This window comes from Agrobacterium sp. 10T429, from assembly GCF_056393925.1.
The window spans coordinates 57,672-171,011 of record NZ_JBFTGV010000009.1; the positions used below are offsets into that span (position 1 = coordinate 57,672).

The following is a 113,340-nucleotide window of genomic DNA, read 5'->3' on the forward strand; positions in this document are numbered from 1 at the left end:
GCGTCGTGCCTTCGTTGAGTTCGTCGCGCCAGATGATCAGCGCCTGGAACGTCAACGGGCTTTCGCAAAGGCCGGAGATCATCGTTTCGCGGCCGGCCTCGATGCGCTTGGCGATGGCGATTTCGCCTTCGCGCGACAGAAGCTCTACGGAACCCATTTCGCGCAGATACATGCGCACAGGATCGTCGGTACGGTCGGTCGGTTCTTTTTTCTTCGCGGTCGCAAGCGCGGTACCGCCGGAAGGTGCCAGTTCGCCGCCTTCGGACTCTTCGTTATCGGAATCGTCGCTTTCGGCTTCGCCCGGTGCTTCCTCGGCATCCTCGTCCTCGATAACGTTGATGCCCATATCGGACAGCATCGCCATCGTGTCTTCGATCTGCTCGGACGTCACTTCTTCGGACGGCAGGACGGAATTCAGCTCGTCCATCGTCACATAGCCGCGCTTCTTGGCGGCCTTGATCATCTTTTTGACCGCGTCATCCGAAAGATCGAGAAGCGGACCGTCCGTCGCACCGTCGCGTTCGTTTTCTGCTTCTTCGTTTTCTTTGACTTTGGTTGCCATCTATCTCGTCGCTTTCCCTGACGCTAACACCTGTTCCGCCGCATCGCCGTTCGCCTTGAGAGCATCCGGCTGATAACAGCGAATCACTGTCAGACACCTAACGGAGTGATCTTTAATTGCCGATTAACCACGGCAGCCTCAGGCAGAATGCAAAGACAGTGCACCCGAAAATGCTTGCTCATGCAATTTCTATCCGCCAAGGCTCATTCCACCTTACTATTCCTGAATTGGTGATTCCCGCTATTTCCCGCCCCGTCAAGCCTTTGAGGGCGAGACAGCCACGGAAATTCATAAAAAGGGCCGCATTTTGCGAGTTATCACCAGACTACCCCCTATTTAGGGCGCTTGCAGCAAAAGGCAACCCCACACGTCTTTCTATTCTTGGCCGCAGTCCTCAGCCATGGCCGACAGCAGGACCCTTTACCCGGCCGGACATGACGCCGAAACCATCGATGATCGCTTCCTGATTTTCCATTCGGCCGATTTCCAGCTGAACTTCGGCCAGCGCCCGCACCAGAAGCGTGCCGCGTTCGTCGTCCGTCGCCTCGCCTATTTCCCGTTCCAGCTCGCGCTTCTGCCAGAGCAGGGATTTCGTCCTCTTGTGCAGGGAAAGCGCCTGCACATATCCCTCACGCGCATCTTCCAGCGCCGCCTGTTCCGTGGCCGTCCACAGGCGCGCATTGCGCACCTGCTGGTCCATGGTTTTCAAAAGCACCTCGAAACCCTGCTGCGACAGGCGCTCGATCAGCCCTGCCCGCGAAATCTCGGCCGCACTTTCCGCAGCAAAGGTCAGCACAGTCGACCACAGGCGTTGCAGATCGCGGTTTTCGTAATCGATCGCGGCGATCTCGTCATATTCCTCAAGCAGCAGTTCGGGATGATTGACGATGGTGATTGCGAGAACGCTTTCGCGAAGTGAAGGCTTGGTCTGGTGCCCCCTGACCAGACCGGACTGGGTAAGCCGGTCGGAAATGTTGCTGGCCGGCGCAGCCATGGCTCCACCCCGTCCGGAAGCGTTCCTCTGGAACCCGCGCCCATTACCCTGCTGGCCATCGCGACGGAAATTTCCACCCTGCGAACCGCCCTGCTGAAAACGCGGCTGGAAGAAGGCATTCAGCCTGTCGCGCATATCCTGCTGGTAAAAACGCCGCACGGCCTCGTCGCCGATGACGGCAACAATCTGCCGCAGCCGGCTTTCAAGCTGGGCACGCTTTTCAGGCGTATCGAAAGTCACCGAAGACGTCTCGCGGCTCCAGATCATCGCCGCGAGCGGTTTTGCCTCGGAAAGCACACGGTCAAAAGGCGCACGCCCCTCCAGCCGCACGAGATCATCAGGGTCTTTTCCGTCGGGCAAAAGCGCAAAGCTCACCGAACGATCAGGCTTGATATGCGGCAGGGCGAGATCGGCTGCGCGGTTGGCGGCACGAATGCCGGCGCCGTCGCCATCAAAGCAGAGGATCGGCTGCGGCGACATTTTCCACAGGAGCTCAAGCTGGCTTTCCGTCAGCGCCGTGCCGAGCGGGGCGACAGCATTTTCGACACCCGCCTGATAAAGCGCAATGACATCCATATAACCTTCGACGGCAATGACGGTGCCGCCGGAAGCCTGCGAGGCGCGCCGCGCGCGGGCGAAATTGTAGAGAACATTGCCCTTGTGAAAAAGCTCGGTCTCGTTGGAGTTCAGATATTTGGCCACTGCATCCGCCGCCATGGCACGGCCGCCGAAAGCGATCACCTTTTCGCGCGACGACAGGATCGGGAACATGATGCGGTCGCGGAAGCGGTCATAGGAAACCGGCACGTTTTCATGCACCACCAGCCCGCAGGCTTCCATCTGTTCGCGCGCCACACCCTTGCTCGCCAGATGCTCCTTCAGCGCATTGCGGCTATCTGGTGCAAAACCGAGCCTGAATGTCTCGATGGTGCGCCCAGTCAGCCCGCGATCGCGCAGGTAAGCCCGCGCCCGCGCACCAAGCGCGGTCTGCAACTGATCCTGAAAGAACAGCGTCGCCATTTCCATGACGTCCTGCAACGAGGTGCGCTCGCGCTCGCGCTTCTCAGCCTGCGGATCGGGCTGCGGCATGAAGATGCCGGCCATGTCGGCGATCTGCTGAACGGCTTCGGGGAAACTCAACCCCTCGAGATCGGTGAGAAACCGGAAATGATCGCCGGAAACACCGCAACCGAAACAATGGTATCGCCCCTTGCGATCCTCGCAATGAAAACTCGGGCTTTTTTCGCCATGGAACGGGCAGCAGGCCCAATAATCGCCCCGCGGCGTATTGGTCTTCTTCTTATCCCAGGACACACGTCTGCCGATCACATCGGAGATGTTCACGCGGTCGCGTATCTCATCGAGAAAAGAATTGGAAAATCGCATGGGTTACCTGTTCGAGGCCAGTCTTTCATATAAGCGCAGAAAGGGGTCAGTACCAAACCCAAAGAACCGGAATACCCGATATTCACAGGCCATCGCACTAAAACCGCATCGCCGCTGTCGCCCGCTTCGGGCAAATTTATGGCAGCGCATCATCACAAAAAATTATGTTTTTGTAATTTGAGCCAACCGTCGCCGAGGTATAAAACATATTCAAAGGCAGCGCCCGGACATTCTCATAAAGCTGCTGACGCCCGCAGGCACGTCCCCCGAAAAACGCCTGCGCGTGACCGCATTTTGATCCGCCGAAATGCGCCTTCGTCGGCAGCAAAAAGGCAGGGCAGCCATGGCTGCCCTGCCTTTACTTTTTCCGAACGGGCGAAACCTACTTCAGCAAATCCTTGACGACGCCGGAGGCTTTCGCGAAGTCGATCTGGCCGGGATAGCGCTCCTTGAGCGCATTCATGCACTTGCCCATGTCACGCAGGCCGGAGGCGCCGGTTTCGCTGATGACGGCCTGGCACAATTCGCGCACCTTTTCGGCCGGAATTTCTTCCGGCATGAATTCCTTGATGATGACGATTTCCTCGCGCTCCTGAGCGGCAAGCTCGGCGCGACCGGCACCATCATAGATGCTGGCGGACTCTTCCCGCTGTTTCACCATCTTGGTCAGGATCTGCATGATCTCGTCGTCGGTGACGGGGTCCTTGCCCACGCCGCGATTGGCAATATCGCGATCCTTGATGGCCGCCTGGATGAGACGCACGGTCGATGTACGCCGGGCGTCACGAGCCTTCAGCGCGTCTTTCAGAGTATTAGCGAACGTGTCGCGCATCATTTCTTCTTCTCCTTGGGAAAGTGCATTCCKCAGCGTCTCGACACGGAAACTTTCCACCTTATTTTTCGAAACGACATAACCGAGCAAACCCGCTCAAGCAAATCAAATGCATAAGCCCTTGAATGTGCGAAGGTTTAATTCCGCGTAAATCTTGAGCCTGCGGTTGACCGTTTAAGCAGCTTTCGTTATTTTCCGGCACCTGCACGAGATTTTAACGAAGGGTCAAAACGCGAGTTTTTCGCGCGCCCCTTTATGTCACGAAGCCTGCGACAAAAAATGGCCCCTCTCCCCCTGCCTTTCAAGAGGCGGGGTGCGAAGCGGCAGAAACGGAACGAGATGACCGAGACAGCGCCCTGGACTACCCGCAAACCGACCGCAATGCTTGTTCTTGCCGATGGCACAGTGATCGAGGGAACGGGGATCGGCGCAACCGGCAAGGTACAGGCCGAAGTCTGCTTCAACACCGCACTGACCGGTTACGAAGAAATCCTGACCGATCCGTCCTATCTCGGCCAGATCGTCACCTTCACCTTCCCGCACATCGGCAATGTCGGCACCAATGAGGAAGACATCGAAGACCTGACGCCAGCCGCCCGCCGCGGCGCAGTCGGCGTCATCTTCAAGGCCGACATTACCGACCCTTCGAACTTCCGCGCCGCCAAGCATCTGGATGCCTGGCTGAAAGCCCGCGGCGTCATCGGCCTTTGCGGCATCGACACGCGCGCGCTGACGGCATGGATACGCGAAAACGGTGCACCGAACGCGGTGATCGCCCATGATCCCAACGGCGTGTTCGACATCGAGGCGCTGAAGGCGGAAGCCAAGGCATGGAGCGGTCTCGTCGGCCTCGACCTCGCCATCGAAGCCACATCCGGCCAATCCTCCACCTGGACGGAAACGCCTTGGGTTTGGAACGAGGGTTACGGCACGCTGAATGAAGCCGATGCGAAGTACCATGTCGTCTGCGTGGATTTCGGCGTCAAGCGCAACATCCTGCGCCTCTTCGCCGGTCTCGATTGCAAGGTCACAGTGGTTCCGGCCCAGACGTCCGCCGAAGACATTCTGGCATTGAAGCCGGATGGCGTTTTCCTTTCCAACGGTCCGGGAGATCCGGCCGCGACAGGCGAATATGCCGTACCGGTCATTCAGAACCTCATCAACAGCGACCTGCCGATCTTCGGCATCTGCCTCGGCCACCAGATGCTTGGCCTGGCCGTCGGCGCCAAGACTGAAAAGATGCACCAGGGCCACCACGGCGCCAACCATCCGGTCAAGGATTTCACCACCGGCAAGGTGGAAATCGTGTCCATGAACCATGGTTTTGCTGTTGACGCGAAGTCGCTGCCTGATGGCGTCGAAGAAACCCACACGTCGCTGTTCGACGGCACCAATTGCGGCCTGCGCATCGTCGGCAAGCCGGTCTTCTCCGTCCAGCACCATCCGGAAGCATCGCCCGGCCCGCAGGACAGCCACTATCTCTTCCGCCGCTTCGTCAACCTGCTGCGCGAGAGACAAGGTGAGGCAGCGCTCGCCGAGCGCTGAGACATCTTCGGAAAATCAGGAAAAATATACGGCCCGCTTTCAGCGGGCCGTTTTCATTTCACGCTTCACCAGAATGACGAAACGTATAGTCAGGAGAACGGCCGCCGTCGAAAGGCCGATCACGAAACCGAACCAGACGCCACGTCCGCCAAAGCCGAGCGGAAAGGCCATGGTCCAGGCCAGCGCCAGCCCGATCGGCCAATAGGAAATCAGCGCCAGCATCGCCGGAATGCGCGCATCCTTCAATCCGCGCAGCAAACCTGCTGTCACAGCCTGGATACCATCGACCAGCTGGAAGATGCCGGCGATCACCACGAGGCTGCTTGCGTAGGCAAGCACTTCCGCCGCTTCCGGCAACTTCGCGTCGAGAAACCACTTCGCCAGAAATTCCGGAACAGCCGCAAACAGGATGCCGCCGCAAACGGCAATGCCGCAGGCAATCGCGTAGACCATGATGGCGGCGCGCACGAGGTTCCTGAAATCACCCTGACCGAACGCGACACCGACCCTCACGGTCGCCGCCTGCGACAGGCCGAGCGGGATCATGAAAGCGATGGAGGCAAGCTGCAGAGCGATGCCATGCGCCGCAAGCTGCACGGTGCCAATCTGTCCCATCAGGATCGAAGCCGCCGCAAACAGCGTCACTTCGGCAAGGATGGTGATGCTGATCGGCAGGCCAAGGCGCAGCACTTCGAACAGCGCATGCCAGTCCGGCCGCCAGAAGCGCACGAACAGCTCGTATTTCCTGGTTTCCTCACGCGTCTGCACATAAGCGACGATGAAGATGAAGCTGAAGGCATTGACGATGACGGCAACGACAGCCGCGCCGTTCATACCCATCACCGGCAATCCGAAATGGCCGAAGACCAGCGCATAGGCCATCAAACCGTTCAGCACCAACATGATGATGGTGACATACAGAATGATGCCCGCACGGCCGATGGCACTGACAAGCCCGCGCAGCACGTAAAAAAGCAGCGCCGGCAAAAGGCCGAACTTGGCGATGGCGAGATAATGGCCGGTCAACGCCGCAACTTCGGGGTTTTGCCCGAGATAGACCAGAATGCGCTCGGCGTTGAAGAATATCGGCAGGGCAAGAATCCAGTACGCGATTGCAACCCACATGCCCATGCGCAGCGAGCGGCGGGCAGCCGTCGCATCGCCCTGCCCGTAAGCCTGCGCTACCATTGGCACCACGGCCACGGAAAATCCCGAGCCGAAAATGAAGACAACGAAGAAGAACTGCCCGGCCAGCACCATGGCCGCCAGCTTCTCAGCTCCGAGCTGACCGACGATGACCATATCTGTAGTGTGGATGCCAAGCTGCGCGAGCTGCGCACCGACAAGCGGAATTCCAAGCGCAAGCGTAGCCTTGAAATGCGAAAGCCACGACCCCGATCCAGAGGGAACGGTTTCTGCAACAACCGACGAAGACATTGTAATTCACCTGAATTTTGGCCATTGCCCGCGAATTGCGCAATGGCAGCAGGTGATGAATAAAATATTCCCTTCCTGCACGCAACCTTTGCGGATCAATGATCAAAATTTACGCAGAACGGCAATTTTACGTCCACTTGGGCCGAAACGGCGTGACATAAAACAAATTTAGCCGAATTTTACCATTTCACTTTACGCATTAGAATATCGAGAAGTTCTTTCAAGCCATAAGCTGCATGACGCAGAATATTCCCGCCATTGAGGCATGTCTTTCCCATTATTTTCCAAGATGAGCCGAATGGGCACATCTGGTTCCAAGGACGTGTAGCTTGCCCAAAAAAACCAATCTCATGACGCGCATTCTGTTTGCGGCGTCATCGCTTGTCGTCGCCGCTTTTGCCGGCTTTTCCTTCTATATCGACAGTCTTCAGCACCAGGTGACGACGCAAGCCGTGGCGGAAAATATCGATTCGTCCGGCAAGCAGGCAGCGCAAAGCATCGCCAACTGGCTGAACGGGCGCATCATGCTGACCGAAACGGTTGCGAAGACGCTCGCCAAGCTCCCAGATGACGACGCCAAGCTGCAGTTCCTCCAGAACGACGTGCTGACGGCTCAGTTCATGTCCACCTATTTCGGCAATGCCGAAAGCGGCAGTTTCACGACTTTCCCGAAATTGCCATTGCCGGAAGGCTACGACCCGCGCAAGCGCCCCTGGTATCTGGACGCCGTCAAGGCCGGCAAGCCAGTACTGACCGAGCCCTATAGCGATGCGTCGACCGGCGGCCTTATCATCACTGCCGCCATTCCCGTGTCCATCGACGGCAAGCTGGCCGGCGTGACGGGTAGCGACTTCTCGCTGGATTCGCTTGTATCGATGATCAAGTCGGTGGATGCCGGCAAGGATGGATACGCCTTCCTCGTCAGCAAGGACGGCAAGATCCTCATGCATCCCGATGCGAAATTCGTCGACAAGCCGCTGACCGATCTCTTCAAGGTTGATACACCGGCAATTTCTTCCGCGATTTCGCAAACCGAGATCGACGGCAAGGGCAAGATCACCAGCTTCATTCCCGTCGCCGGTCTGCCCTCGGTCGATTGGTATCTCGGTTTCGTTGTCGATTCCGACGTCGCCTACAGCGCGATCGGCCAATTTCGCCTCGCGGCAACCATCGCGACAATCCTTGCCGCCGCGATCATGATCGCCCTGCTGGCAACCGTTCTCAGCCGTTTCATTGTTCGCCCCGTCACGCAGATGACTGCTGCCATGGAAAGGCTTGCCGCCGGCAATCTCGATGTCGCCATTCCCGGCCAGGAGCGCAGTGACCAGATCGGCTCGATGGCTGCGGCGGTTGCCGTATTCAAATCGAACGCCACGGAACGTCTGCGTCTTGAAGGCGACGCCGAACAGAACCGCACGCTTTCCGAACAGGAGCGCAACGACCGCGAACGACTGGCGGCGAAAGACGCGGCCGACATCCAGTTCGCAGTCGATTCGCTGGCAAAGGGACTGACGCACCTTTCGAACGGCGACCTCAACTACCGGATCGAGACACCTTTCGTGACCCGCATCGACCGCTTGCGCGACGACTTCAACAACTCCGTCGCCAAGCTGAACGTTGCCTTGAGCACAGTCGGCCAGAATGCACGCGCAATCGATGCCGGTGCTGGAGAAATCCGCCAGTCTGCCGACGATCTGGCCAAGCGCACCGAGCAGCAGGCCGCCTCTGTCGAGGAGACTGCGGCCGCGCTTGAGGAAATAACCACGACGGTCAAGGATTCCGCCCGCCGTGCCGAAGAGGTAGGCCGTCTGGTAGACCGCACGCGCAACAATGCCGAGCAGTCCGGCATCATCGTCGAGGACGCTGTTCGCGCCATGGAAGGCATCGAAAAATCGTCGTCGGAGATCAGCAACATCATTGGTGTGATCGACGAAATCGCCTTCCAGACGAACCTGCTTGCGCTGAATGCCGGCGTGGAAGCCGCCCGCGCCGGTGAGGCAGGCAAGGGTTTTGCCGTCGTCGCACAGGAAGTGCGCGAGCTTGCCCAGCGCTCGGCAAATGCCGCGAAGGAGATCAAGACGCTGATCAACGCCTCAACATCGCAGGTGCAATCCGGTGTCGATCTCGTCGGCAATGCCGGCAAGGCGCTGGAAACCATCGTCCGCGAAGTCCAGGAGATCAACCGCCACATCGACGCCATCGTAACGTCGTCGCGCGAGCAGTCCACCGGACTTCAGGAAATCAACACCGCCATCAACACCATCGATCAGGGCACCCAGCAGAATGCCGCCATGGTCGAAGAACAGACTGCGGCAAGCCATGGCCTCGCCTCGGAAGCGGCGGCACTCAACGAATTGCTTGCGCAGTTCCAGCTCGCCACGGCAACGCGGCGGCAGGCTGAATATGGGCGTGCCGCGTAGAGCGAGAATAGCTCACTGGTGAGACAATCGCACCGTTACCCCGGATCCAGTCCGGCATGACGGAGGAGACGTTTCAGTCTTCATTATGGCCGGAGCGATCCGGCCATTTTTCTTGTCCGCACTGAGCGAGCTAAAAACCCTGTTCACGCCACTCACACGATCAGCTAGAGCTTGATCGATCATGATTTGCGGAGGGATCTATGCTGGATTTGATTTGGCGCGGTATTGCCATGGGGGTGGGTGGCACCGTGTTTATGGATATATGGGCGATTGTGCTGCACCGGTTTTTCGGCCAGTCCGCCCCGAACTGGGCACCGGTCGGCCGCTGGTTCTGGCATGTGCCGAAGGGCACGATATTCCACGATTCTATCGCGACGGCCGCACCTTACGAGCATGAACTGGCGCTCGGCTGGGTCTCGCATTATGCCGTCGGCATTCTCTACGGCATCATTCTCGCCCTGATAGTGCCGGCCTCGTGGTTTTCAGAGCCTTCCTTCATTCAGCCTTGGATCGTGGGCATCGTCACGGTCGGCGCGGGCTGGTTCCTGCTGCAACCTGGCCTCGGCATCGGCTGGGCGGCATCGAAGACGCCGAACCCGAACAAGGTTCGCTTTCTCAACCTCGTCGCCCATACGATCTTCGCGCTTGGCATGTTTGCCGTGGCGCTGTTGATGCGCTGAATAACAAGGGGGCTGAAAAGCCCCCTTGTTCATTTGATTCTCAGATATTCGCCGAGAAGGTGTCGCAGTCCTCGACGCGTCCGTTCTGGAAGCCGCGCTTGAACCATTCCATGCGTTGCGCCGACGTGCCGTGGTTGAAACTGTCAGGCACCACATATCCTTGGGTCTGCTTCTGCAGGGTGTCGTCGCCGATCTGGTGGGCAGCGTTGAGCGCTTCCTCAAGGTCACCGGTTTCCAGAATGCCCTTCTGTTCGGTGAACTTGCCCCAGATACCGGCATAACAATCGGCCTGAAGCTCAACACGCACCGACATCTTGTTGGCATCCACCTGGCTCATGGACTGGCGGCGGCGGTTGAACTCCGGCAGGACACCGGTCAGGTTCTGGACGTGGTGGCCCACCTCATGCGCAATAACGTAAGCCTGCGCGAAATCGCCAGACGCGCCGAAACGCTTGTCCAGTTCACTGAAGAAACTGGTGTCGAGATAGACCTTGCGGTCACCAGGGCAATAGAACGGGCCGCTGGCCGCAGAGGCAGAACCGCAGGCAGACGCAACCTGCCCGGAAAACAGCACAAGGGTCGGTTTCTGATAGGTCTCGCCGGCGGACTGGAAAATGCCGCTCCACGTATCTTCCGTCTCAGCCAGCACGGTGCGCACGAAAGCCGTCGTCTCGTCGGACGATTGGCCCTGCGGCCGAGTGCCCGCCTGCTGGCCGGATTGCTGCGTGGTACCGCCCCCATCCAGTGAAATGTCTCCGCCCGAAAGCAGCGTCAGCGGATTGATGCCAAGCACCCAGCTGATCAGCAGGATCAGCAGAAGACCGCCAATGCCGATGCCGCCGCCGCGGCGCCCGATCGGCACGCGCATTCCGCCACGCGAAAAAGGATCGTTGCCGGACGGCCCCGATCCCGCCGACATGCCGCGCCGATCCTCGATATTGTCCGACTGGCGGCGCCCTCTCCATTCCATGCTTTTCTCTCCGCAAACGTCGCCTCAACAGGCAACCTTATAACGGCACTATAATACATCTTGTTCCGGAAGAAAGCGGAGGTGGGTGCATTCGTTCAGGAGGTTCGCCGCCTTTGCGTGAAGACGGTCAGAGACAGCAGGGCAAACACGAACACGCCCGCGAAAAGCACCACAAGACCCGGCTGACCGTCACCGAAAGCAACCTCGTGAATGATCCGCCCCGGAACGAAGGTGAAACCGCCTGCGATGACGATACCGCCGAGATAAACACTCTGCATGATCCTCATATGGCGCCTGATTTCGCCCCTGCGCGCGAAAAGGACCGATTGCAGACAGCCATATATGGTGAGAACCGATAAAAGATGGATCGGGCTGAAACCGTAAAGCATCCTCAATTCATGGATGAAGAAGGTCGAAACGGAGGTCATGACCATCAGCGTCACCCAGATCCTGCCGAGTAGCCGGTGGATGGCGGTTCCTTTTGGGCGAAGGAAAATGAAGGCACCGAGAATCGCGGCCGGAACAACGGTGGCGACATGGAATTGCACGGCAAGCGGTGCGTCTAGCAAAGGCTGGAGTGACATGGTGAAGCGTTTTGACCCGGTTGAAATTATCGCTAACTTCGGCAAAACATGCGCGAAAGAAAAACGCATTGGCGTCAACCGCAGGAAAACTTCGTGGATCACCTCTCTTTGCAGTCCACGCTTCGTGAAATGCACGCCATCCTGCAATCGCGCAGACTGTGGCTGACCTTCCTTGCCATATTGGCGATCTTCATTCTGACCGGCCCTTTCGGGACAAGTGAGACCATGAGTTTCGCCGACCGGCTGCTTTACTGGACAATCGTTCAGGCTGGCGCATGGACGTTCGCAATATCCTTTTCCATCCTCGCCAACACCATCCTTGCCAGCAGCATTGAAAATATGCTGACACGCATGATGATCGGCTCGCTGACGGCAGCCCTGCCCATCGGGCTGCTGCTTTCCATCATGAACCAAATCTTTTCCGGCAGGGAAATGGGTTTCGCTGCCTTTCTGAAAAGCAGCCTGTCGGCCCTGCCGCTCTGCGCCATCTTTTGCCTGCTGAGCTACCTCACGGCCTGCCAGTCACGCGCAACGGCAACGGATGCCGTTGCGGACCCGAATGGAGATGCCAAAGGTGAGGTGAAAAGCATCGCGCCGCTGCTGGAGCGGCTGCCGCCGCAAAAGCGCGGAGAATTGCTGCGGCTGTCGGTGCAGGACCACTATACCGAAATCGTCACCACGCGCGGCCATCAGCTCGTTCTGCTGCGTTTTGCCGATGCGCTGAAAGAAATAGGCCTCACGGAAGGCTTGCAGGTGCACCGTTCCCACTGGATTGCCATTTCCGACGTCGTCTCGTTGCGTAAACAGGCTGGCCGTCTGCACGTCATTACAAGAGACGGCTCGGAAATACCCGTCAGCCGCTCCCATAGCGCGGCCGTGCAGGCCCGTTTCGCCGCGCATACACCGGCGGGTTAAGAGTTTCTGTCGATTCCGGAATTTATGGGGTTCCGTTCTCAAAAACATTTGCCTATAAGCCGCTTCTAGCCTGAAAACTTTGAATTGCGCGCCCCGGCCGGTGATCTTTCACCCTGGCTGGTGTTTTGCGCAACCAAAACGCGGAACGAGAGAGCCATGCCGAAGCGCCAAGATATCAAGTCCATCCTCATCATTGGCGCAGGACCGATCGTCATCGGCCAAGCATGTGAATTCGACTATTCCGGCACCCAGGCCTGCAAGGCGCTGAAGGAAGAGGGTTACCGGGTCATTCTGGTCAACTCCAACCCGGCCACCATCATGACCGATCCGGGCCTCGCCGACGCAACCTATGTCGAGCCGATCACCCCGGAAGTCGTTGCCAAGATCATTGCCAAGGAACGCCCGGACGCGCTGCTTCCCACCATGGGCGGCCAGACCGCGCTCAACACCGCGCTGTCCCTGAAGCGCATGGGCGTTCTCGACCGCTACAATGTGGAAATGATCGGCGCCAAGCCCGAAGCCATCGACATGGCTGAAGACCGCGCCCTCTTCCGCGAGGCCATGGCTCGCATCGGCCTCGAAACGCCGAAGTCCATGCTGGCCAACGCCACTGAAATCAAGGACGCCGACCGCAAGAAGCACGAAGCTGCCCGCGCCGAACTCAAGGCGAAGCTTTCCGGTGCGGAACTGGACAAGGCGCTGGACGATCTGGAAAACCAGTGGAACCTTGGCGAGACCGACCGCAAGCAGCGTTACATGGCGCATGCGATTGCAATCGCCGCCCAGGCGATCGACCATGTCGGCCTGCCCGCCATCATCCGCCCGTCCTTCACGCTCGGCGGCACCGGCGGCGGCATTGCCTATAACCGCTCCGAATTCTTCGACATCGTCTCGGGCGGCCTCGACGCTTCGCCGACCACCGAGGTGCTGGTCGAAGAATCTGTTCTCGGCTGGAAGGAATATGAAATGGAAGTGGTCCGCGACACCGCGGACAATTGCATCATCATCTGCTCCATCGAAAACATCGATCCGATGGGCGTCCACACGGGCGACTCGATCACGGTTGCGCCAGCACTGACGCTGACCGACAAGGAATACCAGATCATGCGCAACGCCTCGATTGCGGTGCTGCGTGAGATCGGCGTGGAAACCGGCGGCTCGAACGTGCAGTTCGCCGTCAACCCGAAAGACGGCCGCCTCGTCGTCATCGAAATGAACCCGCGCGTTTCGCGCTCGTCTGCTCTCGCCTCCAAGGCGACCGGCTTCCCGATCGCCAAGATCGCCGCCAAGCTCGCCATCGGCTATACGCTCGACGAGCTGGAAAACGATATCACCGGCGGCGCGACGCCTGCCTCGTTCGAACCGTCGATCGACTACGTCGTCACCAAGATCCCGCGTTTCGCCTTCGAGAAGTTCCCGGGCGCCTCGCCGATCCTCACAACGGCCATGAAGTCCGTCGGTGAAGTCATGGCCATCGGCCGCACCTTCGCAGAATCGCTGCAGAAGGCGCTGCGCGGCATGGAAACCGGCCTCACCGGTCTCGATGAAATCGAAATCCCCGGCTTTGAAGAGGGCGAAGGCTCCAAGAACGCCATCCGCGCCGCCATCGGCACACCGACGCCGGATCGCCTGCGCATGGTCGCCCAGGCGCTGCGCATGGGAATGACGGAAGAGGAAGTCCACGAAAACTCGAAGATCGACCCTTGGTTCATCGCCCAGTTCAAGGCAATTGTGGACATGGAAGCCCGTGTCCGTGAGCAAGGCCTACCGCAGGACGCAGAGAACCTGCGCATGCTCAAAGCCATGGGCTTTTCCGACGCCCGCCTGGCAATTCTGACGGGCAAGCGCCCAAAGGAAGTGGCCGAACTGCGCAACAGCCTCAATGTTCGCCCGGTCTTCAAGCGCATCGATACCTGCGCGGCAGAATTCGCCTCGCCCACCGCCTACATGTATTCGACCTATGAAATCCCCTTCGTCGGCGCCGCCCGCTCTGAAGCGCAGGTTTCCGACCGCAAGAAGGTCGTCATCCTCGGCGGCGGTCCGAACCGTATCGGCCAGGGCATCGAGTTCGACTATTGCTGCTGCCATGCTGCCTTCGCGCTGAAGGATGCAGGCTTCGAAGCGATCATGATCAACTGCAACCCGGAAACGGTTTCGACCGACTACGACACCTCCGACCGCCTCTATTTCGAACCGCTGACGGCCGAAGACGTGATCGAGATCATGCGCGCCGAACAGGAAAAGGGCGAACTGGTCGGCGTCATCGTGCAGTTCGGCGGCCAGACGCCGCTGAAGCTGGCCGAAGCGCTGGAAAAGAACGGTATCCCGATCCTCGGCACCGCGCCTGACATGATCGACCTTGCCGAAGACCGCGACCGTTTCCAGAAGCTGCTGATGAAGCTCGACCTCGCCCAGCCGAACAACGGCATCGCCTATTCGGTTGAACAGGCGCGCCTCGTCGCTTCGGAAATCGGCTTCCCGCTGGTCGTGCGTCCGTCCTATGTTCTGGGTGGCCGCGCCATGCAGATCATCCATTCGGAAGGCCAGCTCCAGACCTATCTGCTCGATACGGTTCCGGGCCTCGTGCCAGAGGACATCAAGCAGCGTTACCCGAACGACAAGACCGGCCAGATCAACACCCTGCTCGGCAAGAACCCGCTTCTGTTCGACAGCTACCTGACCAACGCCGTCGAAGTCGACGTCGATGCACTGTGCGACGGCGAAAACGTCTTCGTTTCGGGCATCATGGAGCACATCGAAGAAGCCGGTATCCACTCGGGCGACTCGGCCTGCTCGTTGCCTTCCCGTTCGCTGAGCAAGGAAACCCTCGACGAGCTGGAACGCCAGACGACGGCGCTTGCAAAGGCGCTCAACGTCGGTGGCCTGATGAACGTTCAGTACGCTATCAAGGACGGCACGATCTACGTTCTCGAAGTCAACCCGCGCGCCTCGCGCACGGTGCCCTTCGTTGCAAAAACCATCGGTGCGCCAATCGCCAAGATCGCTGCCCGCGTCATGGCCGGCGAAAAGCTTGATGCGGCGATTGCCGCTTACGGCAAGAAACCCGACCCGCGCAACCTGAAGCACATCGCCGTCAAGGAAGCCGTTTTCCCGTTCGCCCGCTTCCCCGGCGTCGACATTCTGCTCGGACCGGAAATGCGCTCGACCGGCGAAGTCATCGGCCTCGACACCGATTTCGCACTCGCCTTCGCCAAGAGCCAGCTCGGCGCCGGCGTCGACCTGCCGCGCTCCGGCACCGTCTTCGTCTCGGTGCGCGACGACGACAAGGACCGCGTATTGCCCGCAATCCGTATTCTGGTCGAGAGCGGCTTCAGGGTACTGGCAACCGGCGGCACCCAGCGTTTCCTTGCTGAACAGGGCATCAACGCCGAGAAGATCAACAAGGTGCAGGAAGGTCGTCCGCATATCGAAGACGCCATCCGCAACCGGCAGGTCCAGCTGGTCATCAACACCACCGACAGCAACAAGGCGATTTCCGACTCAAAGTCGCTGCGCCGCGCAACGCTGATGCAGAAGGTGCCATACTACACTACGATGGCCGGTGCCGAAGCAGCAGCCCTTGCCATCAAGGCGCTTAAGGCCGGCAACCTGGAAGTGAAGCCCTTGCAGAGCTACTTCCTGTAAAATCAGCCGACAACGAAGATCATGGAAACGCCGCGGGTCATGCCTGCGGCGTTTTGCATTGTCTCACAAAAAGCTCAAAAGCCTCACGCCGCCAGGGCTTCGCGCACGCAATTGCGCCCATCCGTCTTGGCTCGGTAAAGGGCGCGGTCCGCCATTTCCGCCAGGGTCTGAAGATCGCAGCGCATATCTCCGCTGGTTGCGACGCCGATGCTTATCGTCACGCCGACACGCAAACCGCCGCAATCGACTTCGGTTATCGCAATCGCATCGCGAATGCGTTCTCCGATTATGCAAGCCTTTTGAACACCGGCACCCGGCAGGAAGATGATGAACTCCTCGCCACCGTAACGCGCCAGCACGTCACCACCGCGTATGCTGCCGCCGATACGCTTCGCCACTTCCTGAAGAACGCTGTCGCCGACGGCGTGGCCGAAGCGGTCGTTGATTGATTTGAAGTGGTCGATATCGAGCAGCATCGCCGCATCGTTGGGACCCGGCACCGCCGGCATGGCCTGGAAGAAAAAACGACGGTTCTTGACGCCCGTCAAAGGATCGGTGTTGGCGAGAACCAGCAATTTGCGCTCTGACCGCTCGGCTACCAGCATCATCACGAACAGCGCAATGGCGAAGTTCAACATGATGATCAAGAAAAACGCATTGACCAGATCGATGGCGGCGTATTGGGGCAAAAGCACGCTCTTTGCCACCGACAACGAAATCAGGCCGGAAATACCCGCAATCGCGCCCAGCGCGAAGCGGGACAGGAGTGGCTCCTTGCGCCACCGCGCAAAAAGCCCGCCCGCTCCCGCAAGATAGGCCACAGCCGCACAACCGTTGAACAGGGCCGCACGATAAGCGTTATTGTCAGCCACCTGCTGTGCAAGGACAATTGCCAGCAAGGCAATCAAACAGACAGCTGATACTGTCCCCCTGCTGGCAGCACGTCCATCGCTCACGATTTTCAGGCCAAGCCAGATCAGCGCATAACCCACAATACCGAAGACGATGCTGCCGAATTGCCACAAGGCCGGAGACATTATTCCCCATTCGCCGTACCCAGCGAGCGTGGAGCCGGCAGCCATGGCTGCGAAGCCTGCTGCAAGAGCTGTCGGGCCGTGCAAACCACGATTTGTGAGCTTCAGATATATAAAACTCAGCATTCCAACAATGTAAGAACACTTTTGCATCAGTATCACTGTTGCAAGATCTAGCTCGCCGAGCATCATACATCCACGCAATGAATAAATATAAATATCTTAGTTATAGTATAAAGTATAAAATTTCAATAAAAATAACCAATAAACAAAAATTTAATCATATCGATGAAGACATCGATGATCATCCAATATAGCGTAGCAACACACAAAGCAGTCTATTAGAATAATCTTATAAAATCAATTTCATTCCTGAAATTCTGCATTTCCGCCTCCTTCTGCTGCGAGTCGGGAAGGCGAAGAAGATAGGAAGGGTGCACCGTGACAAAAAGCGTCCGCTCCCCCTGCATCGGTATCGGGCGACCCCTAACCTCGGAGACCTTTTCCTTTCCGCCTGTCAGCGCATAAAGCGCAGTTGCACCCATGGCAACGATAAGCTTCGGCCGTACCAGCTCGATTTCCTTGTTAAGCCACCAGCGGCATTGCTGCACCTCGCCCGCATCCGGTCGCTGGTGAATGCGCCGCTTGCCGCGGGCCTCGTATTTGAAGTGTTTGACGGCGTTGGTGACATAAAGCTTTTTGCGGTCAATACCGGCTTCAACCAATGTCCGGTCGAACAGCTGACCAGCGGGACCGACGAAAGGTTTTCCGGCAAGATCCTCGTGATCTCCCGGCTGTTCCCCGACGATCATCACTTTCGCATCCTCAGGTCCAATGCCGAACACCGTCTGCGTTGCCTTGCAATGTAGGGCGCAGCGCGTGCATTGGCCAGCCTCCCGCGCCAATGAAGCGAGCGTACCGTCTGGCGCCGGTGGCGGCTCTTCACGCGCCGAGGCCGCGGCCTGCAGGCGGTGATGGAATGGTTGCGGCTGGCTCGCAGCCTTTGCCGCCATCTCCAGCACCCGCGCCTCGGCACCAAGAACGAGACCTGGAATAAGCTCGGCTTCCGGCAAATTTTTCCAGTATTTCTTTGGCATCTCTGCCGTCATCGCTTTTATCTTCAGACGCGCCGGATTGAATATGTTGGCATAATAGGTTCGCCACAGCTCGTCCGTTTCATCCGTCAGCTCAGGCTTGGACGCGGCCTGCCGCGATGTCTCCAGCACGTTTCCGTCCCACCGCGCGGAGCCGTTCGGTGTCGCGATCAGCCAGTCCATATCCGTGAACCGCCGCTGGAAAAACGGGGCCGTGCGCTCTACGATGAAGTGATCCGGCTCGAACCATGCGACGAAGCGCCGCCGCCCGCCCTGCCCCTGCGGCAAGGATAATTCCTTGAAGCGAACAAAGGCCGTCATCTTGTGACAATCGCGGCGGACCGATTTTTCAAGCTGCCGGGCTTCGGAAACATCCGCATCGGACTTGAACTGTAACAGGGCGCGATCCCGCTTCAGCCGCCACAGCAACCGGTAAAGCAGTGCGAAACGACCCGGATCGCTATGACAGATAATCGCTTGCGCCAACGTCACGAAGGAGGCTGGAACGGACACCTGCACGTCATCCGCACGGGCCGCCGGCAAAGGCTCTCCGGCAAAATCGAGAAGCCCGGCTTTCTCATCCCGCAACCGCCAGTCAATCGCCTCCGGCGGCACATTGGCGGCGAGAGCCGCGCGCGCCGCATCACGCCACTCGCCGAAATCGCCCCGCCCTTCCAAAACCGGGCCGTACATCACAGCAGCGATAATTGTTCGGGCTGCGGAGCAAACATCGCTCGCAAATCCGGCCGTTCAGTCAGCTTGCCCGGCGTCCAGCCCTCGGCAACGATGAAGGCCTTCACCTTTTTGAGGGAAACGCCGAAGCGGGCAATATCCTCCAGCCGCAACCGTCGAAACCGGCGTGAAGACAGGATCGAGGCGACCGTCTTGGTACCGAAGCCGGGCACGCGCAGCAATATTTCGCGATCCGCCACGTTCACGTCCACTGGAAAACGGTCGCGATTTTTCAGCGCCCAGGCAAGCTTCGGATCTATATCGAGATCGAGCATTCCGTTACCGCCGATCGCGGTTATTTCACCAATGTCGAACCCATAAAAACGATAAAGCCAGTCGGCCTGATAAAGCCTGTGTTCCCGCATCAAAGGCGGCTTGATGAGCGGCAGGTTCTTCGACGAATCCGGAATGGGGCTGAAAGCCGAATAATAGACGCGCCGCAAACCATAGCTGCCATAAAGTCGAGCGCTCGTGGACAGAATGGTGCTGTCATCAGCCCCATCCGCCCCAACGATCATCTGCGTGCTCTGTCCTGCAGGCGCAAAACGTTTGGTCTTTCGCGTCCTGACGGTCGGCTCCCCCGCCTCCTCGATCTTCAGACGGATATCAGCCATCGAGCGGCGAATATTGGCGGGCTGCTTTTCCGGCGCAAAACGGCTGACGCCGCTATCAGTCGGCAATTCGATGTTGATCGACAGCCGGTCGGCGTAAAGCCCCGCTTCCTCAATAAGCTTTGGCGATGCTTCGGGAATGGATTTCAGATGGATGTAGCCGCGAAAGCCATGCGTGACGCGCAGTTCCCGCGCCACCCGCACCATCTCTTCCATCGTATGATCGGAAGAGCGAATAATGCCGGAAGAGAGAAACAGCCCCTCGATATAGTTGCGCCGATAGAACTCCAGCGTCAGCCACACCACCTCCTCGGCAGTAAACCGCGCCCGCTCGACATTGCTCGAAGAACGATTGATGCAATAGGCGCAATCATAGATACAGAAATTGGTGAGCAAAATCTTCAGGAGCGAAATGCAGCGCCCGTCCGGCGCATAGGCATGGCATATGCCCGACCCCTCCGTGGAGCCAAGTCCGCCGGATGCAGCAGAGCTGCGTTTCGTCGTGCCGCTGGAGGCACAGGACGCATCGTATTTGGCCGCATCGGAAAGAATGGCCAGCCGTTGCCTGATTGACTTCTTCATGGCTATGTTCACTATATGTTCTATTGAAAAATGTCAATCTCATCTGTTAAAGCCCTGAACGAATGCAAGAAAATGCCCGTCTCAAATTTGCTGGCATTTCGTTGTCGTCTTCTGATATAGTCGGCTTAGTTATGATTTTGGCATGGTTCCGGAGTTCCCCTCCGGAACCTGTTTCTTTTTGTGTCTGCAAGTAAAGCGACAGGACTGCGAAGGATAAAAAAATGGTAGAAAAAGTACCGATGACGCACGGTGGATTCATCAAGCTGCAGGAGGAGCTGCGCTTTCGCCAGCAGGAGGAGCGTCCCCGTATCATCGAGGCAATTGCGGAGGCGCGCGCCCATGGCGACCTTTCGGAAAATGCCGAATACCACGCTGCCAAGGAAGCCCAGAGCCATAACGAAGGCCGCATCACTGAACTCGAAGACTTGACCGCACGCGCGGAAGTCATCGACCTTTCCAAGATGTCCGGTTCCAAGATCAAGTTCGGCGCCACCGTCAAGCTGATCGACGAGGATAGCGACGAGGAGAGAATCTATCAGATCGTTGGCGACCAGGAAGCGGATGTGAAGGCTGGACGCATTTCCATTTCCTCGCCCATCGCCCGCGCCCTCATCGGCAAGGAAGTCGGTGACAGCATCGAAGTCAACGCACCGGGCGGCGCCAAGGGTTACGAGATTCTCGCCGTACAGTGGGGCTGATCTGCCCTTTCCTGCAATGCGCCCCTCGGGCGCATTGCATTGATATCCTGAACTGAACATCCTGCCTTAGCCGCAAAGACGGAAGCCCATCTTGCCCCACGCCAGTCTGAAAGATGTGCAGGTGCTTGCGCCGAACTTCAAGCGCAGGCTCTCCGGCGTTACCTCCACCATCGTTCAGCTTATTCCGGTACAAAACCGGCTGGGTCAGAAAGTGGCCGTCATCGGCCCCGGCCTGCCGCAGCATCTGCCACATGTGCGCTTCCGTGATCTGTGGCGGCTCTGGCAAAACGGCCCGCTCAGCGGTCCGCGCATCTGGCACGCCCGCCGCAATCTCGAAATGTTGCCGGGCATTCTCATGCGTGACGTGCTGCGCATGAAGGTGAAGCTGATGTTCACCTCGGCGGCGCAAAGGCGACATTCCGCCTATACCCGCTTTCTGATTTCAAAAATGGATGCGGTCGTCGCGACAAGCGGCCGCTCAGGCTCGTTTCTGGAAGTACCACACAGCGTCGTCATGCATGGCGTCGATACCGAGCTGTTTCATCCCGCAACCGGCCCGGAGGATACGATCGCTTCGACCGGCCTGCCGGGGCAATTTCTCATCGGATGTTTCGGACGGGTGCGCCACCAGAAGGGAACAGACCTTTTCGTGCGCGCCATGATCGAACTTCTGCCCGACTATCCCGAATGGACGGCCGTCATCTCCGGCCGCGTGACCGCAGAGCACAAGGCCTTCGCCGACAAGCTCGTGGCCGATGTCGCAGCAGCCGGTCTTGCGGACCGCATCGCGTTTCAGGGCGAGGTGGACGACATCAAGCCCTGGTATCGGCGGCTAACCCTCTATGTCGCACCGTCACGCAACGAGGGCTTTGGCCTGACGCCACTGGAAGCCATGGCGTCCGAGACGGCTGTCGTTGCCAGCAATGCCGGCGCTTATGAGGAAATGATCGTCAAGGGCGAGACAGGCATGGTCGTTGAGGCCGGCGACTACGCGTCCCTGCGGGATGCCATTAAAACCTATCTTGCCGATCCTGCTCTCGCCAGGGACCAAGCCCGTGCCGGACTTTCGCATGTGCGCACTGCATTTCCGCTGGAAAAAGAGGCGACAAGCCTCGGCAATATCTACGACGCGTTGCGGCGCGGGTAAGCGCCGGCGCAATCACTCAAAGGTCCGCCGATCAGATTTCCACCAGACCGACGCGTTTGACCTGACGGATGGTGAGCATGGTGCGCACGGTGTCGACGTTTTCGTCCGCTGTCAGAACCTCGATGACGAAATCCTGAAACTCGGTCAGGTTTCTGGCGATGCAATGCAGAAGGAAATCGCTTTCGCCGGATACCATCCAGGCCTGGCGCACCAGCGACCATCCGGCCGTCGCCGCTGCAAAGGCTTTCAGATTGCTGTCCGACTGGCGCTTGAGGCCGACCATGCAGAAGGCAACGAGATCGAAACCGAGCTTCGGCGCGTTCAACATGGCGTGATAACCCTCGATCACGTCGGCTTCTTCCAGCTTGCGGACGCGCCTGAGGCACGGCGGCGCGGAAATACCGACCCGTTCGGCCAGCTCCACGTTGGTCATGCGCCCGTCGCGCTGCAATTCGCGCAGGATTTTCAGATCGATGGCATCGAGTTCGACGCTGGTCACGGAGAGGTTCCTCGTTAAGCCGGAGAACTTCCTTGTACTACCAGGCGCAGGATTCGCAACAATATGCCGCCGGCCGGTCACAAAATTGCGCGCGCATCCACAACTGCCTTGTTGGTAACGCAAGGCTGCCCTTGAATAAAGGCACTAGACAACCTTAAATACCGGGCAACGAAGGGGTTGCGGCCTGTCCACCACGCTGCGGCTGGAATGTTCTGCTGCCGAAAGGCCCCGCTACTTTAAAAAGGATTGTTTCCATGTCTGCCCGCCATACCAAGGTATTGATCATTGGCTCTGGTCCCGCCGGTTATACCGCGGCGATCTACGCGGCCCGCGCAATGCTGAAACCCGTGCTGATTGCCGGCATGGAACAGGGTGGCCAGCTGATGATCACCACCGATGTCGAAAACTATCCGGGCTTTGCCGATCCGATCCAGGGCCCCTGGCTGATGGACCAGATGCTGAAGCAGGCGACGCATGTGGGTGCGGAAATCGTCAGCGACCTCGTGACCGAAGTCGAAACCAACACGCGCCCCTTCGTGGTCAAGACCGATTCCGGTCAGGTCTGGACCGCCGACACGCTGATCATCGCAACAGGCGCAAAGGCCAAGTGGCTCGGTATCGAGAGTGAGCAGCACTTTCAGGGCTTCGGCGTTTCCGCCTGCGCCACCTGCGACGGTTTCTTCTATCGCAACAAGGATGTGATCGTGGTCGGCGGCGGCAACTCTGCCGTGGAGGAAGCGCTCTATCTGGCCCATATCGCCAAGTCCGTAACCGTCGTGCACCGCCGCGACAGTTTCCGCTCGGAGAAAATCCTTCAGGAACGGCTCTTCGCCAAGGAAAACGTCAAGATCCTGTGGAACACGGAAATCGCCGAAATCACCGGTGCACCCGCCAAGCCGCCAATGCCACCCTCTGTTTCGGGTGTGCGACTGCGTGACACCAAGACCGGTGTGATCAGCGATACGCCCATCGACGGCGTCTTCGTCGCCATCGGCCACGCGCCGGCCGTCGAACTGTTCAAGGGCAAGGTGAAGCTCAAGGACAATGGCTACATGTGGACCGCGCCCGATTCCACCGCTACCGACGTGGAAGGTATTTTCGCCGCCGGCGACGTTACCGATGACATATACCGTCAGGCCATCACCGCCGCCGGTATGGGCTGTATGGCCGCCCTCGAAGCAGAACGGTACCTCACCGCGCAGCAGCCGCTTGCGGTAGCAGCCGAATAACCGAAAGGCAGGATAGGCATGGCAATGCCATTGGACTGGGATAAACTGCGCATTTTTCATGCCGCAGCCGAAGCGGGGTCTTTCACCCACGCTGCCGACAAGCTGCATTTGTCCCAGTCGGCCATCAGCCGCCAGGTCAGCGCGCTGGAACAGGATGTTGGCGTGAAGCTGTTTCACCGCCACGCCAGAGGTCTTATCCTCACCGAGCAGGGCGAACTGCTGTATCGCACCGCCCATGACGTGTTGCTAAAGCTCGAAACCGTCAAGATGCAGCTGACCGAAACGACGGAGAAGCCGAGCGGCAAGCTGCGCGTGACGACGACGGTTGGTCTCGGCCAGGGCTGGCTGACGGACAAGGTGCAGGAATTCCTGCAGCTCTATCCGGAAATGTCGATCCAGCTCATCCTCGACAATGAGGAGCTGGATGTGAACATGCGCCACGCCGATTGCGCCATCCGCCTGCGCCAGCCGCAACAGTCCGACCTTATCCAGCGCAAGCTGTTCACGGTTCACATGCACGTCTATGCGGCGCCGTCCTACATCAACCGCCACGGCGAGCCGCAGTCGATCGAGGATCTGGACAACCACCGCATCATCTCCTTCGGCGAACCGGCACCTAACTATCTGCTTGATGTCAACTGGCTGGAAAATGCGGGACGCTCGTCGGACAACACCCGCATTCCGCATCTTCAGATCAACAGCCAGACCTCGATCAAGCGCGCCTGCCTGCTGGGAATAGGTATCGCCTGTTTGCCGGATTACATCGTCGGGCGCGATCCGGGATTGATTCAGTTGTCGCTTGCCGCCGATATTCCCTCGTTCGACACCTACTTCTGTTACCCGGACGAGATGAAAAACGCTGCAAAACTGAAAGCCTTCCGCGACTTCGTCGTTGCCAAGGCACGGAACTGGAACTTCTGACGTTTAAATAGGCCAGCGCCACAAAATATCATACTAATTCATGGAGTTGGCCTTCCCAAGATGGCGGCGCGCCAGACGCGCCGCACTTCAGCTTTGCACATAAATTATACCGGAAATATCTAGACCTGCATCGTACGCATGCCTGACCTGCACAAAAAAGAGTTGTTTCGTGCACAAAAAAGCACCATATCGCTCTCAGTTGATGCACACGGTGGCTTTTCCTCCCAGTTCCACCGCATCAGCTGTTCCCCTCTGGAGGTTTTTGACCTTCACACTTAAAGGGCCCTGGATTTATCCGGCGGCCCTCTTTTTTTACCCGCAAGAATTTTCTCCAATTTGGCGAAATATCGCATGATGCAACCTTGTTTTGCATTCTTGCCACTCCCATATTTCAATCAGCTGTCACGCCTGCCTATGCACGCGACAGCTGTTCCCCTCTGGAGGTTTTAACCTTCAAACTCATTGGCCGCGGAGAAATCCGGCGGCCATTTTTTTGCGCGCTGTTCTCGGCCCGGGTGACTACCTCACAGAGACGTGAATTGTATATCGGAAACTATCGATATAAATATCGAACATGTCAGATATTAGAGAAACGCAGATGAACCCGGAGGAAATCCTCAAAGCCCTTTCACACCCCGCAAGGCTGAAGTTCCTCGAGTGGCTGAAGAGCCCTGAAAGTCACTTCTGTCAGGACCATCCGCTCAGCATGGGCGTATGCGCCAATCAGTTCCAGATCAGCGGCCTGTCGCAATCGACGGTCTCCTCACATCTGGCGGTTTTGCAGGCAGCTGGCCTGATAAGGTCAAAGAAAGTCGGGCAATGGGTGTTTTTCGAACGCAACGAGGAAACCATCGACGCCTTCCGCAATTATCTGCAAGCCAATCTTTGAGCCTCCCAAGCTTATAAGACCGGGGCGTCGGACCGGAAACAGCAAGGCGGTTTTCTCTCCGATGCCCATACATTAGGAAAGCGCGCCAGCCGCGCAATTTCGCCAACCGACCAGAAAGTGAAGTCGCATGACAAGTCTTTTCGAACCGGCACAGGCCGGCGATATCGCACTCGCCAACCGTATCGTCATGGCTCCCCTCACCCGCAACCGTTCGCCGGGGGCAATTCCCAACAATCTCAACGCCACCTATTACGAGCAGCGCGCAACAGCCGGGCTGATCGTGACCGAAGGCACGCCGATTTCCCAGCAAGGTCAGGGTTACGCGGATGTTCCGGGCCTCTACAAGAAGGAAGCGGTTGAGGGCTGGAAAAAGATCACGGATGGCGTGCATGTCGCCGGCGGCAAGATCGTCGCGCAGATTTGGCACGTGGGACGCATTTCCCACACCTCGCTTCAGCCGCATGGCGGACAGCCGGTCGCCCCTTCCGCGATTATCGCCAAGTCCAAGACCTATATCATCAATGATGACGGCACCGGCGCGTTTGCGGAAACCTCCGAGCCCCGCGCACTGACCATCGACGATATCGGTCTTATCCTTGAAGATTACCGGACCGGCGCGCGCGCCGCACTTGAGGCCGGTTTCGACGGTGTCGAAATCCATGCCGCCAACGGTTATTTGATCGAGCAGTTCCTGAAATCCAGCACCAACCAGCGCACCGACGAATATGGCGGCTCGATCGAAAACCGCGCCCGCTTCCTCCTGGAAGTCGTGGATGCGGTTGCAGAAGAGATTGGCGCAGGCCGCACCGGCATTCGCCTGTCCCCCGTCACGCCCGCCAACGACATTTTCGAGGCCGACCCGCAGCCGCTCTATAATTACGTTGCGGAAGAACTCGGCAAACGCAATCTCGCCTTCATCCATGTTGTTGAAGGTGCGACCGGTGGTCCGCGCGACTTCAAGCAGGGCGACAAGCCCTTCGATTACGCAACCTTCAAGGCCGCCTATCGCAGTGCGGGCGGCAAGGGCCTGTGGATCGCCAACAATGGCTACGACCGTGAGAGCGCCATCGAGGCGGTGGAAAGCGGCAAGGTTGATGCCGTGGCCTTTGGCAAGGCCTTCATCGCCAACCCGGATCTGGTGCGCCGCCTCAAGGACAACGCGCCGCTGAACGAGCCGAACCAGCCGACCTTCTATGGTGGCGGGGCTGAAGGCTATACCGACTACCCTGCTCTTGGCTGATCAGTGCTAAACTTGAAACGCCGCACCGCTCCACAGCGGTGCGGCGTTTTGCCGTTTCAGGAAAGGCCTCGCGCCTTCCGCGCAGCAAAGTCTGAAAATGCGCCCATTACGAAGGCGTTGGCCACATGCAGCGCCTGCAGAAAGCCACTGCCCGTTTCCCGACCGATGCTCATCAACGCCACCTGAAGGCAGTAGAGAGCGAGCAGCACGAGCGCGCGCCCAAGGTTTGGCCGGAGGTCATCATGACGAAGGGCGAGCACGACCAGAGATACAATGGGAACGGCGATCAGCATGCCAAGCCCTTTGTGAACCACAAGCAGCGATCCGTCATAATAGATCGACAGCCCGGCCAGCAGCACCTGCGCGAAAATCAACACCGGCACGCCTGCCGAAATCACGGCGAACATACGGCGCCGCCGGGAAAATCCATTAGCCACTGTAACCATCACACCCTACCCCCGGCATCGGTCGCATGATGAAGGCCCGCCGGTTGCTGCACCTCGGCGAGACACCCAAGGCTCGCCAGTGTTTCCGATACTGCCGCATCGATCGGCGTTCGCGGTTCCGCGCCGAGGAATTCGACAAGCTTGCGGTTGCTCATCCGGATCGGCATCTGCCACAGATATTTCATTTCCATGACTTCGCGGAACAGGGGAACGAACGGTGCAGCCAGCCCGACGGCTAACCACGAAAGCCGCCGCATCTTGACCGGATGGCCGACGGCCCGCTCGATTGCCCCAACCAGTTGCAGCCCGTCGAAATCCCAGACACCCTCCATGTGGTAGACGGCAAACGTCTGAAGCTCGTCCGAGCGATCGAGCAGCCGTCCGATTATCTCCGCAACATCCGGCAGATAGGCCCATTGATGCCCGGCATTCGGTACTGCTGGATTCTGAACACTGCGAACCGGCTTGCCCGGTCGCACCAGCATCTGCGAAAACCAGTTGTTCTTCGCGTCAGGACCAAAGAAATCACCGGTGCGGACGATCAGGACCGGCACGCCGCGCATCGACGCCATTTTCAAACGCCGCTCCATTTCAACGCGCAAGGCGCCCTTGCGGGTGAAAGGCTTTTGGGGGCTGTCCTCCGTCAGAAGCGGAAAGGCATCCGGGCCAAAATTATAGATGCTGCCTGGAAACACGATCCTTGCCCCGCAGGCCTCGGCAGCGGCAATGGTATTGTCGAGCATCGGCAGCACTTGGCTGTCCCAGTTGCGATATCCCGGAGGATTGACCGCATGTACGATGAGCCCGGCGCCTTTTGCCGCCTTCACCACATCCTCCCGGTTCATGGCATCACCAATCACGCGCTCGATGCCATCGACGGCATCAACTGGTGCCGATCGGCGAGTCATCGCCCGCACCCGCCAGCCGCGCTGCAACAACATCTTCGAGACATGGCTGCCGACGCCACCATTCGCCCCAACAATCAGCGCCAGAGGCCGGTTATTCTCTGCTGTATTTGCGTGGATTTCATATATCATTGCCATTACTCCTTCTTCTGGGCTGGAGTATCGGGCCATCAGGCGATATACGAAATTGTCCAAATGAGTAGAGCCGCTATACAAAATCTTATAATCAGAAGCCGCGATGTCAGCTGGGATTTTTACCGCACCTTCCTCAGCGTGCTGCGCGACGGCTCGCTTTCCGCCGCCGCCCGCGAACTCGGCATTACCCAACCGACAGCTGGGCGCCATATCGGAGCGCTGGAAGAGGCCATCGGCTTTCCGCTGTTCATCCGCTCGCCGCACGGGCTGATGCCGACAGAGGCGGCGCTGGCGCTCCGGCCATATGCGGAAAATCTGGCGGCGACGGCCGCCGCCCTTATGCGGGCGGCCTCCGGCGAGGTCGGCAAGATCGAAGGAACCGTGCGTATCAGCGCATCGGATATCATCGGCGTTGAAATGCTGCCGCCGATCATCGCTGCCATGCAGGAGATTCACCCCCGGCTTGAAATAGAACTTTCACTCTCCGACACGCTGGAAGACCTTTTGCGGCGCGAGGCTGATATCGCCATCCGCATGACCGAACCGCAGCAGGATGCCATCGTCATGCGCTATATCGGCAATTTCCGTCTGGGATTTCATGCGACACGCGACTATCTGGCAAGAGCCGGCATCCCGAAAAACATGGAAGAACTGAACAACCACCGTATGATCGGTTTCGACCGCAAGACGCCTTTCATCAGGGCGGCGATCCAGCGCATGCGCTCGCTCGATCCGGAAATACCTGATATCGAAGAAATTTCCTTCGAAATTCGCGCCGACAGCAACCTCGCCCAGCTTGCCATGATCCGCGCCAGCGCAGGCATCGGTGTCTGTCAGATCGGCCTGGCGCGCAAGGATCCGCGGCTTGTCCAGGTCCTTCCGAAAACCGACATCCCGCTGCACGCATGGGTCGCGATGCATGAAAATCTCAAGACCTCGCCGCGATGCCGTGCCGTGTTCAGCGCCCTTGTCGACGGCCTGAAGGCCCACCTGAAGGAAACCGATCCGGGCGCCCCGCCGCAACGACGCTAGCGCCATTACAGCATTGATGCCGCACGGCCTTGCGCCCGCAAATCCGCAAGACATACCGGCGAAGCATGGATGGTGATGCTGTTCTCACCGGAAATGTTGACGCACTCCATCAAAACGGTCTGGCCGGCGGTGAAATCTTGTCGACCACTTCCGCCTCCGGCCGGTCGCCGCCCTGGCTGTATTCCTCATGCCACTGGCCGCGTTCGTCCTGATAGCTGATTTCCTCATCATCGCCGCCCACCTGCTGTTCGGCAGCAACGATGCGCGCGGCCTCGACCGCATCGGCATAGGTAGGAAATGTTTCGGAATAAGCGCCGTTCATGCGGTAGGCGAAGCCACCGTCATGTTCCACGACTTCATATACCACTTTTGTCATGCATGTTCCTCCTGTTTCAGTAGGCGACATCGCAACCACAACCGCGCTTCAAGCATTGCACCCAACGGGGGACAACACGGCATGAGCAGCATGTCCTTGACCGTAACACTATCCTACCAAAAGCACTCAAGCGCAAATCCTGCTTGATCTTAACGACGATACGTCACAGCCTCACACTCTCAGGGGAAGGGAAATCGATGGCGGGTTCTATTTTAAAGCAGGAGCGCATGTTGCTGCTGGCAATACCGGTGGCAGCCGTCGCCTATATGGCCGAACATGCGATATTCGAGGCCGGCAAAACGGCGTCGCTGATTGCCGCGATCGCCCTGATCGGGATGATCGTTCTGGTGTCGATGCGGGTTGCCCACCACGCCGAAATCCTCGCCGCCAAGGTCGGCGACCCCTATGGCACGATGATCCTGACGCTATCTGCCGTGGCGGTGGAAGTGTTGATCCTTGCCATCATCATGAGCGAATCCAATTCGCCGACGCTCGTGCGTGACACGATCTATTCCGCCGTGATGATCGACATCAACGGCATTCTGGGACTGGCCGCCCTGCTGGGAGGCCTTCGCCACGGCGAGCAGCCCTACAATGACGATTCAGGCAAGACCTACGGCGTCATGATCCTGACTGCCATGGGCATCTCGATGATCGTGCCGGAATTCATCCCCAAGGAAAGCTGGCACGTCTATTCCGCCTTCACCATCGTCGCAATGATCGCGCTTTATGCGCTGTTCCTGAAAATGCAGGTTGGTCCGCACAGCTATTTCTTCAGCTACGCCTATCCCCGCAAGGCTCATCCCAGCGGTCATCCATCCGGCGATCACACGGAGGACGAGGAAGAGGGCAGCGTGCCCCTCTCCATCGGTCTCATCGTCGCGGGCGTCGTGCTGATCGGCGTGCTGGCGGAATTCATGGCGGCCTTCCTAAGCCAGAGCCTCGAGGGCACAAGCGCGCCACCGGCACTGATGGCCGTCGTGGTCGCGACGATCTCAGCATCACCGGAAATCCTGACCGCGCTCAGGTCCGCATTGCGCAACCGCATGCAGGCCGTGGTCAATATCGCCATGGGCGCATCGCTTTCGACGGTCATCCTCACCGTCCCTGTGATGGAGGGCATCGCACTCTACACCGGTCAGCCGTTCATCATGGCGATGACGCCGGTTCAGACGGTCATGGTCTTCATCACCCTCATCGCCGCCGCCATCAACCTCAATGACGGTGAAACCAACGCGATCGAGGGAATGACGCATTTCATCCTCTTCGCAACCTTCATCATGCTGTTGTTTCTCGGGCTTTAGCCGCAACAAAAAAAGCCCGGCATCGCTGCCGGGCTTTGTTATTCAATATCCTAGACCGATCAGCGGCAATCGGCGCAGAAGCGCTGGATGCGCTTGCAGGCCTCTTCCAGCAGTGCTTCCGACGTGGCGTAGGAAATGCGGAAGTTAGGGCCGAGGCCAAACGCCGATCCCTGCACGACGGCAACACCTTCGGCTTCCAGAAGCTCGGAGACGAAATCCACATCCGACTCGATGACCTTGCCGGACGGCGCGGTCTTGCCGATCATGCCGGCGCAGGACGGATAGACGTAGAATGCGCCTTCCGGAGCCGGGCAATTGATGCCTTTCGCCTGGTTGAGCATGGAGACGACGAGATCGCGGCGGCCTTCAAAAATCTTCTTGTTGGCCGGAATGAAATCCTGCGTGCCGTTCAGCGCTTCGACAGCCGCCCACTGAGCAATCGAGCTGGCGCCCGAGGTCTGCTGGCCCTGGATCATATCCATGGCCTTGATGAGCGGCAGCGGGCCGGCTGCATAGCCGATACGCCAGCCGGTCATGGCATAGGCCTTGGAGACGCCGTTCATAGTAAGCGTGCGGTCATAGAGCGAAGGCTCCACCTCAACCGGCGTGACGAATTTGAAGTCGCCATAGGTCAGGTGTTCGTACATGTCATCAGTCAGCACCCAGACGTGCGGATGCTTGACCAGCACGTCCGTCAATGCCTTCAGCTCGTCATGCGAATAGGCAGCGCCCGAAGGGTTGGACGGCGAGTTGAAAACGAACCACTTGGTCTTCGGCGTGATCGCCTTTTCCAGCGCTTCCGGCTTCAGCTTGAAATTGTCTTCGAGCGTCGTGTCGACGAAGACAGGCGTACCGCCGCAGATCGCCACCATTTCGGGATAGCTGACCCAGTAAGGTGCAGGAATGACGACTTCGTCACCCGGGTTGAGGGTGGCCATGAAGGCGTTGAAAAGGATCTGCTTGCCACCGGTGCCGACGATGGTCTGCTCCGGCTTGTAGTCCAGACCGTTTTCGCGCTTGAACTTGTCGGCGATCGCCTTGCGCAGTTCAGGAATACCTGAAACGGGCGTGTATTTCGTTTCGCCGCGCTTGATGGCGTCAATGGCGGCTTCCTTGATGTTTTCGGGCGTATCGAAATCCGGCTCGCCGGCGCCAAGGCTGATCACATCGCGGCCCTTCGCTTTAAGCTCACGGGCTTTCTGGGTAACAGCGATGGTGGCGGATGGCTTTACGCGGGAGAGAATGTCGGCAAGGAAGGCCATTTTTAATCGGTCCTGTTGTGGTTGACATCGGCAGAGGCGGAAAATCCTGTCTTCTGCGGCATTTTCTATGTCGAAAGACAGGCGCTCTTTCAAGGTCAAAAGCAGCATATGTGACACGGGGAAGAATTTAAACCTTCCTTAACCCGGAAGTAACGCTTGATGCGCTATATTCTCCGGCTAGAGGTCGTGTCTCTGTAGCTGGTTGAAAAATGGCGCCCAAAAGCATCTTTTCCAGTCTTGTCCGCGAGGTCGATGGCACATGGTCCACGGCCTATGGCACCTTCAACTTGAAATCCGCCCTGCAGCCAATCTTTCGCCGAACGATGAACGGCGCTCTCGACATCGATTCCTTCGAGGGTCTGGTGCGTCCCCATCGCAACGGCGAACCGGTGACACCGGGTGAATTCTTCTCGCTGGTGGCGCCTGAAGATATAGAGAATATCGACAGTATTCTGCGCACGATCCACATTCTCAATACCGGCAGGCTCAATCGTTCGCGCGCCCGCGTTTTCGTCAACTTCCATCCGGGCCTGTTCCAGACCCCGGCCAAGATGCGTCAGGAAGTGGAGCGCATGCGCCTTACCGCCCACGAGGCCGGCATGACAGCAGACCGCATCGTCTGCGAAATCTCCGAGAAAAAAGTCTCCGATACGCAGATGGTCGCCGACTTCGCCTATCATATGCATGACATCGGTTTTCGTGTGGCGCTGGACGATTATGGCGCGGGCGATTCCGACATTGACCGGGTGAAACTCATCAAGCCGGACTATGTGAAATTCGAGGCTGGCTGGGTGCGTGATTTCATGCAGAATTCGGCAGGCGCCGCCCTTCTGCGCGTCATCGTCAGCCAGTTTCGCGACGATGGGATAGAGCCGGTGTTCGAAGGACTGGAAACCGGCAGGCAGGTGGATATCTGCGAGGACCTCGGCGTCCTGCTGATGCAGGGATACGTGTTGGCAAAACCCGAACTAGCGCCGACGAGTTTCGACGCTCGCTTTCCCGAACTCGGCAGCGGATATTTTTCACCCTCGCCAAGGTCGGACAGAAGCGCTGCGGCACCGGCATTCCCGCGTGAAGACCGCCCAGCCGAGCCGCATACCCTGCGCCAGACCAGAACCTTCGGAAAACGCGGCCTTTGAGGCCGTTGACAGCGAAATTGTCCCGAAATCGGCTTTGCCACGATATTGCCACAATAAATACTGCGGAACGCCTGAATTCGGTGTCCAAGCCGTCCATTTCGAAGCCTCTTTTATCCTTTGAGAACAGGGACAAGAGGCGATCGCCATGTTTACCAACGACAGGACATCAGTTGAACGGTTAAGGGCGCAGAGAACGCTGTTTTCGCTCTGGATGGCCATTGCCGCCTTTCTTGTCGTCGTCACCATGGCCGCCGGGATCGCAACCTCGGCCAATGCAGCCCCTCAGGCAATCGACACCCTGCAGACATCCTCTATTCCGCAGGTGACGGCAACCGCGCGGGCGGGCGGGCACATGTTGCTGGTTATCTTCTCGGCCGCAGCCTTCATCAGCCTCGGCATAGGCGGCCTCGCGCTCACCCGGCGAAGCCTGAAGGACGAGGCCCGCCGCCACAAGTAAGCCGCCCTCTCCTCGACTTGCGGCATCGGCGTGTTGCTGCTAAAGCACAGGGGAAGTCGTCAGAACGACGCTTCAAAAATCCCCGAAATGCCAAGGCCGCGACGGAATGATCTTCGGGCCCCTGCTGTGCTGGTGCCATCAATGACGCGTATTCAGGCCAACATGCTGCTTCTGCTCGCCGCGGCGATCTGGGGAGGCGGTTTCGTCGCACAATCGTCCGCCATGGCCTCGATCGGGCCATTCTGGTTCGTCGGTTTACGCTTCGCCATTGCCGCCATCGCCGTGCTGCCATTCGCCCTGATGGAAAACCGCTCGAAAAAATCGCCGCCACGTCGCAGGGAAATCGGCGGCTTCATCCTTGTGGGCCTCGCCCTGTTCGGCGGCGCGACGACGCAGCAGGTGGGGCTTTTGACTACAACCGTCACCAATTCCAGCTTCCTGACGGGACTTTACGTCATCTTCGTGCCCGTGATCGCCGTCGTTCTTTACCGGCGCCATCCCCACTGGATCGTCTGGCCCGGCGCCCTGATGATGCTGGGCGGAATATTCCTGCTCTCGGGCGGCGCATTCGAGGCGCTGACGCAGGGCGATATTCTCAGCATCATCTGCGCCTTCTTCTGGGCAATCCAGATTACGCTTGCAGGTCGTTTCGTTTCCGAAAGCGGACGGCCGCTTGCGCTCTCATGCACTCAGTTTGCGATTTGCTCTCTCTTGAGTTGCATTATCGGCCTTGCGGTAGAACCCATCAGCATGGCGTCCATAGAGGGGTCGCTGGCGGAAATTCTATACGTCGGCCTCGTATCCTCCGGCCTCGCCTTCGTTTTGCAGGTCGTCGCCCAGCGGTATACGACCGCGCCGCAGGCTGCGATATTTCTCTCTTCAGAGGCGCTTTTCGGTGCCTTGCTGGCGTCGATTTTCCTGAAGGAAACCATTTCCAACGCCGGTTATATCGGCTGCGTGATTATTTTCGCCGCTATATTGATCGTCGAACTGGTGCCGGAACTGACGCGTAAACGGCAAAAAACCGCCGTTGGAACGGCCTGACGCAGAAAGAACTGATTTTTCTGTTTCGAGGAAAAATCGTACCGCCGCATTCAAAATTTTGCCCGGAAACCGAAGGCAACCGGCAATTATTTCATCAATTATCAAATATGCGGAAAAAATGTGCGACTACGCGCAGGAATTCTACCGCAGGTTTTTATCCGACAAAAAGCCCGTGAAAACTTTTGCTTGCCAATTTTCCATAAACGCAGCAATCTACTGCGGTTCGGGCAATTTGCGAGCATGGGAAGGCCTATAAATTTGCGCACTGGGGACGCTATAAACCTCGGGCGGTGGGACGAAAAACGTTGGATGAGAACGCCATTACTTCCCGCTGTGAAGGTCCTTTTTCTCAATAGTCAAGAGCTGCCTGCCAACGCCCTCGCGGGGCAAAACTGTAATGCTGCCTGTAGCTGAACGCGGGCAGAGCGAAAAGGACCTGATGCATGGCCGAAACTGGCACCGTAAAATTCTTCAACACAGACAAAGGCTTCGGCTTCATCAAGCCAGACAATGGTGGCGCTGATATCTTTGTTCATATCTCTGCCGTACAGGCTTCCGGCCTGTCCGGACTTTCAGAAAATCAGAAAGTGAGCTTCGACACGGAACCGGATCGTCGCGGCAAGGGCCCGAAGGCAGTCAATCTGCAGATTGCTGGCTAACCCTAAAACGGCTTTCATTTCTAGTTGAAGCCCGGCAGGAATGCCGGGTTTTTTTATGCCCAATCCGGAGGCGTCAATACGCGCCCGGAAACTCAGATCCCCTTGAGATAGGGGTTGGTGCGCCGCTCCTCGCCAAGCCGCCCGCCGGGGCCATGGCCGCAGATAAATCCGACATCATCACCCAGCGGCAGCAGCTTGTCGCGAATGGACGCCATCAATTGCTCGTGGTTTCCGCCCGGCAGGTCGGTACGCCCCACCGACCCCGCAAACAGCACGTCGCCGACATGGGCGAATTGCTGGTCGCGATTATAATAGATGACGTGACCTGGAGCGTGACCCGGGCAATGATAGACTTCAAAGACATGATCCCCGAACGATACCGTGTCGCCCTCATTCAGCCATCTGTCCGGCAAAACGTTCTGAAGACCGCTGATGCCGTATTTCTCGGCCTGCGTCTCGATCCTCTCGAGCAGCGGTCGATCGTCCTCATGCGGGCCGATCACCGGCAGGGAAAGCTTCTCGCGCAGTTCCTTGGCGCCGCCGGCATGGTCGAGATGGCCGTGCGTCAGCCAGATTTCCTTGAGCGCGATACCGTTTTCGGAAACCACCTGAAGAATGACATCCACATCCCCACCGGGATCGACGACAACGCCTTCCTTCGTATCCTCATCGAAGAGAATGGTGCAGTTCTGCTCGAACGGCGTGACCGGAATAATGCCCGCTTGCAACTTTCCCATATCCCGTGTCTCCCTGTCTGACAAATCCCGCCTCCTATAGCCTGCGGCCGGTTCCGGCACAATGGCGGAGGAAAAAGCAACGGTTTCCGGTGACCTTGCCACTCCCAAAAACTATGAGCTAATTCAATTAGATATCGGAAATGTTCCCGCCCGAGACGGTAGGTATCTGTGAAAAATGTGGAACGCCCTGAAGGCTGCGACGTTGTAGGTCCAGTCTTAAAAGGAGTGAGACACATGGACAAGACGCTTAAAATGCTCATGGCTGGCGGCGCTTTCGCCCTGATGGCCGGTTACGCAAACGCCGCCATGGTCGCCACAACAGCATCGGACGTTTCCGTTCGTTCGGGCCCAGGCGAAGATTATCCCGAGCTTGGCCTTGCCACCCGTGGCAGCAATGCGGTTCTGGATGGTTGCATGGACGGAAGCAGCTGGTGCCGCATCGAAGTCAACGGCCTGCGCGGCTGGGCACATGCGGATTATCTGAATGTCATGTATGAGGGCTCTCCCGTCATTCTCGAACAGCGCCGCTCCGATATCAGCGTGCCGGTCGTGACTTACGAGAAGACCTCGAGCGTACAGGCAGAACCCAACCCCGGCGATCCGAACCTTGGCCGCGTCGGCGAAGTCAATCCGCCCGAAACAGTCATCTCCTATATTGACGAGCACCCTGCGGACACTGTCACCTTTGATGGCGAGGTAGCGGTCGGCAGCACCCTGCCCTCCGATACCCGGCTCGTGGAGATCCCTGATTACCAGTATCGCTACGTTCAGGTGAACGACGTGCCTGTTCTGGTGGAGCCATCGACACGCCGGATTGTCTACGTCTACCAGTAGACGCGAACTCGATACCGGCAGCATGAAACCAATGAAGAGCGCGGGCTTTCCGCGCTCTTTTCTATTTCCGGTAAAGGCCAGTCAGGATTCCAGTTGCACCGGCACCCGCAGCATATTATCCACCGCAACAGAAAATGATCGCGGCATCCTCCCGAGCGGACGCATTTTCGGCTATGTTTACAGAATATTGGCGCATCGACGTATGTCAGCCGCAGAATATGAAGGAACCGCAGTGCCACCGCAATCGCTCAAAACCGCAGCCGCCAGGCAGACACCGGCACTCCCGAAGGTTGACGACGGCAAGATCGACTTCGATACGATAGAGGCGCTGTTCTTCGCGTATCGCGATTTCGTCTCCGATCCAGATGTCATTCTTTCGAAACTGGAATATGGGCGCGCGCATCACCGGGTGGTCTATTTCGTCAGCAGGCAGCCCGGCATGACGGTGGCGGATCTGCTCGACACCCTGCAGATCACCAAGCAGAGCCTTGCCCGCGTGCTCAAGCAATTGATCGACGACGGTTATATCCGCCAGATGGCTGGCCCGGAAGACCGCCGCCAGCGCAGGCTCTATCCGACGCTGACAGGGCGCGAACTGGCGCTGGCGCTGAGCGAGCCGCAGTCGCGCCGGATCGACCGTGCGCTGGAAGGGCTTGGACCCGACGCCCGCGCTTGCGTTCGCAAGTTTCTGGCGCAGATGCGCAGCCCGACACCGGGGGAAGGCGACTGACGATGGCCACGGCAACGACAAAACTCCCCCCCGCTGATGACGATGCGGCCCACCTTCTGATCGTCGATGACGACGCCCGCATTCGCAATCTTCTGCAACGTTTCCTCGGCGACAAGGGATACCGCATCTCCGTCGCAGCCGATGCGGCAGAAGCCCGGCGCAAGATGGTAGGCATCCGTTTCGACCTTCTCATTCTCGACGTGATGATGCCGGGGGAAAACGGGCTTTCGCTCACCCGCTCGCTGAACGAGAACAAATCCGTGCCGGTCATTCTCCTGACCGCCCGCTCGGAGGCGGATTCGCGAATTGCTGGGCTGGAAGCCGGCGCGGATGATTATCTCGCGAAGCCTTTCGATCCGCGCGAACTTGTCCTTCGTATCAACAACATCCTGCGGCGCAACACTTCGCCGGATACGCCCAAGATCGAACAGATCATGTTCGGCCCCTACAGCTTCTCTATCCCCAGGAAGGAATTGCGGCGCGGCGCTGAAACGATCCGCCTGACGGATCGCGAACAGGAGATCATGCTGCTCTTTGCGCTTCGCGCAGGCGATACCATTCCACGGCACGAGCTGGTCGAGGCGGAATCCGAAGTGGGCGAAAGAACAATCGACGTGCAGATCAACCGCCTTCGCCGAAAGATCGAGGACGACCCTGCCAACCCGGTCTATCTGCAAACGGTGCGTGGCATCGGCTACCGCCTGAGCGTGGATTGACAAGGACAAACGAAAGGCGGGCGCACAGCCATGGCGAGCCTCGATTTTCTAATCACTGTCAGGAATAGCGGCGTAGCGAAGACCTGGCGCGCATTTACCAGATGGCTTCGCCACTGGCTGCCCACCGGGCTTTATACGCGCTCGCTGCTGATCATCATCCTGCCGATGATCCTGCTTCAGGGCGTTGTCGCGGCCGTTTTCATGGAGCGACACTGGCAGCTGGTTACCGAGCGCCTTTCCTCCGCCGTAACGCGCGATATCGCAGCGATCATCGAGCTTCTGCAAACTGATGAGGAAGAAGACGACTACCAGCGCGTGATCCGCATCGCTCGCGAGAAGCTGGGTCTCAGCATCTACATCGAGCCGAAGGCCGATTTGCCGGCCCCGAGACCAGAACCGTTGTTTTCCATTCTGGATACGATCCTCGCCAATCAGCTGACCCAGCAAATCGGCCGGCCATTCTGGATCGATACTTATGGCAACGGTTCCCTGGTTGAAATACGTGTCCAGCTCGAAGACAAGACGCTCCGCGTCTTTACCAGCCGCAGCGCCGCTTATGCCTCCAATACGCATATCTTCCTTGTCTGGATGGTCGGTGCATCGCTGGTCCTGATCGCCATTTCCATCCTGTTTCTGCGCGGGCAGATCAAGCCTATCGAAGCGCTTGCCAAGGCGGCCGAAAATTTCGGCAGAGGCCAGAAGATCAGCGCCTATTCCCCACGCGGCGCAGACGAGGTGCGGCGGGCGGGACTTGCCTTCATATTGATGCGCGAACGCATCGAGCGGCAGATGGAACAGCGCACTGCCATGCTGAACGGTGTCAGCCACGACCTGCGCACCATCCTCACCCGTTTCAAGCTGCAACTCGCGCTTGCCGGCGACAATCCTGATCTGGAAGGGTTGGACAAGGATGTCGAGGATATGCAGTCGATGCTGGAGGCCTACCTCACCTTTGCCCGCACCGATGTCGAGGAGGATGTCGGCACGCTGGAGCTTCCGGCACTTCTGGAAAAAATCGACTATGATTTCGAGCTGCACGGCAAAAAATTCAGCTATGAGCTTTATAATATCGACCAGATCATCGCGCGCCCGAATGCCCTCTCCCGCCTCGTCGCCAATCTCGCGGAGAATGCCCGGCGCTATGCCAGCAAGCTCCATATCGACATCCGCAAGGCGCCACGCTCCATCATCATGACGTTTGATGATGACGGGCCGGGTATTCCGGAAGCGTCAAGGGAGGATGTCTTCAAGCCGTTCTTCCGGCTGGACGAGGCACGCAACCTCAACGCCTCTGGCACCGGGCTCGGCCTCTCCATCGTCCGCGACATCGCCCGCAGCCATGGCGGTGACGTATCGCTGGACGACAGCCCGATGGGCGGATTGCGGGTAATCGTCAAAATTCCGGCGTAGAGCAGCGGAGAGAAAAATGTGATGCGGCTCGCCCGCATCCGTCATTCCAGCCTTGAACCGGAACGACGGAGAAAGAATGTTCAGCCTGCGCAATCTTCGGGTTGCGTGTTGTTGCGCTTTCTCAGCACATTTTCTCGCCGTTCGGCACTGGCCGCTCGACCGCGGCAAGCACGATGTCGCCGTTGCCATCGGCAAACCCCAGTGTCAGAACTTCGGAGCGGAACGGGCCAATCTGGCGCGGCGGAAAATTCACCACACCCAGCACCTGCCGGCCGATCAGACTTTCCGGGGTATAATGCACCGTGATTTGCGCCGAGGATTTCTTGATGCCGATCTCGGGGCCGAAATCGATCTTCACCTTGATCGCCGGCTTGCGTGCTTCCGGAAATGGCTCTGCCTCAACGATCGTGCCGACACGGATATCGACCTTCTCGAAATCGGCATAGGAAATTTCACTGCTCATGCCCTGCTCCCGCCAGCCTGCTCGTCTTCAACCAGCCAGTTCTTCGGCGCGATTTTTCGCCGCAGCGATCGCCTTGTCAAACAGGGGCTGCATACCGTCTTCGGCCATCAGCACCGAAAGTGCGGCGGCCGTTGTACCGCCCGGCGAGGTCACGTTCTGGCGCAGGCGCGCCGCCTCGTCAGAAGACTGATGCAGGAGTTCGCCAGCACCGGCCACGGTTTCACGCGCCAGCCGCATGGCTATATCCGCCGGCAGACCTGCCTTGCGACCGGCTTCCGCCATGCATTCCACCAGATAGAAGACATAGGCCGGACCGCTTCCCGAAACCGCGGTAACCGCGTCGATATCGCTTTCGGTTTCCACCCATTCGACCGGACCGCTGACCTTCAGCAATCCATCCACCACGGCTTTAAGTGCCGGCGTCACCAATTCGTTGGCATAGGCGCCCGTCACGCCACGGCCAACCATGGCCGGCGTGTTCGGCATGGCCCGCACGGCGGCGACCGAGCCGAAATGCGAAACGAAAGTGCCGATGGTGGTGCCGGCCGCAATCGAAACCACGACGGTCTCGGGTCCGAGCAAGGGCTTGAGGGAGGGTAGCACTGCTTCCATCATCTGCGGTTTTACCGCGACAAACAGAATGCTCGCCTTCACGCCGTCAGGCACGCTTTCGCTATGCGTGGCGCCCGCTTCCGCAATTGTCGTGCGCATGGCATCAGAGGGGCGCGGATCGATGACGATAACCTGCGAACCCGGCACGCCTTTTTTCAGCCAGCCCGAAAGCAAAGCGCCGCCCATGTTGCCCGCCCCAACGAGGACGAGAGGACCGGAAGCCCTGTAGACCATTTTCAAGCTTCTCCGACGGTCTCGAACATGACCGCTTCAATTGCACTTTTCGCATCCAGCCCCGACCATACGACGAACTGGAATGCCTGATAATATTGTTCGCATGCCTCAAGCGCGCTGGAAAGCAGCACTTCCACCTGCTGGTTGTTAGGCTCCGCACCGCCAGCCAGAAGCAGCGACTGGCGGAAGATCACAACATCTTCCTGCCGCCACAGATCGAAATGACCCATCAGTACCTGGCCGTTGACCTGAGACAACAGGCGAATGACTTCGTTGACGCGCTGATCGGGCACCTTGATGTCGAAGGCGCAGGCCAGATGCAGTGCCTCGAAATCTTCCATCCAGGAAAAGGAAACGTGATAATCGGCCCAGTGGCCCGCCACCGTCATGGCGATCTCATCTTCGCCGGAACGTTCGAACGACCAGTCGTTCGAGGCGGCGACAATCTCGATCATGTCCACGGGATTGGACTGGCGCTCAATTTCAAATTCTATCAGGCTCATGCGGCACCTTCTCATCCGGTATGGATGTTCTGTTTTGAACGCCGGGCACAAAACGCACACACAAACCGGATTCAACACTTGAGACGATTGCCCGACACCAACAGAGTTACACATTCACCCTGTGTGGAGCTTACCAGGTTCGTTTCGAATCATCATTTAAAATCAGTGTATAATGGCCGAGTCCTGCTGCCACCCCTCGGGCAGCATTTTTACTTTTTGAACAGTGGATATCTTCTCCCCCATCACCTCAGGCGAGATACATAAGCGACTCTGGCAATTGCGTTTTTTGGAAGTGTCCACAGGCCTCAAAAAATTAACGATGGAGGCAGGTCCGGATCGACAGGGAATAATTTCGGGTTGCATGGCCCGCAAACAAAAAGTCCCGGAACCGCAGGMGATCCGGGACCTATTGATGAAAAAGCGCGAAAAGAATCAATCCTTGGCAGCAGAAAGCTTTGCTTCCAGAGCCTCGATGCGGGCGCGCAACGCATCGTTTTCATCGCGCGCCTTGATCGCCATCTCGCGCACCGCGTCGAATTCCTCGCGCTTGACCACGTCGAGGCTGTTCAGCCAGCGATCCGCCTGTGCGTGCAAGGCAGCCTCGGCCTCCTTGCGCATTCCCTGCGCAGCGCCCGCCGCATCGGTCATCAGCTTGGCGAATTCATCCAGAAAACGATTGGTGCCTGTCGTGCTCATGGCCCTGTTCCTTCGTCGGTTCAGGGAGCGTTCCGTTCCCTGCTGTTGATGCCTTTCAGGTAGGCACTCGACAGCCGCCTTGCAAGCAAAATCGAAAAATCCACATGGCTTGCAATGGCCTTCGGCATCGCAAAGCGTCCCTTGAAGAATAATCTTGACCGGCGCTGCGGCAATCGCCATTTTCCTCGCGTAAAGAGACCGGAGAGCATCATCGCCCGGCTCCTTGAGGCAATGGGTCATTCTGTTGTCCGCCCAGCAACGATGACGGAATATACGGATTGTTAGCCGCTCCCACCCAACTTGCCATCATGCCATTTCCGAATATCGATCCGGTTGCCCTGTCTCTCGGGCCTCTGGCGATCCATTGGTACGGCATTGCCTATGTCGCCGGCATCATGCTCGGCTGGTTTTATGCCCGCCGCCTTGCGCTTACGCCTCGCCTGTGGCCAAACGATACATCGCCAATCTCGGCGCAGCATCTTGACGACTTCATCCTGTGGGCAGCCGGCGGCATCGTGCTTGGCGGGCGCATCGGCTACATCCTGTTTTACGATCTTGGCGCCGTCGCCGCAAACCCTATAAGAGCACTTGAGATATGGAACGGCGGCATGTCGTTCCATGGCGGCCTGATCGGCACGACCATCGCCATGATCCTCTTCGCCCGCAAGAACGGCATCCCTGTCTGGAGCATGTTCGATATCATCGCAGCCGTCGCACCTGTCGGCCTGCTGTTCGGACGCATCGCCAATTTCATCAATGGCGAATTGTGGGGACGTATCGCCGACGTTCCCTGGGCCGTCGTGTTCCCGACCGGCGGGCCGTTTGCGCGTCACCCCAGCCAGCTTTACGAAGCGGGACTTGAAGGCCTCGTTCTCCTCGTCATTCTGGCGGTCACCATCTACGTTTTCAGGGCGCTCAAGACACCTGGCATCGTAACCGGCATCTTCGTTTGCGGTTACGCGCTGTCGCGCATCTTCGTGGAATTCTTCCGCGAGCCGGACGCCCAGATCGGTTATCTCGCGGGCAACTGGCTGACCATGGGCATGGTACTCTCCACGCCGATGTTCCTTCTTGGCCTCTGGGCCGTCTTGCGTGCGCGGCGCGCGAAAATACGCGCTTAAGCGGAATGGCCTGCCATGACGACACCGCTTGCGCAACGCATCAAATCCCTCATCCGCCTGAACGGCCCGCTCAGCGTCACCGAGTTCTTCTCGCTTTGCCTCGCCGATCCTGAACACGGTTATTACCGGAGCCGCGAGCCTTTCGGCCGATCGGGCGATTTCATCACCGCTCCGGAAGTCAGTCAGCTTTTCGGCGAAATGCTCGGCGTTTTCGTGGTTCACGCCTGGCAGCGCCATGGCGCACCCGCAGATATTCGTCTGGTGGAAATCGGCCCCGGCCGCGGCACCATGATGTCTGACATGCTGCGCGTCATCCGCCGCATCGCCCCACCACTTTACGAAACGATGCGGGTGCATCTGGTGGAGACCAGCCCTCGCCTTTGCGCCATCCAGAAAGAGACGCTCGCTGCGCATGCCGAACGGCTGACATGGCATGACAGTTTCGATGCGGTGCCTGAAGGTTTCCTGCTCCTCGTCGCCAACGAGCTTTTCGACGCCATCCCAATCCGGCAATTCGTGAAGACGCCGCAGGGTTTCCGCGAACGGGTGGTCAGTCTTGGTACCGATGGTGAACTGGTCTTCTCGACTGGGCTTGCCGGCATCGACCCGGCGCTGCTGCCGCCCGGCCCGGAACGGCAGCCGATTGGCAGCATATTCGAGATCTCACCCGCCCGCGAAGCCGTAATGACCGCAATCTGCCAGCGCCTGTCCGCATATGGCGGCACCGCACTCGCTATCGACTACGGCCATCTGGTCGCCGGATATGGCGACACATTGCAGGCCATGCGCAACCATGCCTTCGACCCGCCGCTTTCTCATCCCGGGCAAGCCGATCTGACCAGCCATGTCGATTTCGAAAGCCTCATCAGGACGGCTGAGGCAAACGGCGTTCATGTCAATGGCGGCATCAGGCAGGGCGACTTTCTTTATGGTCTTGGCCTGAAGGAACGGGCAACCGCCCTTGCCGCAAAAGCTACACCCGACCAGACGCTTGAAATCGCCGAAGCGGTCAACCGTCTCGCTGGCGAAGGGGCTGGCAGGATGGGGGAACTTTTCAAGGTCATCGCCGTTTCAAGTCCCGCGCTCCATCTCATGCCGTTTCGCGCGGTGGATTGACAGTGCAATCACCTCTGGGCCAACATCGGCCCAGAACGAAGCAAGCGAACGCAGACACACTGCACCAGACAAACGCCGCGCAACGCCGCGGCAACAGGAAACATCTCGCTTAACGCATCCCACTGGCCAACAGCGACATTCTCCAAGGAACTCCCGCACCATGCAGAACGAAACGCTGCCGCTCCCCATCCAGAGCCCCCTGCTTGCCGCCTTGAGTGAAAACCGTGTCCGTCACGGTTTCTTCACCCGGCAAGGCGGTGTCTCCGAGGGGCTTTATCAGGGCCTCAATGTCGGCCTCGGTTCGAATGACGAGCCGGAACTGGTGCAGGAAAACCGCCGGCGCGTCACGCAATGGTTCGGCTTGTCTCCGGAACGTCTCGCCACCGTGCATCAGGTCCATTCTCCTGATGTCCTTGTGGTCGATGAAAGCTATGACGGCAGCCGCCCGCAGGCCGATGCGATGGTAACGGCGACACCGGGTTTCGTGCTCGGCGTTCTGAGCGCCGATTGCGGCCCGATCCTTTTTGCTGACGCTGAAGCGGGCGTTGTGGGTGCCGCCCATGCCGGCTGGAAGGGTGCATTGTTCGGCGTGCTCGAAAACACGATCGAGACCATGAGGAAGCTGGGCGCCAGCCGCGAACGCATCTCCGCCTCCCTCGGCCCCTCCATCAGCCAGGCCAATTATGAGGTCGGGCCTGAATATGTGGCGCGCTTCACCGATTTCGATCCTGCCTATGCGGCCTATTTCACCGCTTCGGACAAAGGCGGCCATGCGCTATTCGACCTCAAGCAATTTACGGTGGACCGGCTGGTCAATGCGGGCGTGAGAGCGGAAAACCTCGGCCTCTGCACCTATCCCGATGAAGAACGCTTCTATTCCTACCGACGCACGACCCACCGTGCCGAGCCCGACTACGGGCGGCAGATTTCCGCAATCGCAATTCTGGAGGACTAAATGGCCCTGCACTTCGAGCTCTCGGAATTCGATGCCCGCCGCGAACGGCTGATTGCGAAGATGGCGGAAGAGAAGCTGGACGCCATTCTGCTTTTCGCCCAGGAAAGCATGTACTGGCTGACCGGCTATGACACCTTCGGCTACTGCTTCTTCCAGACGCTGGTGGTCAAGTCGGACGGCTCCATGATGCTTCTGACCCGTTCAGCGGATATGCGGCAGGCCCGGAATACTTCGACGATCGAGAATATTCTCGTCTGGGTCGACCGGCCCAATGCCGACCCGACGCTCGATCTTAAGAACCTCCTCAGCGATCTCGATCTCCTTGGCGCCAAGATCGGCGTGGAATACGACACCCACGGCATGACCGGGCGTGTCGCCCGCCTGCTGGACAACCAGCTTGCCAGCTTCTGCCAGATGATCGACGCCTCCTATCTGGTCAGCAGCTTGCGGCTCATCAAGAGCCCAGCCGAGATCGCCTATGCGAGGAAGGCAGGCAGACTTGCGGACGAGGCTCTGGACGCTGCACTGGAACTCATCAAGCCCGGTGCGGACGAAGCCGCGATCCTCTCGGCAATGCAGGGAGCGGTTCTGGCCGGCGGCGGTGACTATCCCGCCAATGAATTCATCATCGGCTCCGGCGCGGACGCGCTGCTGTGCCGTTACAAGGCCGGGCGCCGCAGGCTCGATGACAAGGATCAGTTGACGCTGGAATGGGCGGGTGTCAGCGCCCACTACCACGCCGCCATGATGCGCACGGTGGTGATCGGCGAACAGGACTTCCGCCAGAAGGAGCTTTACAGCGCCTGCCTGCAAAACCTCACAGACATCGAAGAGGTGCTGCGGCCCGGCAAGACCTTCGGCGATATCTTCGACGTGCACGCCCGCGTCATGGACGAGCGTGGACTGACCCGCCATCGCCTGAACTCCTGCGGTTATTCGCTGGGCGCGCGTTTCTCACCGTCATGGATGGAGCATCAGATGTTCCATGCCGGCAACTCGCAGGAAATCGCCAGCGACATGACCCTGTTCGTGCACATGATCGTGATGGATTCCGATTCCGGCACCGCCATGACCCTCGGCCAGACCTACCTTACCACGGAAGGCGCGCCGGAACCGCTCTCGCGCCATAGCCTCGATCTTCTCACAGCTTAAATCTGCACCGGGTTTGACAGAGCGGGAAAACCGGCCCTACATTGCCGCCACCTTGGGCAAGAAGGAGCGGAACATGAGAGGAAACGTCGCATGAGCCGGAAAGGGTTTACCCGCCCTTTCCAGACGTTTGTCGTTTCGGTCCTCGTCATTCCGGCGCTGGCGTTGACCCTATCGGCCTGCAACACCACGGAGGCGCTGACGCCGCAGGTGAATGTCGGGCACGACAGCTCGCAATCGACACCGGTGACGCAGGGTGATCTCGACCAGATGGCTGCCGCCGCCGACCGCGCGCCCGCAGGCGCACCGGCAACCGCCTCTTCCGTGCCCGCTTACGCACCGCAGAACTCCCTGCAGGCGCAGGCACAGGCGCTTTCCAACGGCAATGAGTACGGCGAACCTCTTGGTCAGACCCAGTCTACCGGACAATCTGCAGGCCACTCACCCGCCAGCACCCAGCCGCCGCCTCCACAGCAGACGGCTGCACTTGCCCCCGCTGCTTCCGGCAACACCATCCGCTTCCTGCCGATCATCGGCGCGCCCGTTCAGGCTGTCACGCCGCTTTCGCGGCAACTGGGCGCCGAGGCGCGGGCAAAGGGGCTGACAATCCGCGCCTCGAACGACAATTCGGCAGAAAACATCCTCAAGGGATATTTCTCCGCCTTCGCCGATGGCAGCAAGGTCAACATCATCTACGTCTGGGACGTTCTGGATGCCAATGGTGTCAGGCTCCATCGCCTGCAGGGGCAGGAAACGGTGGCAGCCAAGGGCAGCGATCCCTGGGCCGCCGCGACCGACAGGGTCATGCAGGATATCGCCGCAAAAACGCTCAACGAGTATTCGTCATGGAAGCAGTCTCAAAGGGGATGAGATGAAACGGCGGGAGAAGTCACAGAGATTTCATGAAAATCATTGCGAAAGCACGGAGTCCTCTTGCAATCGGAAGCAACAACGCTATTAAGGCGCGCATGGCAACAAGGCGTATCCGGCAAAGGCTTTTCAGCCGGATGTTCCTCCCCTTGAACGACGCTTGGTTACGGCAGACACTTTCCCGTGGCGCAAGGCGATTGCATGGAAACAGGCGGGCGCAATGAAGGTTTTCGCAGGCAATTCGAACCGGCACCTTGCCGAAGCGATCTGCAAGTATCTCAACGTTCCCTTGGGAAATGCCACCGTAAAGCGGTTTGCTGACCAGGAAATTTTCGTAGAAATCAGTGAAAACGTACGCGGGGAGGACGTTTTTCTCGTCCAGTCCACTTCGTTTCCGGCAAACGATCATCTGATGGAACTGCTCATCATGATCGATGCCATGCGCCGCTCCTCGGCAAAACGCATCACGGCAGTACTTCCCTATTTCGGTTACGCCCGCCAGGATCGCAAAGCCGGCCCCCGCACACCGATTTCCGCCAAGCTCGTCGCCAACCTGATCACCGAAGCCGGCGCCGACCGCGTTCTGACGCTCGATCTTCACGCCGGCCAGATCCAGGGCTTTTTCGATATTCCGACCGACAACCTCTTCGCAGCGCCCATTCTGGCCCGCGATATCAAGGACCACTACGACACCAACAACGTCATGGTCGTTTCGCCTGACGTTGGCGGTGTGGTGCGCGCCCGTGCCCTGTCGAAGCGTCTGGACTGTCTGCTGGCCATCGTCGACAAACGCCGTGACCGTCCGGGTGAATCCGAAGTCATGAACGTCATCGGCGACGTATCCGGCAAGGACTGCATCCTGATCGACGATATCATCGATTCCGGCGGCACGCTCTGCAATGCTGCCGAAGCGCTGTTGAAAAAGGGCGCAACCAGCGTCACCGCCTATATCACGCACGGCGTGCTTTCCGGCGGCGCCGTTGCCCGTGTGGCCTCATCGAAGCTGCGCGAACTCGTCATCACCGACAGCATCCAGCCGACCACAAGCGTCCAGTCCGCGCACAATATCCGCGTGATCAGCACTGCGGGCCTTCTGGGCGAAGCGATCAACCGCACCGCGCAGGAACAGTCGGTTTCCGGCCTGTTCGACTGAAGCAATCGTTTCTCTCGTACATCTGCAAAATCACTGCATCCGCATACTGTCACCCCGGATTAGTCCGGGGTCCAGTGCGATCAAGTCTTTGATCGCGTAAGACCCTTTCTTACGGCGCGTCCGCGCCGTGGCTGGATGCTGGTTAAAGTTTGGCATGATGAGAAGAAAGCTTATCAATTTTGCCAGCTATCTCAGCATCCGCAGAGATCGCAGCACTCCATCTGCACCACTCAGGAAGATGCCGTGCCCGCATCCGGCGGTCGTTGCAGCCGTGTGGCGGCGGCCTTGATTTTCGGCCACCAGCGCCGAGCGCGGGTGCGAACAGCATGGCTGCCATTGCGCCAAAGGCTGATGGCATCGGCCGTAACGGCATCGCCGGTAAATAGATGACGATGACGGGCAATTGCCAGCGCCCGGTAAAGGAACAGCGTCGTCAGTGCGGAAAACAGCACGGACATCACCACATCGCTGAGAAAATGCCCGCCAGCTGCAATACGCAGACCGGACATGAGGATGATGGCGCCGGCGGCAGTGCTGCCCATGAAAAGACGCCCGCCCCATTGCAGGCGGTTCCAGACAAGCGCGCAGAGCGGCAGGAAAAAGCTCGCTATGAGCGCCGTTTCCCCGGAGGAAAACGAACAGTTTGAATAACATTGCGTGCTGAACTGGAAAGGCGGCGTAAAAAGCTGATGTCCACCGAAATCGCTGACGCTGAACGGGCGGGCGCGGCCGATATTGGCCTTCAGCACCCCGTTTACCAGAAGCCCGGCGCAGAGCACCACAGGCCCGCAGAGAAAGGCCCAGACGCGCCAGCCGGTGCGCTGCAGCGCGCCCAGCCTGATGTTGCCGACCAGAACGATGAAGGCCAGAAGTGCGGCCAGTTCCGTTAACTCCCGCAACGTATCGCGAAACCATTCCGGAACCGGCAGGCTTCCAGCCCACAGGCGCGCTTCGGGCGAGAAAAACAGGGAAGAAAACTCGAGGTCGATGGACGGGAAGGTCGCGAACAGGATGACGAGCGCCAATGTGGCGAACGTAACCCAGATCGTGATCCGCATATGCGAAAGATCATTGTCCATCGGCAACCCTCGGGATGCATTGTGGCGGCAGACGCCAGAGACCAATTTCCTTGCGCTCGAACGAGCCCGGCCCGGCAACCCAGGTCGACAGCGGCGCCTCGCCATTGAGACAGCCCGGCAGGCTGTCCGCCCTCGCAAGATAGACGGGATTTGTCGCCTCTCCGGCTTTCAGCGGGTAAAGAAGCGCGTAGTGGCTGGAAGGAACGCCGGTTTCAGGCAGAGCGCGCGGCATGAGCAGCTTTTCGTCCCGCAGCTGATAAAAGAGTTCGGCCAGAATGGAGCGATCTGCAGCGACGATTGCATCCGCCCCCGCCTCTCGCGCCCTTGAAAGGCCGGTCGACACAAGCTCCAAGCTGCCGAGATAACGCTTCATCGCCAGGTCGCCATTCGGCAAGCGCAATTCCGTTCCGGCAATCGTCATCAACGGCAGTGCGATGGCAACGATGCCGCCGAGCACAAGGGTGGAGACGGTAAGCCAGCGCCGGGATGCCAGGACAGGCACCGCCAGAAGCACGCCCGCGGCATAAGCCCCCACCGCCCAGTTGGCGAGCGCCCGCGACATCAGCCCCTGTGCCGTGATCAGAAGCACGATCGGTACCGAAAGGGCGACAAGCGCCCGGGTTTCAGCGGTTTTGGCCCTGAACGTCGCGACGATCATGCCGATGAAGACGAACGGCCCGACAACACCCGCCTGCGAGAAGAAGAACTCGAGCGCCGGACCAATTTTCAGCTTAACGCCATGCCAGTTGGCATTGTCCGCCGTATGGCGCGCGGTCATGAAATCATGCGCAGCATTCCACCAAAGATTGGGAGCGATGACGGCGGCGCAGACAACTACAGCAATACCGGCGTCACGCCAACGGATGCGCCAGCCCACGCACAGCCAGCCGGCAGCGATGAAGCAGGGCAGAAAATAGATCATCGCATATTTAGACATCAGCCCGAGGCCGAAGCTTAGACCGAGCGCAATGCTCCAGAGCATCGCGGACACACCGGCAGCGCGTGCTTCCGCAAGCTTGCGCACGCAGATCATCGACAGCACGATGAACAGCATCATCGGCGTATCGGTCGAGATCAGAAGACTGCCGAGCGTCACGGCGGGCAGCGTCAGATAGATGACGGCAGCCAGCGAGGCGAGCTTCGCATCATAGATCATGCGCCCGAGCGCAAGGATCGCCGCGGCCGCTATGCCATGGATGACCGGCGCGGCGAGCCGCACGTCGAAGGTGCTCTCGCCGCCGCTCAGAGTGGTGGCGGCGCGAATGATCCAGCCGATCAGCGGTGGCTTGGAATAGGCGCCGAACGCCATCTCCCGGCCCCACAGCCAATATTGCGCCTCATCAACGAAAAGATCGGTGCGGTTGAAAGCAAGCCCGACGACGCGCAGCACAGTGACGAGCACGATTGCCGCAAGCGCAAACGTCATCCATTGGCGCTGCTCATTCGCCTGCGCGTAAGGCAGAGCTGCGGCCTCATGCATGCTGGCGGCGTTCTGCATGGATCAACCAGAGATTTCGGGCATAAATGAACAGGCCGGAGGCCTGTCCCAGAATGAAAACGGGATCGCGACGCCAGATCGCGTATAATAGCAGCACAAGGCCGCCGACGATGGAGAAATACCAGAAGGCTACCGGAATGACCGAGCGGTTCGCCCGTTCCGACGAAATCCATTGAACCAGAAAACGCATGGTAAACAGCATCTGGCCCATAAAGCCGGTGCAGACCCAGAGAAATTCCTTCCAGCTGTTCACATGCAGCATGGACCATAAGGCCGGTGCGTTCACGGCGATGTCTCCGTTTTGAAGGTTTCGGCCCAACTTGCCCGCTTGCGCCGCCGCAACAGCCAGGCAACGCCGATCAGGTCGTGGATGCCGACAAGCGCGCGGCCGATATTGGTGTAATGGGAATTGCCATGAAGGCGCGCCCGGTGCGTGACGTCGACATGGGCAACCTGCCAGCCGTCGCGATTGAAGAGCGCCGGAAAATAGCGGTGGTGGTGATCGAAATAGGGCAAGGCGAGATAGGCGTCGCGACGGAAAGCCTTGAGGCCGCAGCCGGTATCCCGCGTGCCGTCCTTCAATATCCGCGCCCGCAAGCCATTGGCGAAGCGGGAGGAAAGACGTTTTGCAAGCGTATCGCGCCGGCCGACGCGCTGCCCGGCCACAAGCGCAAGCCGGCTCGGCGCGTTCGTGGCAAGAAGCGGCGCAAGAAGCGCCGGCAGATTGTCCGGCGGGTTCTGCCCGTCTCCGTCAAGCATACAGACAACCGGCGCGCGCGCTGCCTGCACACCGCTATGGATCGCAGCCGATTGCCCGYCCTGCCGGTCATGCCGCACCAGCCGCAGCATCGGATAACGCCCGGCAAGCGAAAGCGCCACATCCGCCGTGCGATCGGAAGATGCGTCGTCCACCACGATAATCTCGAACGGACCGACCGGCTGGCAGGCAGCAACGATCTCAGCGACAAGCGTTTCAACGCTCGCTTCCTCATTGTGCATGGGTACGATAACCGCGAAATCCGGGATCGATCTCAAAGGGGCTCCGTCATATCCAGCCGCGGGTGTTCCGCAAACATCGTCGATAGTGGCAAGAGCAGGAGCGCGAAAAGCTTGCATGAATATGAACAGCCGTTGAACTTCGCACGGTATGCGCCTGTTCCATTGCAGTTTTATTACGGAGAATGGCGGCCAGGGCCTTGGATTTTTTCACGGTATGCGGGAAATAATCATACAATTCCCCGCCAAGCTTAACGCGACCGTAAACAATTGTTGCGACGGTACCGCAACGTTCTTTTGGGGGGAGGAAACAGGATGCCGGGTGCAAATCCGACTGCTGTCAAAGCTAAATCATTGTCAATCAAGGCAAAATTCGCAGCGCTCGTCACGGGCGCGACGCTGGTTTCGTGCCTGGCCGTTGGGCTGCTGTCATACGAAATGGGCAAGTCCGGCCTGATCGACGCCAGCAAGATCAGGCTCGAGACGGTTGCGGGAAACCAGTCCAAACAGCTTGATGCCTATACGCTGCGCGTCGAACAAAGCATTTCCGAGCTGTCGCAGAACGCTGCGATCGCTCAGGCGCTGGAAACCATGACCACGGTCGTACCGACGGAAAAGGATGCGATCATTCAGGCATTCCGCCGCGAGGGCGTATCCGAGGAGGAGCGCGCCTCCTTCAACGGTGAAGGCTTGCGGCTGCTCTATGCCATTCGCCACGCCACGATCAACGCGGCCATTGCCAGCGTCTGGCGCAACACCCGGGTCAGCGACATCTACGTCATCGACAAGGCAGGCCTCATTATCTATTCCGTGACCAAGGGCAAGAACTTCCTGACCAATGTGACGGAACCGCAAAACAGCACGATCAAGGAATTGTTCGACCGCATCGAGGCCGGCAAGGACGGTGTCATCAGCACAACTGGGTTCAACGATGACAGCACCAATGACTCGGCCCTGATCGGCATGCCGCTTGCGGTCTCGAACTGGGGCCAGTTGCAGCGCAAGGGCGCCGTCATCATGCGCATTTCCGCAGACCGTATCGGTGCGGCGGTAACACCTGAGGAAACCGGCAAGTCCATCGACGACGCCGTTCTTCTGAGCGCTGAAGGCAAACTTCGCGCGGGCGTGCTCTCCGGTGGGGCTGGAGTCGCCGTTTCCGAAAGTCTCGCGGCACTTACAGGTGCCAGCGAAGCCGGAACGGTCATGGCGAAGACCCCTGCGGGCAGCATCTTCTACGCCTATCGTCCGGTCTCCGTTTTCGGACAGAAGCATCTTCTGGCCATCGGCCAGCAGGAGAGCAAGGTGCTGGCAGCGGCCAATGATCTCGCCTTCTGGGCAACGCTTGCAACACTTGCGGTGCTTGCCGTCATGACACTCATCGGCATTTTCGTTTCCGCCAGCCTGACCAAGCCGCTGACCGGCCTTGCCGGGTTGATGGAACGTCTGAACGGTGGTGACCATAATATTGAGATCAAGGCCGTTTCCCGTGGCGACGAAATCGGAACCATGGCGCGCGCCCTGGAATCCTTCCGCCAGGGCATTCTCGACAAGCAGCGTATGGAAACCGAGTCCCATCGCAAAAGCGAGGAACTGGACGAGGAACGTGCCCAGCGTGAGATGGAAAAGGCGAGAAGTGCAAAGGAGCTGGAAGAAGCAGTCGATGCGCTTGCGACCGGCCTTGCCAATCTTGCTGCGGGCAGGCTCGATCTTCGCATTGAAAAACCTTTCGTGCCGTCGCTCGACCATCTGCGCGTCGATTTCAACAACTCCATAGCGGGGCTGGATGCGACGATCTCCAGCATCGGCGAAAGCGCCAATGCCATCCGCTCCGGCTCCGGCGAGCTGAAAAGCGCATCGGAAGATCTGTCGCGGCGCACGGAACGCCAGGCGGCCGCCCTCGAAGAAGCAGCCGCCGCACTTGGAGACATGACGCAGGCCGTCAACGTTTCCCTCTCCCGCTGCGACGTCGCAGTCGGAACGACGGCGGAAACCATGCAGGATGCCCATAAATCCACCGCTGTCGTCAAAGAAGCGATCGTCGCCATGGAGCGGATCGAGACGTCGTCGTCCAAGATCCGCCAGATCATCGACGTCATCGACCAGATTGCCTTCCAGACCAATCTTCTGGCGCTGAACGCCGGGGTTGAGGCCGCCCGCGCCGGTGAGGCCGGAAAGGGCTTTGCGGTCGTGGCACAGGAAGTGCGGGAACTCGCGCAGAAATCGGCGGCTGCCGCACGGGATATCACGACGCTCATCGCCACCTCTGCGGGCGATGTGGAAAGCGGCGTGGCACTGGTGCTGAAAACCGGAGAAAGCCTCGAGCAGATCCAGAAACGCATCCAGTCGGTCAACGATCAGATCGGTGAAATCGCCACAGCATCGCGCGAACAATCCGGCCGCCTCGGCGAAATCAACGCCTCCGTCAACGAACTCGACCATGTGACGCAGCAGAACGCGGCGATGGTGGAGGAAACGACGGCTGCGGCCTTCTCGCTCGCAAGCGAAGCTGATGGCCTGACCGAACAGGTGGGCCAGTTCTCCGTAGGCGCCACCCGAAAACGCGACCAGCGTTACGCGGCATAGTCCGCAGTAAAAAAAGGCCGGAGGCAAAACCTCCGGCCTTTTATTTTTGCTGAACTTCATCCGGGTTCCCAGGGACCGAAGCCCCTGGGAACTCGCCGGCGGCCGGAAATCAGGACGATCCGTCGCCGGCTTCCGGGGAGGAACTCAGAAGAAGCCAACCTTGTTCGGGCTGTAGGATACGAGCAGGTTCTTGGTCTGCTGATAGTGATCGAGCATCATCTTGTGGGTCTCGCGACCAATGCCCGACTGCTTGTAACCACCAAAAGCGGCACCGGCCGGATAGACGTGGTAGCAATTGGTCCACACGCGGCCCGCTTCGATGCCACGGCCAGCGCGATAGGCGATATTGGTATCGCGGCTCCAGACGCCAGCGCCAAGACCGTAAACCGTGTCATTGGCGATTTCGAGCGCTTCTTCCACCGTCTTGAAGGTGGTGACCGAAACGACAGGACCGAAGATTTCCTCCTGGAAAACCCGCATCTTGTTGTTGCCTTCGAAGACCGTCGGCTGAATGTAATAACCGTCCTTAAGATCGCCCGTGAGCGTCTTGCGGTCACCGCCAGTCAGAACCTTTGCGCCTTCCTTCTTGCCGATATCCAGATAGCGCATGATCTTGTCGAACTGTTCCTGCGAGGCCTGCGCACCCAGCATGGTCGACGGATTGAGCGGGTCGTCCTGGCTGATGGCCTGAACGCGCTTGATCGCCTTTTCCATAAAGCGGTCGTAGATCGATTCATGCACCAGCGCACGCGACGGGCATGTGCAGACTTCGCCCTGGTTGAGAGCGAAGAAGGCGAAGCCTTCAAGCGCCTTGTCAAGGAAAGCGTCGTCTTCATTCATCACATCGGCAAAGAAGATGTTCGGCGACTTGCCGCCCAGTTCCAGCGTGATGTTTGTGACATTGTCGGCCGCATAACGCATGATTTCCTTGCCGACCGGGGTGGAGCCGGTGAAGGCGATCTTGGCGATGCGCTTGCTCTGCGCCAGCGGCTTGCCCGCTTCAACACCAGTGCCGTTGACGATGTTGAGCACGCCCGGCGGCAGCAGGTCTTCGATAAGCTCCATCACCACCAGAATAGAAGCAGGCGTCTGTTCCGCCGGCTTCAGTACCACGCAGTTGCCGGCGGCGAGTGCCGGTGCAAGTTTCCATGCGGCCATAAGGATCGGGAAGTTCCACGGAATAATCTGGCCAACGACACCGAGAGGCTCATGGAAATGATAAGCGACCGTGTCATTGTCGATTTCGCCGATCGTGCCTTCCTGCGCGCGGATGCAGCCCGCGAAGTAGCGGAAATGGTCGATCGTCAGCGGAATATCCGCATTGGTGGTCTCGCGTAGCGGCTTGCCGTTATCCCAGGTTTCGGCCCGTGCGATGAGATCCAGATTGTCCTCGATGCGCTGGGCGATCTTGAGCAGGATGTTGGAACGTTCGGTAACGCTCGTCTTGCCCCACTTCTCCCGCGCCTGGTGGGCGGCATCCAGTGCGAGTTCGATATCGGCCGCATCGGAGCGCGGAACCTCACAAATCTTGTGACCCGTTACCGGCGACAGATTGTCCATGTAGCGGCCGGATTTCGGCTCCACCCATTTGCCGCCGATGAAATTTCCGTATTTCAGCTTGAAGGGCGCTTCGCCAGCTTTGTGCTGAACCTGAATATTCATGATTTCATCCTCCCTGATGAAAACGATCCGCGACGGACCGCATGACAGGAAGGTGGGCCTAGATGATCGTGGCGGGTAGTGGCACCGCGCGGTTCCGCAGCGCACATTGTCTCACATCTGCGACAAACCCGCTCCGATCCCGCTGAATTGAGCGGGTATCGTCTCGGATAGCCTCAATGCACGTCGAATTTCTTCATCTTGCGATGAAGCGTGGCGCGGCTGATGCCGAGCAGGGACGCGGCCTGCGTGACATTGCCATTGGTGCGCGACAGAACCCGGCGCAAAGCCGAACGTTCCGCCTCCTCAAGATCGGAACCGCCGTCGTGACGCTGTTCCTGCAAGACATCGGCGGCGGGCAGCCCCTGCGCAATGCGATGGTCATCGAGCTTCAGCGCAAGCCGCGCCGCGCGCGTCGCCCCAAGCACGAGATCGTCCTGATCGACGGCAAGCAACGAAAGTGCCGGACTGAAACCCGTAGGCACCACAACGATGCGCGCGCCGGGAAAGGCCCGGCGGAAGAGATTGCCCTCGATACGCTGCGCGGCATCCCGCACCGCCTGCGTGACGAAAGAAAACGTCATTTCGTTGATGTCGTCGCGGCACGTGGAAATATCGAGAGCGCCCGTCACCCGGCCGGTATGGTCGCGGATCGGGGCCGTGGTGCAGCAGAGTTCCGTGTTCGATGTGAAGAAGTGCTGGTCGCGATAGACCACCACCGAACGTTCGTCGGCAAGTGCCGTTCCAATACCGTTGGTCCCGACGCTCGCTTCGCTCCAGACGGCGCCGGACCAGAGACCGAGCGCCCGGAAATCACGATCGTCGCCGGCAGCACCCCGGCGCTCCAGCGCGACGCCCTGGGCGTCTGTCAAAAGCAGGCAGCAGCCGGATTTGCCGACACTGTGAAAAATGCGGTCGAGTTCATCGGTGCTTTCGGCAATCAGGCCCGCCGCACTTTCGCGTGCGCGGCGGAATTCGACGTCGGTGAGAAAGATCGGCTTGCGGTTTTCCTCCGGCGCAAGACGGTGCGTGACCATGCAACGGCGCCATGAGGCGATGATCGGAGAACTTGCGGCTGCGGAACGTTGGCGCGCTGTTTCATACACGCGGTCCGCATGGGCGATGTCTGTCGGCATTCGCTCCTCCCAAAGCTTTTCGGCAATGGTGCGCTGGAAGCGTTCACGTTTCAACTAAAAACTTTGCGACCTGCATCCGTCAGCGCAACCGCGGGCTGCGCCTGATATCATACCGCCTTGAAATAGCGTTGGCCGGTGGTGGTGACCTCCGGCTCGTCCTCCGTCGAAAGGAACGTGTCGTCAACGAGATTGGCGATGGAGGTCAAGGGACCGGGCCTGCCGAAGAAGAAGCCCTGCACCTGCAGGCAGCCTTCGCGGCGAAGGAACTCGATATGGGCCTTCGTCTCGACACCTTCCGCAAGCACCGGAATATTGAGGCTATGCGCCAGAATGAGCGTGGAGCGAACGATCGCCTCCGACTGCACATTGGTCGACAGGCCATCGATAAAGGCCCGGTCGATCTTGATCTTGTCGAAGGGAAAGCTCTGCAGGGTCGACAGGGAGGAATAGCCCGTGCCGTAATCGTCCATGGCGATCTTGACGCCGAGCGCCTTGAGTTTGCGGATCGTGATCAGCGCGTGTCGGTGGTCGGCGATGATGCTGCCTTCGGTGATTTCAAGCTCAAGCCTCTCAGGCGCAAGCGCCGTCTCCCGAAGAATCTTCTCGACCTTCTCGGGGAAATCATTGTCCGCAAGCTGCTGCGGGGCGACATTGACGGCGATGGAAAGCGATTTTTTCCAGAGAGCCGCCTGCGCGCAGGCTTCGCGCAGAACCCATTCGCCCAATTCGACGATAAAGCCGGTCTGCTCCGCGATCGGAATGAATTCGACAGGCGAGATCATACCGCGTTCCGGATGTTTCCAGCGCAACAGCGCCTCGAAACCGACGATGCTGCCGCTCTTGGTATCATTCTGCTGCTGGTAATAAAGCTCGAACTCGCTGTTGGCGAGACCGCTGCGCATGGCCACGGCAAGCGCGTTGCGTTCGCGTGCGGCTTCATCCATGGACTTGTCGTAAAAGCAGATCGTGTCGGAATTCCCGCCTTTTGCCCGATACATGGCGACATCGGCCTGCGCCATCAGCGTGTCGGCGTCGATGGCGCCGGTATTGCGCACCGATATGCCGACACTCGCGCCGACCGAAAACGTCTGCCCGTTCCATTCGACCGGCCTGCTGATCTGCTCGATCAGCCGCTGGGCGAATTCCGCACCATCGGCACGGGTGTAATAGGAATGGGTCATCGCCACGAATTCATCCCCGCCCATACGCGCCAGAAACTCCCCGGCTTTCAGAACGGAACTTGCGCGGTCGGCAATGGCGCGCAGCACGGCATCGCCCGCCGCATGGCCGTGAACGTCGTTGATTTCCTTGAAGCGGTTGAGATCGATGGACAAAAGCGCCGTGTGCGCGCCCATGGAGAGATGGCGCGTGCGGCGGTTGAGATGTTCGATAAATGCCGCGCGGTTCGGAATGCCCGTCAGCGGATCGTGCAGCGAAAGATGACGATAGCGGGCGACCGCCTGCTGGGTGGACTGGGCGTCGATGACATAGGTGGAAAGCCCGAGCGCCAGCAGGAGAAGCGTCACGGCGATGGCGCCCCCACCCATGATGGCGGGCGGCAGCAGACTTTCCGAAATGACGATGCGCGGATCGAACTCGAACAACATCGAGGCCATGCCGGTGTAATGCATGGAGGCGATGGCCAGGATGAGGAACGCAACCGAGCTATATTGGCAAAACCGGTTGACTGGGCGCGCGATGCGATTGACCGCGAGCGCGCCGAATACAGCCCCGAGGACCAGCGAAGCGATGACGTAGGTCTGGTTCCAGAAAATCATGCCCTGAATCTGATAGGCAGCCATGCCGGTATAATGCATGGCCGCAATACCGAGACCGACTGTCGCACCACCCGCTTCCACCAGGGCCGTGCGTCCGCCATAGGCGGAAATGGCAAAGCCGGTTGTCGTTGTGGCAATGGCGATAAGAAGCGAAAGCCCGGTCAGATAGGGATCGTAACCCACCTCCCCGGCAGCGACATAACCCAGCATCGCCACGAAATGGGTGGTCCATATCGCCGACCCACCATTGACACCAGCCAGAAACAGCCAGTTGACCTTTTGCCAACCCCTCGCCTGACGCGCCCTCGAGAAAAGACGCATCGTGACGAAGCTCCCCAGCATGCAGACGAGGACCGCTGCTGTGGTGTATCGGAAGTCATGATCGACGGTAAGGCACTGGAGAACTTTAAGCATTGTCATCTACGCAATTGGAATTCCAGGCAGCCTTATCACTTGCCAAGTTTGCAGCCGGTTTATATGAATGGATAAGCATATATTAAAAGTTGCAATGCACGAGTGAATTAGACAAGTCTAATAAAATCACAGCATAGCATCCGCGGAAAACGGCCGCTCTTGTCTTTGTCTTCCGTTTGTATTATAGCGCCCGCACCCGTGTAGACACCCTTGGAGGCAACGCGGGCGAGATGGCTTTTAGCCTCTCCAGTTCAGTGCCCGCGGGCATGAACTCTCCATATAACCTCGAAAGGAATTGCCATGAGCAAAGAATCGTATGAGCTCAAGGCCGAGGCGCGCGAACGAGTTGGTAAGGGGTCCTCTCGTGAACTTCGCCGCAACGGTTTGATTCCCGCTGTCATCTATGGTGACAAGCAGGCCCCCATTTCCATCGCTCTGTCGACCAACGAAGTAACCAAGCGTATCCACGCTGGCGGCTTCATGACGACTGTGGCGGTAATCGACGTCGACGGCAAGAAGATCAAGGTCCTGCCGAAGGACTACCAGCTTGATCCGGTCCGCGACTTCACCATGCACGTCGACTTCCTGCGCGTTTCGGGCAACACGCTCGTCAACGTTGAAGTTCCGGTTCACTTCGAAAACGAAGAAAAGTCGGAAATCAAGATCGGCGGCGTTCTGAACATCGTTCGCCACACGGTGGAATTCCACTGCCCGGCCAACGACATTCCGGAATTCATCACGGTTGATCTCTCCGGTCTGAAGATCGGCGACAGCGTTCACATTTCGAATGTGAAGCTGCCGAAGAACATCTCGCCTGTAATCGCCGACCGTGACTTCACGATCGCAACGATCGTTGCTCCGGCTGGCGGCGTTGCTGAAGAAGAAGAAGAAGCCGGCGAAGCTTCTGAATAATAATCTGCGGCCATAAGGCCAGATAGATTTGAGCTAAAAGGCCCGTTCCGTTTTTCGGAACGGGCCTTTTAGTTTTTATGAACTTTAAAAGCAAAAACCTCTCGCCGCGTGCAGGATGCCGGTCCCGTTTCAGCGTGAATTAACAATTCCATGAAACGATGCCCATTGCGTTATCGTGAAAACACCGGACGGGTTGAAGAAATACAGTGAGGATACAAGGCCGTTGCCGAAAACCTCAAGGATTGTCTCTCCGGACGGGGCGGAAACGGGGCGCAGTTATCTGGGGTAGAGGGTACTGCAATAGAACATGGCTCATTCCGTCGAAAGTCGCTTTATCGCGATTGTTTCCGGTGCACTTCTCACAGTGGTCGCCCCGCTTTTCACCCTTTTGCTGACCCTCTCCTATCACGAGGCTATCCGTAGCCAGCGCAATCACCTTGAGATTCTGCTGTCAACCAATGCGCAGGCGCTTGCCCGCCCGCTATGGGATCTCGACGACGACACCATAAATCAGATTACCGGCACCCTCGTCTCCGACCCCGTGATCCGCATGGTCGAGGTCAAGGATACCTCTGGCCAGCTGGACATCATCCAGACGGCCGGCAGCGACATCATTCAGGATGCAGCCTCCACGACCCGCGAAGTGACCTACAAAACCACAAACGGTGTCGTCACCGTCGGGCAACTGACAGTCTATTACGACGATATCGGTCTTCTGACCTCTCTCAGCCGCACCGAACTGGCCTTCATCACAATTTTCATTCTCGCCATTCTCACCACCGTTCTTGCGGCCATCGCCGGCAACCGCTTCATGGTCATCCGCCCGCTGATGCGGCTGGCGGCAGCGATAGAAGCGACACGCCGCGTCGGCTCCCGCCACCATGTCGACTGGCGCTCGAAGGACGAGATCGGCAGGCTGGCAAAAAGCTTCAACGAAATGCAGACCCAGCTTGAAAAGGAAGAGCTGGAAATCAAGCATGCCCATGAGCGGAAGACGGAAATCTACAATCGCACACCCGCCATGCTGTTCTCGCTTGACAGATACGACAGGATTGCCGCGGTCAGCGACTATTGGGTGCAGGCGACCGGTTATGATCGGGCCAGAATACTCGGCCTGAATTTCGCCGACCTCATCCACCCGGATGACCGGTCCCTTTTCCTGCAGCGCAAGGCGGCACAACATTCGCCCGACGCCGCACATGCGGGTATCACGGTGCGTTTTCATTGCATGGATGGCAGCGTTATGGACGCCCTCATCCTTGAAAAAGCCCTTGATTCCGGCAACGCACATCAGGGCACATATCTCTGCGTCATGACTGACGTGACGGAGTTGCGCCAGTCGGAAAAGCGCAACCGCCAGCAGGCTATTTCCGACCATTTGACCGGCCTCTTCAATCGCCAGGGTTTCGAGGCCATTCTCGACGTGCAGATCCGTGACGCAGACAGGAACGGCAGCGAACTGGCATGCCTTTTCATAGACCTCGACCGGTTCAAGGCCATCAACGACAATCTCGGCCATGCGGCAGGCGATGCGGTTCTGCGGGAATTCACGCTGAAAATCGAACCACTGCTGACACCGCTGGACAGCGCGTCGCGTCTGGGCGGCGACGAATTCGCCATCCTGCTTGCCGGCGACAAGGTGGAGGAGCGCGCCCAGCTGTTCTGCGAGCGGATTTGCACCATGCTGGACACGCCCTTCGAGATCGAAGGCAACAGCATCCGTCTCAGCGCCAGCATCGGCATGGCGATCTACCCGCTGCATGCCGCAAGCGCGTCCGAACTTTTGCAGAATGCCGACATGGCCATGTATACCCGCAAGAGAACGGGCAAGAACGGCTCGCAGATCTTCGACAGCTCGATCATGGACCGGGCGCGCGAACATGCGGAATTGGAACGGGATATCGCGCAGGCGCTTTCCGACAATTGGTTCGAGGCTTATTTCCAGCCGATTCAAGATCTTGCAACCGGCCAGACGGCGGGTTTCGAGGCACTGTTGCGTCTCAACCATCCGGAAAAGGGATTGCTTTCTCCCGCCACGATCATAAGCCTTGCGGAAGAAAACGGTACCATCCATCGCATCGGCAATGTCATCCTCGACCAGTCAATCGCCAATCTGGCCAGACTGTCGCACCTGCCCGGCATGGAGCAATCCTATGTGGCGGTAAATTTTTCGCCGCTGCAGTTCGAACCGGGATTGCCGACCCGTATCGCCGGCGTCCTTCACCGCTACGGCATTCTTCCCAAGCGGCTGATTATCGAGATAACCGAGGCGGTCATCATGAAGGACGATCCGCAAATCCGGGCGATCCTCAATGCCATTCACCAGCTGGGCTGCCGCATCGCGCTGGACGATTTCGGCACCGGTTATTCGTCGCTAAGCTATCTCAGCCGCTTTCCGGTCGACATCGTCAAGATCGATCAGTCCTTCACGCGCTCGATCTGCGACGACACGGTGGAGATAAGGCAGCGCAGCCGCATGCTGGTCGAGGGTATCGCCGCAATCTCACACAAGATGAATTGCTCCGTCATCGCCGAAGGCGTCGAGACGGAAGAGCAGAAGGAGCTTCTGACAGTGATAGGTGCGGATTACGGACAGGGCTATTATTTTGCGCGACCGCAGCCCATCGAACGGCTGATCGCTGCATTGAATGCGGATAACGGCGCAGACCGCGCCGCGGCGCGACAGGCGTAAACGGGTGGGAGCAACCATGGGATTGATCCGCTTTTGTCTGATCTTTCTTGCTCTTGCCGGCCCGGCCAGCGCAGCCAAGCTTTTCCTGACCACCGAGGTTTACCCACCTTATAATCTGCAAAACGACGACGGCAGCGTGGCGGGCGTTTATATCGACCAGCTCAGGATCGTACTTGAGGATACCGGCACCGATTACGAGGTTGCCGTCATGCCCTGGGCGCGGGCAATCGCATTGGCCACAACGAAGGCCATGCATTGCGTCTTTGCCACGGCGAGAACGCCCGAACGGGAAAAGCTTTTCAAATGGGTCTCACCGATCCATAGCGACCGCAACATCCTCGTGGCGCGCCAGAATGCGGATATCAACGTCTCCAGTCTGGAAGACGCGAGAAAATACCGGGTCGGCACCCAGCGTGGCGACTACACCGAGGTCCTTCTTGGCAACCTCGGTTTCGAGCATGTGGATGTCGGTGCTGATTTCCAGATCACGCTTCACAAGCTGAACGCAGGCCGCATCGACCTGATGCCCATGTCGGAAAGCACTTTCAAAAGCCAACCCCCAGGCAAGTTCAGGGAAGTGATAACGCTGGCGCGGCAACAGCTGGGTCTTGCCTGCAACAAAAGCGTTCCAGACGAGGTCATTGCAAAATTGCAGGCGCGGCTGGACAGGCTAATCGCCGATGGAACGCAACAGAGCATATTCGACCGCTACAAACTCGTCAGCCCTTGAGCGCCCGCTCGCGACATCAAAAAATCCATAAAAAGATTGACAGCCGGAACATTTCGGGGTGGTGACAACAGCATCGTCAGGCAAAAAAGCGGACATGCCCCATGAAGATCATCGCAGGCCTTGGTAACCCCGGCGCCCAATATGCGGGAAACCGTCACAACATCGGCTTCATGGCCGTGGATGCGCTGCAGCGCCTGCCTTCCTTCTCGCCCTGGGCGCGGAAATTCAAGGCGGAGATTTCCGAAGGCGAAATAGGCGGTGAGAAAGTTCTGCTGATGAAGCCCCTCACCTACATGAACCTGTCGGGTGAATCCGTCGGCGAGGCCATGCGTTTCTTCAAGCTTGCACCGGCAGACATTATCGTCATCCATGATGAACTCGATTTGCTTGCAGGCCGCGCGCGCATCAAGACCGGCGGCGGCCATGGCGGCCATAATGGCCTGAAATCGATCGACGCCCATTGCGGCAAGGAATACCGCCGCCTGCGCCTCGGCATCGGCCATCCCGGCGACAAGGAGCGGGTGCATGGCCACGTTCTCGGTGATTTCGCCAAGACCGACCGGGTCTGGCTCGATCCGCTGCTGGACGCCATTGCCGACAATGCCGCCATGCTGGTGAAATCAGAGGATTCGCAGCTGATGAACAAGCTGGCGCTTGCCACCGGCAGCAAGCCGGAAACGGAAAAACCGGCCAAGGCGGCCAAGCCCGCCGCGCAATCCCACATCCATCAGGCGCGCAACAACGCCCAACCGAAAAAACTGCCGGAAACCGGGCCGATGGCGGAGATGCTGAAGCGGATGTTCGGCAAGAAGGATTGAGCGCAGATGTATTCAGAGACCATGAGCCTTCGCGAAGCTGGCCGGGACGATCTGCCGAAACTGCTCGAACTTTACCAGGCGCTGAACTCTTCCGACCCGCAACTGACGGCGCAAGAGGCAAGCACGGTTTTCGCCGCCATGCTCGGCCAACCCGGCCTCACCGTGTTCTTTGCCATGGAAGACCAGGAACCCGTTGCAACCGCCACGCTTCTCGTCATCCCGAACCTGACGCGCGCTGCCCGTCCTTATGCCTTCATCGAAAATGTGGTGACGCTGGAAAGCCGTCGCGGCCGGCGATATGGCCGCGCAGTCGTGCGCCACGCCATCGAGACCGCCTTTGCCGCAAATTGCTACAAGGTGATGCTGCTGACCGGCCGGCAGCGTCCTGAGGTACATGCCTTCTACGAAAGCTGCGGTTTCATTCAGAACAAGACGGGTTTTCAGATCCGGCGGGATTGAGCATAAAGCCGTCACTCCTCCGGCTCGGTGGTGAACATCAGCGGAAACCCGGCCTCCTTGCCAAGATCGTTCGCCTCCTTGGTCTTGGTCTCGGCAATGTCGCGCTCGCAGACAACGACGACCGCGCTCCCGAAGCGATGCGCCGTCATCATCACCCGGTGGCCGGTGTCCTCGCCCATGTGGAAGACGACCTTCAATACCAGGGTGACGAAGTCGCGCGGCGTATAGTCGTCATTCAGCAGAATGACCTTGTAGAGCTTAGGCCGCTCCAGCTTCGGTTTGACTTTCGGTTTCGGTTTGAGATCAACAGGACTGTCACTCATCATTGTCGCCCGTGATTGTCACTCAATTGTAGCCCATGGGGAAAATCCCCGTTGATGACGAAAGATCGGTTGCTCGACCGGCGCATATTGCGCCGCAACCGCAGCATCGACAACCCCGGCCCCGCACTCGCGCAAAATTCCGCGCCATTCGCGGGGCTTTGCCCGCCCAAATCGGCCCCCGGGCTTGACCTTGCCCTGCCCTTTCCGCAAAAGGCTCCTCAACGAATTCTTTCAAACGGACAGGTTTCAAGCCATGGGCTTCAAATGCGGTATCGTCGGGCTGCCGAATGTCGGCAAGTCCACCCTCTTCAACGCGCTGACGAAAACGGCGGCCGCGCAGGCCGCCAACTATCCCTTCTGCACCATCGAGCCCAACACCGGCGAAGTTGCCGTGCCGGACCCCCGCATGCAGCAGCTCGCGGCCATTGCCGGATCGAAGGAAATCATTCCGACCCGCATTTCCTTCGTGGACATTGCCGGCCTGGTGCGCGGCGCATCGAAGGGTGAAGGTCTCGGCAACAAGTTCCTCGCCAATATCCGCGAAGTCGATGCCGTCGTGCATGTGCTGCGCTGCTTCGAGGACGACGACATCACCCATGTGGAAGGCCGCATCAATCCGGTTGGTGATGCCGACACGATCGAGACGGAACTGATGCTCGCCGACCTCGAAAGCTTGGAGCGGCGCGTGGAGCAGACGCGCAAGCGCGCCACCAGCAAGGACAAGGAATCCTTGGCCCAACTGCCGGTGATGGAAGCCGTAATTGCCCTGCTCAACGACGGAAAACCGGCACGTCTGCTTTTGAAGACACTGGCGGACGAGGAAATCGAAATCCTCAAGGGCCTCAATCTCCTGACGTCGCACCCGGTGCTTTATGTCTGCAACGTCTCTGAAGCCGACGCATCCACCGGCAACGAGCACACCGCGGCTGTCGCGGAGATGGCAAAGCAACAGGGCGCCGAATGCGTGATCATCTCGGCGGCGATCGAGGCCGAAGTCGCGCAGCTTCCGGCCGATGAAGCCGAAGAATTCCTCTCGGCCCTCGGGCTCACCGAAGCCGGTCTCGACCGGTTGATCCGCGCCGGCTATCACCTGCTCGACCTCATCACCTATTTCACCGTCGGCCCGAAGGAAACGCGCGCCTGGACGATCGTGCGCGGCACCAAAGCGCCCGCTGCCGCCGGCGTCATCCATACCGATTTCGAACGCGGCTTCATCCGCGCCTTTACCATCGCCTATGACGACTACATCGCCTACAAGGGCGAAGTTGGTGCCAAGGAAGCCGGCAAGGGACGCGACGAAGGCAAGGAATATGTCGTCCAGGACGGCGACGTCATCCACTTCCGCTTTAATACCTGATCTGGTCTTAAGCGCGGCGGCGGTCACATCGCGTCTTTTGACGCGCTGACCGAAGTGACACAGACCTGTGGCTTGTTTCTTCTCCCGGCGGGGGAAGATAGCCCGGAGGATCGGATGAGGAGGCAACGCTGGCGAATCTCACGACCCTTGCCCCTCATTCCGCTATCGCGGCCTTCTCCTCCACTGGGAGAAGGCAGCATGACGCACTCGCTCTCTCAACAGCATCTCCCTATGCCGCAAACGCACTCTCGATTTGACCTTTACGTAAAGGGAAAAATCATTTTAGATGCCGGTGACATCGACTAGGCAAGGGAGGAAGCCATGGCGCCGGTCGCGACATATGCCTATGAGGATTTTTCCGTTGGACGGGAATTTCCCCTGGGACCGCAATCGATTTCTGCAGCACAAATCATCGAATTCGCCAGCGAGTTCGATCCTCAGCCCATGCATCTGTCCGAAGAGGCTGGCCGCCAGAGCATTCTCGGCGGGCTGGCGGCATCCGGCTGGCACACCTGCGCCCTGCTGATGCGAATGATGGCGGAGAGCTATATCAGCGATTCGACATCGCAAGGCAGCCCCGGCATCGATTATGTCGACTGGAAAAAGCCGGTTCTGGCTGGCGATACGCTTTCGGGAAAATCCATTGTTCTGGAACAGCGCACCTCCAGCTCACGCCCCGGCATCGGCCTCGTGAAGTTTCGCCATGAGCTTTATAACCAGCGCGGCGTTCTGGTATCGCACGGCGAAAACACCGTGATGTTCCTGATGCGTGCGGACGGAGGCCTTGCGGCATGAGACTGGCAGAACTTTCCCCGATCGGCGAACGCGTCACCCTCGACACATTGCATTTTTCCGCCGAAGACATTGTCCGTTTCGCCCGCGATTTCGATCCGCAGCCCTTTCATCTCGATGCCGAAGCGGCGAAAAACAGCGTCTTCGGCGCGCTCTGCGCTTCCGGTTGGCACACCGGCGCTGGCTGGATGAAATGTTTCCTTTCCCATTGGGGCAAGGAAGTGAAGAGGCTGAAACAACTTGGCCTTGAACCGCCGAAACTTGGCCCCTCCCCCGGCTTTCGTGAACTCAAATGGAAAAAGCCGGTTTTCGCCGGAGACGACGTGACCTATTTCGTCACATTGCTCGATGCCCGACCGCTGGAATCAAGAGCCGGGGTTTGGCTGAACACCACCTTCAACGAGGGCGTGAACCAGTCCGGAGAAACCGTGATGACCTTCCAGAGCGGGGTTCTGGAGTTCGAATAGCGGCTGGCCGAGATAGCCCGCGCGCGATACCCTCGGAATCGGCGTCGCGGCGGGAAGGCAAGAATGAACGATATCCTACAGGGTTATGCTGAAGCGGCAACGCCGGACCTGATTGCCAGGTTCGATGGACTGGATTGCCGGGAAATCTACGCACCGGTCATCGATCTGTTGCCGGTCACACCGGCCCGCGTCGCGGATATTGGCAGCGGCACCGGTCGCGATGCCGCCTGGTTTGCCGAATGCGGCCATGATGTTCTGGCGATAGAGCCGGTCAAGGAACTGCGTGAACCCGGAAAGAGATTGCACCTCTCGCACAAGATAACCTGGCTTGACGACTGTTTGCCCGATCTGATGAAAGCGCGCCGCCACGGCCCGTTCGATCTGGTTACGCTGTGCGGCGTCTGGCACCATATCGATGACGAGGCACGGCAAACCGCCATGGAAAGCCTCTCGGAGATGACGGCAGAGGGCGGATTGCTGATCATGTCCCTGCGTCACGGCCCCGCACCCGAAGGCCGCCGTGCTTTTTCCATTTCACCAGCGGAAACGACGGGCAATGCAGCCCGTCTGGGGTTCACGTTGATACGACAGGTAGAAGTTGCTTCCATTCAGGCGGGTAATCGCGCCATGGGCGTCCACTGGACATGGATCGCACTACGAAAGACCGGAAAAAACGCCGGCCTGTCGCAACATTCCTAGCCGGAAACCGGCCTCAATGCCCCGAAAACTCCACCAGTGTCCGCACTTCGACACCGAGGTTTTCCAGCTTCCTGCGGCCGCCGAGATCGGGCAGATCGATGACGAAGCAGGCCGAAACGATTTCCGCGCCCATCTGCCGCAAGAGCTTGACCGCGCCTTCGGCTGTGCCGCCGGTCGCGATCAGGTCGTCGACCAGAATCACCTTTTCGCCCGGCTGCACGGCATCCACATGCATTTCCATTTCGTCGACACCATATTCAAGGCTGTAGGCCACGCGCACGGTGGTGTGCGGCAGCTTGCCTTTCTTGCGGATGGGCACGAAACCGGCGGAAAGCTGGTGCGCCACCGCTCCGCCCAGAATGAAGCCACGCGCTTCCATGCCAGCGATCTTGTCGATCTTCGTCCCCGCATAGGGCTGCACAAGCTCGTCCACGGCACGGCGGAAAGCGCGCGGATTGCCAAGCAGAGTCGTGATGTCCCTGAAGATGATGCCCGGCTTCGGATAGTCGGGAATGGAGCGGATGGCAGCGGAAAGCTCCGAAGCGATAACGGTCATGGTATTTCCAGTTAGATTGGGAAATGGATCAGAAGGTTCGGGCCACCCTATCAACTTGGTGGCTGCGGACCAACTAAAAAGGACCGTCGCTCATTCCTGCCCCGACATTCCCTCGATCCGCGCCCAGACCGGGCATACATCCGCGAAGGAATGCGACAGAGGCCGTAGCGCCTCGTCATTTCTGTCGTCAAAAGAGCCGGAAACGAGGGCGACAGTCGGTGCATCGTCGATGGCGCCAAGCGTGCTGCCGCAGACTGCGCAAAACGCACGGCTGGAATAATCGGAAGACCGGAAAACCATGGGCGCACCGCGCTCTCCCGTCCAGACCACTGCATCGCTCGCAAACTCCACCCAGGCAAGGCTGGAAGCGCCGGAGTGCCGCTGGCAGATATCGCAGGAGCAGCTGTGCGGATTGCCGGGTTCACCCGTGGCCTCGAAACGGACGGAACCGCACAGGCAGCCACCGCTCCGGACTTTCGCCATTTCTCATCCTCCTTCGACACATGAAAAGGCCCCCAGGGCAAGACCATGGGGGCCAATGATTGCAGGCATTTGAAGCCGGTCAATGTTCCTTGTTGGCGTAGACCGATTTCTTGGTGAGATAGATCAGCGCCGTGAAGATGAACAGGAACACCATGACCATGAAGCCGGTGCGCTTGCGTGCTTCCAGATGCGGTTCTGCGGCCCACATCAGGAAAGCGGACACGTCCTTGGAATATTGATCCACCGTCTGCGGCGCACCGTCGTCGTAAGTCACCTGATCGGCGCTGATCGGCGGCGCCATCTTCAGCGCCACGGCACTGGCGAAATACGGGTTGAAATGCGTGCCTTCCGACACTTCAACGCCGGCGGGCGCGTCCTGGTATCCGGTCAGCAGCGCATGGATGTAGTCCGGGCCGCCTTCCTGATAACCGCCGATGATCGGAATCATGTCGATGACGAACTGCGGAAAGCCACGCTCCACGCCGCGCGCCTTGGCAAGCAGCGACATGTCCGGTGGTGCAGCTCCGCCATTGGCAGCAGCAGCCGCTTCGTGGTTCGGGAATGGCGAGGGGAAATGGTCGGAAGGCACAGCCTTGCGATTATACATTTCGCCGTCGGCGTTCGGCCCGTCCTGCACTTCATATTCCGCAGCAAAGGCCTTCACCTGCTCTTCCGAATAACCGAGATCGCCCAGCGTGCGGAAGGAAACGAGGCTCATCGAATGGCAGGCAGAGCAGACTTCCTTGTAGACCTTCAGGCCGCGCTGCAGCTGGCCCTTGTCGTATTTGCCGAAAGGTCCGGCAAAAGACCAGCTCTGCTCCTCGGGCTTGATGACCGGGAAGTGACCGCCGGCGATCGCATGCTCGGTCTTGGTGGCGAGATCGTGGCTCTCCTCCGCCGCAAAAGCGGCGGCGGAACAGCCGATGGCAGCGATAAGCGCGATGCTCGTTACAAGCTTCTTCATTGTCGTCATCCTTCCTTCGCGCTCAGACTTGGGCGGCCGCTGGCGCGGCAGTCTTCTTGGCGGCGTTCTTTTCCAGAACGGCCTCGGTAATCGAATTCGGAATACGCCGCGGCGTTTCGACCAGACCGAGGATCGGCATGATGACGAGAAAGAAACCGAAGTAATAAAGCGTGCCGATCTGCGACATGATGACATAAAGGCCTTCCGCCGGACGCGAACCCAGCCAGCCGAGCAGGATGGCGTTGACCACGAACAGCCAGAAGAACAGCTTGTACCAGGGACGATAGACGGCGGAGCGAACCTTCGAGGTATCGAGCCAGGGCAGGAAGAACAGCACGATGATTGCGCCGAACATGACGAGAACGCCACCGAGCTTGGAATCGATCGGCCCGATATTGAAGGTGATGGCGCGCAGCATCGCGTAGAACGGCAGATAATACCATTCGGGCACGATATGCGCCGGTGTCTTCAACGGATCCGCCATGATGTAGTTATCAGGGTGGCCGAGGAAGTTCGGCATGTAGAAGACGAACCACGCATAAGCGATGAGGAACACCGAAACGCCGAGTGCATCCTTCAACGTCGCATAGGGCGTGAAGGGTACCGTATCGGTCTTGCTCTTCACTTCCACACCGGTCGGATTGGTCTGGCCGGTCACATGCAGCGCCCAGATATGCAGGATGACGACACCCGCGATCATGAAGGGCAGCAGGTAGTGGAGCGCGAAGAAGCGGTTGAGCGTCGGATTGTCCACCGCAAAGCCGCCGAGCAGGAACTGCTGAATCCATTCACCTATGCCCGGGAAAGCCGAGAAGAAGCCGGTGATAACAGTTRCACCCCAGAAGGACATCTGGCCCCACGGCAGCACGTAGCCCATGAAGCCCGTCGCCATCATCAGTAGGTAGATCACGCAGCCGAGAATCCAGAGGATTTCGCGTGGCGCCTTGTAGGAGCCGTAATAAAGTCCACGGGCGATGTGCAGGTAAACCGCGATGAAGAAGAACGACGCACCGTTGGCGTGCATGTAGCGCAACAGCCAGCCGTGGTTGACGTCGCGCATGATCTTTTCAACGGAATTGAAGGCAACCGTCGTTTCAGCGGCATAATGCATGGCAAGCACGACGCCGGTGAGGATCTGCACGATCAGCATGACAGCCAGCATAGCGCCGAATGTGTAGGCGTAGTTCAGATTACGCGGGACAGGATAGGCAACGAAGCTGTCATAGATCATGCGCGGCAAGGGAAGCCGCGAATCGATCCACCTCTCGATGCCGGTGGACGGCTGATAACTGGAATGACCACTCATAAATATCTGTCCCCTTATCCGATCTTGATCACGGTATCGGATGTGAATGCAAATGTCGGGATGGCGAGGTTCTGCGGCGCCGGACCCTTACGTATGCGGCCCGCCGTATCGTAATGCGAGCCATGGCAGGGACAGAACCAACCGCCGAAATCGCCGGCCTGGCCGAGCGGAACGCAACCGAGATGGGTGCAGGAACCGATCATGACGATCCAGTTTTCTTTGCCCTGACCGGCGGAACGGTCAATGTCCGTCGCCTGCGCGTCGGGGGCAATGTTGGCGTTGCGCGCCACCGGATCCTTGAGATCGGCAAGAGCGACCGCATTGGCTTCGCCGATTTCCTTTTCCGTGCGGTTACGGATGAAAATCGGCTTGCCGCGCCACTTCACGGTCAGCGACATGCCCGGCTCGACCGCCGCGACGTTCACCTCGATGGAGGCAAGCGCCAGCGTCGATGCGTCTGGACGCATCTGGTCGATAAAAGGCCATGCCACTGCGGCGGCACCAACGGCGCCCGTCATTCCGGTTACTAGATAAAGAAAATCGCGACGGGTCGGTTCACCCGAGGCGTCGTGATTGGTTACGTGCTCGCTCACCGCTACACCATCCTCTGCGCTGTTTTTGCCGTAAATCGCATGAGTCCTCCCGCTATGATTTGATCCAAGACAATCTCCGTCCCACCGTCTCGGTCATCCTCGCGGCGTTTGAGAAACCGCGTCATTCTGTTTGATCGCAAAATATTGACTGACTTGGCAAGAGCAAAGCACACAAAGCTGCCGTAATTCTGCCAGAAGGGGCGGATTTGTTTCTCATTTTTTCCTAAGCCCCGGCAAGCGGGCAACATTGTGCCCACCCTTGCGGCATGTTACGAGACATCAAGGGAGAGCTTGGAAAGCAGGGATTCGGATGACGGCGAAGCTCTCGTGCATGGTCTCCACGGTCGTGGCTGCCGTACTTTTCATCGCCAGCCTGCGTTATGTGACGGATTTCTGGCTTTTAGCCTTCGTCACCAGTTTCCAGCTTCACATCGCCTTCGTATGTATCCTGCTGTCATGCCTGGTATTTTGGCTGACGCGTGACGCGATTTCCGCTTTCCTCATCATCTGGTCGCTTGCACTCGCCATCCACGCCGTCGCCATGCTCATGGAATTCTCAACAAGCGCCAATGCGGCACCTGGCGCCAGACCCTTCCGGCTGTTGTCCTTCAACGTATTGATGGATAACGCCGCCAATGCGGATGCGATTGCCGACAGGATTCTCGAATCAGACGCGGATGCTGTCTATCTGTTCGAGGCGGCTGCGCTGGAATCGGTTCTGCCGCGTCTGCAGCAAACCTACCCCCACAGGCTTGGCTGCTATGCGGGAACACCGACCTGTGATCTTTTGATCCTGTCGAAGCGACCGCTGCTGGAGGGCCGTTTCCATAGCCTCAGCGATCTGCGCCGCGACCGTTTCGCCATCGCCAGCATCGATTTCGACGGCACGAAGCTGACGCTCGCCGCAGGTCACATCACCAAACCCTATTTCGACGACTATCACCGGGACGAGCTGGACGAAGTCAGCGAAATTCTCTTTCGCGTTACCGGGCCGCTCATTCTGGCCGGAGATTTCAATTCGGCCAGCATCGCTCCCGACATGCGCGACTTCCTCGCCGCCAACGACCTGAAGAAAGCGCCATGGGAACCCGCCACATGGCCGACGAAGGCAGGTCGCTTCGGCATCGCCATCGACCATATCTTCGCCCGCGAACCGGCCACGCTCTTGAACACCACCCGTCTGCCCGACAGCCTCGGTTCCAATCATTTCGGCCTGATGGCGGATTTCATGATCGGGAAATAGCTGCCAAAAGACCCTATTGGACCGCCTCGTCCACAGCAAGGAAGCCGCCCGACTGTCGCGCCCAGAGTTCCGAATAAAGTCTGCCCTGCGAGACGAGATCTGAATGGCTGCCCTGCTCGACGATACGGCCCTGATCCATGACGATCAGCCGGTCGAGAGCAGCAATTGTTGAAAGACGGTGGGCAATGGCCAGCACTGTCTTGCCCTGCATCAACTCATCCAGATTGCTCTGGATCGCCGCTTCTACTTCCGAATCAAGCGCAGACGTCGCCTCGTCGAGGACGAGGATCGGCGCATCCTTCAGCATCACGCGGGCAATGGCGATGCGCTGGCGCTGGCCGCCGGACAATTTCACGCCGCGTTCGCCGACATGCGCTTCGAAACCCGTGCGGCCGCGCTGGTCTTCAAGCCGTGCAATGAACTCATCCGCCTTGGCCCGGCGCGTCGCCTCCAGCAATTGCGCTTCGGTGGCATCCGTGCGCCCGAACATGATGTTGTCTCTGATAGAACGGTGCAGCAGCGACGTATCCTGCGTGACCATGCCGATATGGGCGCGCAGTGATTCCTGGGTGACCTTGGCGATATCCTGCCCGTCAATGAGGATGCGGCCTTTCTCAACATCGTAAAACCGCAGCAGCAGATTGACGAGGGTGGATTTGCCCGCGCCGGAGCGTCCGACGATGCCGACCTTCTCCCCCGCCTTGATATCGAGATTGAGATTGTCGATGACCCCGTTCGCCCGCCCATAATGGAAGCTGACCTTTTCGAAGCGGATACTTGGACTTTTCACGTCCAGCACTGTCGCATCCGGCGCGTCCACGAGACCGATCGGCTGCGAAATCAGCTCTGCCGCATTCTGCACCGTGCCGAAATTGCGCATGATGCCGTTGAACTGCGTCATCAATCGCCCGAGCAGGAAGTTGAGGCGCAGAACCAGTGCCAGCGTGAAGGCGACAGCGCCGGAACTGATCTTGCCGGACAGCCAAAGGTCGATACACAGCGCCGCCATCGACGTGATCATCACACCCGACAGCAGCGCCATGGAGGCGCGCACACCGGTGATGAACCGCGTGAACGTCATCGTGGCGTTCTGGAAGATATCGAAGCCCTGCCGCATGTAGCGGTCATTGGCATCGTCGCGCCCGAACAGCCTGAGCGTCTGGATATTGCTGTACGCATCCACCATCCGGCCGGAAAGCATGGAGGCTGCCTCCGCCGTTTCTTTCGAATGGGAGCGGATACGCGGCACGAAATAACGCGCCAGCAGCGAGAAGATCAGCACCCAGACGAGGACGACGACGGCAAGCCGCCAGTCCAGTCCGCCGATCAGCAGCAGCATCGAGACGGAGTAGATGCCGACGAACCAGACGCTTTCCATAAGCGAGGTGACAAGATCGCCTGCCGCCTGCCCGCCCGACCAGACCTTGGTGACGATGCGGCCGGAAAAATCATTCTGGAAAAAGGTCAGCGATTGCCGCGCCACATGCATATAGGATTGCCAGCGCACCAAATTGTAAAAGCCGGGCGTGATGATCTGTTGGTCCACCAGCGCGGTTACCATGGTGACGATAAAACGCACGATGCCGATCAACACCAGCATGCCGACGAGTTCGCCGCCATGGGCTGCCAGCAGTCCAGCCCAGCCCTCTTCCGGCTTGACGGTCGAGAGAATGTCGACCAGCCGCCCGACGAACCAGAAAAGCGCAGCCTCAATGGCAGCCGTCAACCCGCCCAGCACCAGCATGGCAAGAAACGGCGCCTTGGCCTGCGAGATATAGAACCAGATGAAACCGGACGTCTTTTCCGGCGGCCGCAAATCGTCCTTTCGGGCGAAGGGCTTTATCCAGTTCTCGAAAAACTCGAAGATGCGGGTAATGACCATGATCCGGATATAGGCGGATTCCCGGAGCGGGAACAGCCGCAGAGCGTTCGGGAAGAGATTATATTTCGGTAACGTTCGGGAAATGAAAAAGGGCGAAGAATGTTCCACCGGGCTCTGGATAGATCCACCTGGATTTTGCGCACTCGCAGCATCCTCACTCCGTCACCAAGGACTAGATCCGGGGTAAAGCGCGATTCAAGTCTTTGATCGCGGATACTCCTTTCACGGCGCAGACGCGCCGTGGCTGGAAACCGGCTCAAGGCCGGCATGACGGAGGAGAGGTTTAACTCGCCTACATAGATAAACGCGAACCGCAAACGAAAGGGCGGGAAACCATGCTTCCCGCCCTTCGAGCTCTCCTTACTCGGCAGCCACTTCCGCCTCGTGGTCGGCGATGAAGCCGCCGGACTGTCGCCGCCATAGATCGGCATAGATACCGCCCATCGCCGCCAGTTCCGCATGGCTGCCCGATTCCACGATCTGACCCTTGTCGAGGATGATGAGCCGGTCCATTTCGGTCAGCGTCGACAGGCGGTGCGCGATCGCGATCACCGTCTTGCCTTCCATCAGCGAGAACAGATTTTCCTGAATCGCCGCCTCGACTTCCGAGTCGAGCGCCGAGGTCGCCTCATCAAGTACCAGGATCGGCGCGTTCTTGAGGAACACGCGGGCAATGGCGATACGCTGACGCTGGCCACCGGACAGCTTTACACCGCGTTCGCCCACCTGGGCATCGAGACCCTGGCGGCCATGCATATCGACAAGCGTTTCCACGAAGTCCCAGGCATTCGCCCGCTTTGCCGCCGCGATCACCTGCTCGTCGGTGGCCTCGGGATGGCCATAGGCGATGTTGTCGCGGATCGAACGGTGCAGCAGCGAAGTATCCTGCGTCACCACACCAATCAACTCGCGCAGGCTGTCCTGCGACACCTTGGAGATGTCCTGCCCGTCGATGGTGATCTTGCCCGCTTCCAGATCGTAGAAACGCAGGAGCAGGTTCATCAGCGTCGTCTTGCCCGCACCGGAACGCCCGACCAAACCGACCTTCTCGCCCGACTTGATATCCAGCGTCAGCCCGTCAATCACGCCCTTGTTCTTGCCGTAGTGGAAGCGGACGTTATCATAACGGATCGCGCCCTGCGGTGCCGCAAGCTGCGGCGCCTTCGGAGCATCGACGATATCGTGCGGCTTCGTCATCATCGACATGCCGTCATAGACGGTGCCGATGTTTTCGAACAGCGAGGTGACTTCCCACATGATCCATTGCGACATGCCGTTGACGCGCATGGCAAGGCTTATGGCAATGGCAACCGAGCCGGCCGTGACCGAACCCTGCATCCAGAAATAAAGACCGAGCGAGGCCGTGGAAAACAGCACAACCGCATTGTTGAGGTCGATCAGGATGTTGAAGCCGGAAATCTTGCGCATCTGGCGGTGAACGGTTCCGAGAAACACGTTCATGCCCTCACGCGCATATCTTTCCTCGCGGCCCGCATGCGAAAACAGCTTGATCGTCGAGATGTTTGTATAGCTGTCGACGATACGCCCCGTCATCATCGAGCGCGCATCGGCCTGCTCCTGTGCGAGCCGGCCGAGCTTCGGCACGAAATAGGTGAGGATACCCATATAGATGCCGAGCCATACCAGCAGCGGAATGACCAGCCGCCAGTCTGCGGCCGCAACCATGAACAGCATCGAGACGACGAAGCTGATAGCGTAGACGAACACGTCGATCACCTTCAGCGCCACTTCGCGGATCGCCAGCGCCGTCTGCATCACCTTGGTCGAAACCCGGCCTGCAAATTCGTTGGCGAAAAAGTTCATGGAGTGGCGCAGCAGGAAACGATGCATCTTCCAGCGCGCGATCATGCCGAAATTGCCGGCAAGCGTCTGGTGCATCGTCATGGTGTGGATCGCGCCCATCAGTGGCAGCAGGAAGAGCACCAGCCCAGCCATGACCATCAGATGCCAGCCCTCATCGGCAAAAAACGTCTCGCGATTGGCCGTGGAAAGCCAGTCAACGATGCTGCCGAGGAATTTGTAGAGCATGGCCTCAGCAACGGCGATGCCCATGGACATCAGGCCAAGCAGCAGGAGCCACGGCCATGCGGGCTGCACATAATGCCACACGAACGGCAAAAGCTTCTTCGGCGGCACAGACGGCGCCGAAGAGGGAAAAGGATCAAGGCGTTTTTCAAACCAGCCAAACATAGGCCAAGCTCCGGCAAGCAATCGCCCCATCGTGAAACGTGAGCAAACGCAAATATGGCTCACGACGGAACAGAAAAGTATTGGATATGGCCGCAACAGCCACATGACGAATCAAACTATGGGAAACGCGGTCGAACCGCGGGGGTAACACCTAGGCCAGCAGCAGCACTACTGGGGCCGGGAGGCGAATACGAATGTCATTTTGCATCAGAACCTCCCTAGCTGGTGTTGAAGATGTCGCCTTGTAGCGCAAAAATTAATCGTTGACCAGCCGCAAAGATGCCGAAAGCGTCAGAAAAGCTCTCGATTGCGACCAATTCTGCCGAACGGGCGGAGAAGACCCGGCAAAGGTCTCCGCCCGTTGTAAGGCCTGGATGCACAGCTTACTCGGCGGCGTCCTGCGCCTGCCCGAGCGTCTTGATCTGCGCCAGAGTATCGGCCAGCGTGGCCGAGGTGTCGGAATAAAGATCATCGTCCTGCACCTGCGGATTGCCCACATGCAGGTCGGTCAAATGGACGAAATTCGCCCGTTCGGACATGATATCTTCCTGTTTTTGCTGCGCGGAATCCGGATCGAAACAACGCCGATCCGACGCAACCGGATGTGCCGGATCGGCCTGAAGACACGTTGGTTAATGGGTAGCCCGACTCTTTGTCACGCGAATGAATACGGCACTCTTCGAAACGGTCTTCTCGGGCTGCATCTGTCACAAACCCGCCGCCCGTGATAAGCGGTCCGGCATTCCAAATGCGGTGAGAAGACCATGAGCGATATCAGACCCGAAATCAGGATTGCCCTCTACCAGCCGGATATTCCCGGAAATACCGGCACGATCCTGCGGCTGGCGGCCTGTCTCGGCCTCGGCGTCGATATCATCGAGCCGGCCGGTTTCGATATTTCCGACCGAAACCTGAAAAGGGCAGGCATGGATTATATCGCAGCGGCGGCGCTGACGCGCCACGTCAGCTGGGACCGGTTCGAGGAGTGGCGCTCAACCACCGGCCGCCGCCTCGTTCTCGCCTCCACCAAGGCCGCCCTGCCCTATACGAAAATCGCCTATCGCCACGACGATATCCTGCTTTTCGGCCGTGAAAGTGCTGGTGTGCCTGACCACGTGCATGAGAAGGCGCAGGAGCGAATCATCATCCCGATGGTCGAGGGGCAGCGCTCCATCAACGTCGCAATGTCCGCCGCGATGATCACCGGCGAGGCTTTGCGCCAGACCGCATGGTCTTAAGCGCCTTTTTTAGCGCCATTTTTTCGTGCAAATACAAAAATTGACCGTTTTTGCTTCAAAACTGTCGCAACCCGGCCTGTACCGAAGGCGTTCAGGCTCCTATACTTATTAGCCGGACAACAAAAATCGCCCTCGCCGCAGCCATCCGCCGGCGGGTGTGAGGAGACGTCGCATGCAATCCACCATTGTCATCGTCAACCTTCTCGGCGCAGTCGCGCTGCTGCTCTTTGGTCTTGCCCAGGTCAAGGATGGGGTTACCCGTGCCTTCGGCATGAAATTGCGAAGTGTATTGGCGACGGGCACCCAGAGCGGCCCGCGCTCCTTCTTTTCCGGCTTTTTCGCCACCGTCGCGCTGCAAAGCTCGACGGCAACCGCGCTTACCGTCGCCTCCTTCGCAGAACGCGATCTCATAAAGCCGCGCATGGCGCAGGTCGTGCTGCTCGGCGCCAATGTCGGCACCGCCGTCACCGCCTGGATTGTCGCGGCCGGTGTGGAGTGGCTGTCGCCGCTGCTGATCCTCTCCGGTATCGTGCTCAAAAAGGGTAGCTCAAACGCCCGACAAGGTGGCGGAACCGCGGTCATCGGCATCGGCCTGATGCTTCTGTCATTGCATCTGTTGAGCGGCGCGACCGAACCGATGCGTGCCTCGCCAGCCCTTGGCGTCTTCATCGGTCTGCTTGATGGCGCGTGGCCCGTCGCGTTGATCTTCTCCGCCGTGCTGGCCTTCGTCTCCTCCTCCAGCCTCGCTGTCGTGGTGCTTATCCTGTCGCTTGCTGCTACCGGCACGCTGTCCGCCGGTCTCATCATCGTTCTCATTCTCGGCGCCAATCTCGGCGGCGCCATTCCGCCGGTCATCGCCACGCTCTCCGGCCCGGCCTCGGCGCGGCGCATCACCATCGGCAACCTTGTGGTGCGCACCATCGGCTGCCTCATCGCCATGCCACTCGCATCCTATGGCGCAACGCTTTTGCAGCAATTGCCGCTTTCGCCCGCCAAATTGCCTGTTGATGCGCATCTCATCTTCAATGTCATTCTGGCAGCGGTTGCCTGGCCGTTCTCAGCCCTCATATCCGACCTGATGGCAAAGCTGGTGCCGGGCGATCCGAAAACCGAAGATGGCCCGAATTTCCTCGATCAGCAGGCGCTGGATACGCCTGTTGTGGCGCTCGCCAATGCCACGCGTGAGGTCTTGAGCGTCGGCGATGCTATCGAGCGCATGCTGATCCGCGCCGAAAACGCCTTCAAGCATAATGATCTGGCACCCCTTCAGGAAGTGTCACTGCTCGAAAAGAAGGTCGATCGCCGTCAGCAGGAGGTGAAGGTCTATCTTTCCCAACTGGGGCGCAAAGGGCTTGCAGACGACGAAGCGCGCCGTTCGATCGCCATCATCGATTACGCGATCAATCTCGAACATATCGGCGACATCATCGAAAAAGGCATTTGCGAGCAGATCCGCAAGAAGGTCCTGAACAGCTTCAAATTTTCCGACGACGGTTATGAGGAGCTGAAAACGCTGTTCGACATGACAATCGAAAATCTGCGGGCCGCCCAGAGCATTCTGGTGACCGGCGATTTCGATCTCGCCCGCCGGCTGATGGAAAGCAAGGTGGATATACGCCGCCTCGAAAAACAGTCGTCCAACCGCCATCTCGAGCGGCTGCGCGATGGGCTGACGGAAAGCATGCAGACGAGTTCACTGCATCTCGACATGCTGCGCGACCTGAAGCGCATAAACGCCCATATCGTCTCTGTTGCCCATCCCATTCTGGATGAAAGCGGCGTTTTGATCGAAAGCCGCCTGCGTTACGCCGAACCGCGTGCTTAAAGCTTAGTCTGCCGAAGGAAGCCGCCGCATCGTGAATTCGATGCGGTCGCCTTCCAGCTGTCGCCAGCTTTCCACTTCGGTCCAATAGGCGGCCTTCGGAAAGCTGTCGAACCACTCGCGCGCCTTGGCACGGGCTTCTTCACGGTCGAGACAAAAGGTCTGCCGCACGAACATGCCGTTGCGCATCGGATCGCCGCCGTCACTTTCACGCGCCTTGCGGTGATTGGCGATCCTGCGCTTCAGCCCGTCCAGGGGCGGCGGTCCGGCAAATTTCGTCATGATATTCACCTCTGGCACCTACATCGCTAAAGATAGTGCCCGCATGTGAACTTGGCGAGTCGAATTTGTGCGCAAGGCCAGCACCTGCTAGATGCGACAGGGAATCGACTTCACCAAAGGAGAACATGCATGGAACGGCCATCTTTGCCGAAGGGCTTGCCCGAGGACATAGAAGACAAGAAGGCCGCCGCCCAGGCCTGGTTCCAGCATCTGCGCGACACCATCGTTACCTCTTTCGAAACCCTTGAAGACGAGCTGAGCGGCCCGCTCGCCGATCAGGAACCGGGACGCTTCGTGCAGAAGGACTGGCTGCGCGACAATGGCGCGGGCGGCGGCGGCAAGATGTCGATGATGGAGGGCCGCGTCTTCGAAAAGGTCGGCGTCCACACCTCCACCGTCTATGGTGAGTTCTCGCCGGAATTCCGCCAGCAGATACCGGGTGCGGAAGAAGACCCCAGCTTCTGGGCCTCGGGCATTTCGCTGATCGCCCATCCGGTCAATCCCAATGTGCCGGCTGTTCATATGAATACCCGCATGGTCGTCACCACCAGCCACTGGTTCGGCGGCGGCGCGGACCTGACGCCCGTGCTTGGACGCCGGCGGACGGAACAGGACCCGGACACCCAGCTTTTCCACCGCGGCTTCGAGATCACCTGTAACCGCCATCCCGTGGCCGACTATCCGCGCTACAAGTCGTGGTGCGACGAGTACTTCTTCCTCAAACACCGCAACGAGCCGCGCGGCACCGGCGGCATCTTTTTCGACTGGCTGCACCCGGAAGAGGAAAAGGGCGGCTGGGACGCCAATTTCGCCTTCGTGCAGGATGTTGGCCGCGCCTTCAACCTGGTCTACCCAAAAATCGTGCGGTCCAATTTCAACCAGTCCTGGACCGAAGAGGACCGCGACGAGCAGCTTATTCGCCGTGGCCGCTATGTGGAATTCAACCTGCTTTACGACCGCGGCACGATCTTCGGCCTCAAGACCGGCGGCAATGTCGAATCGATTCTGTCTTCCCTGCCGCCCGTGGTCCGGTGGCCCTGAAATACTCACGTAAATTTGACGCCCGTCAGGAATTTGGGCGCAAATCGCGCAAATTAGGACTTATGGAAAAATAAAGGCAATGATAATCTCCTGCGTGCAGACGTACTGGAGGAGCTATCGTCATGATTACTTCGAACAGCATGCCTATATCCGCTTCCGCTGAGGGAGCATCGCATTCCATCGATACCCCTGATTTGATCGACCGCATGGCAGCGGAAATGCGTGCCACCGGCGATCGCGAACTGCCGCATTCCTTTTATGTCGAACAAGTAAAACGCACGCTTGCCGGAAAAGCGGTGACGCGGGCCGACAATGACGAAATGCCTCGTACAAAAATCCCGGCAGCCGGCACATCCTCTGTTTTCCAGTGCTGGGCGATGCCAGAATAGGGCCTGAACAGGGTCAGCGGACGCCGCTCTGGAACATTAGCGGCGACCGTTCGTTTCTTGTCAGAGGGACAGCAGGCATTTGCAGGCTGTCCCTCTGTCTAAAACAGGGAGGCAAGACCATGAGACTGTTTGAATGTGGAACGCTCGTGCCCGGCTGTGCCTGGCACACTCGCGCGGATGACGACGCGGAAGTCGTGCGCCGCACCGTGGAACATATGCGATCGGCCCACGGCGAAACCATCATCCGCGAAAACATGATCGAAAACATCAAATCCCGCATCCGCGACGAGGCAAATGCGGCCTGAGCCGCAACGCCTCCGGCACTGCGATCTCAATTCTCCAGCATATCCTTCAGCCGGGCGGTCAGCGCTGCCCGGTCTAGCGAGAAATTGACGTCGATCCACTTTTCTTCGAGGCTTTTCAGCACCTCGCCTACCTTCGGACCGGATTCCACGCCCGCGGCCATCACATCAGCGCCGCTTAGCGGAAAGCCGGGCTTGTGGAACTTGTTCGCTCTCGTCAGCAGCGTCGAAAGTCGCGCGACTTTCTGCATCGCCGCCTCACCGCCCGAAAGGTCGGCGCGGGCCGAGGCAAGCGCCAGTTTCAGCCGCGTCTTCACACCGTCAACGCCCTGCCGGTAAAGCAGCCGGTCTAGCGCCGTCTCCTTCATCTCTGGATCGATCACCGGCGCGGAAGCCCAGTGGGCAAGATATGCAGCTTCAGCCTTGGACAGCCGCAGCCGCGCAGCAAGCGCCGCTAGCCTCTCCCTGTCGGGCGGCACTATCGCAGCGAGCCGCAGCATCGGGTCAACTGTCCAGCCAAGCGCCTGTTCGGTTGCCACCAGCCCGTGAATGGCGTCGATACCCCATTTTTCCGTTTCGGGAAGAATTTCCGCCAACACGCCGGATTGCCGCATCCACAGCAAGGCGCGGGAGGGATCGCGCGCGGAAAGCAGCTTTTTCAGCTCGCTCCACACCCGCTCGGCCGAGAGCGTCCCCAGCTTGTCCTTGGCCCGCGCACTGGCGCGCAAGCCATCGGCATCAGGACGACCGGAGCCATAATGGGCGAAAAAGCGGAAGAAGCGAAGAATCCGCAGATAATCTTCCGAAATCCGCATTGCCGCATCGCCGATGAAGCGCACCGTGCCGGTTTCAATGTCGGGCAGACCATCGATGAGGTCGATGATCTCGCCTTTCTCGTCGGCGTAAAGTGCGTTGATAGTGAGATCGCGCCGCTCGGCATCGGTCTGCCAGTCTGTGCCAAAAGCGACCTGCGCATGGCGGCCATTGGTCTCGACATCGCGGCGCAGCGTCGTCACCTCGAAACCCTCGCCGTCGATCACCAGCGTCACCGTGCCGTGTTCAATGCCGGTCGGTACCGCCTTGATGCCCGCCGCCTTGGCGCGCTCAACCACCACATCGGGGGTAAGCGTCGTCGCCATATCGACATCGACGACCGGTTGTTCCATCAGCGCATTGCGCACGGCGCCGCCGACGATCCGCACCTCGCCGCCATCGGCGTTCAACAGCGCGAAGATGCGCTTCAGCGCCGGCTTTTCAAACCAGTCCCGCCCGACAAGGCTGCTCATGAATAAAACCTCTCGTAAATCGTCCGTACGATGCCCGCCGTAATGCCCCAAATGTAGCGCTCGCCATAGGGCATTTCGTAGAAAAACCGCTCCTTCCCCTGAAAGATGCGGCTGCCGCGCCCGTGATTGGCGGGGTCCATCAAGAAAGACAGCGGCACCTCGAAAACCTCATCCACTTCCGTGGGATTGAGCGTCAGGTCAAAGCCGGGACGAACGACCGACAGCACCGGCTTGATGCGAAAACCGGTACCGGAAATATAATCCGGCAGACGCCCGACTGTTTCCACGAAAGATCGCGAGAGGCCGATCTCCTCTTCCGTTTCGCGCAGGGCGGCCTCTTCCGGTGTGCGGTCCCCGGCATCGATGCCACCGCCCGGAAAGGAAATCTGGCCGGAATGTTTGCGCAGGGTTGCGGTGCGCTGGGTGAAGATCACCCGCGCTTCGTTGCCGTCGTCGATGACAGGCACCAGCACGGCGGCGTCCTTCAGCCTTATGCCGTTTCCCGAAAGCACCACGCCCGGATTGAGCAGATGATCGCCATTCTCGCGTTCCGCCACGCCCTCGCGTTCCGCCACGCCCTCGCCTTCCTCCAGCACCCGGCGGCGGAAATCGGCGGCGGTAAAAGTTTCAAGGCGGGTTGTCGTCATTGTCATTGCGAAAGCCGTTCCAGTTCTTTGGCGGGCATCACGGGAAAGACAACCCCGCCCGAGCGCACGGCAAACATCTCGATACCGTCCACATCGATCACCTCGCCGAGTGCCACGAGATCATACATCACCGCCCGCGAGACGAGCGCCTCCAGCCTGCCGCGCACCAGAATATAGGGTTTCAATTCGCGGTTTTCTCCGAAAATCGTAAAGCGTAGCGGATGCTCCGGCCCGGCCTCCACCACATCGCCGACATTGGTGCGGAAGGTCAGCAGCGGCCCGCCATCCTTCTCGCCCGCCGTCACCTTCATCTCGACGGCCACGAAAGGAGCATCCACCACGCGGATGCCGACTTTTTCCACAGGAGTTACAAGATAGGTCTTGCCGTCGTCATCCTTGCGCAGGACCGTGGAAAACAGCCGCACCAGCGGCGCCCGGCCAATGGGCGTACCCATATAGAACCAGGTGCCGTCTGCGCGGATTTCCATGTCGAGATCGCCGCAAAAGGGGGGATTCCAGCGCTCCACCGGCGCAGGTCCACGTTTGGCGTCGCCGGTCTGCTCGGCGGCGCGGGAAATCATCGCCGCAAGCCCTGCTGCATCGCTTGCCGAATTTATCGTCTCCGCTGCCATATTCGAGTCTCGCTTTGCCGATAAGGAAATACTAAGTCACGACATAGTCATTCGAATGGCGCTTGTCAGCGGCCAAGAGAGCAATAAGCTAGTTGCAGCGCGAAATCCGCCCCGGCCAATGGCCATCAAGATTGGGGCAGGAATGGGTCGGCGGCAAAGGTATGAGGAGAGCGACATGGGCGTGATGAATACCGGCGAAACCCTCGACGAAAAAGCCATCGTCGCCTCGGCCGAAAAGGCGCTTTCGGATATTGCCGCGATCCGCGCGGAGGTATCCAAGGTCATCTTCGGCCAGGAAAAAGTGGTGCAGAACACGCTTCTCGCCATACTCTCGGGTGGCCACGCGTTGCTCGTCGGCGTTCCCGGGCTTGCCAAGACCAAGCTCGTCACCACGCTCGGAACGGTTCTCGGGCTCGATGCCAACCGCATCCAGTTCACACCGGACCTCATGCCATCGGATATTCTCGGCTCCGAAGTCATGGATCAGGATGAAAACGGGCGGCGCTCCTTCCGCTTCATAAAAGGTCCGGTGTTTGCGCAATTGCTGATGGCGGATGAAATCAACCGCGCCAGCCCGCGCACGCAGTCCGCGCTGCTGCAGGCCATGCAGGAATATCACATCACCATGGCCGGCCAGCGTTACGATCTGCCGAAACCCTTCCACGTTCTCGCAACCCAGAACCCGCTGGAACAGGAAGGCACCTATCCACTGCCTGAAGCGCAGCTCGACCGCTTCCTGCTGCAGGTGGATGTCGGCTATCCCGAGCTTGCCGCCGAACGCCAGATATTGCTCGACACGACAGGCACCGCATCGGGCGAGGCACGCAAGGTTATCGACGCCGAACGCATGATGGAAATCCAGGCCCTCATCCGCCAGATGCCGGTCAGCGACAAGGTGGTGGACGCGATCCTTTCGCTTGTCCGCTCTGCCCGCCCCGGCCACGGCAACAAATTGACCGACAAACACGTTGTCTGGGGCCCGGGTCCCCGCGCCGGCCAGTCCCTGATGCTGACGGCACGCGCCCGCGCGCTTTACGAAGGCAGGCTCGCGCCGTCGCTGGACGATGTCTATGCGCTGGCCGAACCGGTGCTGGAGCACCGCATGGCGCTGACATTCGCCGCCCGCGCCGAAGGCATGTCGGTGCGCGATGTCATCGCAGCCCTTGTGGAGCAGGCGAAGAACTAAGGCATCGAACCGAAAAGTGTGACGCTGTTTTCGGAAAATCCGATGCTCGACAAAAACTCGGAGCGGCCCGCCGCTCTGACATCTGCCTAAGCTTTCTCGAAAGGAGTGCCTGTGGCATCCATCGGCCAGATCGTAGATAAGACACCGGGTAGCGAAGTTTTGGCGCGCGCGCGCCAGCGTGCCGCACTGGTGCCGGACTGCATGGTCGAAGCCAAGCGCATCGCCAACACCGTCACCGCCGGCTGGCACGGCCGCCGCAAGCGTGGCATCGGCGAGAATTTCTGGCAGTTCCGCCCCTATGCCGAAGGCGAGAGCCTGTCGCGCATCGACTGGCGACGCTCGGCCCGCGACGACCACACCTATGTGCGCGATCGGGAATGGGAAGCTGCCCACACCATCTGGCTGTGGGCCGACATGTCGCCGTCGATGATGTTCAAATCCACACTCGGCTCCGTTTCCAAGGAAAGCCGCGCATTGGTGCTGATGCTGGCGCTGGCGGAAATCCTTGCGCGCTCGGGCGAGCGCATAGGTTGTCCCGGTATCATGGAGCCCATCTCGGCCAGAAACGCCGCCGAACGTCTGGCTGCCGCCATCATGCACGCGCCGCTCACCACAGGCATGCCGGAAACGGGCATGATCCGCGGTGCAAGCGACATCGTCCTCATAGGCGATTTTCTCGACGATGCGCAAAATGTGATGGAGCGGATTTCGCCACTCGCGCGGCGCGGCTTGCGCGGCCATGTGGTGGAAATCGCCGATCCGGCCGAAGAAACCTTCCCCTATTCGGGCCGCACCGAATTTACCGACCCGGAAACCGGTGAAAAACTCGTCTCCGGCCGCGCGGAAACGATTCGCGAGGATTATACCCGCGCCTATCTCGCCCGCCGCGAAGCGCTGTCTTCTTCGCTGCGCCGTCTAGGCTGGAATTTCGTGTTTCACCGCACCGATCATCTCGCCTCCGAGGCGCTTGTGGCTGTTCACATGTATTTGTCCGGTGCGCCCGCGCAAGGCGGTGGCAACCGATGAGCGCATTGCCCTTCGTCTTCACCAGCCCCTATATTCTCTTCGGCCTTCTGGCATTGCCAGCCATCTGGTGGCTGCTGCGGCTCACCCCGCCGCGCCCCAAGGCGGAGGTTTTTCCGCCGCTGAAAATTCTGGCCACCGTGCTGAAGCGCGAGGAAACGCCCTCGAAAAGCCCGTGGTGGCTGACATTGCTGCGCATCGCGCTCGCCGCCGCCGTGATTTTCGCGCTGGCCGATCCGGTGGTGAACCCCCGCAACAACAGCATTGCCGGCACTGGTCCCCTGGTGCTTGTGGTCGATAATAGCTGGGCCTCCGCAACTGATTGGCAGAGACGCGTCGAAACCGCTCAGGCCCTGATCGGCGACGCGGAAAGGGCCGATCGCCCCGTTTCCATCAGCTTCACCGCAGATGCCGAACATGACGCCGTGCCGGCCACCACGGCGGTGGCGCTGGACAAGCTCGCCGCCGCCAAGCCGAAGCCGCTTGCGCCGGACCGCGTGCGCACTGCGGAAGCCATTACCGAGGCGCTGAACGGCACCTCCCCCGGCACGCTCGCCTATATTGCCGACGGCGTTGCCACCGCGCAGGATGAAAGCGCACTCAAAACGCTGGCCAGCCTCTCAGCTGCCGAGTTCCGCATCGTCACGGGTGATGGGAAATCCATCGCCGCCATTACCGGCGCCGCCAACAATGCCGATGCGATGAGCGTCACGCTATCGCGGCTCGACACGGCCTCCCCCAGCCGGTTGACCGTCAATGCGCAGGACAGCCAGGGCCGCATCCTTGCCACTGGCACCGCCAGTTTCGCTCCCGGCGAAGCGGAAACGACGGCGACGGTGGAAGCGCCTTTCGAATTGCGCAACGACTTCGCCCGCCTCTCCATCGAAGCAGTTTCGACGGCGGGCGCGGTGCATCTTCTGGATGACGGTTTCCGCCGCCGCCGCGTGGCGCTGCTGGCCGGTGAAACCGGAAATGATTTCCAGCCGCTGCTGCAGCCGCTTTATTACATCAGCCGCGCCCTTCAGCCTTTTGTCGATCTCATCCCGCAACGACAGGCAGATCTTGCGCAGGCAATCCCGGAAATCCTGCAATCCAATCCTTCCGTTATCGTCATGGCCGATATCGGACGTCTGCCGCAAGAGACCTATGAGCCGATGCAGCGCTGGCTTGCCGCCGGCGGCACGCTGATCCGTTTTGCCGGACCGCGCCTTGCCGCAGCCCCCACCAATGATCCGCTGGTGCCGGTGACGTTGCGGCAGGGTGAACGCGCACTTGGCGGCGCGCTCTCATGGGCCGAGCCCCAGCCGCTTGCCGATTTCCCGAATTTCGGCGCCTTTGCCGGAATGCCGAAGGCCGATGGCGTGCTCGTAAAACGGCAGGTTCTGGCCGAACCGACACCGGACCTCGCCGAGCGCACCTGGGCGAGCCTTGCCGACGGCACGCCACTCGTCACCACCCGCAATGTCGAAGCGGGCCGCATCGTGCTGTTCCATGTCAGCGCCGAGGCAAGCTGGTCCGACCTGCCGATATCAGGCCACTTCGTCGATATGTTGCGCCGTATCGTGCAATTGTCCAAGGCAGGCGGTGCTTCCACCTCCGCGAATGCCCCGGCCGCAGCATTGCCGCCCTTCCGGCTACTGACGGCCGAAGGTGCTTTGTCAGCCGATGTCGGCTCCGCCCGGCCGTTGGAAATGCGCCCCGGTCAGGCTCCCCGCACCGGTTTCGACAATCCCCCCGGCCTTTATGGCACAGAGGATGGTTTCGTGGCTCTCAATCTTCTACCGGCTGGCGCCACGCTTCGCCCGCTCGATACCTCGGTCGCGGGTGTCAACACCACCAGCGAAGCACTGATCGGCGAAACGGCGAAATCGCTGCGCCCGGCCTTGTTCATCGCCGCCTTCCTGATGTTGATTGCCGACAGTCTCATCGTGCTCTTTATGAACGGCGCCTTCGCACGCCTGCCGAAAGCCCGCAGCGCCACAGCTGCCACCGTGCTGCTGGCCATTGGCGCCTTCGCCGCAATGTCCTCGAGCGATGCGCGCGCCGACGACCCCAAACCCGGTGACGAGCAGATTTTCGAGCGGCTGGACACGACGCATCTCGCTTATGTCCGCACCGGCGAGGACGATGTCGACCGCATTTCCGAACAGGGTTTGCAGGGATTGAGCGAATTCCTGACCTGGCGCACGACGCTGGAGCCCGGCCAGCCGGTCGGCCTCGATATATCCAAGGACGAATTATCCTTTTACCCGATCATCTACTGGCCGGTGTCGGCCTCCGCCCCCATGCCGTCGAGCGCTGCCATATCGCGTATCGATGCCTATATGCGCGCCGGTGGCACCGTTCTGTTCGACACGCGCGATCAGTTTTCGTCGCTCGACACTGGCGCGACCAGCCCCAATGGCGAACGTTTGCAGGCGATCCTCGCCAATATCGATATTCCGCCGCTGGAGCCCGTGCCGGAAGACCACGTCCTGACGCGGTCTTTCTACCTGCTCACCAATTTCCCCGGCCGTTACAACGGCTCGCCGCTCTGGGTGGAATCGCGCCAGGGGGCGGCGAAGACTACCTCCGGCCTCTCTTCCTCCGGCGATGGCGTGACGCCGATCATGATAACAGGCAATGATTTTGCCGGCGCATGGGCCGTCGATGCGCAGGGCGCGCCGGTGCTGCCCACTGTGCCGCCGGACAAGTTGCAGCGCGAACATGCGTTTCGCTCTGGCGTCAACATCATGATGTATATGCTGACCGGCAACTACAAGGCCGATCAGGTACACGTTCCCGCACTTCTCGAACGGTTGGGGCAGTGACATGACATTGACATTCGCCCCCTTCCTGCCGTGGATCGTTATTGCCGTTCTGGCCGTCGCCGCCCTTCTTCTCTCCTTCATCGGCCTGTGGCGCGGCGTGCGCGGCGCATGGCTGCGCGGGCTGGCGCTTGTCGCCCTGCTTGCCGCCATCGCCAATCCGCTTTTGACGCAGGAGGAACGCGAGCCTCTCTCCACAATCGTCCCCGTTATCGTCGATCGATCGCAGAGCCAGGACGTGCAGGACCGACCGCAGATGACGGATACGGCGCTTGCCGCGCTGAAAGACCGGCTGTCGCGCTTCCCGCGCATCGAACCGCGCATCGTGGAAGTGCGTGATGATGGTGAGAGCGATTCACCTTCGACGCAGCTTTTCTCGGCCCTCTCCTCTGCCGTCTCGGATGTTTCACCCTCCCGCGTCGGCGGTGCGATTTTCCTCAGCGATGGCCAGATCCACGATATTCCGAATGCTCTGCCCAATGCCGAACAGGCGCTTGGTTTCCGCGCTCCCCTCCACGGGCTGATCACCGGCAAGGCCGATGAATTCGACCGCCGTATCGAGATTGTCCGCGCGCCCCGCTTTGGCATCGTCAACGAGGAACAGCAACTGACGCTGCGCGTCTTCGATGATGGCCGTGCAGCCGCAGGCGGTGGTTCGGCGGAAGTAACCGTGAAGATGAACGGCGAAGAAATCGCCACCTTGCAGGCCACACCCGGCCAGCCGACACCCTTTACTTTCAAGGTTCCGCGCGGCGGCAACAATGTCATGGAATTTTCCGTCGCCGAGCTTCCCGGCGAAGTGACGGCCGCGAACAACCGTGCGGTTCACCTGATAGAAGGTATCCGCCAGAACCTGCGCGTGCTGCTGGTCTCCGGCGAGCCGCATGCGGGCGAGCGCGCCTGGCGCAACCTCCTGAAATCCGACGCCTCGGTTGATCTGGTGCATTTCACCATTCTGCGGCCGCCGGAAAAACAGGACGGTACGCCGATCAACGAACTGTCGCTGATCGCCTTCCCCACACGCGAATTGTTCGTGGAAAAGATCGAGGATTTCGACCTCATTATCTTTGACCGCTACCAGCATCGCGGCGTGCTGCCGATCCTCTATTACGATTACATCGCGCAATATGTCGAAAAGGGCGGCGCGCTATTGATCGCAGCTGGCCCGGAACATGCCGGTCAGGATTCGATCGCCATGACGCCGCTTGCATCCGTGCTGCCGGCCCAGCCGACAGGCCAAGTGCATCAGTCCGCCTTTTATCCCCGCCTCTCGGAAGCGGGCAAGAAACACCCCGTTACCCGTGGGCTGGAAGGGTCGGGCGATGAGCCGCCGCATTGGGGCCGCTGGTTCCGCACCGTCAGCGTCGAGCCGCCGCAGGGCCAGACCGTGATGCTGGGTGACGGGCAGGACCCGCTGCTGGTGCTGAACCGCCAGGGTGAAGGCCGTGTCGCCATGCTGCTTTCCGATCAAGGCTGGCTTTGGGCGCGTGGCTACGAAGGCGGCGGCCCGCATGTGGCACTTTACCGGCGCATCGCCCACTGGCTGATGAAGGAACCGGAGCTTGAGGAAGAGGCGCTGACGGCGCGCGCCAACGGCCGCACATTGCAAATTACCCGCCAGACCATCGGCGACGACCCCGGTCAGGCAAGCGTGCATTTCCCCTCGGGCAAAACCGAAAACATGGCCTTCAACAATACCGAGCCCGGTCTCTACAAGATCGAGCGTCGCATGGACGAGACCGGCCTGTTCGAAATCAAGAACGGCGATTTCACTACGCTCGTCCATGTCGGCGCGGTGGATGCGCCGGAATTCAAGGCAATGATTTCGACAACCGAAACGCTGAAGCCGCTTGCCGACGCCACCAAGGGCAGCGTGCACCGTGTCGCCGACAATTCGGGCCGCGTGGCACTGCCCGATATCCTGCCTGTCAGGGGTAATATCAGGGTTGCCGATGAGGATCGCATGCTGATACGCATGACCGACGAGACTGTGCTGAAAGGTGTCAACACCCTACCGCTGTTTGCCGGTTTTGCCGGGCTTGCCGCCCTGCTCCTTGCTTTCTCCGCGCTCTGGTGGCGTGAGGGCCGGTAGGAACTTTCCGGTGGAAGCTCAGGCGCTTTCACGTCTCGCAGTGGAAACGAGAAACGGCCGCCGCTCGGCGACCTGGGAAAGATAATCATGAATTTCGTTTTGAGCGACATCGCGGATGCAGAAGCTGAAAAGGCCATCCGCGATCCCCTGGTGGCCTATAATCTCGCCCGTTTTGGCGAAAGCGACAAACGCGAACTCATCATCACAATCCGCGACGATGAGAACACCGTCACCGGCGGTCTTGTCGGCTATACCGGCCGCGGCTGGCTTTATGTGCAGCTTCTCTTCATCCCCGAGACCTTACGCGGTCAAGGCACAGGCGCGAAGCTTCTCGGCATGGCGGAAGAGGAAGCGAAAAAGCGCGGCTGCATGGGCGCTTACATCGACACGATGAACCCGGATGCGCTGAAGCTTTATGAGCGCTGCGGTTTCACCAGGATCGGCTCGCTTGCCCCGCTCTCCAGCGGCCAGGCGATCACATGGCTTGAAAAGCGTTTCTAATCCGTTCGAAAGAAAGCGGTTGGCGCAGCAGTGTCAGGAGAGCGCCACCCGCCGCGTTTCCGCGTTGATCATCGTTGCGGCAATCGCAGCCAGCACCAGCAGCGCAGCGAAAATGCCGATGGCGAAACCGAAGCCCTGCGCGATGGCATAACCCAGCAACGATGGCGCCAGAAGGCCGCCCAGCCTTGCCATGGCGCCCGCAGCCCCCATGCCGGTCGCACGCGATTCCGTCGGGTACAATTCGGGCGTGAAGGCATAAAGCGCACCCCAGGTGCCAAGCAGCGCAAAGCTCATGATCAGAAGCGATGTGGCGATCATTGCGCCGCCTGTAGCGAGCGTGAAGAGCAGGCAACCGAGGGCGGACAGCAGGCAGAAACCGATCAGCGTCGGCTTGCGGCCCCATTTTTCAACGCCATAGGCCGCAAGCGCATAACCGGGGATCTGCGCCAGTGCCACCAGCACGAGGAAACCATAACCGCGCACGAAGCCGAAACCGTCTCCCGCCAGTTTTGCCGGCATCCAGGTGAAGATCCCATAATAGGAAACGGAGACAAGGAACCACATGGCAAGGATCATGATGCTGCGCTGTCTGAGCGCCGGCGAAAATATCCCCTGCCCTTTTGAAACCTCGGGCTGAAAAAGCCCTGTCCCGGCATCAAGTGGCGCGCGGCCGTTTACCACCAGCATGCGGTTGACGATGACCTTGGCTTCGTCCGATCGACCTCTCCGCACGAGGTAAAGCGGCGATTCGGGCACCATGAACCGTAAACCCAGACCCACAACGGCTGGGAAAGCCGTAACCGCGAAAATATAACGCCAGGCATCGACAACACCGGCAAGGCTGGCGCCCCACGCTGCAAGCGCCACGATCAGGGTTCCGATGGCCCAGAAGCCTTCCAGCATAACCAGCCAGCGCCCCCGGTTTTTTGCGGGCAGGAATTCCGCCATCATCGCATAATCCACCGGCAGGGTGCCGCCGACAGCCGCACCCGTCAAAAAGCGTAGGACAAGAAGAATGGCAAAGTTCGGCGCAAAGACGGAAAGTACACCGAACACGGCATCGCAGGCCACGGTGACGATCAACACACGGCGGCGACCGTAACGGTCCGCCAGACGCCCGAAACCGGCAGCACCTAAAAGCATACCAAAGAAGAAGGCCGTTCCGGTTTGAAGGGCCTGCGGAACAGTCAGGCCAAACGTTAGGGCAATCGAGGCGGCAGTGAAGCCGACCGCCAGCACCTGCATGGCATCCGCTGCCCAGACGAGGCCGAAAATACCCATCAACCGCCGCTGATAGGCGCCCGCACCTGCGCGTTCCAGCGCATCGTTCATGGTGATTGCCGTCATATGCTCGCCCCCGTGCCGAAATCGACTATCGAGTGCTATCGCATAGGGGAAAGAAACGGAATTGAATTTTGCGAAGTACGGTGCGTGGTTTCAAGGCAGAACACCATCCCGTCATCTTTAGCGAAATAACCGGCCAGTATATGGGCGACTCAACGCCCCGTCCCTCATCAAGTCAGTCGTATTTGATGAGGGAAAAAGTGCGCACTGCTGAAGGGCGGGAAATCCGACGTAACGAAATCCGTCAGCCGTAAACCCGAAGAGGCTCTTCGAAGCCGTCGTCTTCCGCCTGGGCTGCAGGCATGGCGGCCTCGCATTTGCGCCAGCCGATCTTGCCCTTCAGCCGCTGGTGCACGTCGTCACCAACAGGCACGACCAGCACGCGGTTCGGATCCACCGGGCCTGGAAAATCAAGCGCGGCGTAGGCGACCTTTTCGAAACCAAGCGGCATGTAATAGGGCGGATCGCCGATCAGAATGACGGCCTCCGAACCCTTCCGCCGGGCGGCAGCGATGGCAATCCGGACGAGTTCACGACCGATGCCCATGTTCTTGTGCGAAGGCCGCACGGCAAGCGGGCCGAGCATATGGCCTTTCACCCCACCGGCCAGAACCGGCGTCATGCGCACCGAAGCGATCGTCTCGCCATCATCGGCGCAGACGAAGGACAGCGACCGATCATGCGGACCCTGCTCGCGAATGCGTGCGGCGGCACGGGTGTGCCGACCGGGGCCGAATGCTTCTTCGTTGATGATTTCGATGATGGCGTCGTGCGACGCGTCCTCGGTGAGGTAGACAAGATCGTGCTTGGACATGAAGAGACCGAAACTTCCAAAATGCGGATGCGACAATAGATGACGGCTGCGCCGGTAAAGGCGTTCAGGAGCGTCAGCGTCGTCGGAGCATCCGTGTTTCGATCATAATCTACGATTTCCTCAGATTTGTGAAAATCGCAATTATCAGGAAAATTCCCACCCGTCCAGAACAAATCTCGGCGCTATCCCATTCAGCCCATGCGAGACCGGAAACGCATTGTTCAACGCGCTACGGGTTCGCGGCACCGCGCTAAACGGTTAGGATTGCGGTCAAGGAAACAATCAAGGAGATCGTCATGGGCATGCTGGTGGAAGGCGTATGGAAAGACGTCTGGTACGACACCAAGGAAACCAAGGGGCACTTCAAGCGCAGCGCCTCGCAATTTCGCAACTGGGTAACGGTGGATGGCGCGCCCGGGCCTTCCGGCGAAGGTGGCTTCAAGGCCGAAAAGGATCGCTACCACCTCTATGTGTCGCTCGCCTGCCCCTGGGCGCATCGCACCCTGATTTTCCGTAAACTGAAAAAGCTGGAAGACCTGATTTCCGTTTCCGTCGTCGATCCGCTGATGCTGGAAAACGGCTGGGAGTTCAGACCGCAAGGCGAACGCACTCCGGGTGCAACCGAGGACCACCTCTTCGGCTTCTCCACACTGTGGCAGGTCTATACCAAAGCGGATGCCAACTATTCGGGACGGGTGACCGTGCCGGTACTGTGGGACAAAGAACGCGGCACCATCGTCTCCAATGAATCGGCCGAAATCATCCGCATGTTCAACGTGGCCTTCAACGACCTCACCGGATCGGCGGCGGATTATTATCCCGAAGCACTGCGCGCCGACATCGATGCGCTGAACGACGTTATCTACGACACCGTCAACAACGGCGTCTACAAGGCCGGTTTCGCCACCACCCAGGATGCTTATCAGCAAAATGCCGTGAAGGTGTTTGAAACGCTTGATATGCTGGAAGACCGGCTGAAGGACCGCCGTTTCCTGTTCGGTGCAGAACAGACGGAAGCAGACTGGCGTCTCTTCACCACGCTGGTGCGATTCGACCCTGTTTATGTCGGCCATTTCAAGTGCAACATCCGCCGCATTCACGATTACCCGCATCTCACGGGTTACCTCCGCGACCTCTACCAGACACCAGGCGTGCCGGACACAGTCGACATCCGCCACATCAAGGAACATTATTACCGCAGCCACCTCACCATCAACCCGACAGGTATCGTGCCCGTTGGCCCGGAACTGGACCTTACCATGGCCCATGGCCGTGAGACGCTTGCCTGACGGCAGAGACGCCGCCGCTACCAGTAGTCGGCAATCGCCGCCTTGCCGGAAAGTTCGGCAAGGCGGCGGCGGGTGGCGGGCGTCACATTTTCCGGCAGGTCCGAGAGATCGAAAAAACCGCTTTCGGTGATTTCATGATCCGGTTTTTTTGGCGTGGTCTGGGTGACCTGAAGCCGGTAGAGCGCCACATGATCGCGGTTGCTGCCTTCCAGATTGAGGTAGACATGGACAAGCTCGGGGGTCGACGCCGCCTCGAGATTGCCTTCCTCGCGGATTTCCTTGTTGAGCGCCATCAGTAGCGTTTCACCGCGTTCCACCCCGCCGCCGGGCAGATACCAGCCGGGCAGATAAGTATGCCGCACCAGAAAAATCCGTCCCGCATCATCGAAGCAGAGCGCACGTACACCGAGGGTGGCACCGCGTGTGAACAGAAAAACGAAATGAAGCAGGCGGATAAGGATACGCGTGTGGAACGGACGGGCCTGCCGCTCGGTTCTCTCGTCATTCACCCTGGTTTCTCCTTGCCGGCAGGCTTTTATTGGACGTGCCGCATATCATAGGTTATCTCTGCCGCCATGTTCAAACTTGCGCATATTTCAGACGTCCATCTCGGGCCATTGCCAAAACTCACTTTCCGGGAACTTGCATCCAAGCGTATCACCGGTTTCGTCAACTGGCACCGCAACCGCCGCAAGCACCTTTTCACCGACACGCTGGAAAAGCTGCTCGATGATCTCGAAGCCAAATCGCCGGATCATTTGGCTATTACCGGCGATCTCGTCAATCTTGCGACAGGCATTGAAATTCGCGCCGCCGCCGACTGGCTGGAAGAAGTCGGCGACCCTGAAAAGATCTCGGTCGTTCCCGGCAATCATGACGCCTATGTTTCCGGCGCGCACGACAAGGCCATGCGCGCCTGGTATCCTTATGTGCGGGGCGATGGCGACCCGGCGGAATGGGACGATGACCGCAAGATTTTCCCCTACATGCGCGTGCGCGGTCCCGTCGCACTGATCGGCTGCTCCACCTCGATTGCAACGCCGCCCTTCTCGGCCACCGGCTATTTCGGCAACCGTCAAGCACGCGCAACCGCGGAACTCTTAAAAAAAGCCGGTGAACAGGGGCTGTTCCGCGTGGTGATGATCCATCACCCACCGATCCGCGGTGCGGCGGCTGCGCACAAGCGCATGTTCGGCATTCGCCGTTTCGCGGCAGCGCTTGGCGTTGGCGGCGCCGAGCTCGTACTGCATGGCCACACCCATTTGAACACCGTATACTGGCTGAACACTCACCACGGGCAAGAGCACATCCCGGTCGTCGGCATCGCCTCCGCCAGCCAGGGACCGGGCGGCGAAAAACCGCGCGCGGCCTATAATCTCTTCCATATTTCCGGTGGCCCCGGCACCTGGAACGTCGCCTGTGAACGCCACAGCCTCAACGATACCGGAACGGGTATCGGGCTTGAAGATATCAGGGTATTTTATGAGAATGGTAGGCCGTTGGGATTCTCGCGGCTGGGGGGATAGCTCCGGAGTGTTGAGGTTAGAGTCTGTGGCTCACACCCCTCTGCCCTGCCGGGCATCTCCCCCACAAGGTGGGAGATCGGCAAGACGCTCTTTCGTCAATTCATTCTGAACGTTGAGATGGGCGAGACCGTACCTCAGGTCGATCTCCCCCCTTGAGGGGGAGATGCCCGGCAGGGCAGAGGGGGTAGCCCCACCCCCAAACGCCAACTTTACTTAACCCGCTCTTCCAGCACCCGATTGGCCGCCGAAACAATCGCCTCCAGCGAAGCGCCAACAATATTCGTATTCACCCCGGCGCCGAACAATTTTCCGCCCGGATGCTCCATCTCAACATAGGCAATGGCGGAAGCATTGGACCCATGTTGCAGCGAATGCTCGGAATAGTCATTCACCGACAGATCGATGCCGAGATAGACCGACAGCGCATTGATGAACCCGTCGATAGGACCGGTGCCCTTGCCCTCGATACGCTTCACCTCACCGTTATCGGTGATTTCGGCGGCGACAATGCGTACGCCCTTGAAATCGCCCGCCGGATAGGTGTGGTGATCGACGAACTTGATGCGCGCATTCGGCTGCGTCACGTAACGCTCCATGAAGCGCTCGTAGATGCGCTTGGCCGGCAGTTCCACGCCTTCTTCATCGGTGATGCGCTGGATGTCTTCGCGGAACTCCACCTGCAGGTTGCGCGGCAGGTTGATGCCGTAATCCTGCTGGAGAATATAGGCGATTCCGCCCTTGCCGGACTGCGAATTGATGCGGATGATCGCTTCGTAGGAGCGGCCGACATCCTTCGGATCGATCGGCAGATAGGGCACTTCCCATACCGGGTGATTGGCAACCTTGATCGCCTTCATACCCTTGTTGATCGCATCCTGATGCGAGCCGGAAAACGCCGTATAGACCAGTTCGCCGACATAAGGGTGGCGCTCGGGGATCGTCATCTCGTTCGAATATTCGTAGACCGCCTTGATGCGCTCAATATCGCGGCAATCCAGCTCCGGATCGACGCCCTGCGTATACATGTTCAGCGCCAGCGTCACGACGTCGACATTGCCGGTGCGCTCGCCATTGCCGAACAGCGTGCCCTCGACACGGTCCGCACCGGCCATCAGAGCGAGCTCCGTCGCAGCGATGCCAGTGCCGCGGTCGTTGTGCGGATGCAGCGAAATGATGACGTTTTCGCGATTGTCGATATTGCGGCACATCCATTCGATCTGGTCGGCATAGATGTTCGGTGTCGCCATTTCGACTGTGGAAGGCAGGTTCAGGATCAGCTTGTTATCTGCCGTCGGCTTCACCACCTCGACCACGGCATTGCAGATTTCCAGCGCCACTTCCAGCTCGGTGCCGGTAAAGCTTTCCGGAGAATATTCGAAGCGGAAACCGCCGCCGGCCTTGGCCGCCATGTCGGTGATCATCTTGGCGGCATCGACGGCAATCTGCTTGATGCCGTGCACGTCCTTGCCGAATACCACGCGGCGCTGCAATTCCKAGGTGGAGTTGTAGAAGTGGATGATCGGCTTGTTGGCGCCTTCCAGCGCTTCGAAGGTGCGGGTGATCAGTTCCGGACGGCACTGCACCAGCACCTGCAGGGAAACATCCTCAGGCACATTGCCCTGCTCCACGCACCAGCGGGCAAAATCGAAGTCCGTCTGCGAAGCGGAAGGGAAACCGATCTCGATTTCCTTGAAGCCCATTTCGAGCAGCAGCTTGAACATGCGGGCCTTGCGGTCGTGGCCCATGGGGTTGACCAGCGACTGGTTGCCGTCACGCAGGTCCACCGAACACCAGATCGGTGCCTTGGTGATGGTCTTGCCCGGCCACGTGCGGTCAGGAATATTGATGGTCGGGTAAGGGCGATACTTGACGTTCGCGTCCGACATGCCTTTGGAAATAGTGGTGATCTTTCCGTCCATTTCGCTTCCTCCTTGCGCATTCCGCGGGCTTCTCGAGCCATCGGCGGATGCGCGGCCCTCAAGGGCCTAAATCCAGTATAAAATGAGATTTCGAGATGAGGAGCGTTTGCGCCAGCGGGCTTTCGGCCGCCGGGCGCTCCTCACTGGACCCGGCAACCGCGTGTAAGGTCGAGGCTAAGAAGCGAGAGTGCACCGCACGGAGAGGCAATCGCAGAAATCTGCGCGCTCATGCCGGAAATGGTTGCGATGCTGTTGCTCATAGGCAAGCTTATAATCGGCGAAATATTTGGATGCAAGGGCTATTGTCTCTTCAATCCTTTTACGAAACCAGTCAAAGCCATCATCAACCCGCCACCGATCAGCCCCCAGAAGGCACCGGAGACACCGGCGAAGGAAAGGCCGGAGGCGGTGATGAGGAAGGTGATCGCCGCTGCCTCGCGTGTTTCCGGATCCTTGAAAGCCGCAACGGCAGAGCCGGAAAAGGCGCCCACCAGTGCAAGCCCCGCCACCGCCTGAATGAGGACAGGCGGCGCCAGTGCCACGAAAGCCGTGACCGCGCCCGCCAGCAGGCCGAAGACGATGTAGCCCACACCGCCGATGATCGCCGCCCAATAGCGCCGTTTCGGATCGGGATGGGCGTCCTCGCCAGCGCACATCGCCGCCGTAATCGCGGCAAGATTGACTGCATGGCCGCCGAAGGGTGCGGAAAGCAGTGAGAAGAAGCCGGTCGCCGCGAAAAGCGGTCCGGGCTGCGGATCGTAGTGATTGACCTTCAGCACTGCGATACCGGGAATATTCTGCGACGCCATGGTGACTATGAAGAGCGGCAGCGCGATGGAAATGACGGCGTGCAGGCTGAAGACGGGCGTCACCCACTCCATCGGAGGCGTCAGCGATTGCGCCACACGGTCAAGCGCCCCCGCCGGAATATCGACACCGAAGATCATCACCAGCACGAAAGCGGCAAGTGCCGCAGGCACGGCGAAAAGTCGTTTAAAGGCTCCCACCACGATCCAGGCAAGAATGATCGGCAATCCGAGCGCCGGGTTAAAGCCGATCGCCTTGATCGGCGCAAAACACAGGCCGATGATGACCCCGGAAAGCATGGCGTTGGCAAGTGGCGCTGGAATGGAGGCCACCGCCTTTCCGAGCGGCCGGAACAGGCCGGCAATGATGATCAATATGGCGCAGATGATGAACCCGCCCACGGCGGCCGGAAAACCGCCCTCGATCACGCCCGTGGTCGCCAACAAGGCTGCACCAGGTGTCGACCATGCGATGCTTACAGGCATTCGCGTCGCGACTGAAAGCGCTATCGCGCAAACCCCCATCGCCACCGAAAGCGCCATCAGCCCAGACGCCGCCTCGAAATCCGTCGCACCCACGGCCTTCAGGCCCTGCAACACCACGGCGAAAGAACTGGCAAAGCCGACAAAGGCGGTCAGGCACCCCATGAACAGGCTCTGTACGGAAAGGTCTTTCATCAACATGGCGGTTCCCGGATCTTCTGTTTCCCTTGAAGATCAAAAAACCCAACCGCTGGCAAGATGCCCGCAGGCTGAACAGGTACGCCTTTTACCAGCGCAGAAAACGCGAACCGGCAAAAGCGCCGATCAGGCCGGTGATGAAAATGCCAAGTGAATACCAGATCAGCACGAAAGCCATGCCGTTTTCGGTGCAGAACCAGGAATAAACCCAGGCTCCGGCTGCACCCGCCGCAATGCCCGCCACAAAACCTGCCAGGGCTGGATCAGCCGGGGCTGAGCGTTTGAGAACTGAAAAATTCGCCAGGAATACCGGAAGCGCGAAAGCGACGATCAAAAACGGGCAATGCAGCGCGGACGACCCCAGAACAAGCGTCCTGTAATTGTCCGGAAAGGCAAACCCCAGCTGTACGAGCGCTATCGCCGCCATCACAACGAAAATTAGCGCAAGCCAAACGAAAAGGCAGCCGCTGTTCCCCTCGGGGCGGGTAAGGCGGCCGACCGCGAAAAACGCAGTCAGGGCCAGCAGGGCGTTATAAGCGGACTTGATCCAGAAACCCAGCTCGGTCAAGGCGTCGTGCATGTCGACCCGCGGCCCGAGAATTGCAAGCATCAGCAACAGCGAAACGCCAAGGCCGGGCAGGACGGCCAGCGCCAGCCGGCGCTCCAGTGACAAGGCAGGCACGGGCTTGAGGCCGCTTGCCAGTTGTTCAATGATGTGTTCCGTCTTCCTCACGTTTCGCCTCGCAACTTTGCCGCCAGCATTTTAAGCGTCCTGTGAATGCCGACCCTCGCCGCAAGCTCGGTCTGGCCGGATTTTTGGGCCGCTTCGGCGATTGACTGACCCTCGAGTTTCACCCTGCGAATGAGGTCGCGTTGCCGCTGCGGCAACTCGTCGAGCAACCGTTCCACATCCATGCGCGCCGTGACCTGATCGACGGACGATCCCGCTTCCAGCGTCTCATCAAGTTCCACTTCCGAAAGCTGGCGCGCACCCCTGCCCCTGTAGTGATCGATGAGTTTGTAGCGCGCTATCGAAAAGAACCAGGCGGTAAAAGGCCTTGCTCGATCATAGGTCTCGCGTTTGGCGTGAAGCGACAACAGGGTTTCCTGAACGAGATCTTCCACATCCCCCCGTGAAGCGGCCCTCATGCGCCGGTCGAAATAGGCTGTCAGCAGCCTGCGTAGGGCATGGAGCAAATGCCTGTAAGCGCCCTCGTCCCCATCGAGGGAACGCAGCATCAGCATTTTTAATGTCTCTTCCGAAAGGCTGCCTGTCATCGTCACTATCGGGTTATTCGCAATCGGCGGGATATTGTTACATAATGGCGTGAAAAGAATCTCGCCCGAATATGATGTCACAAACGCGTGAGCGTGTAACGACACACGGGCCCCCACCGAATGGACAATCGTGAGCCCCGGTGCAACGCCGGCGGACATTTAATGACGTCCAGAGGAGATTTTTCATGACCCGCATTTTTACCGCCATCGCCACCGCTTCCATGCTGTCTGTTCTTTCTTTCGCAGGCATCGCCCATGCCGACGGCATGAAAACCGATATGACGAAAATGCACAACGACACCATGAAGACGCAGACGATGAAAAAAAGCGACATGTCCATGGCATCCAAAAAGGACTGCGTGCACAAGGCTGACATGGAAATGAACAAGATGAAAAAAGCCGACATGATGAAGGCCTGCAACACGATGAAGTGATGCCGGCCGAACATTCAATGCACATGACCGGGAGCGGCACGTATCGTCCGGCCTGAATGAAAAAAGCCCGTGCCGGTTTCCACCGGCACGGGCTCTCTCAACTAAAAATCAAAACCTTAAACTTCCGACTGGCTCTCGACGATCTTGCCGACGAGGCCGTAGCCCTTGGCTTCTTCAGCGCCGAGCCAGTAATCGCGATCGATGTCCTTGGCGATCTTTTCTTCGCTCTGGCCGGTGGCCTTGGCGAAGATCTTGATCAGGCGCTGGTTCATCTTGATGATTTCGCGGGCCTGGATTTCGATGTCGGATGCCATGCCGCGCGTGCCGCCGGAGGGCTGGTGCAGCAGGAAGCGGGTGTTCGGCAGGCAAAGGCGACGTTCCTTCGGCACCGAAACATAGATCAGCGCGCCAGCGGAAGCGACCCAGCCCGTACCGATGATATAAACCTTCGGCTTGATGAACTTGATCATGTCATGGATCGAATCACCCGATTCGACATGGCCGCCCGGCGAATTGACGTAAACGCGAATGTCGTCGTCGCTGGCGGCGGCAAGTGCCACGAGCTGCGTGCAGACCTTCTGCGCCAGTTCCTGCGTGATGCCACCATAGATGAAGATCGAACGCGACTTGAAAAGATTCGCTTCCGTTTCCTTGCCGATCGGCAGTTCCTTGCTCTTGTCGTCTTCGTCTTCGTTCATCAGCGGCTCTCCAGCGTAATTCATGCATGCCCTTCGGACATAGTGCGACTTGTTACGTAAGGCAATGAGCAAAAAAGGCAAGGTTTGCGCCCCAACAATAAACATCGCCCCCGGCAGATGACGCATGGACAGCCTCTCCGGGTTCGCGGTATCGTCAGGTCCTCATTGCAGTGCCGCCGATTGCGGGAACCCCAAGATCCCCTTGCTGGCGGCGATAATCAAAAGAGGGAATCATGCTGAAAAGACTAAGCCTTGCTGCCGCAGCGCTCGGCACCACCGCCCTGCCCGCTTTCGCCCATTTGAACCCGGAAGAACACGGCTCCTTCATGGCTGGCGTCTCCCACCCCTTCTTCGGTGCGGATCATATTCTGGCAATGGTTGCCGTCGGTCTCTGGGCATCGCAGATCGCCATGGCGCAGAATGACCGCAAGGCGCTGTGGATCGTGCCTGCCGCCTTCGTCGGCACCATGGCCATTGGTTTCCTGATGGCCGTTTATGGCATCGGCCTTCCGTTTGTCGAACCGGCCATCCTGGCCTCCGTCATCGGCCTCGGCCTGCTGGTCACGATTGCGGCAAAGCTGCCGACGGCAGCCGCTGCGGCCGTGGTCGGCGCTTTTGCCCTTTTCCACGGCCATGCCCATGGCGGTGAACTCGGGAGCGCCGGCGCCCTGCAATTCGGCATCGGTTTCATGATAGCAACCGCGATCCTGCATCTCGCAGGCATCGTGCTTGGCCTGCGCACTGCCCGTTTCGGCTCGGCCGCAAGCCGTACCGCCGGCGCACTGACGGCGATAGCGGGCCTTTCGCTTGCCTTCGGCGGGTGACGATCATTACCGAAATTTAAAGTTTCGGCCGCTTTGAAAAGCCTGAATTTGGACCTACCTCCTTATCGTTGATTTCCGCTTCACGGTAAGGAGGCATCATATGTCACCGGAAGAAAGCCAACTTCTCAAGGCCCTGTTCGACAGGACAAAAGCCGCATCCGCCACTCCGCGCGACCGCGAGGCGGAAATATTGATCGCAGATGCCGTGCGCGATCAGCCCGCAGCCCCCTATTATCTCGCCCAGGCGGTGATTGTTCAGGAAAAGGGTCTGGAAGCGGCAGCAGCACACATCCAACAGCTCGAAGACCGCATCCATGCGCTGGAAAGCGGTAATGCGGCCCCGCAAGCAGCCGCACAGGGTGGTTTTCTGAGTTCGATCTTCGGCACCGGCCAACAGCAATCACCTGCTCCGGCGCCCGTTTCTCCACCGCCCCAGACATCATGGCGCAACGATACCGCAGGCCAGACAGCCGGTCCCTGGGGCTCACCAGCCGGCCGCGCACCTGATCAGCAGCCCGGTGGCCTCTGGAGCCAGCAACCCGCAGCAGCCGGACGCTCCGGCGGCGGTTTCCTGCAAGGTGCGCTCGGCGCTGCTGCAGGTGTTGCCGGCGGCATGCTGCTCGCCAATTCGCTGAGCGGTATTTTCGGCAACCACGCATCGTCGCTCGGCATTGGCTCGCCATTCGGCGGCGGCAATCCGCTGGGCAACAACGCACCGGTCGAAGAAACCGTCATCAACAACTACTACGGCGACAGTTCCTCCCAGCCGGACAATAGTAACGATGTCCAGCAGGCCGACTACGACGACAGCGCCGATGACGATTTCGATCAAGGCGACGACGGGTCGTTCGCCTGAACGTTTTCAACCGTGAAAAGCCGGATCAGCCGCGGCCGCGATAGGTCGGCACACCCTGATCCGGCAACCACACGCCCTCAGGCACCGGTCCGGTCTGCCAGAAAACGTCAATCGGAATACCGCCGCGCGGATACCAGTAAGCGCCGATGCGCAGCCATTTCGGCTGCAACAGCTCCACCAGCCGCCTGGCGATATAGACCGAGCAATCCTCGTGAAATGCGCCGTGGTTGCGGAAGGATTGCAGGAACAGCTTCAGCGACTTCGATTCCACCAGAAAATCACCGGCAATATAGTCGATGACGATATGGGCGAAATCCGGCTGTCCGGTCATAGGGCAAAGCGAGGTGAATTCGGGTGCTGTGAACCGCACCACGTAATCGGTACCGGCATTGCCGTTCGGCACCTTTTCGAGAATGGCCTTTTCCGGGCTCTCGGGCGTATCGACCTTCGCGCCCAGCTGCGACAGGCTGGAAACATCCGTCACGGACATGGAAAACTCCTGCTTATTCAAACGATCACTTTGACGCCATGCGCCTTTTCGCCTTCCGGCTCGACGTGAATGGCAAGGCTGGCACCCGGTATGACTTCCCTTATGGCATCTTCAAGGCGGTCGCAAATATCATGCGCCTCCCGCACCGTCATCGGGGCGGGAACAACGACGTGGAAATCGATGAAGGCGGCCGAACCGGCGCGGCGGGTTCTAAGATCATGCACGCCGATGATGCCGACGGAATTTTCGGCGATCGCCTTCTTGATCGCCTCGTCTTCTTCCGGTTCCACCGCCCGGTCCATCAACCCGCCGAGCGAATGCAAAATGACCTTCGATCCCTGGAACAGGATGTTGATGGCCACCAGAATGGCGAGCAGCGGATCGAGAATGGCGTAACCCGTCAGAAGCGCCAGAACCAGGCCGACCAGCACGCCTGCCGACGTTACGACATCCGACATGATATGATGACCATCAGCCTTGAGGGCTGGTGAAGCGTATTTCCGGCCGACGCGGATGAGGATTGTCGCCCAGACGGCGTTGATGACGCCCGCTGACGCGTTGATGGCAAGACCGAGAACCGGCGCTTCCGGCAGCTTCGGGTTGAAGAGACCACCCCAGGCTTCCTGCACGATCAGAAGTGCGGCGACGACGATCAGCACGCCCTCGACGACAGCCGAGATATATTCCGCCTTGTGATGGCCGAACTGGTGATCGTCATCTGCGGGCTTCTGCGCATAACGGATGACGAAATAGGCAATGAAGGCCGCAACAACGTTGACGGTCGATTCCAGACCGTCCGACAGCAGCGCTACCGACCCTGTGACCCACCAAGCCACGAGCTTGAGGCCAAGCACGCCGAAAGAAAGTGGAATGCCCCAGAATGCGAGCTTCCTTACCAGTGCATTGCCTTCAGTGTTCATTTTTTGCCCCCGTGCGGATGCGAACGAATTGCAGAACTGACCGCCAAAACGCACGAACCGCGCGCACGGGGTCTCCGTGCACGCGGTTCGTTATTTGCGCTTCCTATCGTTCAAACCGCAGCCGAGGTCAAGACCCATGAGGTCACGTCGAAGACGTCACCCCTCGCTTTTCTGCTCACAGAAACGGATACGGTTGCCGAATGGATCGATGACTTCCATGACATCGCCCCAGGGCAATTCCTCGACACCAGGCTTCAGGAAGCGGTAGTCTTTGCCCGCCAGCTCTTTTTGGAAGGCATGCACGCCGTGCATGGTGGCGAAGATATTGGAGCCCGGCGTCGCGTCGCCATGATGGCCGCTGAGGTGAAGCCCCATTCCAGCCCGCGAAACCTGCATGTAGAGCGGGAAGTTTTCGCCGAAGCGGTGTTCCCAGTCGACCTTGAAACCGAGAAAATCAACATAGAATTCCCGCGCCTTGGCCTCATCGAAAATTCTGAGAATCGGGAATATCCGCGCAAAGCCAATGTGAGGAAGGTTTTCCCCACCCGCCGCGCTTGCATCCCGGGCGTCCACGTCACTGCCCATTCTGCTTGCCCCTAGTCACGCAACGGAGATGGTACCGGCCGCAACGGATGCGGCCGGTACGCCTGATCCTTATTCGGCTGCGACGATCTTGCCGTCCTGCCACTTGTAGAGCGAGAAAGCCTGCGATGACAGGTCGCCACTCTCGCCATAGGTGACCTTGCCGATCGCCGTGGCGAAAGCGTCACCGCTCTTCAGAGCCGTGATTACCGCTTCGGAATCCTTTGCGCTTCCAGCCTTCTCGATGCCGGCCTTCAGCACTTCGACGGCAGCGTAAGCGTTAAGGGTAAAGGCTTCCGCAGGAATGTTGGCGGCCTTTAGAGCTTCGGCAGCAGCCTTGGAATCTTCGTTCTTCAGGGCGTCGGAGGCGTTGGTGAAGATCGTGCCTTCACCAGCCTTGGCACCGATGTTCCAGAACTCGCTGTTAGACAGGCCGTCACCGCCGATGACGGCAGCCTTGGCGCCGATATCGTTCAACTGACGCACCAGAAGACCGGCCTCCGGATGGTAACCGCCGAAATAAACGATATCGACATTTTCAGACTTGAGGCGGGCCGTCAGCGCGCCGAGATCCTTTTCGCCTGGTGTCAGCGCGTCATAGAGAACTTCGGTAACGCCACCGGCATTCAGCGTGGTCTTGAAGGCATCCGCCAGACCCTTACCGTAAGCGCCCTTGTCGTGAATGATGGCGACCTTCTTGTCCTTAAGCTTGGCAAGAACGTATTTCGCCGCAACTTCTGCCTGCTGGTCGTCCCGACCGCAAGTGCGGAAAACATTGGCAAGGCCACGGTTCGTCAGGCCCGGCGAGGTCGCCGTGGGGGTAATCATCAGGACACCGTTTTCAGCAAACACGTCCGATGCCGGAATGGCAACGCCTGACGTGACCGGACCGACGACGAAATGGATGCCTTCGGCAACCAGCTGGTTTGCGGCCGACACACCCTGCTTCGGCTCGCCGCCATCGTCTGCAAGCTTCAGAACGACCTGCTCTCCGAGAATGCCGCCCTTCTTGTTGATTTCATTGACTGCCGTCTGGGCGCCGTTCTTGACCTGGTCGCCATAGGCGGCGACGGGACCGGTAAGCGGCGCAATCAGGCCGATGACGATTTCGGCATGGGCAAGCGGTGCGAATGCGAAGGACGCAGCAAGCGTCACGCTGGTCAATGTCTTCAGTTTCATCCTGGTGTCTCCTTGGAAATGGGGTCTCAGCCCCGATGAGCGCCTTGGGCGCCGACCGAATGAAACTTCGCGGACGCCTCCCGGCGAAAACCCGTTCCATTTTTGAATTCCGAGCCTTCATTTCAACTCATACGGAAGGTTTGATGGCTTATGCAAGTCACCTTTGTTGGATAAGGTCTATTCGCGGTAAATCTATCGTCAGGCCAGCCTCGATCGTGTCATCGAAACGGGCGAGAGCAACGGCGTAAACGCTTGGCGTTTGGTCGCCGCAGGAGGATAATGGCGGCATGATAACAGCAGATGACGAATTTCTGACGGGTCTGCCCGTCTTCCGACATTTCGAGGACGTGGCCGACCCGGCGCTTTATCGCGCCCTGCCGCCGGGATGGGCGCTGGCCATTGCCGATATCATCGATTCGACAGGGGCGATCGGCACCGGCAGATATAAGTCCGTCAACATGGCGGGCGCTGCGGTCATCTCAGGCATATCGAACAGCCTCGGGCGTCACGACCTGCCCTTCGTGTTCGGTGGCGATGGAGCCGCCGTTGCGGTGCCACCGAACGGGATATCCCTTGCGCGCACCGCCCTTTCGAACGTGCAGCGCTGGGTGAAGGACGATCTCGATCTTTCGATGCGTGTGGCGCTTGTTCCGGTGGAGGACATACGCAACAACGGCTTCGATGTGCGCGTCGCGCGCTTTCAGGCAAGCGAGGATGTTTCCTACGCCATGTTTTCGGGCGGCGGCAACAGCTGGGCCGAGGCGCGGATGAAGGAGGGGCAATATGCCCTGCCTACGGTTGCGACAGGCGGTCGGCCGGACCTGACCGGCCTTTCATGCCGCTGGAACCCCATTCCGGCGACCCATGGCAAGGTAGTGTCGATCATCGCCATGCCGGGACCCTCACTGGATATGCCGGCATTCCGCCAGCTGGTCATCGATCTCGTCGATCTGGCCACGCAGGACGCAAGACAAGGCCACCCCGTGCCGGAGGATGGGCCGAAACTGGGCTTCGTGCGGGAAGGCCTCGGTCTGGAAGCCAGGGCAGGTGCGGCCTATCACGATAGCTGGGGCAAGGTGCGCCGTTCGCTCCGCATTCTCGGTGAGAGCTTCCTCGTGAATTTCCTAGGCATGACGGGATTGTCGCTCGGACGGTTTAATGCGGATCGCTATCGGCGCTCGGTTGCCAGCAACACCGATTTCCGGAAATTCGACGATGGCCTGAAAATGACGGTTGATATCGACGCCGAGAGGCTCGAAAAGATCCGTGCGCGGCTGGAGCTGGGGCGCCTCTCCGGCACCTGCTATTTCGGCCTGCACGAGCAGGACGCCGCATTGATGACCTGTATCGTGCCCTCCCCGCTTTCGAAGGACCATATGCATTTCGTCGACGGTGCCGACGGTGGATATGCGGCTGCGGCAAGCCGGCTAAAGCAACAGATACAGGCTGCGTCTTCGCCGTGAGTGGGGCGGGCGACTTTTCACCGCATTACATGCGAGCCAGACGCCAAAAAAAAGAAAAAACCGGCGTCATGCGCCGGTTTCAACGGAATGGCACCGCCGGGCCGTGGGATGGCCGTTAGATCAAGCGGCAGCAGTCTTGCTGCTCTTCTGCACCTGGCAATAAATCTCCTCGAGGGAAGCGAGGATTTTTTTGACGGATTCGGAATTGCTGGAATAATAGATGGTCTGAGCATCCCGTCTTGTTTTCACCAGCCGCTGGGCACGCAATTTCGAAAGATGTTGCGAGAGCGCGGACTGGCTGAGACCAACTTGGGAGGCGAGAACACCGACCGGCACTTCCGTATCCACCAGCGTGCACAAGATCATCAGGCGCTTGGGATTTGCCATCGCTGAGAGCAAGTCTGCAGCGGCGATGCTATGTTCCGACAGAGATTGGTTATCCATACGCTCAAGTCTCCTGATGACAGTCGGAAAGACCGTCATGGTGGCTATTATAGGTGGTCCAAAAGGTGTTTTTTATAATTCAGTCGATACGTTGTATATACCTAAATCTTGCTTATATCGTGTCCCCCTCCAAGACTATTCTTCATTGATCATTTACCTGGACATCTTGATCAAATTTTCAGACTTTCGCCTGTTTTTCGTCATTTTAGCAACAAACTGCTACATTCTCAGTAGTATTTGGAGCAAAAAACAATCAAAAATTGAGCACACAAATCTTGTCTTCCAATGTCTGGCTTCGTGACCACTACCTTACACCACCTTAAATTTAGCAAGGAGGTACAGAATCTAGTTTTACTTTGCGCAATTTTCTCAAAGTTTGCAATATGCTTTTTATTCGTAATTATTTTAATGCATAACTTATAATGTCTTGGGTATTCTTTTTCTTTATACCAGCATTAGGTAATACAAAAAGGCCTTCCGGTTAGGAAGGCCTTTCGTTTTCTCGACCAATGCGAGTGTTTCTCATTTCTTGCGGTGGCGAGTGAGGCCTGTCACAATTTCGTCTGCGGAAATCGTGCCTATAATTGCGCCATTATCGACAACACCGATCGCGCCGGAATGTTTCGAGAGCGCATCGAGGATATCGATCAGCGGCGATGTCGGACGGGCGGTGGCGGCCACGTTCAACCGGCCGTTTTGTTCGTCCACGCCTGGCTTCATCACGTCCGCGGCGGTCAACATGGAAATCGGGTTCATGTTCTGCACGAAATCCGCGACATATTGCGTAGCCGGTTGCTTGACGATCTGCTGCGGCGTGCCGCACTGGATGATACGCCCGCCCTCCATCATGGCGATGCGGTTGCCGATGCGGAATGCCTCGTCCAGATCGTGACTGACGAAGAGGATGGTTTTCTTCAACCGGCTCTGGAACTCCAGAAGTTCGTCCTGAAGGCGGCTTCTGATGAGCGGGTCGAGCGCCGAGAACGGCTCGTCCATCAGGAGAATGGGCGCTCCGGTTGCGAAGGCGCGCGCCAGCCCCACGCGCTGCTGCATGCCGCCGGAAAGCTCCCCCACCTTGCGGTCAGCCCAGGCGGACAGGTTCACCAGCTCAAGCTGCTCGGCCACCATGCGCTTGCGCTCGGCTTCCGGCGTCCCGGAAAGCTCCAGCCCGAAACCGACATTGTCGGCAACGTTTCGCCAGGGCAGCAGGCCGAATTGCTGGAAGACCATCGAAACCGTATGCATGCGCAGATCGCGCAGCGCCTTCGCCGTCGCCCGATAGGGATCGACAAAACCGGACGCCGTCTTCACGCTGACATTGCCGCGCACCACAGGCGCAAGGCCGTTAACGGCCCTGAGCAGCGTCGATTTACCGGAGCCCGAAAGCCCCATGAGCACGAGTATCTCGCCCTCATTTACCGAAAGCGAGGCATTCGCAACGCCGAGGACCAGTCCGGTCTGCTCGTTGATCTCGTCACGCGTGCTGCCCTTGTCGATCAGCGCCAGCGCCGCCTCGGGCCGGTCGCCGAAGACGATATCGACATTTCCGAAGATGATTGCATCACTCATAGATCATGCTCCGTGCCGGGAAGGCGGAAAAGTCGGTCGAGAACGATCGCCAATATGACGATGCACAACCCAGCTTCGAAGCCCATGGCGATGTTGACTGTGTTCAATGCGCGTACCACCGGCACCCCCAGGCCGTTGGCGCCGACGAGGGCGGAAATGACCACCATCGAAAGCGAAAGCATGATCGTCTGGGTAAGGCCCGCCATGATCTGCGGCGCAGCGAAGGGAAGCTCTACCTTGCGCAGAACCTGCGATGGCGTGGCACCGAAGGCGATGGCCGCTTCCACCAGCGCCGGCGGCGTCGAAACGATGCCGAGACGGGTCAGTCGCACGGGCGCGGGAATTGCGAAGATGACGGTGGCGATAAGCCCGGGAACCATGCCGAGGCCGAACAGCACTAGCGCCGGAATGAGATAGACGAAGGTCGGAATGGTCTGCATCAAATCCAGCACCGGGCGCATGCCGGCATAGATCCATTTGCGCCGCGCCGCCAGTATTCCAAGCGGTATGCCGATGATCATGCAGACCGCGCTGGAGGCAAGAACGAGCGCCAGCGTTTCCGTCGTCGCCTTCCAGTACCCGAGATTGATGATGAACAGCAGACCAAGCGCCGTAAAGACCGGCATACCGACCGACCGCCTC

The 113,340-nt window shown here is 59.1% G+C and carries 109 protein-coding genes (2 of these 109 running past the window's edge); 54 read left to right on the top strand and 55 right to left on the bottom strand.

All coding sequences use genetic code 11. The features are described 5' to 3' along the window. The 3 genes from rpoD to AC1DCP_RS19295 all read right to left on the bottom strand — a co-directional run. Positions 1 to 562, bottom strand: the 5' portion of a protein-coding gene (gene rpoD, locus AC1DCP_RS19285; RefSeq protein WP_003513359.1) for an RNA polymerase sigma factor RpoD. Its footprint begins 1,493 nt before the window's first position; only the first 562 of its 2,055 coding nucleotides appear in the window; it begins with the start codon at positions 560 to 562; its stop codon lies off the left edge, out of view. A 394-nt stretch (positions 563 to 956) separates the two neighbouring features. After that, a complete protein-coding gene (dnaG, locus tag AC1DCP_RS19290; protein ID WP_112153278.1) occupies positions 957 to 2,942 on the bottom strand; it encodes a DNA primase in 1,986 nt (661 codons plus the stop codon). Positions 2,943 to 3,324: 382 nt separating this feature from the next. Next, complete coding sequence (locus AC1DCP_RS19295; protein ID WP_026330775.1) at positions 3,325 to 3,774, bottom strand: GatB/YqeY domain-containing protein; 450 nt, start codon at positions 3,772 to 3,774, stop codon at positions 3,325 to 3,327. A gap of 339 nt (positions 3,775 to 4,113) precedes the next feature. Here AC1DCP_RS19295 and carA point away from each other — a divergent pair, with 339 nt between their 5' ends. Next, positions 4,114 to 5,319, top strand: coding sequence for a glutamine-hydrolyzing carbamoyl-phosphate synthase small subunit (gene carA, locus AC1DCP_RS19300; RefSeq protein ID WP_003513375.1), 1,206 nt, complete (start codon positions 4,114 to 4,116; stop codon positions 5,317 to 5,319). Positions 5,320 to 5,358: 39 nt separating this feature from the next. On the opposite strand, the gene AC1DCP_RS19305 is transcribed toward carA, so the two are convergent. Continuing rightward, complete coding sequence (locus AC1DCP_RS19305; RefSeq protein WP_003513377.1) at positions 5,359 to 6,756, bottom strand: MATE family efflux transporter; 1,398 nt, start codon at positions 6,754 to 6,756, stop codon at positions 5,359 to 5,361. Positions 6,757 to 7,085: 329 nt separating this feature from the next. Between AC1DCP_RS19305 and mcpU the strand changes: the two genes are divergently transcribed. Both mcpU and AC1DCP_RS19315 read left to right on the top strand, forming a co-directional pair. Then, positions 7,086 to 9,176 (top strand): methyl-accepting chemotaxis protein McpU, encoded by a 2,091-nt coding sequence (gene mcpU / locus AC1DCP_RS19310; RefSeq protein ID WP_065687158.1) that lies wholly within the window; start codon positions 7,086 to 7,088, stop codon positions 9,174 to 9,176. Between the two features lie 200 nt (positions 9,177 to 9,376). Next, the gene (locus tag AC1DCP_RS19315) at positions 9,377 to 9,856 is read left to right on the top strand and encodes a DUF2938 domain-containing protein (protein WP_112153279.1); all 480 of its coding nucleotides are present in this window, start codon (positions 9,377 to 9,379) and stop codon (positions 9,854 to 9,856) included. A gap of 40 nt (positions 9,857 to 9,896) precedes the next feature. Here AC1DCP_RS19315 and ypfJ read toward each other — a convergent pair whose 3' ends face one another. Both ypfJ and AC1DCP_RS19325 read right to left on the bottom strand, forming a co-directional pair. Continuing rightward, entirely contained in the window at positions 9,897 to 10,826 is a 930-nt protein-coding gene (gene ypfJ, locus AC1DCP_RS19320; RefSeq protein ID WP_003513383.1) for a KPN_02809 family neutral zinc metallopeptidase, read from the bottom strand. A 95-nt stretch (positions 10,827 to 10,921) separates the two neighbouring features. Next, positions 10,922 to 11,410 carry a DUF2306 domain-containing protein gene (locus AC1DCP_RS19325; RefSeq protein WP_065687157.1) on the bottom strand — a complete coding sequence of 163 codons (489 nt, stop codon included), beginning with the start codon at positions 11,408 to 11,410 and terminating at the stop codon, positions 10,922 to 10,924. A 48-nt stretch (positions 11,411 to 11,458) separates the two neighbouring features. Between AC1DCP_RS19325 and AC1DCP_RS19330 the strand changes: the two genes are divergently transcribed. Together AC1DCP_RS19330 and carB are read left to right on the top strand one after the other, a co-directional pair. Continuing rightward, positions 11,459 to 12,325, top strand: coding sequence for a LytTR family DNA-binding domain-containing protein (locus AC1DCP_RS19330; RefSeq protein ID WP_065687156.1), 867 nt, complete (start codon positions 11,459 to 11,461; stop codon positions 12,323 to 12,325). 156 nt (positions 12,326 to 12,481) lie between these two features. Continuing rightward, positions 12,482 to 15,970, top strand: a complete 3,489-nt coding sequence (gene carB / locus AC1DCP_RS19335) for a carbamoyl-phosphate synthase large subunit (RefSeq protein ID WP_003513392.1) — start codon at positions 12,482 to 12,484, stop codon at positions 15,968 to 15,970. 83 nt (positions 15,971 to 16,053) lie between these two features. Here carB and AC1DCP_RS19340 read toward each other — a convergent pair whose 3' ends face one another. The 3 genes from AC1DCP_RS19340 to AC1DCP_RS19350 form a co-directional block, all read right to left on the bottom strand. Further along, positions 16,054 to 17,193, bottom strand: a complete 1,140-nt coding sequence (locus tag AC1DCP_RS19340) for a GGDEF domain-containing protein (RefSeq protein ID WP_112153292.1) — start codon at positions 17,191 to 17,193, stop codon at positions 16,054 to 16,056. Between the two features lie 152 nt (positions 17,194 to 17,345). Next, positions 17,346 to 18,791 (bottom strand): UdgX family uracil-DNA binding protein, encoded by a 1,446-nt coding sequence (locus tag AC1DCP_RS19345; RefSeq protein ID WP_065687155.1) that lies wholly within the window; start codon positions 18,789 to 18,791, stop codon positions 17,346 to 17,348. Next, positions 18,791 to 20,023 (bottom strand): putative DNA modification/repair radical SAM protein, encoded by a 1,233-nt coding sequence (locus AC1DCP_RS19350; RefSeq protein WP_013636565.1) that lies wholly within the window; start codon positions 20,021 to 20,023, stop codon positions 18,791 to 18,793. Before AC1DCP_RS19350 ends, AC1DCP_RS19345 begins: the two co-directional genes overlap by 1 nt. A gap of 221 nt (positions 20,024 to 20,244) precedes the next feature. Here AC1DCP_RS19350 and greA point away from each other — a divergent pair, with 221 nt between their 5' ends. Together greA and AC1DCP_RS19360 are read left to right on the top strand one after the other, a co-directional pair. Further along, positions 20,245 to 20,721, top strand: coding sequence for a transcription elongation factor GreA (gene greA / locus AC1DCP_RS19355; RefSeq protein WP_003513396.1), 477 nt, complete (start codon positions 20,245 to 20,247; stop codon positions 20,719 to 20,721). Positions 20,722 to 20,812: 91 nt separating this feature from the next. Continuing rightward, the gene (locus tag AC1DCP_RS19360; RefSeq protein ID WP_065687154.1) at positions 20,813 to 21,868 is read left to right on the top strand and encodes a glycosyltransferase family 4 protein; all 1,056 of its coding nucleotides are present in this window, start codon (positions 20,813 to 20,815) and stop codon (positions 21,866 to 21,868) included. A gap of 31 nt (positions 21,869 to 21,899) precedes the next feature. Here the strand turns inward: AC1DCP_RS19360 and AC1DCP_RS19365 are convergent, their stop codons facing one another. After that, positions 21,900 to 22,367 (bottom strand): Lrp/AsnC family transcriptional regulator, encoded by a 468-nt coding sequence (locus AC1DCP_RS19365; RefSeq protein WP_003513401.1) that lies wholly within the window; start codon positions 22,365 to 22,367, stop codon positions 21,900 to 21,902. A 254-nt stretch (positions 22,368 to 22,621) separates the two neighbouring features. Here AC1DCP_RS19365 and trxB point away from each other — a divergent pair, with 254 nt between their 5' ends. The 4 genes from trxB to AC1DCP_RS19385 all read left to right on the top strand — a co-directional run bounded on the left by trxB (position 22,622) and on the right by AC1DCP_RS19385 (position 26,646). Next, positions 22,622 to 23,596, top strand: a complete 975-nt coding sequence (gene trxB, locus AC1DCP_RS19370) for a thioredoxin-disulfide reductase (protein WP_003513403.1) — start codon at positions 22,622 to 22,624, stop codon at positions 23,594 to 23,596. A 24-nt stretch (positions 23,597 to 23,620) separates the two neighbouring features. Beyond that, entirely contained in the window at positions 23,621 to 24,517 is an 897-nt protein-coding gene (locus tag AC1DCP_RS19375; RefSeq protein ID WP_003513405.1) for a LysR family transcriptional regulator VtlR, read from the top strand. Between the two features lie 598 nt (positions 24,518 to 25,115). Continuing rightward, positions 25,116 to 25,406 carry an ArsR/SmtB family transcription factor gene (locus tag AC1DCP_RS19380; RefSeq protein ID WP_003513408.1) on the top strand — a complete coding sequence of 97 codons (291 nt, stop codon included), beginning with the start codon at positions 25,116 to 25,118 and terminating at the stop codon, positions 25,404 to 25,406. A 127-nt stretch (positions 25,407 to 25,533) separates the two neighbouring features. Further along, complete coding sequence (locus tag AC1DCP_RS19385) at positions 25,534 to 26,646, top strand: alkene reductase (RefSeq protein ID WP_038491733.1); 1,113 nt, start codon at positions 25,534 to 25,536, stop codon at positions 26,644 to 26,646. Positions 26,647 to 26,702: 56 nt separating this feature from the next. Here the strand turns inward: AC1DCP_RS19385 and AC1DCP_RS19390 are convergent, their stop codons facing one another. Next, positions 26,703 to 27,092, bottom strand: a complete 390-nt coding sequence (locus AC1DCP_RS19390; protein WP_038491736.1) for a DUF6220 domain-containing protein — start codon at positions 27,090 to 27,092, stop codon at positions 26,703 to 26,705. Continuing rightward, the gene (locus AC1DCP_RS19395; protein ID WP_065687386.1) at positions 27,092 to 28,129 is read right to left on the bottom strand and encodes an NAD-dependent epimerase/dehydratase family protein; all 1,038 of its coding nucleotides are present in this window, start codon (positions 28,127 to 28,129) and stop codon (positions 27,092 to 27,094) included. The genes AC1DCP_RS19390 and AC1DCP_RS19395 overlap by 1 nt, the downstream gene beginning before the upstream one ends. Positions 28,130 to 28,192: 63 nt before the next feature. Between AC1DCP_RS19395 and AC1DCP_RS19400 the strand changes: the two genes are divergently transcribed. Beyond that, a complete protein-coding gene (locus tag AC1DCP_RS19400) occupies positions 28,193 to 29,164 on the top strand; it encodes a LysR family transcriptional regulator (RefSeq protein ID WP_193559215.1) in 972 nt (323 codons plus the stop codon). Positions 29,165 to 29,273: 109 nt separating this feature from the next. Here AC1DCP_RS19400 and AC1DCP_RS19405 read toward each other — a convergent pair whose 3' ends face one another. Beyond that, on the bottom strand, positions 29,274 to 29,540 hold the full coding sequence (locus AC1DCP_RS19405) for a DUF2188 domain-containing protein (RefSeq protein WP_003513427.1): 267 nt from the start codon (positions 29,538 to 29,540) through the stop codon (positions 29,274 to 29,276). Positions 29,541 to 29,737: 197 nt separating this feature from the next. Here AC1DCP_RS19405 and AC1DCP_RS19410 point away from each other — a divergent pair, with 197 nt between their 5' ends. After that, positions 29,738 to 30,844, top strand: a complete 1,107-nt coding sequence (locus tag AC1DCP_RS19410; RefSeq protein WP_003513429.1) for a calcium:cation antiporter — start codon at positions 29,738 to 29,740, stop codon at positions 30,842 to 30,844. A gap of 59 nt (positions 30,845 to 30,903) precedes the next feature. Here the strand turns inward: AC1DCP_RS19410 and AC1DCP_RS19415 are convergent, their stop codons facing one another. Next, positions 30,904 to 32,106, bottom strand: coding sequence for a pyridoxal phosphate-dependent aminotransferase (locus AC1DCP_RS19415; RefSeq protein ID WP_003513431.1), 1,203 nt, complete (start codon positions 32,104 to 32,106; stop codon positions 30,904 to 30,906). Between the two features lie 209 nt (positions 32,107 to 32,315). Between AC1DCP_RS19415 and AC1DCP_RS19420 the strand changes: the two genes are divergently transcribed. From AC1DCP_RS19420 to AC1DCP_RS19435, 4 genes are all read left to right on the top strand, one after another. Then, positions 32,316 to 33,245, top strand: a complete 930-nt coding sequence (locus AC1DCP_RS19420) for an EAL domain-containing protein (RefSeq protein ID WP_013636574.1) — start codon at positions 32,316 to 32,318, stop codon at positions 33,243 to 33,245. A gap of 145 nt (positions 33,246 to 33,390) precedes the next feature. Then, a complete protein-coding gene (locus AC1DCP_RS19425) occupies positions 33,391 to 33,702 on the top strand; it encodes a hypothetical protein (RefSeq protein ID WP_013636575.1) in 312 nt (103 codons plus the stop codon). Positions 33,703 to 33,843: 141 nt separating this feature from the next. Beyond that, on the top strand, positions 33,844 to 34,746 hold the full coding sequence (locus AC1DCP_RS19430; protein ID WP_112153281.1) for a DMT family transporter: 903 nt from the start codon (positions 33,844 to 33,846) through the stop codon (positions 34,744 to 34,746). Between the two features lie 443 nt (positions 34,747 to 35,189). Beyond that, positions 35,190 to 35,405, top strand: a complete 216-nt coding sequence (locus AC1DCP_RS19435; RefSeq protein WP_003494703.1) for a cold-shock protein — start codon at positions 35,190 to 35,192, stop codon at positions 35,403 to 35,405. 92 nt (positions 35,406 to 35,497) lie between these two features. On the opposite strand, the gene AC1DCP_RS19440 is transcribed toward AC1DCP_RS19435, so the two are convergent. Beyond that, positions 35,498 to 36,142 carry an MBL fold metallo-hydrolase gene (locus tag AC1DCP_RS19440; protein ID WP_025594124.1) on the bottom strand — a complete coding sequence of 215 codons (645 nt, stop codon included), beginning with the start codon at positions 36,140 to 36,142 and terminating at the stop codon, positions 35,498 to 35,500. Positions 36,143 to 36,376: 234 nt separating this feature from the next. On the opposite strand from AC1DCP_RS19440, the gene AC1DCP_RS19445 reads away from it, so the two are divergent. The 4 genes from AC1DCP_RS19445 to AC1DCP_RS19460 all read left to right on the top strand — a co-directional run bounded on the left by AC1DCP_RS19445 (position 36,377) and on the right by AC1DCP_RS19460 (position 39,832). Then, positions 36,377 to 36,976, top strand: a complete 600-nt coding sequence (locus tag AC1DCP_RS19445; RefSeq protein WP_003513439.1) for a DUF1236 domain-containing protein — start codon at positions 36,377 to 36,379, stop codon at positions 36,974 to 36,976. Between the two features lie 202 nt (positions 36,977 to 37,178). Then, positions 37,179 to 37,706 carry a MarR family winged helix-turn-helix transcriptional regulator gene (locus AC1DCP_RS19450; protein ID WP_003513440.1) on the top strand — a complete coding sequence of 176 codons (528 nt, stop codon included), beginning with the start codon at positions 37,179 to 37,181 and terminating at the stop codon, positions 37,704 to 37,706. A gap of 2 nt (positions 37,707 to 37,708) precedes the next feature. Beyond that, positions 37,709 to 38,422 (top strand): response regulator, encoded by a 714-nt coding sequence (locus AC1DCP_RS19455; RefSeq protein ID WP_003513441.1) that lies wholly within the window; start codon positions 37,709 to 37,711, stop codon positions 38,420 to 38,422. A 30-nt stretch (positions 38,423 to 38,452) separates the two neighbouring features. Further along, complete coding sequence (locus AC1DCP_RS19460) at positions 38,453 to 39,832, top strand: ATP-binding protein (RefSeq protein ID WP_003513442.1); 1,380 nt, start codon at positions 38,453 to 38,455, stop codon at positions 39,830 to 39,832. Positions 39,833 to 39,953: 121 nt separating this feature from the next. On the opposite strand, the gene AC1DCP_RS19465 is transcribed toward AC1DCP_RS19460, so the two are convergent. The 5 genes from AC1DCP_RS19465 to AC1DCP_RS19485 all read right to left on the bottom strand — a co-directional run bounded on the left by AC1DCP_RS19465 (position 39,954) and on the right by AC1DCP_RS19485 (position 42,552). Further along, the gene (locus tag AC1DCP_RS19465; protein ID WP_003513443.1) at positions 39,954 to 40,295 is read right to left on the bottom strand and encodes a tRNA-binding protein; all 342 of its coding nucleotides are present in this window, start codon (positions 40,293 to 40,295) and stop codon (positions 39,954 to 39,956) included. Between the two features lie 27 nt (positions 40,296 to 40,322). Next, a complete protein-coding gene (proC, locus tag AC1DCP_RS19470) occupies positions 40,323 to 41,141 on the bottom strand; it encodes a pyrroline-5-carboxylate reductase (protein WP_003513444.1) in 819 nt (272 codons plus the stop codon). A 2-nt stretch (positions 41,142 to 41,143) separates the two neighbouring features. Then, positions 41,144 to 41,644: a type III secretion system chaperone family protein gene (locus AC1DCP_RS19475; RefSeq protein ID WP_006311131.1), complete on the bottom strand. Its 501-nt coding sequence runs from the start codon at positions 41,642 to 41,644 to the stop codon at positions 41,144 to 41,146. 432 nt (positions 41,645 to 42,076) lie between these two features. Further along, the gene (locus AC1DCP_RS19480; protein ID WP_003513446.1) at positions 42,077 to 42,340 is read right to left on the bottom strand and encodes an accessory factor UbiK family protein; all 264 of its coding nucleotides are present in this window, start codon (positions 42,338 to 42,340) and stop codon (positions 42,077 to 42,079) included. Between the two features lie 20 nt (positions 42,341 to 42,360). Next, the gene (locus AC1DCP_RS19485) at positions 42,361 to 42,552 is read right to left on the bottom strand and encodes a hypothetical protein (RefSeq protein WP_013636583.1); all 192 of its coding nucleotides are present in this window, start codon (positions 42,550 to 42,552) and stop codon (positions 42,361 to 42,363) included. Positions 42,553 to 42,648: 96 nt separating this feature from the next. On the opposite strand from AC1DCP_RS19485, the gene lgt reads away from it, so the two are divergent. From lgt to AC1DCP_RS19515, 6 genes are all read left to right on the top strand, one after another. Continuing rightward, the gene (gene lgt / locus AC1DCP_RS19490) at positions 42,649 to 43,461 is read left to right on the top strand and encodes a prolipoprotein diacylglyceryl transferase (RefSeq protein ID WP_029658791.1); all 813 of its coding nucleotides are present in this window, start codon (positions 42,649 to 42,651) and stop codon (positions 43,459 to 43,461) included. Positions 43,462 to 43,476: 15 nt separating this feature from the next. After that, the gene (locus AC1DCP_RS19495) at positions 43,477 to 44,577 is read left to right on the top strand and encodes a class I SAM-dependent methyltransferase (RefSeq protein WP_476774571.1); all 1,101 of its coding nucleotides are present in this window, start codon (positions 43,477 to 43,479) and stop codon (positions 44,575 to 44,577) included. Between the two features lie 160 nt (positions 44,578 to 44,737). Further along, on the top strand, positions 44,738 to 45,532 hold the full coding sequence (pgeF, locus tag AC1DCP_RS19500; RefSeq protein ID WP_019565220.1) for a peptidoglycan editing factor PgeF: 795 nt from the start codon (positions 44,738 to 44,740) through the stop codon (positions 45,530 to 45,532). Further along, on the top strand, positions 45,533 to 46,684 hold the full coding sequence (locus tag AC1DCP_RS19505; RefSeq protein ID WP_112153284.1) for a M24 family metallopeptidase: 1,152 nt from the start codon (positions 45,533 to 45,535) through the stop codon (positions 46,682 to 46,684). It begins immediately after the preceding gene. A 90-nt stretch (positions 46,685 to 46,774) separates the two neighbouring features. Then, positions 46,775 to 47,551 carry a hypothetical protein gene (locus AC1DCP_RS19510; protein ID WP_065687151.1) on the top strand — a complete coding sequence of 259 codons (777 nt, stop codon included), beginning with the start codon at positions 46,775 to 46,777 and terminating at the stop codon, positions 47,549 to 47,551. Between the two features lie 220 nt (positions 47,552 to 47,771). Next, positions 47,772 to 48,704, top strand: a complete 933-nt coding sequence (locus AC1DCP_RS19515; RefSeq protein WP_003513466.1) for a ribose-phosphate pyrophosphokinase — start codon at positions 47,772 to 47,774, stop codon at positions 48,702 to 48,704. A gap of 230 nt (positions 48,705 to 48,934) precedes the next feature. Here AC1DCP_RS19515 and AC1DCP_RS19520 read toward each other — a convergent pair whose 3' ends face one another. Genes AC1DCP_RS19520 through AC1DCP_RS19535 form a run of 4 tightly spaced genes read right to left on the bottom strand, consistent with a single transcriptional unit; the run spans position 48,935 to position 52,403 of the window. Next, entirely contained in the window at positions 48,935 to 49,783 is an 849-nt protein-coding gene (locus AC1DCP_RS19520; protein ID WP_003513468.1) for a phosphatase PAP2 family protein, read from the bottom strand. Continuing rightward, the gene (locus AC1DCP_RS19525; protein WP_162696138.1) at positions 49,773 to 51,281 is read right to left on the bottom strand and encodes an ArnT family glycosyltransferase; all 1,509 of its coding nucleotides are present in this window, start codon (positions 51,279 to 51,281) and stop codon (positions 49,773 to 49,775) included. The genes AC1DCP_RS19520 and AC1DCP_RS19525 overlap by 11 nt, the downstream gene beginning before the upstream one ends. Continuing rightward, entirely contained in the window at positions 51,256 to 51,543 is a 288-nt protein-coding gene (locus tag AC1DCP_RS19530; RefSeq protein WP_019565216.1) for a lipid-A-disaccharide synthase N-terminal domain-containing protein, read from the bottom strand. The genes AC1DCP_RS19525 and AC1DCP_RS19530 overlap by 26 nt, the downstream gene beginning before the upstream one ends. Positions 51,544 to 51,563: 20 nt before the next feature. After that, positions 51,564 to 52,403, bottom strand: a complete 840-nt coding sequence (locus tag AC1DCP_RS19535; protein ID WP_476774583.1) for a glycosyltransferase family 2 protein — start codon at positions 52,401 to 52,403, stop codon at positions 51,564 to 51,566. Between the two features lie 189 nt (positions 52,404 to 52,592). Here AC1DCP_RS19535 and AC1DCP_RS19540 point away from each other — a divergent pair, with 189 nt between their 5' ends. Continuing rightward, positions 52,593 to 54,860, top strand: coding sequence for a methyl-accepting chemotaxis protein (locus tag AC1DCP_RS19540; RefSeq protein ID WP_476774572.1), 2,268 nt, complete (start codon positions 52,593 to 52,595; stop codon positions 54,858 to 54,860). A gap of 144 nt (positions 54,861 to 55,004) precedes the next feature. Here AC1DCP_RS19540 and adh read toward each other — a convergent pair whose 3' ends face one another. From adh to AC1DCP_RS19555, 3 genes are all read right to left on the bottom strand, one after another. Continuing rightward, positions 55,005 to 56,522: an aldehyde dehydrogenase gene (adh, locus tag AC1DCP_RS19545; protein ID WP_003513477.1), complete on the bottom strand. Its 1,518-nt coding sequence runs from the start codon at positions 56,520 to 56,522 to the stop codon at positions 55,005 to 55,007. Positions 56,523 to 56,695: 173 nt separating this feature from the next. Next, positions 56,696 to 57,655 (bottom strand): helix-turn-helix domain-containing protein, encoded by a 960-nt coding sequence (locus AC1DCP_RS19550; RefSeq protein ID WP_013636592.1) that lies wholly within the window; start codon positions 57,653 to 57,655, stop codon positions 56,696 to 56,698. Between the two features lie 107 nt (positions 57,656 to 57,762). Next, positions 57,763 to 59,847, bottom strand: coding sequence for a putative bifunctional diguanylate cyclase/phosphodiesterase (locus AC1DCP_RS19555; RefSeq protein ID WP_026330768.1), 2,085 nt, complete (start codon positions 59,845 to 59,847; stop codon positions 57,763 to 57,765). Positions 59,848 to 60,147: 300 nt separating this feature from the next. Between AC1DCP_RS19555 and AC1DCP_RS19560 the strand changes: the two genes are divergently transcribed. The 5 genes from AC1DCP_RS19560 (at position 60,148) to AC1DCP_RS19580 (ending at position 65,458) form a co-directional block, all read left to right on the top strand. Continuing rightward, the gene (locus AC1DCP_RS19560; RefSeq protein WP_013636594.1) at positions 60,148 to 60,759 is read left to right on the top strand and encodes a 50S ribosomal protein L25/general stress protein Ctc; all 612 of its coding nucleotides are present in this window, start codon (positions 60,148 to 60,150) and stop codon (positions 60,757 to 60,759) included. A gap of 307 nt (positions 60,760 to 61,066) precedes the next feature. Further along, the gene (locus AC1DCP_RS19565) at positions 61,067 to 63,451 is read left to right on the top strand and encodes a bifunctional diguanylate cyclase/phosphodiesterase (protein ID WP_019565213.1); all 2,385 of its coding nucleotides are present in this window, start codon (positions 61,067 to 61,069) and stop codon (positions 63,449 to 63,451) included. 16 nt (positions 63,452 to 63,467) lie between these two features. Then, positions 63,468 to 64,181 (top strand): substrate-binding periplasmic protein, encoded by a 714-nt coding sequence (locus tag AC1DCP_RS19570; RefSeq protein ID WP_013636596.1) that lies wholly within the window; start codon positions 63,468 to 63,470, stop codon positions 64,179 to 64,181. A 101-nt stretch (positions 64,182 to 64,282) separates the two neighbouring features. Further along, on the top strand, positions 64,283 to 64,999 hold the full coding sequence (gene pth / locus AC1DCP_RS19575; protein WP_003513491.1) for an aminoacyl-tRNA hydrolase: 717 nt from the start codon (positions 64,283 to 64,285) through the stop codon (positions 64,997 to 64,999). Between the two features lie 6 nt (positions 65,000 to 65,005). Then, positions 65,006 to 65,458, top strand: coding sequence for a GNAT family N-acetyltransferase (locus AC1DCP_RS19580; protein ID WP_476774573.1), 453 nt, complete (start codon positions 65,006 to 65,008; stop codon positions 65,456 to 65,458). 11 nt (positions 65,459 to 65,469) lie between these two features. Here AC1DCP_RS19580 and clpS read toward each other — a convergent pair whose 3' ends face one another. Next, complete coding sequence (gene clpS / locus AC1DCP_RS19585; RefSeq protein WP_065687147.1) at positions 65,470 to 65,781, bottom strand: ATP-dependent Clp protease adapter ClpS; 312 nt, start codon at positions 65,779 to 65,781, stop codon at positions 65,470 to 65,472. 253 nt (positions 65,782 to 66,034) lie between these two features. Here clpS and ychF point away from each other — a divergent pair, with 253 nt between their 5' ends. From ychF to AC1DCP_RS19605, 4 genes are all read left to right on the top strand, one after another. Beyond that, positions 66,035 to 67,138, top strand: coding sequence for a redox-regulated ATPase YchF (gene ychF, locus AC1DCP_RS19590; RefSeq protein WP_003513497.1), 1,104 nt, complete (start codon positions 66,035 to 66,037; stop codon positions 67,136 to 67,138). Between the two features lie 321 nt (positions 67,139 to 67,459). Further along, positions 67,460 to 67,933 (top strand): MaoC family dehydratase, encoded by a 474-nt coding sequence (locus AC1DCP_RS19595; protein ID WP_003513500.1) that lies wholly within the window; start codon positions 67,460 to 67,462, stop codon positions 67,931 to 67,933. Next, a complete protein-coding gene (locus AC1DCP_RS19600) occupies positions 67,930 to 68,397 on the top strand; it encodes a MaoC family dehydratase (RefSeq protein ID WP_003513502.1) in 468 nt (155 codons plus the stop codon). The genes AC1DCP_RS19595 and AC1DCP_RS19600 overlap by 4 nt, the downstream gene beginning before the upstream one ends. A 63-nt stretch (positions 68,398 to 68,460) precedes the next feature. Then, positions 68,461 to 69,096 carry a class I SAM-dependent methyltransferase gene (locus AC1DCP_RS19605; protein ID WP_065687145.1) on the top strand — a complete coding sequence of 212 codons (636 nt, stop codon included), beginning with the start codon at positions 68,461 to 68,463 and terminating at the stop codon, positions 69,094 to 69,096. Between the two features lie 13 nt (positions 69,097 to 69,109). On the opposite strand, the gene AC1DCP_RS19610 is transcribed toward AC1DCP_RS19605, so the two are convergent. From AC1DCP_RS19610 to petA, 5 genes are all read right to left on the bottom strand, one after another. Then, on the bottom strand, positions 69,110 to 69,652 hold the full coding sequence (locus AC1DCP_RS19610; protein WP_003513506.1) for an adenine phosphoribosyltransferase: 543 nt from the start codon (positions 69,650 to 69,652) through the stop codon (positions 69,110 to 69,112). Between the two features lie 90 nt (positions 69,653 to 69,742). After that, complete coding sequence (locus tag AC1DCP_RS19615; protein ID WP_003513508.1) at positions 69,743 to 70,135, bottom strand: GFA family protein; 393 nt, start codon at positions 70,133 to 70,135, stop codon at positions 69,743 to 69,745. 79 nt (positions 70,136 to 70,214) lie between these two features. After that, positions 70,215 to 71,099 carry a cytochrome c1 gene (locus AC1DCP_RS19620; protein WP_003513510.1) on the bottom strand — a complete coding sequence of 295 codons (885 nt, stop codon included), beginning with the start codon at positions 71,097 to 71,099 and terminating at the stop codon, positions 70,215 to 70,217. A gap of 22 nt (positions 71,100 to 71,121) precedes the next feature. Next, on the bottom strand, positions 71,122 to 72,405 hold the full coding sequence (locus AC1DCP_RS19625) for a cytochrome b (protein ID WP_476774574.1): 1,284 nt from the start codon (positions 72,403 to 72,405) through the stop codon (positions 71,122 to 71,124). Positions 72,406 to 72,419: 14 nt separating this feature from the next. Then, entirely contained in the window at positions 72,420 to 72,998 is a 579-nt protein-coding gene (petA, locus tag AC1DCP_RS19630) for a ubiquinol-cytochrome c reductase iron-sulfur subunit (protein WP_003513514.1), read from the bottom strand. Positions 72,999 to 73,308: 310 nt separating this feature from the next. Between petA and AC1DCP_RS19635 the strand changes: the two genes are divergently transcribed. Beyond that, the gene (locus AC1DCP_RS19635) at positions 73,309 to 74,241 is read left to right on the top strand and encodes an endonuclease/exonuclease/phosphatase family protein (protein ID WP_065687144.1); all 933 of its coding nucleotides are present in this window, start codon (positions 73,309 to 73,311) and stop codon (positions 74,239 to 74,241) included. A gap of 13 nt (positions 74,242 to 74,254) precedes the next feature. Here AC1DCP_RS19635 and AC1DCP_RS19640 read toward each other — a convergent pair whose 3' ends face one another. The 3 genes from AC1DCP_RS19640 to AC1DCP_RS19650 all read right to left on the bottom strand — a co-directional run bounded on the left by AC1DCP_RS19640 (position 74,255) and on the right by AC1DCP_RS19650 (position 78,873). Continuing rightward, positions 74,255 to 76,231 (bottom strand): ABC transporter ATP-binding protein, encoded by a 1,977-nt coding sequence (locus AC1DCP_RS19640; protein WP_161986889.1) that lies wholly within the window; start codon positions 76,229 to 76,231, stop codon positions 74,255 to 74,257. A gap of 252 nt (positions 76,232 to 76,483) precedes the next feature. After that, positions 76,484 to 78,334, bottom strand: coding sequence for an ABC transporter ATP-binding protein (locus AC1DCP_RS19645; protein WP_003513520.1), 1,851 nt, complete (start codon positions 78,332 to 78,334; stop codon positions 76,484 to 76,486). Positions 78,335 to 78,717: 383 nt separating this feature from the next. After that, positions 78,718 to 78,873 carry a hypothetical protein gene (locus AC1DCP_RS19650; protein ID WP_193559214.1) on the bottom strand — a complete coding sequence of 52 codons (156 nt, stop codon included), beginning with the start codon at positions 78,871 to 78,873 and terminating at the stop codon, positions 78,718 to 78,720. Between the two features lie 225 nt (positions 78,874 to 79,098). Between AC1DCP_RS19650 and AC1DCP_RS19655 the strand changes: the two genes are divergently transcribed. Together AC1DCP_RS19655 and AC1DCP_RS19660 are read left to right on the top strand one after the other, a co-directional pair. Further along, positions 79,099 to 79,572, top strand: coding sequence for a tRNA (cytidine(34)-2'-O)-methyltransferase (locus tag AC1DCP_RS19655; protein WP_065687143.1), 474 nt, complete (start codon positions 79,099 to 79,101; stop codon positions 79,570 to 79,572). 172 nt (positions 79,573 to 79,744) lie between these two features. After that, the gene (locus tag AC1DCP_RS19660) at positions 79,745 to 81,397 is read left to right on the top strand and encodes a Na/Pi cotransporter family protein (protein ID WP_019565202.1); all 1,653 of its coding nucleotides are present in this window, start codon (positions 79,745 to 79,747) and stop codon (positions 81,395 to 81,397) included. Positions 81,398 to 81,400: 3 nt separating this feature from the next. Here AC1DCP_RS19660 and AC1DCP_RS19665 read toward each other — a convergent pair whose 3' ends face one another. Beyond that, positions 81,401 to 81,676: a hypothetical protein gene (locus tag AC1DCP_RS19665; RefSeq protein ID WP_013636608.1), complete on the bottom strand. Its 276-nt coding sequence runs from the start codon at positions 81,674 to 81,676 to the stop codon at positions 81,401 to 81,403. 129 nt (positions 81,677 to 81,805) lie between these two features. Here AC1DCP_RS19665 and hemF point away from each other — a divergent pair, with 129 nt between their 5' ends. From hemF to AC1DCP_RS19680, 3 genes are all read left to right on the top strand, one after another. Continuing rightward, positions 81,806 to 82,717, top strand: a complete 912-nt coding sequence (gene hemF / locus AC1DCP_RS19670) for an oxygen-dependent coproporphyrinogen oxidase (protein ID WP_013636609.1) — start codon at positions 81,806 to 81,808, stop codon at positions 82,715 to 82,717. 122 nt (positions 82,718 to 82,839) lie between these two features. After that, positions 82,840 to 83,106, top strand: a complete 267-nt coding sequence (locus AC1DCP_RS19675; RefSeq protein WP_003513532.1) for a hypothetical protein — start codon at positions 82,840 to 82,842, stop codon at positions 83,104 to 83,106. A 119-nt stretch (positions 83,107 to 83,225) separates the two neighbouring features. Beyond that, a complete protein-coding gene (locus tag AC1DCP_RS19680; RefSeq protein WP_003513537.1) occupies positions 83,226 to 83,411 on the top strand; it encodes a DUF1059 domain-containing protein in 186 nt (61 codons plus the stop codon). Positions 83,412 to 83,437: 26 nt separating this feature from the next. On the opposite strand, the gene AC1DCP_RS19685 is transcribed toward AC1DCP_RS19680, so the two are convergent. The 3 genes from AC1DCP_RS19685 to AC1DCP_RS19695 are packed head-to-tail and all read right to left on the bottom strand — an operon-like array spanning position 83,438 to position 85,973. Then, the gene (locus AC1DCP_RS19685; protein WP_065687141.1) at positions 83,438 to 84,694 is read right to left on the bottom strand and encodes a CCA tRNA nucleotidyltransferase; all 1,257 of its coding nucleotides are present in this window, start codon (positions 84,692 to 84,694) and stop codon (positions 83,438 to 83,440) included. Then, positions 84,691 to 85,347, bottom strand: coding sequence for an NUDIX hydrolase (locus AC1DCP_RS19690; RefSeq protein WP_025594168.1), 657 nt, complete (start codon positions 85,345 to 85,347; stop codon positions 84,691 to 84,693). Before AC1DCP_RS19690 ends, AC1DCP_RS19685 begins: the two co-directional genes overlap by 4 nt. After that, positions 85,344 to 85,973: a DUF1285 domain-containing protein gene (locus AC1DCP_RS19695; protein WP_035198665.1), complete on the bottom strand. Its 630-nt coding sequence runs from the start codon at positions 85,971 to 85,973 to the stop codon at positions 85,344 to 85,346. The genes AC1DCP_RS19690 and AC1DCP_RS19695 overlap by 4 nt, the downstream gene beginning before the upstream one ends. A gap of 175 nt (positions 85,974 to 86,148) precedes the next feature. Between AC1DCP_RS19695 and AC1DCP_RS19700 the strand changes: the two genes are divergently transcribed. From AC1DCP_RS19700 to AC1DCP_RS19720, 5 genes are all read left to right on the top strand, one after another. After that, on the top strand, positions 86,149 to 87,159 hold the full coding sequence (locus AC1DCP_RS19700; RefSeq protein WP_003513541.1) for an AAA family ATPase: 1,011 nt from the start codon (positions 86,149 to 86,151) through the stop codon (positions 87,157 to 87,159). Positions 87,160 to 87,270: 111 nt separating this feature from the next. Beyond that, positions 87,271 to 88,185, top strand: a complete 915-nt coding sequence (locus tag AC1DCP_RS19705; RefSeq protein ID WP_025594172.1) for a DUF58 domain-containing protein — start codon at positions 87,271 to 87,273, stop codon at positions 88,183 to 88,185. After that, positions 88,182 to 90,992, top strand: coding sequence for a DUF4159 domain-containing protein (locus tag AC1DCP_RS19710; RefSeq protein ID WP_476774575.1), 2,811 nt, complete (start codon positions 88,182 to 88,184; stop codon positions 90,990 to 90,992). Before AC1DCP_RS19705 ends, AC1DCP_RS19710 begins: the two co-directional genes overlap by 4 nt. A 1-nt stretch (position 90,993) precedes the next feature. Continuing rightward, a complete protein-coding gene (locus tag AC1DCP_RS19715) occupies positions 90,994 to 93,081 on the top strand; it encodes a membrane protein (RefSeq protein ID WP_019565198.1) in 2,088 nt (695 codons plus the stop codon). Positions 93,082 to 93,168: 87 nt separating this feature from the next. Continuing rightward, positions 93,169 to 93,582 (top strand): GNAT family N-acetyltransferase, encoded by a 414-nt coding sequence (locus tag AC1DCP_RS19720; RefSeq protein WP_476774576.1) that lies wholly within the window; start codon positions 93,169 to 93,171, stop codon positions 93,580 to 93,582. A gap of 33 nt (positions 93,583 to 93,615) precedes the next feature. On the opposite strand, the gene AC1DCP_RS19725 is transcribed toward AC1DCP_RS19720, so the two are convergent. Together AC1DCP_RS19725 and AC1DCP_RS19730 are read right to left on the bottom strand one after the other, a co-directional pair. Beyond that, positions 93,616 to 94,929, bottom strand: coding sequence for an MFS transporter (locus tag AC1DCP_RS19725; protein ID WP_476774577.1), 1,314 nt, complete (start codon positions 94,927 to 94,929; stop codon positions 93,616 to 93,618). 241 nt (positions 94,930 to 95,170) lie between these two features. After that, a complete protein-coding gene (locus AC1DCP_RS19730; RefSeq protein ID WP_013636617.1) occupies positions 95,171 to 95,740 on the bottom strand; it encodes a GNAT family N-acetyltransferase in 570 nt (189 codons plus the stop codon). Positions 95,741 to 96,036: 296 nt separating this feature from the next. On the opposite strand from AC1DCP_RS19730, the gene AC1DCP_RS19735 reads away from it, so the two are divergent. After that, positions 96,037 to 97,029: a glutathione S-transferase family protein gene (locus AC1DCP_RS19735; protein WP_065687138.1), complete on the top strand. Its 993-nt coding sequence runs from the start codon at positions 96,037 to 96,039 to the stop codon at positions 97,027 to 97,029. Positions 97,030 to 97,046: 17 nt separating this feature from the next. Here the strand turns inward: AC1DCP_RS19735 and AC1DCP_RS19740 are convergent, their stop codons facing one another. Then, a complete protein-coding gene (locus AC1DCP_RS19740; protein ID WP_003513554.1) occupies positions 97,047 to 97,538 on the bottom strand; it encodes an NUDIX domain-containing protein in 492 nt (163 codons plus the stop codon). A 66-nt stretch (positions 97,539 to 97,604) separates the two neighbouring features. Between AC1DCP_RS19740 and AC1DCP_RS19745 the strand changes: the two genes are divergently transcribed. After that, positions 97,605 to 98,555 (top strand): metallophosphoesterase family protein, encoded by a 951-nt coding sequence (locus tag AC1DCP_RS19745; protein ID WP_003513555.1) that lies wholly within the window; start codon positions 97,605 to 97,607, stop codon positions 98,553 to 98,555. 209 nt (positions 98,556 to 98,764) lie between these two features. Here AC1DCP_RS19745 and leuA read toward each other — a convergent pair whose 3' ends face one another. From leuA to AC1DCP_RS19765, 4 genes are all read right to left on the bottom strand, one after another. Further along, positions 98,765 to 100,474: a 2-isopropylmalate synthase gene (gene leuA, locus AC1DCP_RS19750; RefSeq protein ID WP_476774578.1), complete on the bottom strand. Its 1,710-nt coding sequence runs from the start codon at positions 100,472 to 100,474 to the stop codon at positions 98,765 to 98,767. A gap of 299 nt (positions 100,475 to 100,773) precedes the next feature. After that, entirely contained in the window at positions 100,774 to 101,961 is a 1,188-nt protein-coding gene (locus AC1DCP_RS19755) for a benzoate/H(+) symporter BenE family transporter (RefSeq protein WP_025594186.1), read from the bottom strand. An 88-nt stretch (positions 101,962 to 102,049) separates the two neighbouring features. Further along, on the bottom strand, positions 102,050 to 102,694 hold the full coding sequence (locus tag AC1DCP_RS19760; RefSeq protein WP_065687136.1) for an NrsF family protein: 645 nt from the start codon (positions 102,692 to 102,694) through the stop codon (positions 102,050 to 102,052). Beyond that, positions 102,691 to 103,206, bottom strand: coding sequence for a sigma-70 family RNA polymerase sigma factor (locus AC1DCP_RS19765; RefSeq protein WP_003513560.1), 516 nt, complete (start codon positions 103,204 to 103,206; stop codon positions 102,691 to 102,693). The genes AC1DCP_RS19760 and AC1DCP_RS19765 overlap by 4 nt, the downstream gene beginning before the upstream one ends. A gap of 218 nt (positions 103,207 to 103,424) precedes the next feature. On the opposite strand from AC1DCP_RS19765, the gene AC1DCP_RS19770 reads away from it, so the two are divergent. Further along, positions 103,425 to 103,673, top strand: a complete 249-nt coding sequence (locus AC1DCP_RS19770) for a pentapeptide MXKDX repeat protein (protein WP_065687135.1) — start codon at positions 103,425 to 103,427, stop codon at positions 103,671 to 103,673. 116 nt (positions 103,674 to 103,789) lie between these two features. Here the strand turns inward: AC1DCP_RS19770 and AC1DCP_RS19775 are convergent, their stop codons facing one another. Further along, the gene (locus tag AC1DCP_RS19775; protein WP_003513567.1) at positions 103,790 to 104,371 is read right to left on the bottom strand and encodes an ATP-dependent Clp protease proteolytic subunit; all 582 of its coding nucleotides are present in this window, start codon (positions 104,369 to 104,371) and stop codon (positions 103,790 to 103,792) included. Positions 104,372 to 104,604: 233 nt separating this feature from the next. Here AC1DCP_RS19775 and AC1DCP_RS19780 point away from each other — a divergent pair, with 233 nt between their 5' ends. Further along, positions 104,605 to 105,195 carry a HupE/UreJ family protein gene (locus AC1DCP_RS19780; protein WP_476774579.1) on the top strand — a complete coding sequence of 197 codons (591 nt, stop codon included), beginning with the start codon at positions 104,605 to 104,607 and terminating at the stop codon, positions 105,193 to 105,195. A gap of 100 nt (positions 105,196 to 105,295) precedes the next feature. Further along, the gene (locus AC1DCP_RS19785; RefSeq protein WP_065659138.1) at positions 105,296 to 106,051 is read left to right on the top strand and encodes a DUF2076 domain-containing protein; all 756 of its coding nucleotides are present in this window, start codon (positions 105,296 to 105,298) and stop codon (positions 106,049 to 106,051) included. A gap of 25 nt (positions 106,052 to 106,076) precedes the next feature. On the opposite strand, the gene queF is transcribed toward AC1DCP_RS19785, so the two are convergent. The 4 genes from queF to AC1DCP_RS19805 all read right to left on the bottom strand — a co-directional run bounded on the left by queF (position 106,077) and on the right by AC1DCP_RS19805 (position 109,222). Beyond that, a complete protein-coding gene (queF, locus tag AC1DCP_RS19790; protein ID WP_013636627.1) occupies positions 106,077 to 106,541 on the bottom strand; it encodes a preQ(1) synthase in 465 nt (154 codons plus the stop codon). 17 nt (positions 106,542 to 106,558) lie between these two features. Further along, the gene (locus tag AC1DCP_RS19795; RefSeq protein WP_003513576.1) at positions 106,559 to 107,461 is read right to left on the bottom strand and encodes a cation diffusion facilitator family transporter; all 903 of its coding nucleotides are present in this window, start codon (positions 107,459 to 107,461) and stop codon (positions 106,559 to 106,561) included. A 156-nt stretch (positions 107,462 to 107,617) separates the two neighbouring features. Next, positions 107,618 to 108,046: a glyoxalase superfamily protein gene (locus AC1DCP_RS19800; protein ID WP_013636628.1), complete on the bottom strand. Its 429-nt coding sequence runs from the start codon at positions 108,044 to 108,046 to the stop codon at positions 107,618 to 107,620. Between the two features lie 69 nt (positions 108,047 to 108,115). Continuing rightward, positions 108,116 to 109,222: a branched-chain amino acid ABC transporter substrate-binding protein gene (locus AC1DCP_RS19805; protein ID WP_065662206.1), complete on the bottom strand. Its 1,107-nt coding sequence runs from the start codon at positions 109,220 to 109,222 to the stop codon at positions 108,116 to 108,118. Between the two features lie 287 nt (positions 109,223 to 109,509). Between AC1DCP_RS19805 and AC1DCP_RS19810 the strand changes: the two genes are divergently transcribed. Further along, positions 109,510 to 110,685 (top strand): DUF3095 domain-containing protein, encoded by a 1,176-nt coding sequence (locus AC1DCP_RS19810; protein WP_003513584.1) that lies wholly within the window; start codon positions 109,510 to 109,512, stop codon positions 110,683 to 110,685. Positions 110,686 to 110,805: 120 nt separating this feature from the next. Here AC1DCP_RS19810 and AC1DCP_RS19815 read toward each other — a convergent pair whose 3' ends face one another. The 3 genes from AC1DCP_RS19815 to choW form a co-directional block, all read right to left on the bottom strand. Beyond that, entirely contained in the window at positions 110,806 to 111,129 is a 324-nt protein-coding gene (locus AC1DCP_RS19815; RefSeq protein ID WP_003513586.1) for an ArsR/SmtB family transcription factor, read from the bottom strand. Positions 111,130 to 111,651: 522 nt separating this feature from the next. Then, the gene (choV, locus tag AC1DCP_RS19820; protein WP_003513591.1) at positions 111,652 to 112,698 is read right to left on the bottom strand and encodes a choline ABC transporter ATP-binding protein; all 1,047 of its coding nucleotides are present in this window, start codon (positions 112,696 to 112,698) and stop codon (positions 111,652 to 111,654) included. After that, positions 112,695 to 113,340, bottom strand: the 3' portion of a protein-coding gene (choW, locus tag AC1DCP_RS19825) for a choline ABC transporter permease subunit (protein WP_003513593.1). Its footprint extends 206 nt past the window's final position; only the last 646 of its 852 coding nucleotides appear in the window; its start codon lies beyond the right edge, outside the window — the gene reads right to left on this strand; its stop codon occupies positions 112,695 to 112,697. Before choW ends, choV begins: the two co-directional genes overlap by 4 nt.

Coding starts and splice junctions, on each gene's coding strand:
- AC1DCP_RS19605 (WP_065687145.1), top strand. CDS start 68,461: ATGAACGATATCCTACAGGGTTATGCTGAAGCGGCAACGCCGGACCTG.
- carB (WP_003513392.1), top strand. CDS start 12,482: ATGCCGAAGCGCCAAGATATCAAGTCCATCCTCATCATTGGCGCAGGA.
- AC1DCP_RS19675 (WP_003513532.1), top strand. CDS start 82,840: ATGATTACTTCGAACAGCATGCCTATATCCGCTTCCGCTGAGGGAGCA.
- AC1DCP_RS19380 (WP_003513408.1), top strand. CDS start 25,116: ATGAACCCGGAGGAAATCCTCAAAGCCCTTTCACACCCCGCAAGGCTG.
- AC1DCP_RS19580 (WP_476774573.1), top strand. CDS start 65,006: ATGTATTCAGAGACCATGAGCCTTCGCGAAGCTGGCCGGGACGATCTG.
- AC1DCP_RS19480 (WP_003513446.1), bottom strand. CDS start 42,340: ATGAGCACGACAGGCACCAATCGTTTTCTGGATGAATTCGCCAAGCTG.
- AC1DCP_RS19515 (WP_003513466.1), top strand. CDS start 47,772: ATGAAGGTTTTCGCAGGCAATTCGAACCGGCACCTTGCCGAAGCGATC.
- AC1DCP_RS19485 (WP_013636583.1), bottom strand. CDS start 42,552: ATGATGCTCTCCGGTCTCTTTACGCGAGGAAAATGGCGATTGCCGCAG.
- AC1DCP_RS19710 (WP_476774575.1), top strand. CDS start 88,182: ATGAGCGCATTGCCCTTCGTCTTCACCAGCCCCTATATTCTCTTCGGC.
- AC1DCP_RS19565 (WP_019565213.1), top strand. CDS start 61,067: ATGGCTCATTCCGTCGAAAGTCGCTTTATCGCGATTGTTTCCGGTGCA.
- AC1DCP_RS19690 (WP_025594168.1), bottom strand. CDS start 85,347: ATGACAATGACGACAACCCGCCTTGAAACTTTTACCGCCGCCGATTTC.
- AC1DCP_RS19785 (WP_065659138.1), top strand. CDS start 105,296: ATGTCACCGGAAGAAAGCCAACTTCTCAAGGCCCTGTTCGACAGGACA.
- AC1DCP_RS19635 (WP_065687144.1), top strand. CDS start 73,309: ATGACGGCGAAGCTCTCGTGCATGGTCTCCACGGTCGTGGCTGCCGTA.
- AC1DCP_RS19340 (WP_112153292.1), bottom strand. CDS start 17,193: ATGCTCGGCGAGCTAGATCTTGCAACAGTGATACTGATGCAAAAGTGT.
- AC1DCP_RS19415 (WP_003513431.1), bottom strand. CDS start 32,106: ATGGCCTTCCTTGCCGACATTCTCTCCCGCGTAAAGCCATCCGCCACC.
- AC1DCP_RS19460 (WP_003513442.1), top strand. CDS start 38,453: ATGGCGAGCCTCGATTTTCTAATCACTGTCAGGAATAGCGGCGTAGCG.
- AC1DCP_RS19765 (WP_003513560.1), bottom strand. CDS start 103,206: ATGCTGATGCTGCGTTCCCTCGATGGGGACGAGGGCGCTTACAGGCAT.
- clpS (WP_065687147.1), bottom strand. CDS start 65,781: ATGAGTGACAGTCCTGTTGATCTCAAACCGAAACCGAAAGTCAAACCG.
- AC1DCP_RS19345 (WP_065687155.1), bottom strand. CDS start 18,791: ATGTACGGCCCGGTTTTGGAAGGGCGGGGCGATTTCGGCGAGTGGCGT.
- AC1DCP_RS19390 (WP_038491736.1), bottom strand. CDS start 27,092: ATGGTTACAGTGGCTAATGGATTTTCCCGGCGGCGCCGTATGTTCGCC.
- AC1DCP_RS19695 (WP_035198665.1), bottom strand. CDS start 85,973: ATGGCAGCGGAGACGATAAATTCGGCAAGCGATGCAGCAGGGCTTGCG.
- ychF (WP_003513497.1), top strand. CDS start 66,035: ATGGGCTTCAAATGCGGTATCGTCGGGCTGCCGAATGTCGGCAAGTCC.
- AC1DCP_RS19795 (WP_003513576.1), bottom strand. CDS start 107,461: ATGAACACTGAAGGCAATGCACTGGTAAGGAAGCTCGCATTCTGGGGC.
- carA (WP_003513375.1), top strand. CDS start 4,114: ATGACCGAGACAGCGCCCTGGACTACCCGCAAACCGACCGCAATGCTT.
- proC (WP_003513444.1), bottom strand. CDS start 41,141: ATGGTCTACAGGGCTTCCGGTCCTCTCGTCCTCGTTGGGGCGGGCAAC.
- AC1DCP_RS19495 (WP_476774571.1), top strand. CDS start 43,477: ATGACGACACCGCTTGCGCAACGCATCAAATCCCTCATCCGCCTGAAC.
- greA (WP_003513396.1), top strand. CDS start 20,245: ATGGTAGAAAAAGTACCGATGACGCACGGTGGATTCATCAAGCTGCAG.
- AC1DCP_RS19520 (WP_003513468.1), bottom strand. CDS start 49,783: ATGGACAATGATCTTTCGCATATGCGGATCACGATCTGGGTTACGTTC.
- hemF (WP_013636609.1), top strand. CDS start 81,806: ATGGAACGGCCATCTTTGCCGAAGGGCTTGCCCGAGGACATAGAAGAC.
- AC1DCP_RS19435 (WP_003494703.1), top strand. CDS start 35,190: ATGGCCGAAACTGGCACCGTAAAATTCTTCAACACAGACAAAGGCTTC.
- AC1DCP_RS19330 (WP_065687156.1), top strand. CDS start 11,459: ATGCGCGAAAGAAAAACGCATTGGCGTCAACCGCAGGAAAACTTCGTG.
- AC1DCP_RS19350 (WP_013636565.1), bottom strand. CDS start 20,023: ATGAAGAAGTCAATCAGGCAACGGCTGGCCATTCTTTCCGATGCGGCC.
- lgt (WP_029658791.1), top strand. CDS start 42,649: ATGCCATTTCCGAATATCGATCCGGTTGCCCTGTCTCTCGGGCCTCTG.
- AC1DCP_RS19550 (WP_013636592.1), bottom strand. CDS start 57,655: ATGCCGACAGACATCGCCCATGCGGACCGCGTGTATGAAACAGCGCGC.
- AC1DCP_RS19615 (WP_003513508.1), bottom strand. CDS start 70,135: ATGGCGAAAGTCCGGAGCGGTGGCTGCCTGTGCGGTTCCGTCCGTTTC.
- AC1DCP_RS19810 (WP_003513584.1), top strand. CDS start 109,510: ATGATAACAGCAGATGACGAATTTCTGACGGGTCTGCCCGTCTTCCGA.
- AC1DCP_RS19440 (WP_025594124.1), bottom strand. CDS start 36,142: ATGGGAAAGTTGCAAGCGGGCATTATTCCGGTCACGCCGTTCGAGCAG.
- AC1DCP_RS19800 (WP_013636628.1), bottom strand. CDS start 108,046: ATGGGCAGTGACGTGGACGCCCGGGATGCAAGCGCGGCGGGTGGGGAA.
- AC1DCP_RS19805 (WP_065662206.1), bottom strand. CDS start 109,222: ATGAAACTGAAGACATTGACCAGCGTGACGCTTGCTGCGTCCTTCGCA.
- AC1DCP_RS19395 (WP_065687386.1), bottom strand. CDS start 28,129: ATGATATATGAAATCCACGCAAATACAGCAGAGAATAACCGGCCTCTG.
- AC1DCP_RS19660 (WP_019565202.1), top strand. CDS start 79,745: ATGCAATCCACCATTGTCATCGTCAACCTTCTCGGCGCAGTCGCGCTG.
- AC1DCP_RS19730 (WP_013636617.1), bottom strand. CDS start 95,740: ATGTCCAAGCACGATCTTGTCTACCTCACCGAGGACGCGTCGCACGAC.
- AC1DCP_RS19720 (WP_476774576.1), top strand. CDS start 93,169: ATGAATTTCGTTTTGAGCGACATCGCGGATGCAGAAGCTGAAAAGGCC.
- AC1DCP_RS19650 (WP_193559214.1), bottom strand. CDS start 78,873: ATGTCCGAACGGGCGAATTTCGTCCATTTGACCGACCTGCATGTGGGC.
- pgeF (WP_019565220.1), top strand. CDS start 44,738: ATGCAGAACGAAACGCTGCCGCTCCCCATCCAGAGCCCCCTGCTTGCC.
- AC1DCP_RS19420 (WP_013636574.1), top strand. CDS start 32,316: ATGGCGCCCAAAAGCATCTTTTCCAGTCTTGTCCGCGAGGTCGATGGC.
- AC1DCP_RS19560 (WP_013636594.1), top strand. CDS start 60,148: ATGAGCAAAGAATCGTATGAGCTCAAGGCCGAGGCGCGCGAACGAGTT.
- AC1DCP_RS19450 (WP_003513440.1), top strand. CDS start 37,179: ATGTCAGCCGCAGAATATGAAGGAACCGCAGTGCCACCGCAATCGCTC.
- AC1DCP_RS19410 (WP_003513429.1), top strand. CDS start 29,738: ATGGCGGGTTCTATTTTAAAGCAGGAGCGCATGTTGCTGCTGGCAATA.
- AC1DCP_RS19610 (WP_003513506.1), bottom strand. CDS start 69,652: ATGACCGTTATCGCTTCGGAGCTTTCCGCTGCCATCCGCTCCATTCCC.
- AC1DCP_RS19295 (WP_026330775.1), bottom strand. CDS start 3,774: ATGCGCGACACGTTCGCTAATACTCTGAAAGACGCGCTGAAGGCTCGT.
- AC1DCP_RS19715 (WP_019565198.1), top strand. CDS start 90,994: ATGACATTGACATTCGCCCCCTTCCTGCCGTGGATCGTTATTGCCGTT.
- choV (WP_003513591.1), bottom strand. CDS start 112,698: ATGAGTGATGCAATCATCTTCGGAAATGTCGATATCGTCTTCGGCGAC.
- pth (WP_003513491.1), top strand. CDS start 64,283: ATGAAGATCATCGCAGGCCTTGGTAACCCCGGCGCCCAATATGCGGGA.
- AC1DCP_RS19375 (WP_003513405.1), top strand. CDS start 23,621: ATGCCATTGGACTGGGATAAACTGCGCATTTTTCATGCCGCAGCCGAA.
- AC1DCP_RS19475 (WP_006311131.1), bottom strand. CDS start 41,644: ATGAGCCTGATAGAATTTGAAATTGAGCGCCAGTCCAATCCCGTGGAC.
- AC1DCP_RS19775 (WP_003513567.1), bottom strand. CDS start 104,371: ATGAACGAAGACGAAGACGACAAGAGCAAGGAACTGCCGATCGGCAAG.
- AC1DCP_RS19315 (WP_112153279.1), top strand. CDS start 9,377: ATGCTGGATTTGATTTGGCGCGGTATTGCCATGGGGGTGGGTGGCACC.
- AC1DCP_RS19385 (WP_038491733.1), top strand. CDS start 25,534: ATGACAAGTCTTTTCGAACCGGCACAGGCCGGCGATATCGCACTCGCC.
- AC1DCP_RS19430 (WP_112153281.1), top strand. CDS start 33,844: ATGACGCGTATTCAGGCCAACATGCTGCTTCTGCTCGCCGCGGCGATC.
- AC1DCP_RS19620 (WP_003513510.1), bottom strand. CDS start 71,099: ATGAAGAAGCTTGTAACGAGCATCGCGCTTATCGCTGCCATCGGCTGT.
- AC1DCP_RS19540 (WP_476774572.1), top strand. CDS start 52,593: ATGCCGGGTGCAAATCCGACTGCTGTCAAAGCTAAATCATTGTCAATC.
- AC1DCP_RS19525 (WP_162696138.1), bottom strand. CDS start 51,281: ATGCAGAACGCCGCCAGCATGCATGAGGCCGCAGCTCTGCCTTACGCG.
- AC1DCP_RS19400 (WP_193559215.1), top strand. CDS start 28,193: ATGAGTAGAGCCGCTATACAAAATCTTATAATCAGAAGCCGCGATGTC.
- AC1DCP_RS19510 (WP_065687151.1), top strand. CDS start 46,775: ATGAGCCGGAAAGGGTTTACCCGCCCTTTCCAGACGTTTGTCGTTTCG.
- AC1DCP_RS19600 (WP_003513502.1), top strand. CDS start 67,930: ATGAGACTGGCAGAACTTTCCCCGATCGGCGAACGCGTCACCCTCGAC.
- AC1DCP_RS19680 (WP_003513537.1), top strand. CDS start 83,226: ATGAGACTGTTTGAATGTGGAACGCTCGTGCCCGGCTGTGCCTGGCAC.
- AC1DCP_RS19530 (WP_019565216.1), bottom strand. CDS start 51,543: ATGCTGCATGTGAACAGCTGGAAGGAATTTCTCTGGGTCTGCACCGGC.
- AC1DCP_RS19735 (WP_065687138.1), top strand. CDS start 96,037: ATGGGCATGCTGGTGGAAGGCGTATGGAAAGACGTCTGGTACGACACC.
- AC1DCP_RS19725 (WP_476774577.1), bottom strand. CDS start 94,929: ATGACGGCAATCACCATGAACGATGCGCTGGAACGCGCAGGTGCGGGC.
- AC1DCP_RS19685 (WP_065687141.1), bottom strand. CDS start 84,694: ATGAGCAGCCTTGTCGGGCGGGACTGGTTTGAAAAGCCGGCGCTGAAG.
- AC1DCP_RS19570 (WP_013636596.1), top strand. CDS start 63,468: ATGGGATTGATCCGCTTTTGTCTGATCTTTCTTGCTCTTGCCGGCCCG.
- AC1DCP_RS19745 (WP_003513555.1), top strand. CDS start 97,605: ATGTTCAAACTTGCGCATATTTCAGACGTCCATCTCGGGCCATTGCCA.
- trxB (WP_003513403.1), top strand. CDS start 22,622: ATGTCTGCCCGCCATACCAAGGTATTGATCATTGGCTCTGGTCCCGCC.
- dnaG (WP_112153278.1), bottom strand. CDS start 2,942: ATGCGATTTTCCAATTCTTTTCTCGATGAGATACGCGACCGCGTGAAC.
- AC1DCP_RS19505 (WP_112153284.1), top strand. CDS start 45,533: ATGGCCCTGCACTTCGAGCTCTCGGAATTCGATGCCCGCCGCGAACGG.
- AC1DCP_RS19770 (WP_065687135.1), top strand. CDS start 103,425: ATGACCCGCATTTTTACCGCCATCGCCACCGCTTCCATGCTGTCTGTT.
- AC1DCP_RS19815 (WP_003513586.1), bottom strand. CDS start 111,129: ATGGATAACCAATCTCTGTCGGAACATAGCATCGCCGCTGCAGACTTG.
- AC1DCP_RS19655 (WP_065687143.1), top strand. CDS start 79,099: ATGAGCGATATCAGACCCGAAATCAGGATTGCCCTCTACCAGCCGGAT.
- AC1DCP_RS19645 (WP_003513520.1), bottom strand. CDS start 78,334: ATGTTTGGCTGGTTTGAAAAACGCCTTGATCCTTTTCCCTCTTCGGCG.
- AC1DCP_RS19595 (WP_003513500.1), top strand. CDS start 67,460: ATGGCGCCGGTCGCGACATATGCCTATGAGGATTTTTCCGTTGGACGG.
- ypfJ (WP_003513383.1), bottom strand. CDS start 10,826: ATGGAATGGAGAGGGCGCCGCCAGTCGGACAATATCGAGGATCGGCGC.
- AC1DCP_RS19700 (WP_003513541.1), top strand. CDS start 86,149: ATGGGCGTGATGAATACCGGCGAAACCCTCGACGAAAAAGCCATCGTC.
- AC1DCP_RS19445 (WP_003513439.1), top strand. CDS start 36,377: ATGGACAAGACGCTTAAAATGCTCATGGCTGGCGGCGCTTTCGCCCTG.
- AC1DCP_RS19465 (WP_003513443.1), bottom strand. CDS start 40,295: ATGAGCAGTGAAATTTCCTATGCCGATTTCGAGAAGGTCGATATCCGT.
- AC1DCP_RS19455 (WP_003513441.1), top strand. CDS start 37,709: ATGGCCACGGCAACGACAAAACTCCCCCCCGCTGATGACGATGCGGCC.
- adh (WP_003513477.1), bottom strand. CDS start 56,522: ATGAATATTCAGGTTCAGCACAAAGCTGGCGAAGCGCCCTTCAAGCTG.
- AC1DCP_RS19780 (WP_476774579.1), top strand. CDS start 104,605: ATGCTGAAAAGACTAAGCCTTGCTGCCGCAGCGCTCGGCACCACCGCC.
- AC1DCP_RS19305 (WP_003513377.1), bottom strand. CDS start 6,756: ATGTCTTCGTCGGTTGTTGCAGAAACCGTTCCCTCTGGATCGGGGTCG.
- AC1DCP_RS19405 (WP_003513427.1), bottom strand. CDS start 29,540: ATGACAAAAGTGGTATATGAAGTCGTGGAACATGACGGTGGCTTCGCC.
- queF (WP_013636627.1), bottom strand. CDS start 106,541: ATGTCCGTGACGGATGTTTCCAGCCTGTCGCAGCTGGGCGCGAAGGTC.
- AC1DCP_RS19325 (WP_065687157.1), bottom strand. CDS start 11,410: ATGTCACTCCAGCCTTTGCTAGACGCACCGCTTGCCGTGCAATTCCAT.
- AC1DCP_RS19665 (WP_013636608.1), bottom strand. CDS start 81,676: ATGACGAAATTTGCCGGACCGCCGCCCCTGGACGGGCTGAAGCGCAGG.
- AC1DCP_RS19425 (WP_013636575.1), top strand. CDS start 33,391: ATGTTTACCAACGACAGGACATCAGTTGAACGGTTAAGGGCGCAGAGA.
- AC1DCP_RS19555 (WP_026330768.1), bottom strand. CDS start 59,847: ATGCTTAAAGTTCTCCAGTGCCTTACCGTCGATCATGACTTCCGATAC.